Here is a 98,726-nt window from a genome sequence, read left to right as displayed (position 1 = left end):
CCCCCCCTCCCGGCCTCCCCCCTCCCGGCCTCCCCCCGCCAAGGCGGGGGGAGGAGCGTCTCCGTTTTCGCGCTCGGACACTCTACTCGGCGCAGATCGCCTTGCCCCCCTCCATCTTGCAGTCGGCGCGGATGCGCAGCGTCATGTCGTCGCCGCCATCATAGCTGCACACTACCCGGTTGATCCGGCCCTGGCGCGGCGCGAGGCCGACGCTTTGCAGCTTGGCGGATTTGTGCTGTTCGGCGCTGCGCGAGCAATGGAGATAGCCCTGGAACTCGCCCGCTTCCCACAGGGCGACATTCTTCAGCTTCTTGTAATTGTCCATGCTGACGCAAGTGTCGCCATCGGGATTGCTCTTGTCGTAGATGCGGGCATTATCGCCGCAATAGCCGTCGAAGCCCCATTTCAGCTCGGCCTCGCTGGGGCAGTCGCCCACCTGGACGGCGGTGGCCATGTCGGGACAGGCGACTTCCCCGGCCAGGGCGGGCAGGGACAAAAGACAACAGAATGTGAAGGCGTAACGGATCATGACCGACTTCCCCGGAAAGTGACCGGGGCAGTCTAGGCGGCTTGACGCCACCGCGACCTGACAAAGGTCAAGCGCCGAATGCGCGGCCCGAACTGTCCAACAGGCCTTGCAGGATATAGGCGGCGGCCATCTTGTCCACCACCTCGGCCCGGCGCTTGCGGGACGAATCCGCTTCCAGCAGGGTGCGGGTGACGGCGGCGGTGGACAGGCGCTCGTCCCAGAAGGCCATGGGCAGGTCGCGCAAGCGCAGCAGATTGACGGCGAAGGCGCGGGCAGACTGGCAGCGGGCGCCCTCGGCGCCGTCCATCTCCACCGGCAGGCCGAGGACCAGGCCGCCGACTCCGTGCTTGTCCACCAGGGCCAGCAGGTCGGTGGCGTCCTTGGTGAATTTGGCGCGGCGAATGGTGTCGAACGGGGTGGCGATAGTGCGGCTGACATCGGACAGGGCCAGGCCGATGGTCTTGGTGCCGAGGTCGAGCCCCATCAGCCGCTGGTCGCGGGAGAGGGCGGACAGGAGGTCGATTGGGTTGAGGATGGGCATGCCCCTGCTTGCGCCCCCGGGGCGGAAAAATCAAGCCGGGCGTTGCGTCGCCGGGGCAGGGCGGGCTACAACCCCGCCATGTCCGACACCGATCCCCCCGCCGAAGCCGCCCCCGTCGTCCCGCCCGCTCCCGCCGAGGCTGCCAGCGACTGCCCGTCTTGCCTGAAGCCGCCCGAGCTGTGCGTCTGCGACGGGGTCACGCCCCTGGACAACCGCATCGCCCTGCTGGTGCTGCAGCATCCGCAGGAGCAGGACAAGACCCTGGGCACCGCCCGCCTGCTGAGTCTGCACCTGACCAACGCGGTGATGAAGGTAGGGCTGTCCTGGCCCAGCCTGGCCAAGGCGCTGGGCCGCCCGGCCGATCCCAGGTCCTGGGCGGTGCTCTATCTCGGCTCGGCCGATGCCGCCCAACTGGCGCCGGGGCGCGAGGTGGTGGCGCTCACCGCCAAGGGTGAACTTTGCCCCGACCAGGACAAGGCCCTGGCCGGTATCGAAGGGGTGATCGTGCTGGATGGCACCTGGAGCCAGGCCAAGGCGCTGTGGTGGCGCAATCCCTGGGTGCTGAAATGCAAGCGGGTGATCCTGGGGCCGACGCGGCCGTCCCGCTATGGGCGGGTGCGGACCGAGCCCCGCGCCGACAGCCTGTCCACCATCGAGGCGGCCGGGCTGCTGCTGTCGCGGTTGGAGAAGCGACCGGAGATCGAGGTGGAATTGGATGCCACGTTCCAGCGCATGCTCGATGCGTTCAAGGCCGCGCGGGCCAAGCTACCAAAGCCAGCGGGGCCGAAGCGGCGTTACGTGCCCAGGGGGCGTCAGCGGCGGAAGGCGTAGCGCTTGGCGCGCTTGCGGCAGGCCACGGAGAGGGCGATGCCGGTCAGGCCGACGACGATCCAGGCTGGCATGTCCAGAATGGCGGCGGCAAGACGGTCGAGCAGGGCATGGCCCGCATCGGCGGTGTCGGGGGTGTGTCCGGCCAGCAAGGTGACCACGTCGGCGGTGACGATCCCGGCATATTCCACCGGTCCCAGGGCAAGCACGGCATCGGCCGACGCCATGATGACCGCCAAGCCAATCAGCAGCCACCCCGCCACACGTCCGAAAATCATGCGATCCCCCCTGCCGATCCGAGATTGTTTGATAATTGAATACAGGTTTGCTCTCAAGCGCTCTGGAATTCAACCGCTTTTCGGTGACATTGGTCAATTTCCCGTGAATTTTACCACTCAGGTCATGACCCGAGGCCAAACGGTCCATATGGGCGGCGAAACAGCCTCACTTTTGTCATAGTTGCGAATAAGTCGCAAAATTAATATCATCCTCCGCATCCCCTAGGCGGAGTTGCCCCATGTGCGAGCAGTGCATCCAGACGACCAGTGACTCTCCCGCCCTGCCACGTCGGCGGCTCAAGCTGTGGGAGATCGACAGCCAGTGGCACTGCACCATCATCGGGACCTGCCTGTCCCTGGGGGAACTGAAGGGGGCCGCCAGTCGCTTGCGGCTGCGGTTGCCGTCGGAGAAGCCCAGCGACCATGAGATCCATACCTCGATGATCGTGCTGATCGGTCGCGAGAAGCTGGTGGCCAAGATGTTGAACAAGATGCTGGATCGCAAGCATGCCGCCGCCATCGGCCGCTTCGCCCGGCTGGAGGGCGAGGCGGCCCTGGCCGAGGCCTGGCGCGACATGCTGGCCAAGGGAGACGTGGCCTCGGCCTGCTGGGCGGTGATGTCCCATCCCGAGACCGGCGAGAAGTTGCGGAACGAGGTGTTCGGCGATATCCACATGCTCTCGCATCAGGTGGGCGCCGCCAGCCGCGCCGATCTGCGCCAGGTTCACGCCCTGGAGCAGGAGAAATCGGAGCTGGAAGCGCGGCTGTCCCGCCAGCAGGAGCGCATGCGGAGCGAGATCGGACGGCGCAATACCATGATCCGCGAGATGCGTCGGCGGCTGGATGGCGAGATCGCCGAGGGACGTCGTCTCGCCCATGCCGCCCGCGCCGCCGAGGAGTTGGATCGCCTGCGGCTGATGATGTCCGATATCCAGGACCGCCTGGATCGTGAGCAGGACAGGCGTCGCAGTGCCGAAGGGCAGAAGCGCGATACCTTGCTCAAGCTGCGCGACCTGGGGGAACATCTCGCCCAGGTGCTGCAGGAAAGTACCGACCTGAAGGCGGAACTGGCGGCATCGGAAGCACGGCTGTCGCGGCAGTTGGACGGCGGCGACCGACTGGGCGAGTGCTCGGCCGACTGTGCCGGGTTGGATCTGTGCGGCCGCTGCATCCTGTTCGTGGGCGGCCGCAGCCAGCATGTGCCGCATTTCCGCAAGCTGGTGGAGGAGTGCAACGGCACCTTCGCCCATCACGACGGTGGCTTCGAGGAGAGCATGACCCGGTTGCACGGGCTGTTCGGCCGCGCCGACGCGGTGCTGTTCCCGGTGGACTGCGTCAGCCATTCCGCCCATGACGAGGTCAAACGCCTGTGCCGTCGATGGGAAAAGCCCTTCGTGCCGGTGCGTCACTCCGGTCTGGGAGCCTTCCTGAAGGCTTTGGCCAGCGTTGCGGCGCCCGAGGGCGGTATCGCCGGATGATCCAGCTTGCCCAGGAGACGGACGAGACGCGGCTGCGCCGCCTTGGCATTCGGCCGACCGCCCAGCGGCTGGCGGTCTACCGACTGCTGCGGGATCGCGCCGACAGCCACGTCACCCCCCAGGAAGCGTTCGATCTGGTCCGTGCCCAGGGGCTGCGCCTGACCCTGGGCACCATCTACAACGTATTGAACGAATTCGCCCGGGCCGGCGTGGTCAGCCGTATCGACATGGGTGAAAGGACATGCTTTTGCAGCAACCGCGCCCCCCATCATCACTTCCTGGATGAGGGCAGCAAGCGCCTGTTCGACATCACGGGCGAGCAGCCGGTGGTGAATCGCCTGCCCGCCATTCCCGAAGGAATGGAATTGACGGGGGTCGAGGTTATCGTGCGGATTCGTCCGCGGCGGGCGCCTTGACCGGAGCCAGGGGTTTCACCGGAACCGTGCGTCCGCGCTTGGCTTCCAGTTCCGCCAGCCAGCGCTGGATCATGGTGAGCGACAATCCCTTCCAGGCAAACATCCGCGGCTTCCTTCCTTGGCGAGACCCCAGTATATTTGCGAATGAAGGTGCGAAGCAATCGCAAACATGTCAGCATGAGAATAGGTCTTAGAAAACGAGCAAAGTTATTGATATTAAAAGATTTTTCTTGATGGCTCGATGGGGTCGGGCCACCATCGGCCCAGTTCATTTCTGAAGGAGTTCCCCCATGCAGGGCAGTGCCAAGGTCATCGCCAGCCTGAACGCGTTGCTGACCGGCGAGCTGACCGCCGCCGATCAGTATTTCATCCACTCCCGCATGCTGCAGAACTGGGGCTTCCAGGTTCTTTACCAGCGGATCGAGCACGAGCACCATGACGAGCTGGACCATGCCGACGCGCTGATCAAGCGCATCCTATTCCTCGAAGGCGTGCCCGACGTGGCCAGCCGGGCGGCGTTGAACGTGGGCGCCGATGTGCCTGCCATGCTGAAGAACGATCTGGCCTTGGAGATTTCCGTCGTGGCGGAACTGAAGGCCGCCATCGCCCTGTGCGAGATCGAGCGGGATTACGATACCCGGCGCATCCTGGTGAAGATGCTGGAGGACACCGAGGAAGACCATGCCCATTGGCTGGAAATCCAGATCGGCCTGATCGAGCGCCTGGGGCTCAAGAACTACCTGCAGTCCGCCGCGGGCGGCCTGTCATCGGCTAGCTGAGGGAGCGCGCGCCATGAAAGGGAACAAGACCGTCCTGGCTCAGCTCAACGCGGTTCTGAAGAACCAGTTGACCGGCATCAACCAGTATTTCCTGCACGCCCGCATGCTGAAGAACTGGGGCTTCCGCGCGCTCGGCAAGCACGAATACAAGGAATCCATCGAGGAGATGAAGAACGCCGACACGGTGATCGAGCGCATCTTGCTGCTGGAAGGCCTGCCCAATCTGCAGGACCTGGGCAAGCTACTGATCGGCGAGACGGTGCCCGAGATGCTGAAGAACGATTTGAAGATGGAACAGGCCTCCCACGGCCAACTGGTCAAGGCGGTGGCGGAATGCGAAAAGCACGCCGACTATGTCAGCCGTGACCTGCTCCAGGAGATCCTGGAGGAGGCGGAGGAGCGCATCGATTTCTACGAGACCCAGCTGACCCTGCTGGCCGATCTGGGCGAGCAGAACTACCTGCAATCGGCGGTGGGCGAGATCGAGGACTGATACCGGTTCGGGAGGAGGCGGGCGAGGGCGCCCGCGCTCCTTTCCGTAAAGGCCGCCGTGAAGATCTTAGAGTTTGTCGGGGTTTGGCGGACCCCATTTTCCCTTTCGTCACCCCCGGACTTGATCCGGGGGGCCATGGATGGCCGGGTCAAGCCCGGCCATGACAGGTAGAAAGGATGTGCCCACCAAACTCGGACAATAACTAAGTCCGATAGGACCCGTTGATGTCGATATAGGCGTGGGTCAGGTCGCAGGTCCACACCGTGGCGCTGCCCTTGCCGACGCCCACATCCACCTCGATGACGATATTCTGGCCCTTGAAATGGGCCGCCACCGGGGCTTCGTCATAGCCTTCGGCCATTTCGCCCTTGTCGGCCACCAGCACGCCGCCCATGCGGATGGACAGCTTGTCGCGATTGGCCTTCTCGCCCGCCTTGCCGACAGCGGCGACCACCCGGCCCCAATTGGCGTCCTCGCCCGCGATGGCGGTCTTGACCAGCGGCGAATTGGCGATGGCGAGGCCGATCTTGCGGGCGGCCTTGCGGCCCGCCGCGCCGGAGACGGTGATGGCGACGAATTTGGTGGCGCCCTCGCCGTCACGGACCACCTGGTGGGACAGGTCCAGCAGCAGATCGAACAGCTTGGCCTTGAAATCGGCCAGCCGCTTGTCCTTGGCGTCCTTGATCACCGTGTTCCCTGCCTTACCGGTGGCGAACAGCATCAAGGTATCGCTGGTGGAGGTGTCGCTGTCCACGGTGATGCAATTGAAGGAGCGGTCGACGCCCTTGGCCAGCAGATCCTGCAGCACCTCGGCGGGCAGGGCGGCATCGGTGAAGACATAGGACAGCATGGTGGCCATGTCCGGCGCGATCATGCCCGCGCCCTTGGCGATGCCGTTGATCCGCACCGTGGTGCCATCGATCACGGCGGTGCGGGTGGCGCCCTTGGGATAGGTATCGGTGGTCATGATGGCGCTGGCGGCCTCGGCCCAGGCGTCGGGCTTCAGCTTGGCCCGGGCGTCGGCCAGGGCGGCGGTGATCTTCTCGTCGGGCAGCCGCACGCCGATGGTGCCGGTCGACGCGATGAACACCTCGGCGGGCTTGCAGCCCGCCAGGGCGGCGGCCTTGTCGACGGTGCGCTTGACCGAGGCCACGCCCACCGAACCGGTGAAGGCGTTGGCATTGCCGGAATTGACCACCAGCACCCGGCCGCGTCCCTTGGCTGCCAGGGCCTGGCGGCACCATTCCACCGGCGCCGAGGCGGTCAGCGACTTGGTGAACACACCGGCCGCCGTGGTGCCTTCGTCCATTTCCACCAGCAGCAGGTCGGTGCGTCCGGCATAGCGCACGCCGCAGGCATGGCTGGCAAGGCGAATGCCGTCGATCACCGGCATGGCGGGGAAGGCGGCGGGAGCAAGCGGGGAGATGGCGGTCATGGCGTGGTTCCACGGGCTGGAAATGGATCGGGACTCCGCCGCCTGGATACTCGAATCCAGGCGATGGAGTCCCGCGACAGGAATGTTACTGCTGCTTGGGGGCCTCGCCCAGCGGGGTGCCGTCGGGCTTGAAGCGCTTGATCTTGGCCTTCTCGCGCAGGTCCATCACCAGCTTCTGCTGGATTTCCTCGCCGATCTGCTGGGCCAGGATGGGCTTGGCCTGATCATAGGGCGGCAGGGTGGCCATGCGCTTGTCCTCGACCTTGATGATGTGATAGCCGAACTGGCTCTTCACCGGGGTCTTGGAGACTTCGCCCGGCCGCATGGCGAAGGCGGCGGTGGCGAATTCCGGCACCATGGCCTTCTGGACGAAATAGCCGAGATCGCCGCCCTGTTGGCCCGATCCCGAATCCTTGGAACGCGACCGGGCCAGTTCGGCGAAGTCGGAACCGCGGTTCAGTTCGGAGATGATGGACTTGGCGGCTTCCTCGGTGTCCACCAGGATGTGCCGCGCGCGCACTTCCTCGCTCGGGACGAATTCCTTGGCGGCCTTGTCATAGCGGGCCTTCAGCGCCGTTTCCGAGATGGAGGGCCGCACCTTCTTCTGCATATAGGCCTGGGTGACCATCTGCATCTCGATCCGCTTCAGGGCGGCGCGGATTTCCGGATCGGCGTCCATCTTGTCTTTCTTGGCCTGCTCATAGACCAACTGGTTATTGATCACCACTTCCAGCATGACCTCATAGGGCGCCTGGGCGGCCTGGGGGCCCATCTGGCGGGCGAAGTCGGCCAGCGACGACAGCTTCACATCGGTGCCGTTGACATTGGCGACCACCGTGTTCTTCTGGTCGGCGGCGAAAGCGGGGCTGGCGGCGAACCCGGCCGCCAGGGCGAGGGCAAGAACCGAGCAGCGCGCGAACAGCGTCTTCATGGGCGATCCATCCTTCCGGTCGAATGGCCAGGAGCGCCCGTGCACTCCAACGGCCAAGACATCAATGCAGGGTATGAAGCACAACGAAGGCGGTCGCACAAGAGTCCGGTTGGGGCACCCCAGGATTGCGGTTGGGGCATGGCGGAAATCCACTCTCGACGAGCACTGGATTTGAGGCGGACTCTGTGCAATATGGTTGCCCGACTTCGCAGGCCTGGGCGCGCGTCATCCGCGCGCCGGCGCCATCCATCCAGCCCATCGCCAGGGCGAGCCTGCCTTAACGTCATTCGGACCAAGTGGAGGGTATTATGACTGTTCGCGTTGGCATCAACGGTTTCGGCCGCATTGGTCGCATGGTTTTCCGCGCCGTGGCCAAGGAATTCCCTGGGATCGAGATCGTCGGCATCAACGACCTCCTGGAGCCCGAATACCTCGCCTATATGCTGAAGTATGACTCGGTGCATGGCCGTTTTCCCGGCGAGATCAAGGTCGAGGGCGATATCCTGACCGTCAACGGCAAGCCCGTCCTGCTGACCCAGGTCAGGGACCCGGCCGAGCTGAAGTGGGGCGAGTTGGACGTGGACGTGGTCATCGAGTCCACCGGCCTGTTCCTGGATGCCGCCAGTGCCGAAAAGCACATCAAGGCGGGCGCCAAGAAGGTGCTGATGTCGGCTCCGTCCAAGGACGAGACCCCCATGTTCGTCTATGGCGTCAACCACGAGAAGTATGCGGGCGAGAAGATCGTCTCCGCCGCGTCCTGCACCACCAACTGCCTGGCCCCCGTCGCCAAGGTGCTCAACGACAACTGGGGCATCAAGCGCGGCCTGATGACCACCGTGCACGCCGCCACCGCCACCCAGAAGACCGTGGACGGCCCGTCGTCCAAGGATTGGCGCGGCGGCCGCGGCATCCTGGAAAACATCATTCCGTCCTCCACCGGCGCCGCCAAGGCGGTGGGCAAGGTGCTGCCCGAGCTGAACAAGAAGCTGACCGGCATGGCCTTCCGCGTTCCCACCTCGGACGTCTCGGTGGTCGATCTCACCGTCGAGCTGAACAAGGACGCCGACTACAAGGACATCTGCAAGGCCATGAAGGCGGCGTCGGAAGGCGCCCTGAAGGGCGTGCTGGGCTATACCGAGGACAAGGTGGTCGCCACCGACTTCGTCGGCTGCAACCTGCCCTCCATCTTCGACGCCGATGCCGGTATCGCGCTGGATTCCACCTTCGTCAAGGTGGTGACCTGGTACGACAACGAATACGGCTATACCTGCAACATGCTGCGTTTCCTGAGCCATATCGCCAAGTAGCAAGCCGGAGGATCGGTCCATGTTCCTGACCATCGACAAGCTCAACGTCAAGGGCAAGCGGGTGCTGGTGCGCGCCGACCTCAACGTCCCCTCCAAGGACGGCAAGGTCACCGACACCACCCGCATCGACCGCTCGGCCGCCACGCTCACCGAGCTGGCGGCCAAGGGGGCCAAGGTAATCGTTCTCACCCATTTCGGCCGTCCCAAGGGTCGGGAGGAGAAGTATTCCCAGAAGCTCCTGGTCGAACCGCTGTCCAAAGCGGTGGGCAAGTCGGTGGCGTGGGCCGACGACTGCATCGGCGAGGCGGCGGAAAAGGTCATCGCCGCCATGGCCGAGGGCGATATCGCCCTGCTGGAAAACGTCCGCTTCCATCCGGAAGAGGAAAAGAACGACTTCGGTTTCGCCAAGGCGCTGTCGGCCCTGGGCGACATCTATGTCAATGACGCCTTCTCCACCGCCCACCGGGCCCATGCCTCCACCGAGGGCCTGGCCCATATGCTGCCCGCCGCCGCCGGTCGCCTGATGCAGGCCGAGCTGGAAGCGCTGGGCAAGGCCTTGGAGCATCCGGAAAAGCCGGTGGCCGCCATCGTCGGCGGCGCCAAGGTGTCCACCAAGCTGGACCTGCTGGGCAATCTGGTGGCCAGGGTGGACTACCTGATCATCGGCGGCGGCATGGCCAACACCTTCCTGTTCGCCCAGGGCAAGAGCGTCGGCAAGTCGCTCTGCGAGAAGGAGATGGCCGATACCGCCCGGACCATCCTGGAAAAGGCCAAGGCCGCCAACTGCCATATCGTGCTGCCCACTGACGCGGTGGTGGCCGCCGAGTTCGCCGAGAATGCCCCCAACAAGGTGGTGTCGGTGGACGCGGTTCCCGACGACATGATGATCCTGGACGCCGGTCCCGCCTCGGCCGAGGCGGTGATCGACCGTCTGGGCGGTTGCAAGACCCTGGTGTGGAACGGTCCCTTCGGCGCCTTCGAGATCAAGCCGTTCGACGCCGCCACCAACGCGGTGGCCCAGTGGGCGGCCGAGCGCACCAAGCAGGGCAAGCTGCTGACCGTGGCGGGTGGTGGTGACACCGTTTCCGCTCTGGCCAAGGCCGGGGTCGAGGACAAGTTCTCCTATGTCTCCACCGCGGGTGGCGCCTTCCTGGAATGGCTGGAAGGCAAGGAACTGCCCGGCGTCGCGGCGCTGCGCATCATTCCGGCCAAGACCGGTGGCGGCGGCTGTGGCTGCGGCGGCGGTGGCGGTGGTGGTGGCGGCTGCCACTGACGGACCAGTGTATCGTCATGGCCGGGCTTGACCCGGCCATCCTTGGACCCCCGGATCAAGTCCGGGGGTGACGATTTTCAGGGGACATTCATGACCGTCCATTTCATCGGCGCCGGGCCGGGTGCCCCCGATCTCATCACCGTGCGGGGGTTGCGGCTGATCCAGTCCTGCCCGGTGGTGCTCTATGCCGGGTCGCTGGTGCCGCCCGAGATCGTGGCCGAGGCCGCGCCGGGTGCCCGGGTGGTGGATACCGCGCCGCTGGACCTGGACGCCATCATCGCCGAGATCGCCGAGGCCCATGCCAAGGGGTTGGACGTGGCCCGGGTCCATTCCGGCGATCCTTCGCTGTATGGTGCCATCGCCGAGCAGATGCGCCGGCTGGACGCGCTGGGCATCGCCTATGACGTGACGCCGGGAGTGCCCGCCTTCGCCGCCGCCGCCGCCGCGCTCGCCACCGAGCTGACCCTGCCCGATGTCAGCCAGACGGTGATCCTGACCCGCACGGCGGTGCGCTCCTCGGCCATGCCCAATAACGAGGACCTGGCCACCCTGGGCAAGAGTGGCGCCACCTTGGCCATCCATCTGTCGGTGACCAATCTGGCCCATGTGGTCAAGGAACTGAGCCCGCTTTACGGTGATGACTGCCCGGTGGTGGTGGCCTTCCGGGTGGGCTGGCCCGATCAAAGCTTCCTGCGCGGCACCCTGGGTGATATCCGCGACAAGGTGAAGGCGGCGGGCTTGACCCGCACCGCCCTGATCCTGGTGGGGCGTGTGCTGGGAGAGGGAACCGAGTTCACCGATTCCCGCCTCTATGCCGCCGATCACACCCATGTGCTGCGGCCGGGCAAGGGCTGATCAATCGCTTTTGGGCAAGGTGATCTCGACGGTGGTGCCTTCCCCGTCCCGGCTGAGGATGGTGAGCGTGCCGCAGTGCAACTCGGCCAGCGCCCGTGAGATGGGCAGGCCCAGACCGACCCCCTGATACCGGCGGGTGTCGGAGTTGTCCAACTGCTGGAAGGGGTGGGTCACCCGCTCCAAGTCGTCCTCGGGAATGCCGATGCCGGTATCGGATACGGTGATTCGCACCTGATGGGGCGAGGATTCGACCGCCGCCACGCTGACCGCCCCACCTTCGGCGGTGAACTTGAAGGCATTGTCGAGGATGCTGGACAGGATGGTCTCAAGGCCATCGGGGTCGGCCTGCACCATGGGCAAATCGCGCTGGATGGTCAGGGTCAGGGTGATGCTGGCGCGCTGGGTGCGCCACCTTCGACACAGGCGGGTCAGGATGGGGGCGAGATCGACCGGCCGCAGCGATAACTGGCGTGCGCCCCGCTCCAGCCGCGCCATGTCCAGCACCTGATTGACGGTGGCCAGCAGATGCTGGCCCGCGTGGTGGATGTCGTCCACATAGCCGCGGTGGCTGTCACCCAGCGGCCCGCCCAGTCCCTGCAGCATGCCTTCGGAAAAGCCGAGAACCGCGTTCAGCGGCGTGCGCAATTCGTGCGACATGTTGGCGAGGAATTGCGACTTGGCCCGGTTGGCGGCTTCGGCCCGTTCCAGCGCCGCCATCAGCCCGGCCAAGGTCCGGTGCTGGCGGTTGGATACCTGCTGCAGGCGGAACGCCCCCAGCAAGATCACCAGATTGGTGAGCAGGGTGATCAGCACCGTCCATCGGGTGCGTTCTTCCCAACTGGCATAGATGGTGTCGGTCAACATGGTCACCAGCACCGCCACCGGATAGTTCTTCAAGATGCGGAACGATACCAGATGATCCAGGCCATCGGCGGGCGATGGCCGGATGGATGTTTCACCGGTGACCATCCGAGTCTGGTTGACCGGGAGAATCATGCGGCCCACCCAGAACTTCTCGGGATCGGACGAGGCCAGCACCAGATCGTCGGCATTGACCACGATCACCTCGCCACCGGGGCCGAGATCGATGGTCTTGTAGAAACTCGACAAGGCGTCCGATGACATGGCGGCCACCACCACGCCGATGAACTGACCATCGCGGTCGGACAGGCGTCGGGACAGGGGAATGACCCAACTGTTGGACACCGGGCTGAAGACCGGCGGCGACAGCAGCACCTTGTCGCCCGGAGTTTCGCGGTGGCGACGGAAATAGGAGGCGCCGGACATGCCCAGCGTCTCGGGTGCCAACGAGTCGGACCCGTTGATCGCAATGCCATCGGCGTTGGTGAAGCGGATGAAGTCCAGCTTCGGCGTGACGGTCTTGCGTCGCACCAGGATTCGGCTCAATTCGGGATTGCCGGGCTGAAGCGAAAGGGGATAGAGGCCGACGGTTTCCAGCACCCCGTACATCATGCGGTCGATGACGCCGATGGAATGCTCGGCGTAGGCTTCCACCAGCTTGCTCGCGGTTTCAGTGGCCCTGGTCGCCTCGGCCATGGCATCGGCCCGAAGCTTCCACAACACGGTGGCGACACCGATGTCGAGGCTTAGCACCACGCCAAGAGCCGCGGCAATCCAAGGATAAGGACCAAGCCGCATCAACCCCTCACCCCCAAGGTGGTTTCGTCGGGAACAGGCTTCCCCTCTTTCACAGTATGGCCCGTGGGGTCGAGACTTGCCAGTGACACCAGACCAAAGCCATGCATGGGCCCCTGCCAAAAGGTCTTGGCTTGGAACAGGGGGGACGGCCGATTCGCGGCCAGCCTTACGGAAAATACATGAGGCCGATTCCGGTCCGAACCCTATACTGCCCGCCATGTTTGACCTTTCAGTCGATCTGGCCCCGTTCGAGGCGGGGACTGTGTGGCTGGTCGGCGCCGGACCCGGCGATCCCGGCCTGCTGAGCCTGCTTGCCTTACACGGGCTTCGCCATGCCGACCATGTGATCTGCGACGCGCTGGTGGATGCGCGCATCATCGCCCTGGCCCGGCCCGGCGCGGTGGTCGAGGCCATGGGCAAGCGCGGCGGCCTGGAGTCGGTGCCTCAGTCGGACATCACCGCCCGGCTGGTTGAACTGGCGCGCCAGGGGGTGCGGGTCCTTCGCCTGAAGGGTGGCGATCCCTTTGTCTTCGGTCGCGGCCCGGAAGAGGCGCTCGCCCTGGCGGCGGCCGGAATCCCCTTCCGGGTGGTGCCCGGCATCACCGCCGGCATCGGTGGCCTAGCCTATGCCGGGATTCCCGTCACCTCGCGCGATACCAATTCGGCGGTGGCCTTCGTCACCGGCCATGGCGCCGATGGTGAACTGCCCGACGAATTCGACTGGGACTCCCTGGCGCGCGGCGCGCCGGTGATGGTGTTCTATATGGGGCTGAAGCATCTCGACCGATTGGCGGCGCGACTGCTGGCGGCGGGGCGACGGCCCGATGAGCCGGTGGCGGTGGTGTGCCGGGCCGCGACCCCGGACCAGACCGTGCTGGAGTCCCGCCTGGGCTCGGTGGCGGCGGATGTGGCGGCGGCGGGGTTGAAGCCGCCCGCCGTGGTGGTGCTGGGCGGCGTGGTTGCGCTTCGTGACCGCTTGGACTGGTGGATTCCGTCATGAGCGATCTGGGCGGTCTGCTGCATGCCGGACTCGATGTCTGCCGGGTGGGGATCGACGGCCGCGAGGGGCTGATCGGTGGTTTGTTCCTGACCGGGCTGGTGGGCAGCCTGACCCATTGTTCCGGCATGTGCGGTCCCTTCGTGCTGGCCCAGGTGGCGGCGCGGCTGGAGGCGATCCCGTTGAGCCGTCTCAGCGAGGCGCGGCGACTGGCCGGGGCGGCGCTGGTTCCCTATCACCTGGGGCGCGGCGCCACCTATGGCCTGTTGGGGGCGGCGGCGGCGGGTTTTTCCGGCATCCTGGGCGGCGGGACGAGCTTTCGCATGCTGGGGGCGGGGTTGCTGAGCCTGGCCGCGCTGCTGTTGCTGGCCTTGACCATCCCGGCCTTCAAGGGGCTGGCCGGGGGTGGGGAAAGCGCCTGGGGCGCCCGCGTCGGCCGCCTGGCGGCGCCGTTATTCTCGACCCCGTTCGGCCTGCGTGGTTTCGCCTTGGGAGTCATGCTGGGATTCATTCCCTGTGGCCTGCTGTATGCGGCCTTGGCGGCGGCGGCGGCGGGTGGTAATCCGGTGGCCGGAGGATTCGGGATGCTGGCCTTCTGGGCGGGCACGGTTCCCATGCTGGTGGCGGTGGCGGCGGTGGGGCATGCCGCCGTGGGGCGCTGGCGGAGTGTCATGGCGCATCTGGCGCCGGGCTTGCTGATTGTGAATGCGGGCGTGCTGGGCTTCATGGCCTGGCAACTGGTCAACGCCCCCTGAGGACGGAGTGGGAGCCATGAAATTTTCCAAGACCCTGTTGGCCCTGATGGGCGTCATCGTGGTGGCCTTCGTGGTCATCGGCGTCCGCCTGGTGGTCTGGAGCGGCCAGTCCAGTTCCGACGGCAAGGCCATTCCCGCCATCGGCGGCCCCTTCGCCCTGACCGACCAGACCGGCAAGGCCGTCTCGGACCGCGACTTCCGCAATCGCTACATGCTGATCTTCTTCGGCTATACCTATTGCCCGGATGTCTGCCCCACCACCCTGTCGACGGTGGCGGGCGCGCTCGACAAGCTGGGGCCGGGCTTTGCCGCCAAGATGGTGCCCATCTTCATCACCATCGACCCCGAGCGCGATACGTCGGAGGTGATGAAGACCTATGTGGAGGCCTTCAATCCCGCCATCCAGGGCCTGACCGGCTCGCCGGAGCAGATCGCCAAGGTGGCCAAGGAATTCAAGGTCTATGCCGCCAAGGTCAAGGGCGACTCGCCCGACAGCTATACCGTCGACCATTCCGCCATCCTCTATCTGATGGGGCCTGACGGGCGCTTCATCGCCCATTTCACCCATGGCATCTCGGTGGATGATCTGGTGGCCGGGCTGAGAAAGCATATCGGATAGTGACCCGGGGCCTGATCATCGCGGCGCCGTCCTCGGGCAGCGGCAAGACCTCCGTTACCCTCGGCCTGCTGCGCCTGTTGGCGGGCAGGGGCTTCGCCGTGGCCTCGGCCAAGGTGGGGCCGGATTATATCGACCCCGCCTTTCATGCTAGCGCCTCGGGGCGGCCCTGCTTCAACCTGGACAGTTGGGCCATGCGGCCGCAAACAGTGGCCGGGCTGGCGGGACGGCTGGCCCAGGGCGCCGAGCTGCTGATTTGCGAAGGCGTCATGGGGCTGTTCGACGGGGCTTTCGTCCCGGTGGGCCAGCCCGACGGCAGCACCGCCGACTTGGCCTGCCTCACCGGCTGGCCGGTGGTGATGGTGATCGACGGACGTGGCATGACCGGCTCGGCGGCGGCGGTGCTGGCGGGGTTCGCCTGCCTGCGGCCCGGCGTGCGGGTCGCGGGGGTGGTGTTCAACCGGGTGATGGGCGAGCGCCACAAGGCCGCCATCGCCGAGGCCTGCCGTGCCGCCTGTCCCGAGGTGCGGCTGCTGGGTTTCCTGCCGCCCGACCCCGGGCTGGAAATTCCCTCGCGCCATCTGGGGCTGGTGCAGGCCTGCGAGCGGACCGACCTACCCGCCTTCCTGGATGGCGCCGCCGAGTTGGTGGGGCGTCACCTGGATCTGGACGGGCTGATGGAGCTGGCGGAACCGTCATGTCTGGCCGCCGGGCCGCCTTCGCCGCCGCTGGCACCGCCGGGGGGCCGCATCGCGGTGGCGTCGGATGCCGCCTTCGCCTTTTGCTACGCTTCGGTGCTGGAGGGCTGGCGCGATGCGGGGGCGGAGGTCATGCCCTTCTCGCCGCTGGCCGATCAGGCGCCCGACCCATCCGCCGACGCGGTCTATCTGCCGGGCGGCTATCCCGAGCTGCATGCCGGACGTCTGGCGGGCAATGCCGGTTTCCTGGGGGGGCTGCGCGCCGCTGCGGCGCGCGGCGCGGCGGTGTTCGGCGAATGCGGCGGCTATATGGTGCTGGGCCGGGGGCTGGAGGACGCCAAGGGCGAGCGCCACGCAATGGCCGGTCTGCTGGGGCTGGAGACCAGTTTCGCCAAGCGGAAGATCCATCTGGGCTATCGTCGCGCCCGCCTGCTGGCCGCTGGGCCGGTGGGGCAGGCGGGCCAGGGCTTTCGCGGCCATGAATTCCACTACGCCACGGTCCTGTCCGAGGCGGGATCGCCCCTGTTCCACATCCAGGACGCCGCCGGGACCGCGCTGGGGACATGCGGTCTGGCGGCGGGACCGGTGGCCGGGTCCTTCATCCATCTGATCGACAGAACATAGCCGCGGCTACCGGCTGGTCAGGAAGGCGCCCAGCTTCTTGTCGGTGTTGAGGATGTGGTTCACCAGCCAGTTGTTGAGGAAGGACAGCAGGTCGTCGCGGGGAATGCGGTTGCCCGCCTTGATCTGGTTGCGGACCTCGACCACCTTGGCCGAGAACGACCGGTGCTGCTGCAGATGGGTTTCCGCCTCTTGCGGGCGGGCCTCGGCATAGTTGGAATCCTGCATCAGCTGCTCTTCGGTCTCGAAGTGATAGAGGGCGTAGCTGAGCAGGTCGCGGGTGATCTGTTCCAGGACTTCGAACGAGGTCTCGTCGGTCAGGCTCAGATTGGCCTCGTTCAGGGTGTTGACCAGGATCCGGTGCTGTTCGTCCATATCCGCCACGCCGGTGGTCAGATTGTCGTCCCAGTTGATCAGTCTCGCATCGGTCGCGGCCATGACGTCTTTCTCCAGGTTCCTAGGGGGGCGTTGGGAGGTGGCGGGGTTGGGATACGGTTCCCCTGACCCGTCGCAGGGCGTCGATCAGGCCGTCGCGGGCCAGGATCAGATCGCCGACCGTGGCGTGAACGGCGGCGGTATCGCCGGATCGGGCCTGGGCCAGGAGCTTGATGCCAAGTTCGTGCAGGACGGTATGCTGGGCCTCGATGTCGCCGAAGGTCTTGTAGCCGCCGAAATTCTTGAAGCCGCCGCCGTAATACCACTCCCCGAAGCGGCAGGCCCGATGGTCGGTCGAGGGCGGCGGCTCGCCCTGGTCCCCCTCGGCATAGGCGATCAGCCGGTCGACCCAGTGTCGATGATTGGCTTCGGCCAGCAGCAGCTGGAATTCAGCCCGGTTGGGCCGCCCGGTCGAGGCCAGCTTCCAGCGGGGATCGGGGGTGAACTGGCGAACCCAGTCCTGGAAGGAATCCGGCGGCAGCGGCCGGGACAGGCCAAAACCCTGCATGTTGTCGCAGCCCAGTTCCAGCAGCATCAGGATCTGGTCGATGCTTTCCACGCCCTCGGCGACGATATCGCAGCGGAAGGCCTGGGCCATGCCGACCACGCCCTCGACGATGGCCAGGTCCATGGAATCGTCCAGCATGTCGGCGATGAAGGTCTGGTCGATCTTCAGGGCGGCGGGGGCAAGGCGTTTCAGATGGATCAGCGAGGAATAGCCGGTGCCGAAGTCGTCGAGGGAAAAGCGGATGCCGAGGCGCTGGCAGGCGGTGACGATATCGGCCACCGCGTTGATGTCATCCAGGGCGGCGGTCTCGACGATTTCCAGTTTCAGATGGCGGACGGTTTCCGGCGGATAGGGAGCCAGCAGCCGGTCGAGATGGTCGAGGAAGTCACGCTGGTGCAATTGCCGGGCGGAGATGTTCACCGCCACGTCCATCTCCAGCCCTGTGACCCGCCAGGCCTCGATCTGAGCCAGGGCATCGGCGATGGTGCGCTCGCCCAGTTGCACGATCAGGTCGTCATGCTCGATCAGGGGCAGGAACTCGCCGGGCGCCAGCAATCCCATCAGCGGGTGGTTCCAGCGTACCAATGCCTCGGCCGCCCTGACCCGGCCCCGGCGGCAATCCACCAGCGGCTGATAATGCAGCAGGAACTGGCCGCTCTCGATGGCGCTCGCCATCTTGCGGATGGCGGTGGAATTGGCCTTGCGGCGCTGGTCGGCGGAGGGGTCGAACAGGGCATAGCAATTCTTGCCCGACTGCTTGGCCTTGTACATGGCCTGGTCGGCGTGACGCAGCAGCACATCGGCGTCGACACCGTCATTGGGGAACAAGGTGACGCCGATGCTGGCCGAGACCCGGACGGTGGCGCCAGAGACCTGATAGGGGCTGGATATGGCCTTGAGGATGCGCTGCAGCGCCACTTCGTATTCGTGGGTTGTTTCGATCCCCCCCAGCAACAGGGCGAATTCGTCGCCTCCCAGCCGGGCGGCGGTGTCCTCGGCCCGGATATTCTCCAGCAGTCGGCGGGCCACCTCGCGCAGCAACTGGTCGCCGGCCTTGTGCCCGTGGGTGTCGTTGATGGGCTTGAACCCGTCCAGGTCCAGCATGCAGATGGCCAGCGAGCCGTTGCTGCGGCGGGTGGCGGCCATGGCGAGGCGCATGCGGTCCGCCAGCATCAGCCGGTTGGGCAACTGGGTCAGGGAGTCGAAATGGGCCAGGCGTTGCAGATGGCGTTCCTGCTCGACCACCTTGGAGACATCGCGGAACAGCATGACCGCACCACTGGCCCTTCCCGACTCGCCCTTGGGGGTGACCACGTATTCCACCGGGAAGACGCCGCCATCCTGGCGGCAGAACTGGCCCGATCGACGCTCCCCCGGCTTTCCCTCGGTCACGGCCTTGACGATGTCGCACTCCGCGACGCCGTGGGGGGCGGCGGAAAGGGAGTGGTGGAACAGGGCATGGGCGTCGCGGCCGATAGTGGCGTCCGCGTCGCAGCCGATCAGCTCGATCGCGGCGGGATTGATGAAGGTCACCCGCGCCTGCCCGTCGAAGCCGACGATGCCTTCACCCGCCGCGTCCAGCAGATGGCGCAGGGTTTCCTTCTGCTCGCGCAGGCTTTCCCGGCTGCCTTCCAACTCGCGGGTCTGGCTGCGCAGCACATGGTCGGCGCGCCGGATCACCAGCACCAGGGCCAGATACAGGCAAAGAAAGCAGGCCAGGATGAGAAGGGTCGCCTTGAGGGTCGATTCCGAAAGGCGCTCGCGGGTGGCGGTGACGTCGGAATAAAGCTCGAAAATGGCTTCGATCTCGCCGCTCTGCCCCCGCAGCGGAAGATAGGTTTCCACCACCCAGCGATCATTCACCGGATCTCCAAAGCCCTCGAAATGGGGCTTGTGGGCCAGGACGCTGGAAATCCGACCGGCCAGGGCGGCCCGCAGCAGGAGGTTGGCGGAATCGGATTGACCGATTTCGCCCGGTTGAGGCGAATACAGGATCGAACCATTGGCGTCGAAGATCTTGATCTTGAGAATGGGCTGGCCGCCGATCATGGAACGCAGCGCGATGTCCAGCGCCCGAACCTCGCCTCGATTCCGGCGTTCGCCAGGGGGGGCATGCCCCAGGGCCGATACCATGGGCAACAAATTCTTCCAGAAGGTGCCCGTGAATGAATCGGCGATATGGCGGTTGCCGTCCTCGGCCAATGCCACATGCTCGCGGGTCTGGTCCCAATGATACGCCTGGGCCAGCAATACCGCCGACAACAGCACCATGACGGCACTGACCATGGAAAAATGCCGAAGCAGGCGAAACACCAAACGGGTTCCTTGGATGGATTTAGTGTTATTCCAATAATATGGCAGCAGTGTATCGGCAATAAGAAAGCGGTGTCCATCTCAGGTTGACCGGACCTGGAGGCCGCCGCTACTGCAGATTTCCATTATTAAGAACTGCTCCGGGAGGCTTCTGTCAGCATCGCTGGTCGCCGATGGCGCGGAGGATCAGGGATGGATTCGGGTCAAGCAAAAATACGCATCAAAATGCGCAATAATTTTGTTGCGTGGTTTCTGATGCGGCGGTAACAAAATCGTCATTCTTATTCTTTCGTAGGGACCCGCCGGGAATGCTCTACCACCTGCATGAGATCCAGCATCACGCTTTCACCCCCATGCGGCTGATGGCCGAAGCCGTGCGCACCACGTACAGCCATCCCTGGATGCCCTTGGCCTATACCCGCCTGGGCCGCGCGGTGGCGGCGGGGGCGGAACTGATCGAGCGCTCGACCCGCCGTTTCGGCAAGCCCGCCTTCAACCTGCCTTTCACCATGGTAGCGGGCGAAAGAGTGGCGGTGACGGAAGAGGTGGTCCACGAGACGCCGTTCTGCGAGCTGCTGCATTTCCGCCGTGCCGTCGAGGACCGCAAGGACCCCAAGGTTCTGGTGGTGGCGCCCATGTCGGGCCATTTCGCCACCCTGCTGCGGGGCACGGTCGAGACCCTGCTGCACGAGCATGACGTCTACATCACCGACTGGGTCGATCCGCGCCATGTGCCGCTGGACCAGGGCGACTTCACCCTGGACTGCTATATCGATCTGGTGACGGAACTGCTGAGCGTCCTGGGGCCCGATACCCATATCGTGGCGGTGTGCCAGCCCTCGGTGCCGGTGCTGGCGGCGGTGTCGCTGATGGCGGCGGCGGATCATCCCTGCCAGCCGCGCTCCATGACCCTGATGGGCGGGCCGGTGGATACCCGGGCCAATCCCACCAAGGTCAACGAGATGGCGACCAGGAAGCCGTTTTCCTGGTTCGAGAAGACGGTGATTCATACCGTTCCCATGAACCATGCCGGGCGCGGCCGTCGGGTTTATCCCGGCTTTCTCCAGCTTCAGGGCTTCATGAGCATGAATCTGGAACGCCATGTGGGCGAACATATGAAGCTGTTCCAGAACATGGTGCGGGGCGACGGCGATTCCGCCGAGGAGCATCGCGCCTTCTACGACGAATATCTGGCGGTGATGGACCTGCCGGCCGAGTATTACCTGGAAACCATCCGCAAGGTGTTCCAGGAACATCACCTGCCACGCGGCATCATGGTATCGCGCGGGCGCAAGGTGGATCCCTCGCATATCCGCAAGACCGCCTTGATGACGGTGGAGGGGGAAAAGGACGACATTACCGGCGTCGGCCAGACCAAGGCGGCCCATGCGCTGTGCTGTAACCTTCCGGAAAGCAAGCAACGCTACCATCTTCAGCCCAAGGTCGGCCATTATGGTGTTTTCAATGGCCGCCGCTGGCGAGAAGAGGTCTATCCCCATGTCCGCGAGTTCATCCGCGCCCAAGCCCACGCCCACGACTGAGCCCAGGACCGAGCCGCCGTTCTGGCACATCACGCCGCTCTCGGCCATGAACCGGGAGCAGTGGGAGTCCCTGTGCGACGGCTGCGGCCGTTGCTGCCTGCACAAGGTCGAGGACGCCGATACCGGCCAGGTGCACTATACCGAGGTCGCCTGTCGCCTGCTCAACATCGGCACCGCCAAGTGCAAGAACTATGCGGCGCGCTGGGACCAGGTGCCCGACTGCGTCGAACTGTCGGCCACGGTGCTGAAACATATCGGCTGGCTGCCGTCCACCTGCGCCTATCGGGTGCTGGCCGAGGGCAAGCCGCTGGCCTGGTGGCATCCGCTGGTGTCCGGCGATCCCGATACCGTCCACCGCGCCGGGATTTCGGTGCGTGGCCGTGTCATCACCGAGTCCAAGGCCGACCTGCTGGACTACCACATCGTCACTTGGCCAGAATGAATATCTCGAATGACGGGGGGTGTCGCATGGCGCTTGAGCATTTCCCCATTCGTGATGCCACTCCCGAGGCCATCGCCGAGGCGGCCCGGCGGCTGCGCGACGGCAAACTGGTGGCCTTTCCCACCGAGACCGTCTACGGCCTGGGCGGCGACGCCACCTGCGACCGGGCGGTGGCCGCCATTTTCGAGGCCAAGGGCCGCCCCAGCTTCAATCCGCTGATCGCCCATGTGGCCTCGGTGGAGCAGGCCGCCGAACTGGTGGAGATGACCCTGGACGCCCAGCGTCTCGCCGCCCGCTTCTGGCCCGGGCCGCTGACCCTGGTGCTGCCGCGCAAGGCCGACTCGCCGGTATCGCTGCTGGCTTCCGCCGGTCTGGATTCGGTGGCGGTGCGCATGCCCGACCATGCCGTCGCCCTCGACCTGATCCGTGCCACCGGGCGGCCGCTGGCGGCGCCCAGCGCCAATCGCTCGGGCGCGGTCAGCCCCACCACCGCCCATCATGTGGCCCAGTGCCTGGGCGAGCGGGTCTCGCTGATCCTGGATGGCGGCCCTTGTCGGGTGGGGGTTGAATCCACCGTGATCGACCTGTCGGGCGAGCGGCCCGCCTTGCTGCGTCCCGGCGGCATCGCGGTGGAAACCCTGGAAGCGGTGTTGGGCGTGGTGCTGCCCCATGCCGCCCATGATCCCACCGCGCCGCGCTCGCCCGGCCAGTTGGACAGCCACTACGCCCCCGGCCTGCCGGTGCGGCTGGAGGCCGAGCGGGCCGAGGCGGGCGAGGCGCTGCTGGGTTTCGGATCGATGGAGGCCACCCTCAACCTGTCGCCCTCCGGTGATCTGGAAGAGGCGGCGGCCAATCTGTTCGCCATGCTGCGCGCCCTTGACCGGCCCGAATATTCCGCCATCGCGGTGTCGCCCATTCCCCAGTGGGGTCTGGGTCTCGCCATCAACGACCGCCTGCGCCGGGCAGCGGCGCCGAGGACTTCTCCGTGATGACCCTGTTAGACCAAGTGTGCTCCATCGTCGGCCCCGGCAATGTGCTGACCGCTGCCGCCGACCAGGAATCCTATCTGGAGGAGGAGCGGGGGTTGTATCACGGCGCCGCCCTGGCGGTGGTGCGGCCCGGCTCCACCGAGCAGGTGGCGGCGGTGGTCAAGGCCTGCGCCGAGGCCGGAATTCCCATGGTGCCCCAGGGCGGCAATACCGGATTGTGCGGCGGCGGCGTGCCGTCCGAGGACGGGCGTTCGGTGGTGATCTCCACCGAGCGGCTGAACCGCATCCGCGCCGTGGATGCGGTGGACTTCACCCTGACCGCCGAGGCGGGCTGCGTGCTGGCCTCGCTCCAGCAGGCGGCGGACGACGCGGGCTGCCTGTTTCCCCTCAGCCTGGGGGCCGAGGGCTCGTGCCGCATCGGCGGCAATATCTCGACCAATGCCGGCGGCACCAATGTGCTGCGCTATGGCAATACCCGCGATCTGGTGCTGGGCCTCGAAGTGGTGCTTCCCGACGGCCAGATCTGGAACGGGCTGAAGAGCTTGCGCAAGGACAATACCGGTTATGCCCTGCAGCATCTCTTCATGGGCGCCGAGGGCACGCTGGGCATCGTCACGGCGGCGGTGCTGAAGCTGTTCCCCCGCCCCGCCGACATCCAGACCGCCCTGGTGGCCATTCCCGATCCCGATGCCGCCCTGCACCTGCTGGGGCGGGCGAGGCGGGCCAGCGGCGACGCGGTCACCGCCTGCGAACTGATCCCCCGCATCGGCCTGGAGTTGGGCGTCCGCCATGTGCCCGGGGTTCGCGATCCCTTCGATGCCGCCCATCCCTGGTATCTGTTGCTGGAACTGTCGTCATCGCGGCCGGGCGGCCTGCGCGAAGCCTTGGAGGATCTGCTGGCGGCGGCCTTCGAGGACGGGCTCGCTTTGGACGCGGTGCTGGCGGAAAGCGGCGACCAGCGTCTGGCTTTCTGGCGCCTGCGCGAGGCGATTCCCGAGGCGCAGAAAAAGGAAGGCGGCTCCATCAAGCACGACGTCGCCGTGGCGACATCGAAAGTGCCCGAGATGATCCGCCGCTGCACCGTGGCGGTGGAGGAAGCGCTGTCCGGCGTCCGGGTGGTGGCGTTTGGCCATCTCGGCGATGGCAACACCCATTTCAACCTGACCCAGCCGGTGGATGCCGACCGCCAGGCCTTCCTGGCCGACTGGGGGCGGATGAATCGCATCGTCCACGACATCGTGGTGGAGATGGGCGGGTCCATCTCGGCCGAGCATGGGATCGGTCGCCTCAAGGTTGAGGAACTGGCCCATTACAAAGCGGCCGTGGACATTGACCTGATGCGCCGCATAAAGTCGGCCTTCGACCCCCGGGGGCTGATGAATCCCGGCAAGGTCGTCCCCCCCTTGCCCTGAGGTCCTGTCGCCCATGCCCACCTTTTCCGCTCCCGTCCGGGATATGGCCTTCGTCATCGAGGAGATCGGCGAGCTGTCGCGCATCAGTGCCTTGCCGGGCCATAGCGAGGCCACCGCCGATCTGGTGACGGCGGTGTTGGCGGAGGCGGGTAAGTTCGGCGCGGGCGTGCTGGCGCCGCTCAATCCGGTGGGGGATCGCCAGGGCTGCCGGTTGGAAAACGGCAAGGTGTCACTGGCGCCCGGTTTCGTCGACGCCTACAAGCGCTTCGTGGCGGCGGGTTGGAACGCGGTGCCGTTCGACCCCGAGTTCGGCGGCCAGGGCCTGCCCTGGCTGGTGGGGACGGCGGTGCAGGAAATCTGGCATTCCGCCAACATGGCCTTTGGCCTGATCCCCATGCTGACCCAGGGCGCGGTGGACCTGCTGAGCACCCACGGCACCGAGGACCAGAAGGCGCTCTATCTGCCCAAGCTGGTCAGTGGCCAGTGGACCGGCACCATGAACCTGACCGAGCCGGGCGCTGGCTCGGATGTGGGGGCGCTCAAGACCAAGGCGGTTCGCAAGGGTGATCACTACCGCATCACCGGCCAGAAGATCTTCATCACCGGCGGCGAGCACGACGCCGCCGAGAACATCGTTCATCTGGTGCTGGCCCGCCTGCCCGACGCGCCCCCCGGCGTGAAGGGAATCTCGCTGTTCTTGGTGCCCAAATTCCTGGTCAATCCCGATGGCAGCATGGGGCAGCGCAACGACATCAAATGCCTGAAGCTGGAACATAAGCTGGGCATCAACGGCAGCCCCACCTGCGTCATGGCCTATGGCGATGACGAGGGCGCCATCGGCAGTCTGGTGGGGGGCGAGAACCAGGGGCTTGCCCTGATGTTCACCATGATGAACAACGCCCGGCTGGCGGTGGGACTGGAAGCCATCGCGGTGGCGGAGCGCGCCATGCAGAAGGCCCAGGCTTATGCCCGCGAGCGGGTCCAAGGCATCGCGCCCGGCCATGCGGCCCCCGGCCCCATCATCCGCCATCCGGATGTGCGGCGCATGCTGATGACCCAGCGGGTGCTGGTGGAGGCCAACCGCGCCCTGGCCTATTACGTGGCGTCCCGCCTGGATATCGCCCGGCGCGATCCCGACAAGGCCGAGCGTGCCCGCGCCCATGCCGAGGTCGACCTGCTGATCCCGGTGGTGAAGTCCTGGGGCACCGACAGCGGCGTCAAGGTCGCCGATCTCACCATCCAGGTCTTCGGTGGCATGGGCTTCATCGAGGAGACCGGCGTGGCGCAGCATCTGCGCGATGTCCGCATCACCGCCATCTATGAAGGCACCAACGGCATCCAGGCCATGGATCTGGTAGGCCGCAAGCTGATCCGCGACCAGGGCGAGGCGCTACGCGCCCATATCGCCGAGATGCGCAAGGTCGACGAGGCCCTGGCCGCCGTGGGCGGCGAGGACTTCGCCGTGCTGCGCCGCCAGTTGGCGGCGGCCGTGTTCGCGGTCTCGGCCGCCATGGATTTCATTCTGACCCGCCATGCCGGAGATCCCCATCTGGCGGGATCGGTGGCGGCGCCTTTCCTCGATCTGCTGGCGGTGACGAGCGGCGGCTGGCTGATGGCCCGCATGGCCCTGGCCGCCAACCGCCGCCTGGATGAGGGCGGGGATGACGAGGCCTTCCTGATCGCCAGGATCAAGGCCGCCCGCTTCTTCGCCGATGTCATCCTGCCCCAGGCGGGCGCCTTGCTGGGGGTGATCGAGGCTGGAAGCGGCGCCGTGGCGGAAGACTGGCTGTAGGGGCGCAAGCTTTCGCTGTTCGGCAGGGCGGGGGATGTCTATAATCCCCGCGCGATGTCGGGAATTACGCGATACATACTGCGGCAGATGGTGGTGGGGATGCTGTTCGTCTCCATCGCGCTGACCTGTGTCTTGTGGCTGACCCAGTCGCTGCGCTTCGTCGAGATGATCGTCAACAAGGGCCTGTCCATCGGTTCCTTCCTCAAATTGACCCTGCTGCTGATGCCGGGCTTCCTGGTCATCATCATCCCTATCTCGCTGTTCGCGGTGGTGGTCTTCACCTTCAACAAGCTGATCGCCGACCGGGAACTGGTGGTGCTGCGCGCCGCCGGGCTCAGCCATCTGACCCTGGCCCAGCCCGCCATCGTCCTGGGGGCCGCCGCCAGCTTGGTGGGCTATCTCCTCAGTTGCTGGCTGATCCCGCTGACGGTGCGGGGCTTTCACGAGATGCATTGGAGCATCCGCAACGACATCTCCAACGTGCTGTTGCAGGAAGGCGTCTTCAACAAATTCGGCGACGGACTGACCATCTATGTCCGGGCCCGCTCCCCCGAAGGGGAGTTGCTGGGCATCCTGGTCCATGACAAGCGCCAAGCCGGGCGCGCCGTCACCCTGATGGCCGAGAGGGGGGCCCTGGTCTATACCGAGACCGGTCCAAGGGTTCTGATGGTCAATGGCAATCGCCAGGAAGTGACGCCCGGCACCGGCAAGCTGTCGCTGCTGTATTTCGATTCCTACACCGTGGATTTCGCCACCGCCACCGGTGCCAAGCGGGAGCGTTTCCGCGATGCGCGCGAACGCAGCCTGGGCGAACTGCTCGATGTGACCGAGGCCGAATCCGGACTGCAGGACTATCGTCGCTTCAAGGTGGAACTTCATTCGCGGCTCACCTCGCCGCTCTACAATCTCGGCTTCGCCCTGCTGGCGGCCTCGATCCTGCTGACCGCCGGGTTCGATCGGCGCGGCCAATTGGTCCAGGTGCTGATCGCCACCGGGCTGATGGTGGCGGTTCAGGCCGCTGCCCTTGGCATTTCCAATCTGGCCACCGGTAATCTGGCGGTGGTACCCGCCATCTACATCAATGCCGCCATCCCCATCGGCTTCGGCCTGTGGGTGCTGGTCCGACCGCCATGGCCGCGCCGCCGCGCGAGCGCCATGGCGGGTGAACCCGTCTGAACCGGCCGAGGCCCGCCTTGTCACGATCCTCTCCCCTTTCCCTGTTTGCCCTGCTGGTGGCGTCGACGGCGCTGGCCGGGGCCGCCCGCGCCGATGTCTCCGATGGCGGCGTCGCCTATCCCGAGGTGGGGGGATGGGGGCAGGCCTGGGGCGAGGACGACATGCCGGTCCGTTCGGCTCCGCCGGTGCGGCCGCGTCCGGCGGCACCGATTCCCTCCTATGTGGCGCCGTCCTATGTGCCGCCGCCACCCGCCGCCGCCCTGCCAAGCCTGCCGCTGGCGCCGTCGCCGGTTCCGGTGGTGTCGCGTCCGGCGCCGCCGCTCACCGATGAAATGGGGCAGGCCTATCCCGAGGTGGGAGGCTGGGGCCAGGCCTGGGGCGAGGAAACCAGCGCGCCCGCCGCCGTTCGTCCGCGCTCCGCCGCCCAGTCGCCGGGTCAACCGGTCGCGGCGCCAGCCCCTCGCCCGTCGGCTCCCGCCGCCGAGACGGCCCCGGCACCGGGGGCTGTGGCTCCGCGTCTGCGCGCCACCGTCACGCCCGGCGGCGGCCTGCCCGCCCAGGCGGAGGAGACGGCGGCCCAGGCCCGTCGACGTGGGGTCTCGGTTTCCATGGAACCGGCCGATATCAGCCCCGATGCCGTCGGGCTGCGGCGCCCCTCGCGCATCATTCCCTCGCCCAAGGCCAAGCTGGAGCGCGACCAGGAGGGCTCGGCGCCGCCGGTTCACATGGAAGCCGATCAGGTCCTATATGACCGGGTTTTCGAGGTGGTGACCGCCAAGGGCCGAGTCGAGATGGTCCAGAGCGGGCGTACCATCACCGCCGACACCGTGTCCTACAACCTGAAGAAGGACCTGATGGGGGCGTCGGGCAATGTGGTGCTGACCGAGCCCACCGGCGAGATCACCCAGGCCGACTATTTCGAGCTGACCGGCGACTTCAAGAACGGCGTCGCCGAGAATCTGCGCCTGATCATGGCTGACAATTCGCGCCTCACGGCGGTGTCGGCCCAACGCTATGGCGGCGACCGGACCGATTTCGAACGGGTGAGCTATACCGCCTGCGAGCCCTGCCGCGACGATCCCGGGCGGACGCCGCTGTGGCAGGCCAAGGCGTTGCGGGTGACCCACAACCAGGCCGAGGCCCAGGTGGAATACCGCGATGCCTGGGTCGAGATGCTGGGTATTCCCGTACTCTATACGCCCTATCTGTCCCATCCCGATCCGACGGTGAAGCGCAAGAGCGGCTTCCTGGCGCCAACAATGGGCTATAACAGTACCCTGGGGACCTCGTTCACCACGCCCTACTTTTTCGTGATGTCCGATCATGAGGATTTCACCCTGGTGCCGCGCTTCATGATGCCGGATTCCAAGTCGGTGAAGGTGACCAAGTCCGATCCCGACGATCTGGCCACCGCCACACTGCAGCATGTCCACCTGCTGGGCGAGCATCGCTGGCGCGGCGTGCGCGGCGAGGCCAAGTCGGTGGGCAGCATCACCGCCGACAAGGACGACGGCAAGATTCGCGGCCATGTGGAATCCAAGGGATTGTACGAGCTTGACCGCACCTGGCGGGCCGGTTGGCAGGCGCAGTACCAGTCGGACGAGGTCTATCGCAACCTCTATCGCATCCGCACCGAGAACGACCGGCCCTGGCTGCTGACCCGGCCCTATGTGGAAGGCTTCGGGCGGCGCAACTACGCCATGGCCGAGGCCATGTCGTTCCAGGGGCATCGGGTGGTGACGGATAATTCGAAGTCGCCCGTGGTGCTGCCCCACTTCATGCATCAGGCCATCAGCGAACCGGGATGGGCCAACAGCTACTGGACCTTCGACAGCGACGTGCTGTCCTATACCCGCTCGCGCGGTACCGTGGCGCAGCGCATCTCGCACCGTACCGGCTGGACCTTGCCCATGACCTCGCCGGATGGGCAGGTGGTGAGCCTGACCACCAGCATGCGCGGCGACGGCTATCGCTCCGAGCATCTGCAGAACTATTCCGGCGAGGTGACGGCGGGGCGCGCGGTGCCGGAAGTCTCCATGAACTGGCGCTATCCCTTCGCCCGCCAGGGGACCGTCATGTCGCAGGTGATCGAGCCGGTGGCCATGGTGGCCATGAGCCCGCGTGGCGGCAACGACGACAAGATCCCCAATGAGGATTCCCTGGCCTTCGAACTGGACGAGACCAATGTGGTGCGGCCCAACCGCCTGGTGGGCCTCGACCGGGTCGAGGGCGGCCTGCGGGGCGGCTATGGTCTCAAATGGTCCGGTTATCCGGCGCGGGGCGGTCGCCTGGGGGTGCAGGCGGCCCAGGGCTGGCGGCGTAATGCCGACGCCACCTTTGGTCCCACCAGCGGCTTCACCGATACCTTCTCGGACTTCCTTGGCCGGGTGGACGTGGCCCCCACCGGTACTCTTGCCCTGAACAGCCGTTTCCGGCTGGACAAGAATTCCCTGCAATTGCGGCGCAACGAATCCACCGTGTCGGTGGGGCCGCCCGCCCTCAGCCTAGCCGCCACCTATGGCTATCTGTCCTCGGTGTCGTCCACCGCGGGGGACATCTATCCACGCCGCCAGTATCTGAGCTACTCCGCAAGTTCGGCCCTGTCGCAATACTGGAAGGCGACGGCGTCCATGAGCCAGGACCTGACCAAGGATGGCGGCACCCTCAGTTGGACCGCCAACACCACCTATAATGACGAGTGCTTCGCCATCGTGGCGGCCATGAGCCGGTACTACACCGATGCTCCGGGCCTGCTGTCGGGATATAATGCGACTCTCACTTTTGTGCTGAAGACCCTGGGCGAGGCTCCGCTCGGCCTGTTCTAATTCCGCCACACCGTTCCGGGGCTTGCCTCCCGGAAGGAACAGAGGATTGCCGGTATGCTGGCTCGTATTGTCGCTGTCACCGCCACCTGCCTGCTCTTGTTGCTGGGCACCGCCGTTCCGGCTTCTGCCCAGGAGGTCGACCGCATCGCCGCCCTGGTCAATGACGACATGATCACCGTCAGGGATCTGGAAGCCCGGCTCAAGCTGGCTATCGTCATGTCCAACCTGCAGGACTCCCTGGAGAATCGGCGCAGGGCGGTGCCACAGGTGCTGCGCAAGATGGTGGACGAGCGTCTCCAGATGCAGGAGGCCTCACGGGTCAAGGTCAATATCGGTGCCGACGAGATCAACCGCAGCATCGCCAATATCGAGCGTGGCAACCGCATGCGCCCTGGTCAATTGCTGGCCTCGCTGCGTCAGGCCGGTGTCGATGTGGACGCGGTGCGCGAGCAGATTCGCGCCGACGTCACCTGGGTTCGGGTGATGAGCCGGGTTCTCGGCCCCAATATCAAGGTGGGCGAGGACGAGATCACCGATCGCATCGACCTCCTGAAGCAGCGGATCGGGCGGCCGGAATACATGCTGGCCGAGATTTTCCTGGCGGTGGACAATCCCAAGCAGGAGGAAGAAGCCCGCAAGCTGGGCGAGCGCCTGCTGGAACAGGTTCGCGCCGGGGCGCCCTTTCCCGCCCTGGCCCGGCAGTTCTCCCAATCGGGCAGCGCCGGCAACGGCGGCATGCTGGGCTGGGTGATCGATACCGCCATCGACGACGAGATCAAGTCCGCCGTGGCCGGAATGAACAAGGGCGATGTCAGCCCCCTGATCCGGGTGGGAACCGGTTTCAACATCGTCACCGTGCTGGACAAGCGTATCGCGGGGGCCCATCTGGCCGATGACGAAACCATGACCATTGCCCAGGTGTTGTTTCCGCGCCCGGTCGCCAGCGGCGGTCCCTCGCCCGAGCAGTTGAAGGCGAAGGCGACGGAACTGACCCAGCCCATCAAGGGCTGCCGCGATTTCGAGGAGTTCGGCCGCAAGCTGGGAAGCGATGCCTTCGGCCGCATGGAAAACGGGCGCAAATCGGAACTTCCGCCCCAGGTGCTGGCCGTGGTCAAGGATATCGCCTTGGAAACCCCCTCTCGCCCGGTGGAATCACCCGAGGGCTATTTCGTCTATATGGTCTGCTCGCGTACCGCGCTGGGGCAGGCGGGGGCGTTGCCGTCGCGTGACGTGATCCGTCGCCAGATCGAGGAAGAGCGCCTGGAACTGCAGGGAAAGCGCTATCTCCGCGACCTGCGTCGGGCCGCCTTCGTCGAATTCAGGCTGTGACCGCGTGAGTGATCCGGGCTTGCCGCCGCTCGCCCTGACCATGGGCGAGCCCGCCGGGATCGGCGGCGACATAACCTTGATGGCCTGGGCCCGCCGGACGGCCGGGGCTCATCCCTTCTTCGTGATCGACGATCCGGATCGCCTCGAGCGGCTGTCTCGCCGCCTGGGGCTGATGGTTTCCCTCCGCGAGATTCGCCATGCCCACGACGCGGTGGACGCCTTTGCGCACGCCCTGCCCGTCCTGGCCCAGCCCCTGGCAATCCCGGTGGAGCCTGGGAGAGCCGATCCGGCCAATGTCGCGGCCGTTCAAGCCTCCATCGAGCGGGCGGTGGCCCTGGCCCGGTCGGGCGCGGCCTGCGCCGTGGTCACCAATCCCATTCATAAGGGGGTGATGTATCAGGGCGGCTTTTCCTTCCCCGGCCATACCGAGTTCCTGGCGGCCCTGGTGGGTGACGGAGCCTTGCGCGAGGTCATGATGCTGGCCTGCCCGGGGCTGCGGGTGGTCCCGGTCACCATCCATGTGGGACTGGCCGAGGCCATTCGAAGCCTGCGGATCGACGATATCGTGGCGGTGGGAACGGTCACGGCCCGGGCGCTGGAGCGGGATTTCGGCATCGAGCGGCCCCGGCTGGCGGTGGCCGGACTCAATCCCCATGCGGGGGAAGGCGGCGCCATGGGCCGCGAGGACGAAGATATCGTGGCACCGGCGGTGGCGGAGCTGCGCCGTCTCGGCATCGACGCGGTCGGTCCGCTGCCCTCGGATACCCTGTTTCACGCCCGCGCCCGCCAAGGCTATGACGTCGCCCTGTGCATGTATCACGACCAGGCGCTGATCCCCATCAAGACCATCGACTTCGACGGCGGCGTCAACATCACCCTGGGCCTGCCCTTCGTGCGCACCTCGCCCGATCACGGCACCGCCTTCGATCTGGCGGGAACCGGGCGGGCTAACCCCGACAGCCTGATCGCGGCGCTGGACACCGCGGCCATGATCGCCGCCAATCGGGCGAAGCGGTCATGAGCGCCGAACTGCCGCCGCTGCGCGAGGTCATCGCCCGCCATGGGCTGGACGCCCGCAAGTCGCTGGGCCAGCATTTCCTGTTCGACCTGAACCTGACCGGGCGGATCGCCCGGGCGGCGGGGGACCTGTCGGTGGGGACGGTGATCGAGATCGGCCCCGGCCCCGGCGGGCTGACCCGGGCCTTGCTCGATGCCGGGGCACAGCGGGTGATCGCGGTGGAGCGCGACGACCGCGCCATCGCCATTCAGCAGGAAATTTCCGACGCCTATCCCGGCCGCCTGGAGATCATGGCCGCCGATGCCCTGGCGGTGGACTGCGCCGCCTTGGGCGAGGCTCCGCGCAAGATCGTCGCCAATCTGCCCTACAACATTTCCACCGTGCTGCTGCTGGCCTGGCTGCGCCGGGCCGATGCTTTCGAGCGCATGGTCCTGATGTTCCAGAAGGAGGTGGTCGACCGTCTGGTCGCCGAGCCGCGCTCGCCCCATTACGGGCGACTGTCGGTGATCACCCAGTGGCGGTGCGAGGTGCGGGCCCTGTTCAACGTCGACCGCCGCGCCTTTACCCCGCCCCCGGCGGTGACCAGCACGGTGGCCGAGATCGTCCCGCGCGCCACGCCGCTGGCCCCGGCCCGGTTCGAAACCCTTGAGCGGGTGACCGCCGCCGCCTTCGGCCAACGCCGCAAGATGCTGCGCTCCAGCCTGCGGCAGTTGGGCAATGCCGAAGCCTTGTTGGATGTCGCGGGCTTGCCGGGCACCGCCCGAGCGGAAGAGATATCCGTGGAAGGCTTTTGCGCACTGGCGCGGGCTCTGGACGAAAAGGCATTATTAACCGGGCTGCCATAGGCTGGGCACATTATGCAGACTCGGTCGGATTCCAGCTTGCTTGATGATCCGGCGACCGTGTCGACGCCGCCGGAGGCGTTTGGCGACCTGCTGGCCAAGGCCTTGGCCGACCTTTCCCATAACGATACCGAGGGATTGGCGAGCGCCGACATCCGGGTGCCAACCGGTCGCCGCAGCCCCATGCAGCGCATCTTGGACCGCCGCATCACTCGGGCGGGGAAAAACCGGGCCGAGGCCGTTCCAACCGCATCGCCGGACTCGTCCGCGCAAGAGACGCCGCTGCCTGGACCCGAGAGTCCAGCCGCCGAGCCGGAACCGCTCGAAAATGCCGAGCATGACCGCGTCGCTTCCGCGCCAGAAGAAGCGGCCCCCTCCATCCTGATCACCACCGGGATCGATGCTATCCCGACGGCCTTGGCGGGCGAAGCCCCCCTGCTGCCCGATCGAATGCGCCCCAGCCTGCTGGAACGGCTTTTCGGCCGTCGCCCGGCGGCTTCGCTCTCCCCATTGCCCCCCGATTCCCCCTTGGAACCCACGCCCGAACCCGAACCGGAAGTCTCGGCGGTGGAGGACGAGGACGACGTTTTGGTCCTAGAGATGGAGGTGGAGCCGGAACCCGTCCCCGACCCCGAACCCACGCCCGAACCCGAACCGGAAGTCTCGGCGGTTGAGGACGAGGACGACGTTTTGGTCCTGGAGATGGAGGTGGAGCCGGATCCCGTCCCCGACCCCGAACCCGCGCCCGAACCGGAAGTCTCGGCGGTTGAGGACGGGGACGACGTTTTGGTCCTGGAGATGGAGGTGGAGCCGGACCCCGTCCCCGACCCCGAACCCGCGCCCGAACCGGAAGTCTCGGCGGTTGAGGACGAGGACGACGTTTTGGTCCTGGAGATGGAGGTGGAGCCGGACCCTGTCCCTGACCCTGACCCCGAACCCGCGCCCGAACCGGAAGTCTCGGCGATTGAGGACGAGGACGACGTTTTGGTCCTGGACATGGTGGTGGAGCCGGACCCTGTCCCTGACCCTGACCCCGAACCCACGCCCGAACCCGAACCGGAAGTCTCGGCGGTTGAGGACGAGGACGACGTTTTGGTCCTGGAGATGGAGGTGGAGCCGGACCCCGTCCCTGTCCCTGACCCCGAACCCGCGCCCGAACCGGACGTCTCGGCGGTGGAGGACGAGGACGACGTCCTGGTCTTGGAGATGGTGGTGGAACCGGAGCCCGTCCCGGAGCCCGAACCCACGCCCGAACCGGACGTCTCGGCGGTGGAGGACGAGGACGACGTCCTGGTCCTGGAGATGGAGGTGGAGCCGGAACCCGTCCCGGCCCCCGAACCCGAACCCGAACCTGAACCTGAACCTGAACCTGAAGTCTCGGCGGTGGAGGACGAGAACGACGTCCTGGTCCTGGAGATGGAGGTCGAGCCGGAATCCGTCCCGGAGCCCGAACCCGCGCCTGAACCGGACGTCTCGGCGGTGGAGGACGAGGACGACGTCCTGGTCTTGGAGATGGTGGTGGAACCGGAGCCCGTCCCGGACCCCGAACCCACGCCCGAACCGGAAGTTTCGGCGGTGGAGGACGATGTCCTGGTCCTGGACATGGAGGTGGAGGTTCCGGCGGCGAAGCCTGACACCGAGATTGATATCGAGGCGTTGCTGGCGGACGAGGCGGAGGACGAGGACGACGTCCTGGTCCTGGACATGGAGGTGGAGGTTCCGGCGGCGAAACCTGACGCCGAGATTGATATCGAGGCATTGCTGGCGGACGAGGCCGAGGATGATGTCCCGGTTCCGGACATGGTGGCAAAGGTTCCTCCGGTCACTCCAAAGCCAGCATTGGCGACGGAAATTGATATCGAAGCCCTGCTGGCGGACGAAGTGGCCGAGGATGACGGCAAGGGGGGGGGCCTGGTTCCACTGGCCTCGACGGCCGATCCCCAGCCCAATCCCCAGCCCAATCCCCAGCCCAATCCAGGACTCGGGTCAGACCCATCCTCATCCAATGGCGAGCATCTTCTGCTCCAGGTGCTCAATGCCTTGTCTGCGCAAGGCATCGCCACGGATCAGCCCATCGTGTCGGAGGCCAGGGCCGGGGATGGGGCGTCGCAGCCCAGCAATCGAGAATTGTTGGAAGGCGTCCTGGCGGCCCTGATGGAGTCCCAGACCTCGGCCGGGGCATCGCCGCAGGAGCCTGGCTCCGCTGGTCTGTCCGGCGAAGGCGATTCGGGCGAATATGCACCATCGGACGACGATCAGGACGTGCTGGTGCTGGATGAGCGCTTCGTGCCACCGCCGCAACAGCCATCGGTGGAAATGGCCCTTGACGACATGGTCAAGCTGATCGCCGCCGCCACGCCCGAGGGAGCGGGTTCCCTTGAGATGCCGGATCGCATCGATGCCCTGGCCCGGTTGCTGCTGACGCCTGCCGATGATTTCGTGGCCCAGGACCTGCTGCATGAATGCTGGCCGCGCGGGGCAAAGAACATCGACAGCCGCGCCCTGTTGGCGGTCTGCATCAACCTGTCGCGCAATTTCGGCCTGCCCGGAAAACTGCCCATGGCCTCGGCCAAGGCCTGGCGCATGCTCGACGCCCGGGTGTTCCAGGACGCCATGGTGCAGAGGCTGGCCGCCATCGCCGATTTCATCGCCGCGTGGCAGGCATCGCAGATCAATTTCCTCAGTCTGGATTTCGGCGAGATAGAGTTGGTCGAGCATCTCTTCGAAAGCATCCATCCTGGCCATAATATCGACCTGCTGGCACGGGTGATGGAGTTCAAGGTTCTGTCCGGCCGCCGACTGGGGTTGCTGCGCCGCATGCCTGTCCATGCCCGCAGGATGGTGGACGGGTTCGGACCCGCCCGGCGCGAGGCCGCGCTGGTCAACTTGGCCCACATCAAGGCATTGTTGGACAGAATTGCCGATACTGGCGGTTTCCGCCCCATCGTGGATGCGGCGGCCAAGTCCCGCGACGAGATCGTCAAACTGATGAAGTCCGTCGCCAATCCTCCGGCCGCGCCGGACGGTGGCAAGCCGCAGGGCGCGGCGCCATTGCCGCTGGGACGAATCTGACGGAGGCCGGAATGAGCGGTTGGGGATGTGCGCATGAAACCGACGGGCGTTGCGGCAAGGTGGCGGGGCGGCCCTGCGACCCCGGGATGAAGGGGTGTGTGCTGGCGGGGCGCTTTCGCTTCACCAATCAGGCGAAGAATCGCCCGGGACCGGCTGCCGTGGCCCAGCCTTCGAAAGAGGAGGGGGAGGCATCTTCCCTACCCGTAACGGTCAGGCGTTTCCAATCCCGACCTCCCCATTCTGATTGACGCATGCCGGGACGATGGGGTTTATTGCCTATAGTGGTTAAGGGACTCGAATAGAAGTGCCGCCACTGGCGCATATGTTCCGGGAGACAATGAACATGGCAGGTCTGGACGGCGGGGATTCCCCGGCGCGGGAAAGCGCTGATTCCTTCGCGACGGAAGTTCTCAAGCGGATTGATAGCCTCAGTCTCGAGGTGGCCGACATCGCGGGCACCATGGACGGGCTGACCCGCTTCGTCAAACATCAGGAACAACTTTTTTCCCATCTGAAAAGCATCGCCCATGCCATGGTCGACACCATCGGCCTGATCGATGTGGCGGGGCAGGAAACCCGGACATTGACCCTTCAGGCGGGGCAACAATCCGCCGACTCGCTCCAGACCATCGATTCAGCCCTGGCGGGGGTCAACACCCTGGTGGGCGCGGTCCAGGGTATCGAGCAGCAATTGGAAGGCCTGGAAGGCGCGCTGGGCGAAGTCAGCTCCATGTCGCGCAATATCCAGAAGATCGCGCGTCAGACCAATCTTCTGGCATTGAACGCCACCATCGAGGCGGCGCGGGCAGGTGATGCCGGCAAGGGCTTCGCCGTGGTCGCCACCGAGGTCAAGACCCTGGCGCGCCAGACCGCCGATGTGACCACCGGCATCGACAATACGGTGCAGAACCTGTCCGGATCGGTCACCACCCTGATCGAGACTTCCACCGACACCCTGAAGATGGCCGATTCGGTCGGCTCGGGCGTCGGCGTCATCAACAATGCCGTCTCGGTGTTCGGCCAGGCCATCGACTCGGTGGAGGCCAAGGTGGGAGACATCTCCCAGGCCGCCTCGCAGTCCCTGTCCCAGTGCCAGGACGTCATGGCTGAGATCGACAAGTTCTTTGAAGGCGTGGCCATGACCACGGAAAGCTTGCTCAAGGCCGACGAACGCATCTCGTCGCTGCTGGGCAATTCCGAGGAACTGATGTGCTACATCGCCGCCTCGGGCTTCCGCACCGCTGACACGCCGTTCATCGAGACGGTGTGCGAGACCGCCCGCAAGGTTTCGCTGACCTTCGAGGAGGCGGTGGCCAAGGGCCGCATCAGCCTTGCCGACCTGTTCGATGAATCCTATCAGCCCATCCCCGGCAGCAATCCGGTGCAGCATATGACGAAGTTCGTCAATTTCACGGATCAGGTGCTGCCTGAATTCCAGGAAGCCAATCTGACCCTGGACGAGCGGGTGGCGTTTTGCTGTTCCTGCGACCGCAACGGCTTCATTCCCACCCATAACAAGCGGGTGTCGCAGCCCCAGGGCGCCGACCCGGTGTGGAACAACGCCAATTGCCGCAACCGCCGAATCTTCAACGACCGCACCGGCCTCAATGCCGGGCGCAATACCAAGAGTTTCCTGTTGCAGACCTATCGGCGCGACATGGGCGGCGGCAAATTCGTGATGATGAAGGACGTCTCGGCCCCCATTACCGTCCAGGGACGCCATTGGGGCAGCGTGCGGCTGGGCTACCGCATCTGATCCACCGGGCTCAGCCCACGTAGTACCAGTGGCCGAAGGCGAAGCCGAGCACCGATCCCAGCGCGATCAGCATGACGGCGACACCGATCTTCCAGCCCAGGCCGGTCACCAGGGCCATCTCGTCCTCGGTGGCGGCCAACTGGTCGTCCCAGGACTCAGCCGGTGGCGGTCCCGGCTCCATGGGTGGAGATTCATGCACCGAGGGCAAGGCGCCCGGCTCGGGGTTGTAGGGGCGGGGCTCGCGCCACTGCTTCAGCCGTTTCAGCGCCTGGCCGCGGTCGGGGTCGGTCAGGGCCGGGCCGCCCCGGTCGATCAGCCGGGCCAGCGCCACCTCGGCCAGGCGGCGATAGGCCAGGGCCGCCGGGGCATCGGGATTGAGCACCACCAGCGGCAGGTCGCGGGCGGCGGCCTCGATCACCGTCAGGTCGCGGGGAATCATCACCGGCAGCACCCGGCCGCCGAACGAGGCGGTGATGGCTTCCTCCAGCCGGTGCATCAACTCGCTGTCCTCGGTCATGGTGAACAGGATGCCCATGGTGTCGAGGTCGCGGTTGAAATGGGTCCGCACCCGCTGGATGTTCCACCACGCCTTGTGCAGCCCGTCCAGCGCCATGGGGGAGGGAACGACCGGCAGGATCACCACATCGGCCGCCACCGAGGCGTTGACCGACAGGATGCCGAAGGCGGGCGGGCAGTCGATCACCACCACGTCCACGTCCTCGGGCGTGGTGGCCAGGGCGCGTTCCAGCACATATTGAGGCTCGGGCTTGACGGCGATTTCCACATCGGCCCAGGACAGATCGTCGGAGCCGGCCACCAATCGCAGATTGGGATAGGGGGTGGGGCGGCAGGCCTCGGCCACCTGCACCTCGCCACGCAGCAGCTGATAGGCGCCGGTGGCGGCGGGCGAGGACAGGCCGACGCTGGTGGACGCGTTGCTTTGGGCGTCCAGGTCGATCAGGATCACGTTGCGGCCCAGCGAGGCCAGGCACACCGCCAGATTGACGCTGGTGGTGGTCTTGCCGATCCCGCCTTTTTGGTTGAACACCACCACCACCGTGGGCTTGTGCCGTCCTTCGGGCCTCGCGCTCTCGATCGCCGACATTGCCGCTCCCCTCTCGATCCCCGTGGCGGCAGGATAGCCGCCCGGAGCTTAGAGCGTCGAGCCCCATATCTGAAACGGCCCTGTTTCTCATGGGGGGCGCCGCTCTATGGTCGCAACCGCCCATACTGTTTATCGCTGTAATCCCTTATTGTGGCGCAGGCGGAATGCCCATATACTCCGCCCTCGTGAGCCAGCCATACTTCGACATCATTCGCCTGATCGAACGCCTGCACAGACATTTCCTTGATGTCTTGCGCACGGAGTTGCGTCGTCTGGGCATCGAGGACATCAACGCCGTCCAGGCGCTGTTGCTCTACAACATTGGCGAGAACGAAGTGGTGATCCGCGACCTCAAGGATCGCGGCTATTACCAGGGCTCCAACGTGTCCTACAATATCAAGGCGCTCACCGAGTGCGGCTACCTGACCCAGGAACGCTCGCCCCATGACCGCCGCTCGGTGCGCCTGAAGCTGGCGGACAAGGGCCTGACGCTGTGCAATGCCATCCGCAAGCTGCAGAACGATCTGGCCGCCGCCCTGGGCGGTGACGAGCAGACCCAGGCCGAGCTGGTGACCACGCTGGACACCATGCAGCGCCTGGAGCGCACCTGGACCGACTTCGTCCAGTATGGCCGCATCCGCAGCCTTTAATCCTTTCCTCCGACGTGCTATCTCCGCCTCCTGATTTCGTCCGAGGAGGCGCCGAGCCATGATCCCCCGTTATTCCCGCCCGGAGATGGTCCAGATCTGGACGCCCGAGAACCGCTTTCGCATCTGGTTCGAGATCGAGGCCCATGCCTGCGACGCCCTGGCCGAGATCGGGGTGATCCCCAAAGACTCCGCCAAGGCCATCTGGGCCAATGGCGACAAGCCCTATACGCCCGAGCGCTCGGCCCGCATCGACGAGATCGAGGCCGTCACCAAGCATGACGTCATCGCCTTCCTGACCGAGCTGGCCGAGCATATCGGCCCCGAATCCCGCTTCGTCCACCAGGGCATGACCTCGTCGGATGTGCTCGACACCTGTCTGGCTGTGCAACTGACCCAGGCGGCCGACATCCTTCTGGCCGGGATCGACCGGGTGCTGGCGGCGCTGGAGGCCCGGGCCTTCCAGTACAAGGATCTGGTCTGCATGGGCCGGTCCCACGGCATCCATGCCGAGCCGGTGACCATGGGCCTGAAATTCGCGGGCTTCCACGCCGAGTTCCAGCGCAACCGCCGCCGCCTGAAGTCGGCGCGGGAAGACGTGGCCACCTGCGCCATTTCCGGCGCGGTCGGCACCTTCGCCAATATCGATCCCCGGGTGGAGGAGCATGTGGCGGCCAAGCTGGGCCTGAAGCCCGAGCCGGTCTCGACCCAGGTGATCCCGCGCGACCGCCATGCCCAGTTCTTCGCCACGCTGGGCGTCATCGCCAGCTCCATCGAGCATGTGGCCATCGAGATTCGCCACCTGCAGCGCACCGAGGTGCGCGAGGCCGAGGAGTATTTCTCGCCCGGCCAGAAGGGCAGCTCGGCCATGCCGCACAAGCGCAATCCGGTGCTGACCGAGAACCTGACCGGCCTGGCCCGGCTGGTGCGCGGCATGGTGACCCCGGCGCTGGAAAATGTCGCCCTGTGGCACGAGCGCGACATCTCGCATTCCTCGGTGGAGCGCATGATCGGCCCCGACGCCACCGTGACCCTGGACTTCGCCCTCAACCGGCTGGCCGGGGTGATGGAAAAGCTGGTGGTCTATCCCGATGCGGTGGAGCGCAATCTCAATCAGCTGGGCGGGCTGGTGTTCTCGCAGCGGGTGCTGCTGGGCCTGACCCAGGCGGGCATGAGCCGCGAGGACAGCTATGCCGCCGTCCAGCGCAATGCCATGAAGGTCTGGCAGGAAGGCGCCGTGTTCCTGGACCTGCTCCAGGCCGATCCCGAGGTCACCGCCAAGATTTCCCCCGCCGCCCTGGCCGAGCTGTTCGACATGGGCTACCACACCAAGCATGTGGACACCATTTTCAAGCGGGTGTTCGGCAAGGCCTGAGGCGGTTCAACGAGGGGGGGGCTTACGCCCCCTCGAGGCGACGCAGAAATTCCGCCAGGGCGGTGACGGTGGCATCGCCCCATTTGGCCCGCGCCCCGGCGGGATTGGCGCGCAGGGCCGCGGCCAGATCGGCGAACAGCGCCCGCATCAGGGCGGCGAAGCCGCTTTCTCCCAGGCGGAAGGATTCGTCGGAGGCGCCACGGCGGACCGGCGTCAGATTGGCGTTGACCATGTCGCTGAACCAGATCCGGCGCTTGTCGAAGCTGGAAAACGTCCCCGCGACCACCACCAGCGCCTCGTTGACCAGGGCCTTGGCCTGGGGATCGGCGTAGATGGCCGCCCAGTCCAGGCTGCCATCGGGGGCGGTGTGGCGGGACAGGATGGCCTCGCAGGTCTGGTCGCACTGCTGGTACAGGGCGGGGCCGATCATCTTGCCGATGGCCAGGTTGAAGCCGGGGATGATGCGGCGCGACATGATGCCGGAACCGCCGTCATCGCCGGTGCGCGCCGGGAACAGATGGGCGAAGCGACGGATCAGGATGCGGTCGAACGGCATCTTGCGCGCGCTTTCCAGCAACAGCGCCTCGCGGGCGATGGTGCACTCGTCGAAGGCGCGCTGGTAGTAGCCCTTGAAGCGGCTTTGCTCGGCGGCGACAAAGCGCTGGGCCAGGGCACGGATCTGGGCGGCGGACAGACTGCCGCCCGCCTTGCCCGCCTCCACCTCCAGGCGAGTGACGAAATGGCCGACCATGGTGGCGCCGACGCTTTCGCAGCAGCGCGGTCCCGCCTTGGAGTATGGGGGAGGCTCGCCGGTCCCGCCCAGGGGCGTCAGCCCTTCTTGGCCAGACCCTTGCGGGCGTTGTCGATCAACTGCTTCAAGGTGGACTGGTCCACGGCCGAGGACAACAGGCGGTCGCCGACGATGAATGTGGGAGTGGCGCCGATTTCCAGCGACCGGGCCAGCTCGGAGACCTTCTTCAGTTGACGGTCGATATCCGGGCCGTTGATGTCCTTCTTCAACTGCTCGACATTGAGTCCGGCTTCGCCCGCCAGACGGAAGATGGTCTTCTCGTCCAGGCGGCCGCGGAACTTCATGAAGGCGCGGTGGACATCGTCATACTTGGCTTGGCCCTGGGCCTTGGCCACCAGGGCGACCCGGGCGGCCAGCACCGAATCGGGACCGAGGATCGGCATTTCCTTCATGACCAGCTTGGTGTTCTTGTCGGCCTTGACGGCTTCCAGGACCGGATCGAAGGTCTGCTTGCAGAAACCGCAGTTGTAGTCGAAGAATTCGACCACCACCACGTCGCCCTTTGGGTTCCCGGCCACGGGATCATCGGGATTGTTGAAGATCTCGTCGCGGCGGGCTTCCACCATCTTCAAGGCGTCGGACTCGGCCTGGGCGCGCATCTTCTCGCGCAGCGCCTCCAGGGCCTCGCCCAGCACCTCGGGGTGCTCCATCAGATAGTCGCGCACCACCTTCTTGACCGCATCCACCTGCTTGGGCGACAGCGGCATGTTTTCCTGGGCCTGGGCCGGAATGGCGGTCATGGCCAGGGTGGAGGCGAGGAAAGCGGCGGCGAGGGTCCGGACGATCATCTTGGGGGCAACCTTTGGAGGGGCAGGGTGTCGGGCATATTGGCCGAAGCCTGGGCCGGGGGCAAGTCTCAGTCCCGCCCCGGCATGGCGAAGGGGCGGTCGTGGTCCAGGCAGGGAATCTTCTTGCGGGCGTCCTCGACCTTGCGCGGGTCGATATCGGCCATGACCCAGCCGGGTTGTTCCAGGGCATCGGCCAGGATCTCGCCCCAGGGGCTGACGATCAGGGCATGGCCATAGGTCTGGCGGTCATTGACATGCTCGCCGCACTGGGCGGGGGCGAAGACATAGCAGCCGGTCTCGATGGCCCGCGCCCGCAGCAGGACGTGCCAATGGGCCTTGCCGGTGGTGCGGGTGAAGGCGGCGGGCACCGCCAGGAAGTCGCAGCCCGCCTTGGCCAGCGACCGGTACAGGTGGGGGAAGCGCAGGTCGTAGCACACCGACAGGCCCAGCCGTCCCCAGGGCAGGGCGACGCCGACCGCCCGGTCGCCGGGGGTGAAGGTGGCGGATTCGCGGTAGACCTCGCCCAGGCCAAGATCGACATCGAACATGTGGATCTTGTCGTAGCGGGCCTTGATGTCGCCGGTCGGCGCGATGACAAAGCTGCGATTGGCGACCATGCCGTCCGCCACCAGCACATGCAGGCTGCCGATATGCAGCCAGGCGCCGATCTCGCGCGCCAGGTCGCGGAAGAATTTCAGCGCCAGATGCTCGTCCTCGGGCATGGCCTTCAGCACGATGTTGGAGCGTCCCCATTCCATCATGGCGACGTTTTCCGGCATCAGGATCAGGTCGGCCCCGGCGGCGCGGGCCTCGACAGCCAAGCGGGCGGCGGCGTCGCAATTGGCGCTCAGGTCGTTGGAGGCGTTGACCTGGAGGCAGGCGGCCTTGAAATTCCGCATCACTTGCCCGCCAGCATGGGATCAAGCTTGCCGGCACGGTCGAGGTCGTACAGGTCGTCGCAGCCGCCCACATGGACGCCGTCGATGAAGATCTGCGGCACGGTGCGGCGCCCGCCCGCCCGGTTGGTCATGTACTGGCGCAGGCCGTCGTCGGTGGTGACGTCGATCTCGGTATAGGTGGCGCCCTTCTTGTCGAACAGCTTCTTGGCGCGGACGCAATAGGGGCAGACTTCGGTGGTGTAGATCTCGATCTCGGCCATGAGTGGCTCCATGCTTGGCGTTTTTCCTATATAGCGCAGGCGGCGCGATCACTCCACCCGGATCACCCGCCCCAGGGTCAGCACATCGACCCGGGCGGCGCCGCCTTTGATCAGGACCCGGGCGCATTCCGCCACGGTGGCGCCGCTGGTAAGCACGTCGTCCACCAGCACCACCCGCTTGCCCCGCACCAGCCCCTGGCGCTTGGGATTGAGCTGGAAGGCCCCGGCCACGTTGCGGGCGCGCGCCGCGCGGTCGAGATGGCCCTGGGGCGGGGTGCGGCGGCGGCGCAGCAGCAGGTCGGGGGCGGCGGCGACTCCCGAACGCCCCGACAGGGCCACGGCCAACAGGGCGGCCTGGTTATAGCGCCGCGCCAGCAGCCGCCAGCGATGCAGGGGCACCGGCACCAGCAGGTCGGCCTCGGCCAGCAATTCAGCACCGGCCCGGGCCATCCACAGGGCGAAGGCGGGCACGCCCTCCAGCCGGTCGGCATGTTTGAGGCGCAGGATCAGCGGTTTGGCGGCCTCGTCATAGCGCAGTACCGAACGGGCACGGGCGAAGGCGGGGGGATGGCGCAGGCATTCGCCGCACAACGCGCCCTCGCCCAGGTCGAAGTCGAAGGGCAGGCCGCAGCAGGCGCAGGCGGGAGGGCCGAGGAACGTCACCTGGGACCAGCAGGTGGGGCACAGGCTGCCGGGCTCCGCCACCGGAGCCTGACAGGCCAGGCACAGCGGCGGCAGCAGGGCGTCGATGACGAAACGCGCGAATATCCGCAGCATCTTCTCTCCTTCCCCCTGGCCTGGACCTTATGGCATAGTCCGCGCGCATGAGAATCTTCGACAGATCGTTGGTGCGCAAGCGGCGAGACCGCGCCAGTGAAGGATTTCCCGCCCATGACTTCCTGGTGCGGGAGGTGGCCGAACGTCTGGCGGATCGCCTGGACGACGTCACCCGCCGCTTTCCCGTCGCCCTCGATCTCGGTTGCCATACCGGCGAGATGGCCGACTGCCTGAAGGGCAGGGGCGGCATCGAGACCCTGATGCAGTGCGACCTGTCGCCACGCATGGCCGCCCTGGCCGCCCGCAACGGCCGCCCCACGCTGGCCGCCGACGAGGAATGGCTGCCCTTTGCCCCCGCCAGCTTCGATCTGGTGATCTCGAACCTGTCGCTGCACTGGGTCAACGACCTGCCCGGCACCCTGATCCAGATCCGCCGCATCCTGAAGCCCGACGGGCTGTTCCTGGCCGCTATGTTCGGGGCGGGTACCCTGGCCGAGCTGCGCCAGGTGCTGATGGATGCCGAACTGACCGAGGAAGGCGGCGTCAGCCCCCGCGTCGCGCCCTTCGCCGACGTCAAGGACCTGGGCGGGCTGTTGCAGCGGGGCGGATTCGCCCTGCCGGTGGTGGATTGCGACGCCATCACCGTGACCTATGCCGATCCCATGCGGCTGCTGGCCGATCTGCGCGGCATGGGCGAGACCAACGCGGTGGCGGAGCAACGCAAGACCCTGACCCGCCGGGCCACCCTGCTGCATGCCCTGTCGGCCTATCAGGCCCGGTTCGGCGGCCCCGACGGGCGGCTGCCCGCCACCTTCCAGATCATGACCATGACCGGCTGGTCGCCCCATCCCGACCAGCCCAAATCCGCCCTGCCGGGTAGCGCCACCCATCAGTTGTCCGATATCCTGGGCGGCGGCGCCAATGGCGGCGGCTGGGGGGGCGGCGGCTCGTTGAGCTTTGGCGAGCGGTGCTTGCCCGACAAGTCCTGATGCGGTTCACCCACCCGCTTACCCATGCCGTGCTGATCCGCCGCTACAAGCGGTTCCTGGCCGATGTCCGCCTGGACGACGGCAGCGAGGTCACCGCCCATGTGGCCAATTCCGGCGCCATGCTGGGCACCGCCGAGCCCGGCATGACGGTGTGGCTGTCGCCCGCCTCCAATCCCGATCGCAAGCTGAAATGGAACTGGGAGATGGTGGAGGTGGACGGCCATCTGGTCGGCGTCAACACCGCACATCCCAATCTGATTGTCGCCGAGGCCGTCCGCGACGGCCTGATCAAGGAGCTGACCGGCTATGACTCCCTCCGGCGCGAGGTGAAATACGGCGTCAATTCCCGCATCGACCTGTTGCTGGAAGCCGAGGGCCGCCCCAAATGCTGGGTGGAGGTCAAGAATGTGCACCTCAAGCGCGGCGATTGGGCCGAGTTCCCCGACGCGGTCACGGTGCGCGGCACCAAGCATCTGGGCGAGTTGCGCGAACGGGTGCGGGTGGGCGAGCGGGCGGTGATGCTGTATCTGGTGCAACGGGCCGACTGCGTGGGGTTCCGGCCCGCCGCGGATATCGACCCGACCTATGCGGCGGCCCTGGCACAGTCCATGCGCGACGGCGTCGAGGCGATCTGCTATATCTGCCGTCTCTCCCTGGATGGAATTGCCATCGGCCCCAACTTGCCCATCGATGTCCCCGGCGGCATCGCTGAACGGATGTGAAAGATTTCAGGAATTGGACGATCAGGACTCCTCACGAATTCGCCTGCACGGCCCCGCTGATTTCGAAGGCATGCGGCGGGCGGGCCGCTTGGCGGCCGAAACCCTGGACTTCATCACGCCCCATGTGGTTCCCGGTGTCGCCACCGCCGAGATCGACCGTCTGTGCGCCGAGTTCATCAGCAGTCGCGGCGCCATCAACGCCCCCATGAACTATCGCGGTTTTCCCAAGTCCATCTGCACCTCGGTCAATCATGTGGTCTGCCACGGCATACCGGGTGAGAAGAGGCTGGAGGACGGCGATATCGTCAATATCGACGTGACCCCCATCCTGGATGGCTGGCACGGCGATTCCTCGCGGATGTATTTCGTCGGCAAGGTGGGGGTGAAGGCCCGCAAGCTGGTGGAGGTCACCTACGAGGCCCTGATGCGCTCCATCGAGGTGGTCAAGCCCGGGGCCACCCTGGGCGATGTGGGCCATGCCATCCAGAGCTTCGTCGAAAATCATCGCTTTTCCGTGGTCCGGGATTTCTGTGGACACGGTTTGGGGCGGGTCTTCCACGAGGCCCCCAACGTCATGCATTTCGGTAAGCCCGGCCAGGGCGTGGTGCTGGAACCGGGCATGTTCTTCACCATCGAGCCCATGATCAATGCCGGGCGGGCGGAAACCAAGATCCTGGCCGATGGCTGGACGGCGGTGACCAAGGATAAGTCACTGTCGGCCCAATTCGAGCATTCCATCGGAGTCACAGCCTCGGGTTGCGAAGTCTTTACCGCATCTCCCGCCGGACTGCATTGTCCGCCTTATAATGAGTGAAATCGTCTTCATTGTGTGAAGGCGATCACATTCCCCTAGCTGTGATGTGGTCTAGTCTGGTGATAGTCCTACCAGCCCCCGTCATATTGGGGTAAATTAGGCAATAAATTTAACCCATTGACGAAAGGAGCCGGTCATGGGTGCAAACGCCACCGCCATGACCGACACGGCCACAGCGGTCTTCCGGATCAACGGTACCCTTCAGGGGCCGGTGGTCGATATCCTTGGCCAGTTCCTGCCGGAGCTCAAGGCCCTGCCGCGCGAGCAGGCCTATGACCGCACCCTGGATGATCTGGGGCTGTTGGCGCGGTGTTTCGAGATTTTCCGCAGCGAGCGCGCGCGGTTCCGCCAGGTGGTGGTGGACGAGCGCCGCCGCCCGGTGACCGAGGACAATGTGCCGCTGTCCTGCGGCCGCACCCTGGCGGAAGTCATCGCCATGGTGGTGCGCACCGCCGCCAAACGCTATTTCCGCCGCACCCTGATGCCCAGCACCCGCGAGGCGGGGAACAGCGTGCCGGAAACCCGCAGCGCGGCTGACGAACTCTATGACGCCATCAAGGCCTATCTGCTGCACGAATGGCAGGTGCCGCTGGTCCCGACCTATGCCGAGATGGAACCGGCCCTGGTGCGGCGCGTCGGTGCCAAGATTCTGGATGCCCGCGAGCCCGAGGCCCTGGCCCGTCTGATCGCCGATCCCGATGCTCCGGTGATGCGGCCCGAAATGCCCGCCCGGACCGATACCATCGTTGTCGGCACCGCCGGGTTGAACGGGGCGCTGCTGCAGGGGGCATCGGCGCCTGGCGAGTCCGGTCCCTCGGTACAGGCCACCGATCCGCGCACGGCGGTTTTGACGGATATCCTGTCGGCCGATGGCTTGCGCCTGCGCACCGAGGCTTTCAACCAGATCCTGCTGGACCCCGAGGTCCGGGCGGCTTTGCCCAACGCCGATCAGATCGTCAAGATCAGCGACGTGTTGCGTGGCGTCGGCGCGACCCCGGCATCGCTGCTGGTGGAAGGCCTGGGGCTGCGCAAGGACCAACTGGCGGTGATGCTGCTGGTGGCCCATGACAGTATCGGCAGCACGGTGTTCGGCCGTCTGTTCGGCCCGCGCGCCGATCCGGAACTGGTGTCGCGCATCGTCGATCGCGCCCGGGTGCGGGCGCTGGGGCCGGGATCGGACGTGCTGGACTGCGCCATTTTCATGCGTGGTGTCTTCGCCCGCTTCGGCCATCGGTCGCGACGGGACTGACTTCCGTAGGCTTGGGTTTTCCCGCGAAGCGTCCTACCTTTGTAGGATGGATCGAACTGAACGGACCCATTGATGCCGCGCCTGCCTTCCGCCGTGCAAGCAGACATGGTTCGCCGCATCAACCTGACCCTTGAAGGGCCGGTTGCCGAGGTCATGGCCCAACTGGTGCCGGAGCTGAAGAAGCTGCCGCGCCGGGGCGTGCTGGAGCATGTCCTGGACGATCCCGAACTGCTGGACCGTTGCTTCAAGGCCTTCCGCGCCAATCCGGAGAGATTCGCCGCCCTGCTGGTGGACCAGCACAATGTCCCCGTGGAAACCGCCGACGCCTTGCTGTCGTGCGGCCGCAGCCTCGACGACGTGGTGGCCATGGTGGTGCGTACCCATGCCAAGCGCCATTTCCGCAAGCGCCTCGATGGCGAGAACCGGTCGCTGCGCGGCGCCTCGCGGCAAGACAAGGAGGCGGAGAGGGGCAGCGGCATGCTGGGCCGGTTGGTCAAGCTGTTCGTGGCCGGTCCCGGCGCGGCCAAGGCCAAGCGCGGCCGGGGAGAAGCGCTTTACGACGCCTTCAAGGAGCACCTGCTGCACGACTGGCAGGTGCCGCTGGTGCCGGAGTATTCGACCCTGTCGCCGCAGATGGTGAAGCGGCTGGGCAGCCGTATCCTGGACTACAAGGTCCCCGAGGATATCCGGCGTTTGCGCGACAATCCGAAGGAGCTGCCGGTTCCTTCCACCCTGCCCGAGGCCATCCCCACCTTCCTGCTGTCGGCCAAAGCTAAGGCCGAGGCCGCCAAGACCAAGGAGAAGGCCAAGTCGCTGGGGGTGTCTCCCAGCGGTGGCGCCGAGGCGGGCGATGGGGCGCGCATGGCGCCCATCGAGACCGCCAAGCCCGCTGCCGCCACCCAGGACCGCCGCGCCCGCCTGGCCGAGGTGCTGACCCCCGATCAGAAGCGCCTGCGTGGCGCCGCCTTCACCATGACCCTGCTGGACCCCGCGGTGCGGGCGGCCTTGCCCAATGCCGAGCAGACGGTGCGCATCACCGGCTTGCTGTCCGAGATGGGCGGCTTGCCCGCCAAGATGCTGGTGGGCGATCTTGGCTTGCGCACCGACCAGTTGGCGGTGACCACCATCATTCTGTTCGACATGCTGGGCGAGGACATGTTCCGCCGTTCCTTCGGAGTGCCGGGGAATCTGGACTATGTGGGCAAGTTCGTGGAACGGGCCAAGGCTGCGGGAATTTCGCAGGATACCGAGCTTTCCGATCTGGCGGCCTTCATCGGCAAGATGTTCGCCGGGGTGAAGAAGGCCCAGCCGCCCAAGACCGGCGCCATCGTGACCTGATTGGGTTTCCCCCCTTCTAGTGTTTGTCCGATTTAGGCGGAAGCTTTCTCGCTCCTCGTCATGGCCGGACTTGATCCGGCCATCCATGGACCCTCGGGTCAGGCCCGAGGGTGACGAGAGGGAATGTTGACTCCACCAAACTCGGACAGACTCTAGGGCAGCGGGGCGGGGCCTGGACCATTGATGGCGCACAGGCGCTGCACCACCTTGCGCCCCGCCTCGATGCCGTCCTCGAAGGCCACCACCGTCAAGCCCGTGCAAAGACGCAACAACTCGCCGCGCTCCAGCAGATGATCGGGATTGCGCGGACGGCCGAAAACCTCATTGCCCAGGGCGAAGGTCTCGTAAAGCAGCAAGCCGCCCTCTTCCAGACTGCCCAGCAGTGCCGGGAACAGGGGGCGCCACAGATAATTGGTGACAACCACCACGGCGAAACGGCGGTTGGGCAGCGGCCAGGGCGATCCATCCTCCAGGTCGGCGGCGATGCGCTCGGCCCCAACCGCCAGGGCGGCCTGGGCCACATCGCGGTCCACCGCCGTCACCGGATGGCCCCGCTCGAGGAACAGCCGCGAATGGCGTCCGCCGCCGCAGGCGAGATCCAGCACCGCTCCGCCCGGCCGCGCCAGGGAAGCGAAGCGGGTGATCCACGGCGACGGCTCGATCTTGCACGCATCCATGCCCATGGTGTTTTGCGTTCCTCCCCGGTTGGGTCTTATACTATGGGTCCGCGATGGACGGGACGTGACCTCAAATGATTTTGTTTGAACTGCGCTGTGGCGACCAGCATCAATTCGAAGCCTGGTTCAAGGACGGCGCCACCTATGACGCCTTGGCCGCCGCTGGCGGCATTTCCTGTCCGATCTGCGGCGGCACCAGCATTGAAAAGGCCCCCATGGCGCCCCGGCTGGCCAAGGGACGCGGCGATGCCCTGGATGTGCGCGAAGCGGTGGGTGAAGTCCGCAAGGTGCTGGTGGAAATGAAGCGGCAGGTCAAGGAAAGCTGCGACTATGTGGGCGAGCGCTTTCCCGAGGAGGCGCGCAAGATTCACTATGGCGAGGGTGAATCCCGCCCCATCTATGGCGAGGCGACCGTCGAACAGGCCAAGGAACTGGAAGAGGAAGGCGTGCCGGTGCAGCGCATTCCCTGGGTCAAGGACGGCAACTGAGGCTTCATGTCACCAGGCATTGGGGCGGAAAGCGGACGGTGACGGTGGTTCCCTGTCCGGGCACCGACTCCAGGACCAGCGATCCCCCATGCAGTTCCACCAGTGATTTCGACAGGGGCAGTCCCAGGCCAACGCCCTCGAAGCGGCGGTCGAGGCCGCTATCCACCTGACCGAACGGTGCCAGGGCCACGGCAATGTCGTCGGGTGCCATGCCGATGCCGGTATCGGATACCAGGAAGGCCAGACCGCCATCGGGCTCCAGACGGGCCGACAGCGACACGCGCCCCCCCGCCGGGGTGAATTTGACGGCATTGCCCAGCAGGTTCAGCAGGATCTGCTTGGTTCTGCGGATATCCACCCGCAGCATGGGCAAATTCTTGGGAATCTTGGACAGAAGTTGGATCGAGCCCTGTTCCGCCCGGGTGCTGATCAGGCGCAATGCCGATTCCGCCAAGGAGGCTGGCTCGATAGTCTCCAGTGACAGGCTGAAGGCACCGATCTCGATGCGCGAGATGTCGAGAATGTCGTTGATCATGGCCAACAGATGCTGCCCGGCCGCGTTGATATCCTGACCATAGGCGCGGTAGCGATCGGACAGCGGCCCGAACATCTCGCGCATGATGATTTCGGAAAAGCCAATGATCGCGTTCAGGGGCGTGCGCAGTTCGTGGCTCATGGCGGCCAGGAACTCGGTCTTGGTGCGGTTGGCCGATTCCGCCATCACGCTCGCCTCGCGCAGCCGCTCCTCGGCCTTGCGGCGGTGGGTGACCTCATGGGCGATGATCATCAGTCGGGGCGCCGAGGTTCGATCGACAGGATAGGGGGTGATGGTGATCTCGTACCAACGGCCGTGGGATTCATCCTCGAAATGGACGGCGCGGCCCTCGGCCAGCGCCAGTTGGGCGAAGGCGGCGCGGCGGGCGCTGACCTTGGGCGGCATGACCTGATAGACATTGCTGCCGATCAATTCGGCCTTGGACTGGCGCAAGGCCATGGCGCCGCCCTCGTTGAGGTCGACGATGGTGCCGTCCAGGGTGATCAGGAAGATGATCAAGCCCGGCGCGTCCAGCAGGGTGCGGGCCATGGTCATGGCCTCGCGCAAGGCTTCCTCGGCCTGGTGGCGGGCGGTGATGTCGGTGAAGGTGCTGATGAAGCCTCGCCCGGGAATGGGATTGCCGCGAACTTCCACCACGGCCCCGTCGGGGCGGATGCGGTCGAAGGCGTGGGGCTCCATCTTGCGGGCGATCTCGACGCGCTGACGGGCCAGTTCCATCGGATCGCCAGGGCCGTATTCGCCCCTTTGCGCATTGAACAGCATGAAGTCCTCGAACGCCTTGCCCGGGACATTGAAGTCCTTGGGGATCTGGGTCAGCTCGAAGAACCCGTCATTGGCAACCACCAGATTGAGATCGGAATCGAAGACACTGACCCCCTGGGGCATGTGGCGGACGGTGGCCTCCAGCAATTCCGCATAGGCGCGATGCCGGTCCTCGCTCTGCTGCAGCGCGTGGGTGCGGCGCTCCACCATCTGATCCAGCCGTTCGTTGGATTCGCGCAGATTGTCTGTGACCTGATGGGCGACGGTCACGTCGGCATAGGTGGTCACGAAGCCACCATTGGGCAGGGGATTGCCGATGATCTCGATGACACGGCCATCGGGGCGGGTCCGGACCGTGCGGTGCGAGCGGAACTCGCGGGCAATACTGATCCGCTCGGCGACGAAGGCGTCGGCATCGCAGGGGCCGTATTCCCCCCGTTCGGCATTGAAGCGGATGATCGCCTCGAACGCGGCGCCATGCACCAGCAGATGGGGGGGCAGTTGAAACAGCTCGCCGAACCGTCGGTTCCACAAGACCAGCCGCAGATCGGTGTCAAAGACCGAGATGCCCTGGTCAAGGTGTTCCAGGACCCCCTGCATCATCGTCAGGTCTATGGTTTCGTGGCCGGGGGCGGAGTGCTTCATATCTGTTCCTAATAGACTCCTTTGTCGTTGACGAAGGGGGCGTACCGGCGATCTTCCATCAGAATGTGGGTAATGATCCAGTCTTCCAGGAAGGCGAGCACCTCGGCCACGGACATGGACCGGGCCGCAATCCTTTGCTCCAGGTCGTGAACCTGGGCCATCAGGCGCTTGTGCTTGGAGCCGTGCCCTTGAAGTTCAGGATAGCCGTAGCGCTTCAGCATCATTTCCTCCTCGGTGAAATGATACAGGGCAAAGGCGATGAGCGCTTCCATGGACTCGGCGGTTTCCGTCTCCCCCTTGTTCTTGCGCATGGCTTCAATCAGTCGGCTCGACAGTTCCAGCAGACGCCGGTGATGATTGTCGATGCGCTGGATGTTGACACTGTATTCCGGACGCCAAGGCAACTCGCCGCCGCCCTCGCCCTCCTCGCCATGGCCCTGGGAACAGGCTCTGGTGCGGCGATGGAAGGTCTCGAACAGCTTCCAGCGCACGCCCGGAATCCTGGCCAGGGTGGCGGCGGCCAGGACATAGACATCGGTTGGCTGGGTGGCGATCACCTCTGACAATCGAGGCGTTTCGAAGACCGCCGTTTCCTCGCCCAGGAAGTCGCCGGGGCCCAGCCGTTCCAGTTCCCGTCCGCCAGCGACCCTGGCGGCTTCGCCGTGGCGGATCAGGGCGACATGGCGGTCGCCGACCAACAGCGGCTCGCCCGCCGCGAAACTTCGCGTGGTCATGCCGTTGGCGATGGCGTTCAAGGTTCCGGTGGACACAACCTCGCCGAACAGCCAGGAGCGCTGGAGGAATTCCCGGCTTTCCATCAGCCGGGAAATATCGCCGAACAGGTTGTGGCGCTTGACGAATTCACTATACAGCTCGCTCGACAACCGCAGCGCCTGCACATAGCTGGTGGCGCGATAGGTTTCCAAGGACGGCAGGCCATGCAACCCGGCCAACTCGCCCAGCAGCGCGCCCGAGGACAGTTGGCTGCGGATCGGGCTTTCATGGCTCAGCATCTCCACCTGTCCAGTGAGAAGCAGGTAGATGGCGTCGCCAACGAACCCTTCCTTGATCAGGATGGTTTCGGGATTGAAGGTGACCAGCGGCGAATTCAGCAGAATCTGGAGATGGGAATCCATCACCGTCGGAAAATAGCTGGCCAGATGGCCATAGGCGGAACGTCGGGCGAAGTCCCGATTGCTGGGGATCAGCACATCGACGGTGCCGAACGAGGCCCCCGAGCCGATGCGCTTTTGCAGATCGGTCAGCTTTAGCGCCGTATGGGACAAGATGATCTTGCCCGACGTGTCCGAGATGAAATCCTCGGCCTGGCCGTGGATCAATCCGCCGCCGATATCCACCTTCTTCACATCGGCCGGTTCGGCGTAATCGGCGACGACCCGTGCCATCCATTCCTTGGACAGGCCCGGCGCGGCGGGGTCGTCGGTGATCATGCCGTGCAAGAGCTTCAGGCCGATGATATCGGCGAAATGGGCGTAGCTGCGATAGCCGCTTTCGGACAGGACCCGGAAGATGAAGGGCGTGGTTTCCACCGGATGGGGCGAGAAGATGGGCTTGACCTCCAAACCCGCCACATCGTTCCAGTCACCCTGGACCAGATCATGGACTTCGAAAAAGTCTGAAAAATCCTCTTCCTCGATGGACAGCAGCGCCGCCAGCTTCTTGGCCACCGAGGCGCGGACCATGGGGGTGGCGAAATACTTGATGCGGCGGTCGGCGCGGATCAGGGTGGTCAGTCCGGCGAAGTGGTCGTCGTGGCAATGGGTGTGGAAGATGCCTTCCACCTCATTGATGCCGATACCCAGCGCGTTGAGGGCGTAGATCAGATTGGGACCGGCATCCACCAGATAGATGCCCCCCTGATAGACCAGCACTGCTCCCATGCTGGGCCGCCGGATGTCCCAGCCATCGCCGTCGCCGGAATGAACCACCGCAAAATATTCGCGCGGAATCTGATGAAAGCCCAATGTATAGGGGCATTCATGCATCTCGAATGGCGGCAGGTTGAGATCCACCGTCTCGGTTTGGCCCTTATAGCCAAATTCGAAGACGTTGAGGTCGCGTCGACGCACGGTGACGCCATTCCTGATCTCGACCTCTTCGTCGGCCAGGGGGAGCGAATCCAGGAGCTGGCGGGGGTGTTGAATGCGGCCGAAGGCGAATTTCAGCTTGAGTCGCATCATGTCGCGGGCGGTTTCGACATCCAACCCGGCGTCTTGCAACTCCTCTTCGGAAATCAGGCCGTAATTGCCTCGGTAGATGTAGTGCAACTGGGCCTGAAGCTGTTCGGGGCGCCCTATCAGCAGCGGCTTGGTGCCGCTATTATTGGGATGGCCGGGCAGCAGCATGCCCTGGCGATAGAACATCTGCAGGATCGGGAATTCACCCAGATTGCAGAAGGCGCCGTTCTGGACCATGACGTCCGACAGCAAGATGGCATTGGGGCCGGTTTCCGTGCGCACGCCGCCCACTTGGGTGGGCAGGATCAAGCCATGACGCATCATATGCTTCACGGCATCGGCGGGGCAGCCGCATAGGATGCGGAGGTCCGCTTCGGGCACCTCGATCCAGGAGATGCCGGACGCAACCTCGATCTTCCTAAGTCCCGCCGCCATGGGGCTTCCCCTCTTCCGTCAGGCCAATCTAGCTTTCAGGATAGCACTTTATGGCGAAAGGTATAGGCTGGGGTGCGGGTGTCGACGCTTCCCGGGTCGACACCCGTCACGGGGCTCAGGACAGCTTGCCGCATTCCTCGGCGCAAGCGGCGCAGGAATCAGCGCAAGCCTTGCAGGTGGCGTGCTTGTCGGCATGCTTGCGACATTCCTTCTCGCAGTCCTTGCAGACGGCGACGGCGGCCTTGGCATAGGCGGCCAAGTGCGGCGAATTGTTGCTGGCCAGCTTGGCCAGGGCGGTGCAGACGGCGATCAGCTCGTCCACCTTCTTGGCGCAGACCGCCAGGGTGGTATCGCCGCCGATGAAGGTGTCGAAGCAATGGGCCAGGCAGGCGTCGCCGGTCTTGACGCAGTCCAGCCCGGTGGCCGCGATCTTGGCATTGATGGTCGAGGGGCCATGGGCGTGGTGGACATGGTCGGCGGCCAAGGCCTGGGTGGCGACGAGGCCCGCGGCCATCGCTCCGGCGGCGGACAGAATTTCCCGGCGATTCATTGCATTAGCTCCCCGATGGTTCTTCATTCTGGGAAAAGACCGACACCTGATTGCGGCCATTCACCTTTCCTTGGTACAGGGCGGTGTCGGCCTGGTCCAGCGATTCCTCCACCGAGAGGTCGGCCGACAGCAAGGTGATGCCGAAGGTGGCGGTGACATGCACCGGACGACCGGCCTTATCCTCGATGGCAAGCCCTTCCACCGCGGCGCGCATGCGCTCCAGGACCAACCCCCCGGCCTCCAGGCTGGCGGCGGGCAGGCAGACCAGGAACTCCTCGCCGCCGAAGCGGTACAGGATGTCATAGGGGCGTACCGCGCCGCGCAGACATTCCGCCACGGCGCGCAGGACCCGGTCGCCGGTGGAATGGCCGAAAGTATCGTTGATCCGCTTGAAGTGGTCGATATCGGCAAGGCCGATGCAGCAGGGCTGGCCCAGGCGGATGGCGCGGTCGCGCTCGCCGATCAACTGGGTCATCATGGTCTGGCGGTTGCCCAGGCCGGTCAGCGGATCGACGGTGGCCAGGGTCCGCCACACCTCACGCTCCAGATTCTGGGCGGCGGTGCCGAAGGCCAGAACCAGCGCCATCATGGTCTCGTAATCCGAGGTGGTCACGGTCTGTCCGGCCTGGACGCGGGCGGTGATGCGTTCGGCGGTCTCGTGGACCTCGGCATGCATGGCGCCAAGATCGGCGAAACCGGCGAAGCCGCCGATCAGCGAGCTGTCGGCGCCGTTCAGCCATTGGGTAAAGGCGCAGTCGGCCAGGTCGGAGGACGGGACCGGCGCGTCGTCGCTGTTGAGCACGGCGCTGTACCAGTTGCGCAGCCAGTCCATGTGGCTGGACAGCGCCCGCTGATAGTCGCTCAGGCCCGCGAAGACTTTCTCGGCGTTGAGGTGGGGAATGGCTTCGGCATGGGGCAGGCTCATAAGGCGTCCTCCCGCCACGCGCTCAAGGACTTCGTCGCCTGGGCGGGCGGCGCGAAGTATTGTCCCTGACCCATGGGAAAGCCAAGGTCGTGCAGGGTTCGGGCGGTTCCGGCCTCCTCGATGCCTTCGGCGATCACCTCCATGTCGAGGCGACCGCACAGGTCGAGAATGCCGCTGAGAACGGCGCGCTGGCGGGCCGAGGTCTGGCAGCCCTGAATCAGGCTGCCATCCACCTTGATCAGATCGAAGGGCAGGCGGTGCAGGACGCTGAGCGATGACAGGCCGGTGCCGAAATCGTCCAGGGCGATACGCAAGCCCAGGTCGTGCAACTCGTCCATGGCCTGCTCGGCGGCATCCATGTCGTCGATCAGCATGGTCTCGGTGACCTCCAGGCAGATGCGCGATGGCGCCACGCCATGCTGCCGGGTCATGCGTTCGAGGGTGGCGGGCAGGGTCCTGTCCTGGATCAGCCAGCCCGAGACGTTGATGGAAACGAAGGGAGAGGTTTCCTGGTCGCCCAGGCGGGCGCAAATGGCCATGGCCCGGTCGGCCATGGTCAGGTCGATGCGCCGGATAAGCCCGGTGCGCCGCGCCAGGGGCAGGAAATCATGGGGGCGCATCAGGCCGAGGCGGTCCGAGCGCCAGCGGGCCAGGGTCTCGTAACCCAGCACCGTCTTGTCATCCAGGTCGATAATGGGCTGCAGGAAGGGTTCGATCTCGCCGCTGATGATGGCCTCGGCAATGTCGCGCTCGCGCATCAGGGCGGCATAGCCGGGGCCAAAGTCCGACGAATGCGAGCCGATGCCGTCGCCGCCCGCCATCAGGCTGGCCTGGGTATCGCGCAGACGCCCCACCAGCTTGCGCATCAGTTCGGCAAAGAACGGATCGGAACGGGCGACCACCTGCTGGATTTGCTCCGCCGAAACCTGGATCAGGCGGGCCTGGCTGACGGCCCTGGCCCCGGCCGATCGGGGCAGGCCGTCGATGACGCCCATCTCGCCGAACACTTCACCCGGGCCCAGCAGGGCCAGAACCTGGGGGTGGCCGTCGCGCTCCACCGCGATCTCCACCTGTCCCTGCTCGATCAGATAGGCGCAATCGGCGGCGTCACCCTCCGAGAAGATGCGGTCGCCACAGGCGACTTCCTTGCTCAACATCCCAATCATCCCTGAAGCAACCATGGGGGCCAGTATATTAGGGCGGCGGTGGCAGGTCGATGGTGACGTCGCCCCGTTCCGGCAAGGCCGCCCGGGTCAAAAGGGTGTTGACCGCCGCCATGGCGGTATCCACCGACCAGCGGATCTGGGTCTCTCCCACCGTATTGGCATGGGCCACCGCCTCGGGCAGGATCTGGCGCTGCAGGAAGGCGGCGAAGCCCGCCAGGGCGCGGGCCGTGGTCTCCAGGGCGTCGGAGGCCACCGTCAGGGGCTGGCCGTCCTGGCTCGCCTGGGCGGCGCCGCGCAGAATGGCGGCCATGGCGCGCGTCCGGTCGTCGGGGGCCGCCGATTCGGTCTTGTCGGCGACGAAGCGCAGCATGGCGGCATAAAAGGCATGGTCGGACACGCGCAACCTCCCGGGGCGACGACGGGAAAACGCCGGGGAGAATGACATAGACTTGATCGCCGTCAAGGGCGGGTGGCACACTCTCGGACACTCTGTCGCAGAGTGAGGAGAAGCGACTTGGGCGCCACGCGGCCGATTGTGTTGAGATGTCTTCGCAGGGGCGGGTCCATGACCCGGACCGCCCTGGCGACGCTCGTCTTGATCGGCTTGGCGCTGCAAGGGCTTCTTCCCGGCCTCGATATCGCCTTCAGGGGCGATTTTTCCCGGACGGTGTTCGGGTTCGATGCCGCCATGTGCCATTCCTCGCCATCGGGCCGCGCCGAGCGTACGGCGGATGCGGCTCCGCCGGTCGAGGAAGGCCAAGCCTTCAGTCACGGATGCTGCCTGGTATGCCAGACAGTCGGACTGGCGAAGGCCGTTCCGCCGTCCCCAACCTTCAAAACACCCACCGCAGGTACGGCAGAGCGTCTGATCGTCAACACCGCGTCGGCATGGGGTCCTGGGCGGACATCCCGCCAGCACCTTGCGCGGGCGCCTCCGCTTGGCGTGGCCTGAGGCCACCCATTCCATTTCATTCCACGGATTGCCAGCCCTCCGACCTCATCCGGCCGGAAGAGCGGCGATATCTGTTACCTGCTTGGAGTTGCCATTCCATGAAGACCATTCTGCTTGCCGCCGCCCTGCTGCTGTCCGCGCTTCCCGCCATTGCGGCCGATATCCAGGTTTCGGGGGCGTTCATGCGCGCCGCGCCGGTGGCTGGCGGCAACGGCGCCGCCTTCCTGACGGTGACCAACCATGGCGCGGATGACCGGCTGGTCTCGGCCGAGGCGAGCATCTCGCGGACGGTGGAATTGCACACCCATGTCAAGGACGGCGATGTGTTCCGCATGCGCAAGGTCGAGTCCATCGCGGTGCCCGCCCATGGCGCGGCCGAGTTGAAGCCCGGCGGCGACCACATCATGTTCATCGGCCTGACCGCCCCCGCCAAGGAAGGCACCAAGGTGGCCCTGACCCTGGTCTTCGAGAAGGCGGGCAAGATCGAGGTCGATGTGCCGGTGCTGGCTCCCGGCGCCATGGGCGCCGCCATGCCGATGCCCATGCATGGCGGCCACATGAAGCACTGAGAACGGATCAGGGAGCCGTTGTCGGCCTGACCTGCGGCGGCTCCATGTCGCGGGTCAGCGGGCGCCCGGCGGCCACCGCCTCCAGCAGGCGGGCGGCCACCGCGCCTTCCCAGTCGGCGGCGCCCACATAGCGGGCGACCTCGCGCCCCTGGCGGTCGAGCAGCAGGCTGACCGGCAGGACGCTGACGCCCAGCTTCTCGGCCGCCGCGCGGGCCTCGTCGGTGCGGATGTCCAGCGCCTTGATGCCTAGGCGGGCGAAGGTGTTGACCGCCGTCACCTTGCCGCCGCGATCCAGCGACAACGCCACCACCTCGATGTCCTTGGCGGCCGCCACCGGCTTCAAACGGTCAAGGGCGGGCAGTTCGGCGACGCAGGGCATGCACCAGCTTGCCCACAGGTTCAGCAGCACGGCGCGGCCCTTCAGCCCGTCCAGACCGGCGGGCTTGCCGTCGCCGTCGCGGATGTCGATCTCGGGCACCGGCCTGGGGGCGTCATGGATGATCAGGCCCTGGGTGGTCTTGGTGGCGGCCTGGGCAGGCAAGCCCAGCAGGGCGCCCCCGGCCGCCAGGCCCAGGGCGATCAGGAGGGCGCGGCGGGTCATGGGCGGCCCTCGATGGCCTTGGGCTGGAGATAGCCGCGCACCCGCTCCACCAGCCGGTCGGGAGCCGAGGCATGGGGCATGCGCGCCAGGAAGTTCCCCGCCCGGTCCAGGATGAGGATCGAGGAGGAGTGATCCATGGAATAGGCGGCGGGATCGCCATTCTCGGCGGGCTGCTTCTGGTAGCGGGCCTTGAGGTTGCGGGCGGCGGCGGCCACCTGCTCGGGGGTTCCGCTCAGGCCGGTAATGCCGGGAAACGACGCCAGATATTCCTTGAGATGGGCCGGGGTATCGCGTTCGGGATCGATGCTGATGAACAAGGTCGCGACCTTGTCCTTGTCCGCCCCCAACTGGTCCAGCGCCGCCGACAGGGTGTTCAGGGTGGTGGGACAGATATCGGGACAGTAGGTGTAGCCGAACGACACCAGCCGGACCTTGCCCGCATAAGTCTCGTCGCTGACGGTTCGCCCGTTCATGTCCACCAGCAGGAAGCGCCCGCTGAAGGCGCGGTCCGGGTCGTCGGCCCGGGCGGCCAGAGCCGGGATCAGCGTTACCGCGAGTGTCATCAGGGCAAGGATCAATCCACGCATGGTCCAACGGGTCCCCAGGGAATCAGCCGAGCGCATCTTAATCCCTTGGCCGCGCCCATGCCCGAGGAATATTGCCGGGCATTCTTGACGAAAGTTAAGGCATTTCCCATGCAGCAATTCCAAGCTCACCCGCGAAGGTTGGGTAAGATTTTTCAACAATTCAGAAGGTGGGGAAAATGACGAAAACCCGCAAGCTGGCGACATTGCTCGCCACGGTGAGCTTTGGCGCCTTGGTGGCTGGGAGCGCCTCGGCCGAATCGCTGCAAGATGTGATGAAGCGTCGCGGCCTGACCGACAACGACGTGATGGCTGCCGCCAAGACCTACAATCCGACCGGCAAGCTCGACGAATTCATGGTGTTCAGCTCGGGCGGCCAAAGCGGTCAGGTGATCGTCTATGGCGTGCCGTCCATGCGCATCCTGAAATATATCGGTGTGTTCACCCCCGAGCCCTGGCAGGGCTATGGCTTCGACGATGAGTCCAAGGCGGTGCTGAAGCAGGGCTCCGAGGTCCAGGGCCGCACCATCCTGTGGGGCGATACCCACCATCCGGCCCTGTCCGAGACCAACGGCGAGTCCGACGGCCAGTGGCTGTTCATCAACGACAAGAACACGCCCCGCATCGCGGTCATCGACCTGCGCGACTTCGAGACCAAGCAGATCGTCCAGAACCCGATCCTGCAGTCCGAGCATGGCGGCGCCTTCGTGTCGCCCAACACCGACTACATCGTCGAGCCCGCCCAGTACGCGGCGCCGCTGGGCGGCGAATTCGCCCCCCTGGAGCAGTTCAACGAGAAGTATCGCGGCGCGGTCACCTTCTGGAAGTTCAACCGCGAGCACGGCCGGATCGAGCCCGAGAACTCGTTCTCGCTGGAACTGCCGCCCTACAGCCAGGATCTGGCCGATTTCGGCAAGGGTCCGTCGGATGGCTGGGCCTTCGTCAACTCGTTCTGTACCGAACGCTATGTCGGCGGCATCGAGCGCGGCCGTCCGCCGTTCGAAGCCGGCTGCTCGGCCAAGGACAGCGACTTCCTGCATGTCATCAACTGGAAGAAGGCCGCCGAGCTGGTCAAGGCGGGCAAGGCCAAGAAGATCAACGGCCACAACGTCCTGCCCATGGACGTCTCCGTCGCCGAGGGCATCCTGGTCCTGATCCCCGAGCCCAAGTCGCCCCACGGCGCCGACGTCACCCCCGATGGCAAGTTCATCACCGTGTCGGGCAAGCTGGACAGCCACACCACCGTCTACAGCCATGAGAAGATCCAGGCCGCCATCGCCGCCAAGAAGTTCTCGGGCAAGGACGAGTACGGCATTCCGATCATCTCGCTGGACGACGCCGCCCATAAGCAGGCCGCGCTCGGTCTCGGCCCGCTCCACACCCAGTACGATTCCAAGCCCTGCGTCGCCTATACCTCGCTCTATGTCGACTCCATGGTCGCCAAGTGGGACTATTGCGAAGGCAAGGTGCTGGACAAGGTCTCGGTGCACTACAACATCGGCCACCTGATGGCCATGGAAGGCGATACCTCCAAGCCCAAGGGCAAGTATCTGATCGCGCTCAACAAGCTGGCCATCGACCGCTTCGCCCAGGTCGGCCCGCTGCATCCCCAGAACCACCAGCTGATCGATATCAGCGGCGACAAGATGCAGCTTCTCTACGACATGCCGCTGCCCCTGGGCGAGCCCCACTACGCGGTGTCCATCGAGACCGGCAAGCTGAAGACCAATGTGCGTTATCCCTTCGGCACCGACTCCCGCACCGAGAAGAAGTCCCCCTTCGCCGTGCGTCCGGGCCAGGAGCGCATCGAGAAGAAGCCGGGTAAGGTCGAGGTGTTCGGCACCCTGATCCGCTCGCACATCACTCCTGAAATCGTCGAGGCCAACGAAGGCGACGAGATCACCTTCCACCTGACCAACCTGGAGCGTGCCCAGGACGAGACCCACGGCTTCGCCGTGTCCAAGCACAACGTCAACCTGTCGGTGGAGCCGGGCAAGACCGCCTCGGCCACCATCAAGGCCAACAAGGCTGGCGTCTATCCCTACTACTGCACCGAGTTCTGCTCGGCGCTGCATCTTGAAATGGAAGGCTATCTCCTGGTCCAGCCGGCCAACTACAAGGCGACCGGCGTCAAGGGCAAGGAAGGCCAAGTCTATGGTCAGAAAGAGTATGACGCCCGCGTGAAGGCCAACACCGACACCCAGGCCGTCATCAACAGCGTCGTCGGCTATATCACCAGCGTCAACTTCAAGGACTTCCCCGCCGTGGTCGCCATGGTCGAGGATGCCACCGAACAGCTGGGCTATGCCGAGCAGAACAAGAAGAAGTCGGAAGAGTTCGCCGCCAAGGGCGACTACAACGCCGCCTTCCTGTGGGCCGAGCAGTGGTTCCAGTACCAGGTCAAGGCCGCCGATATCGGTCTGCGCGCCAAGACCTTCCTGGAACAGAACGGTGCCAAGAAGGTTGAAGCCGCGAAGTAAGTCACGCGACTTGATCAAAGCCAGGGCGGCCCCCGCCGCCTTGGCTCAGATTGCGAATGGATCGGGGGCGGGCTTGCCCGCCCCCGTGCTTTTTCCACCCCTTCGACACAAGGATCGAAACATGCGCATCAGCGTGAAGCGGCAAGTCGCCGTCGCGGCCGCCCTGGCCGTCATCGGAGCCTTCAATTCCCAGGCCCTTGCCGCCGATGGCAAGGCGCTGTTCACCGATAAGGGCTGCGTCGCCTGCCACGGCGAGGACGCCAAGACCCCGCTGCAGGAGGGCTTTCCCAAGCTCGCCGGGCAAGGCGCCGAATACGCCTTCAACCAGATGAAGGACATCAAGTCCGGCGCCCGCAAGAACGGCCAGAGCGTCGACACCATGAAGCCCATCGTCGATGACCTGTCCGAGGACGAGATGAAGGCCTTGGCCCAGTACCTGGAGAGCCTGAAGGAGGCTCCAGCCGCCGCCGCGCCGGCCGCCGCCGCTCCGCCCCATCCCGGCAAGACCCTGTTCCTGACCAAGACCTGCGTCGCCTGTCACGGCAAGGAAGGCAAGAAGCCGCTGCCCGGCTATCCCGCCATCGCCGGTCAGGACAAGGCTTATGTCCTGGCCCAGACCAGGGACATCAAGTCCGGTGCCCGGACCAACGGCAAGGCCAACGCCATGCAGCCGGTCATGCATCTGGTGACCGACGACGAAATCACCGCCATCGCCGACTACTTGTCCACAGTCAAGTAAGCATCTCTGAGCTTTTGCTAATCTGCGGACCAGTTGGTTCAGACTTTCGGAGACAGACCCAGATGTTGAAGTTCAAGCACAGCCTGGCCATCGTCGTGGCCGCCGCCGCCCTGGTGGCCGGTGGTGCCGTTTACGCCGCTGGCGGCGCGACCCCCCAGAAGGGCAAGTCCCTGGGCGAGGAAGGCTATCAATGGCACGCCGGTGGCGGCGAGGAAGACGAGGCCCTGAAACTGAAGCCGGACCTGAAGAACGGCCGCGAGGTCTACGAGGTCTGCTCCGCCTGCCACCAGATGGAGGGCTGGGGCCTGACCGATGGCACCTTCCCGCAACTGGCCGGGCAGCATCCCAAGGTCACCATCAAGCAGCTGGCCGATATCCGGGCTCTGAACCGCGACAATCCCACCATGTATCCCTTCGCCCTGCCGTCCCAGATCGGCGGGCCGCAGTCCATCGCCGACGTGGCCGCCTATATGGCCAAGCTGCCCATGAACCCCGAGCCCGGCCTGGGCGACGGCAAGGACCTGGCCCACGGCAAGAAGCTGTACGAGGAGAACTGCACCCGCTGCCACGGTGCCGATGGCGCCGGTGACAACGACAAGTTCTATCCCCGTATCCAAGGCCAGCACTACGCCTATCTGCTGCGTCAGTACCAGTGGATCAAGGAAGGCAAGCGCCGCAACGCCAATCCCGACATGATGAAGCAGATCCAGACCTTCAGCGAACGGGATACCAAGGCGGTGCTGGACTATACCTCGCGCCTGAAGCCGCCCGCGAACATGATCGCTCCCAAGGGCTGGAAGAATCCCGACTTCCAGTAGGAAAATCTGATATAACGTGGACAATGGGCGGTGTCTTGGCTTTCGCAGGGGTACCGCCCCCTTTCCTGAATGTCCATCGAGGATTCCATGACCAAATCCGACGGCAAGGGCAGCCGCAAGCCCGCCCTGGTGCGCATCCTGACCGTGGTCGCCGCCCTGATGATCGGAGGGGCGTATTTCTCCCCCATCTGGTGGGTGGCGCTGAAGGCGCCGAACTATCCGGCCGAGACCTTTCCCGACGGCATCCGCATTCACTTCCACATGAACGGCGTGTTCAATGGCTGTACGTCCCAGGTCGCTCCCAAGCCGGGACAGCAGACCTCATGGGGTGACGAGGAAGGTGGGCTGAACTGCGTCGAGGAAATGGACGTCATCAACCACTTCATCGGCATGGAGCCCATCGCCCGCGGCGCGGCGCTGGAAATCGCGGCGGCGCCTTACCTGTTCATGCTGGTGGGCGTCATGCTGGCCGCTTTCCTGGTCTATGCCGGGCCGTTCTGGTGGGTGCTGCCGCTATCGGGCATCGTCATTCCCGTGGCCTTCGTGGTGGATTATTCCGCCTGGCTGTGGTGGTTCGGCCATAACCTGCGCTCGTGGGCGGCCTTCTCGGTCAAGCCCTTCATGCCCACCGTGTTCGGTGACGGCAAGGTGGCGCAGTTCTCCACCTATTCCTATCCCCATTACGGCTTCGGCCTGCTCTGCGCCGCGTCGCTCTGTCTGATCCTGGCGCTGCTGCTCCAGCGCAAGGCCCTGAAGGACTAGGTTTCGGCGTTTCAACGCGGATCATGCGGTGGACGGCACCATGGGACTGACAGTCAAGAACGTGTCGAATTCCATTGTAGGGCTGGTGATGGCGCTTGCCGCCGCCACCGCCCCGGCGGCGCCTGCCCCGGTTCCTCCGGCAGATGAGCCGCTGATGGATTCCTCGCTGATCCAGGCCCTGATCGACATGGCCCAGCCGGGCCAGGAAGTGGTGCCGCCGCCGGGACGCTACAAGGGCGTCAAGGTGACCCGGCCCATCATCCTGGACGGCAAGGGCAAGGTCACCTTCGATGGCGGTGGCGAGGGCTCGGTGCTGTGGATCACCACCAATGGCGCCACGGTGCGCAATCTGCGCCTGATCAACAGCGGCGTCGGCCATCCCCAGCAGGATGCCGCCATCCAGGTCCGTGGCAACGACAACGTCATCGAGGACAACCGGATGGAGGACGTGCTGTTCGGCATCGCCATGGAGCGGTCCGACCGCAATATCGTCCGGCGCAACCACTATCTGGGCAAGCCGTTCAACATGCAGCGGCGCGGCGACGGCATCAAACTGTGGTATTCCAACGACAACCTGCTGACCGAGAACGAGTTCCGGGGCGGTCGCGACATCGTGTTCTGGTACGCCAACGGCAACCGTTTCGTCGCCAACCGCCAAAGCGGCGGGCGCTATGGCCTGCACCTGATGAAGTCCTCGGACAACATCGCCGAGAACAACCAGTTCATCGACAACATGACCGGCATCTCCATGATGTACGATTCCGGCGACATCATCCGCAATAACTACGTGGCCCGCGCCGTGGGGGCGGTGGGGACCTGCATGTCGCTGAAGGAAAGCAGCGACGTGGTCATCGAGAACAATGACCTGATGTATTGCTCGAGCGGCATCGCCATCGACGTGGCTCCCTACGAGCCCGGCACCAAGAACCGCATCAAGGGCAATCGCATCGCCTTCAACGATATCGCCATCTCCTTCCTCAACGACTGGAAGGACAGCATCTTCACCGGCAATCTGCTGACCGGCAACATCACCGAGGTCGCCATCTATGGCGGCGGCTCGGCCAAGCGGAACGTCTGGGAAGGCAATCGCTGGGAAGACTATCAGGGCTTCGACCGCAACGGCGACGGTGTCGGCGACAAGTCGCACCGGGTCTACGGCTATGCCGGGCGGGTGTGGATGGACGTGCCCAATACCAAGTTCTTCAAGGGCACGCCGCTGCTGGAGGTGCTGGACTTCCTCGACCGGCTGGCGCCGTTCAGCGAGCCGGTGCTGCTGCTTGAAGACAAGACCCCCCGCCTGGGGACCGACAAGACCTTCAAGGCGGGATCGAACCTGGAGCCCAAGTCATGAGCGAGAAAACCCCTCCGGCCGCTGGCCCGGCGGCGGCCAATGCCAAGACCCGTCGGCAGGTGATGCGCTCGCTGACCATGGGGGCCGCCATCATCGGCGCCTCGCTGTTCGGTTTCTTTCCGGTGCTGCGCAAATGGACACCGCGCCTGCGTCCCCCCGGCGCCATCGCCGAGCAGGATTTCCTGGCGGCCTGCATCAAATGCGGCCAGTGCGTCCAGGTCTGCCCGGTGCGGGCTATCAAGCTGGGTGATCTGGACGAGGGCTTCGGGGTGGGCGTGCCCTATATCCCGGCCCGCGAGCAGGCCTGCGATTTCTCCTGCGACGCGGTGCAGTGCGTTCTGGCCTGCCCTACCGGCGCCCTGGCCCATGCGGTCAGCAAGAAGGAGGAAGTCCGCATGGGCCTGGCCCGGCTGGACCGCCCCAATGCCTGCCTGGCCCGCAAGGGCGAGGGCTGGAAGGGCGCCGCCCGCCCGGCACCGTTCAAGGGGCTGCACCGCTACGCCCATATCGACCGCTGGAAGCCGGTCAAGCTGGCCGACTACCCCTATGAGCTGGAGCTGTGCGACCTGTGCGTCCGCGAATGCCCGGTTCCCAACGCCATCACCCTGGAACCCCTGTCGGCCGATCCCGCCGACAAGCGCCGCACTCCGGTGGTGCATCAGGCCTGCACCGGCTGCGGCATGTGCGAGATGATCTGCCCGACCGAACCGGCCTCCATCGTTATCGACATCCGCCGCCAGTGGGGAGACGCGTGATGAGCCTGCTCTCCTCGATCAAGATCATGCTGGGCGCCCAGCCCGAGCGGCCGCGCTGCCACAGTTCCGAGGCCACGGCCATGCACGAGGCCAAGCGCCAGGTGAAGGGGGCCGAGCGTGCCAAGGAAATCAAGGCCGCCCATGCCAGCCACAACAGCCACAAATGGCGCAACATCCGCTGGGCGACGCTGATCTTCGTCAACATGGTCTTCGTGGCGTCCTTCGCCTTCGACGTGCAACTGGTGGAAGGCTCGCTGACCGCGTCGCGCGTCATCGGCTTCCACATGGCCGACCTCAATTCGGCCATCCAGGTGATGCTGGCCTACAAGACCATCCTGATCAATCTGGTGATCGGCACCTCGACGGTGTTCTTCCTGTGGTGGCTGCTGGGCGGGCGGACCTTCTGTTCCTGGACCTGCCCCTATCACCTGCTGGCCGAGCTCGCCGAGAAGCTCCACCTGTTCCTGGCGGCGCGGCGCATGGTGGTGGATTACCCGCTGCATCGCGGCTCGCGCACCGTGCTCTACGTGGTCTTCGCCCTGCTGGCGGTGATCAGCGGCTATACCGTGTTCGAGTCCATCTCGCCCACCGGCATCGTGTCGCGCGCCCTGATCTACGGCCCCGGTCTGGCCATGATCTGGGTGCTGGGCCTGCTGGCCTACGAGGTGGTGTTCATCCGCCGCATGTGGTGCCGCTACATCTGCCCCATCGGCCTGACCTATGGCTTCGTCGGCGCGGTGTCGCCGGTGCGGGTGAAGTATACGCTGGAAAACTGCCTGCACGAGGGCGACTGTCGCAAGGTCTGCCTGGTGCCCCATGTGCTGGATTGCACCAAGAAAACCTATGCCGAGGACGTTTCGGTGGCCATCGGTCCGGACTGTACCCGCTGCGGGCTGTGCATCGATGCCTGCCCCACCGGATCGCTGAAGTTCGAGATCAAGGGGTTGAACAAGCTGCTATGATCACCTTCGACAACGTCTCCAAGACCTTCAAGCGGCACAAGGTGCTCGACGGCGTCAGCCTGTCGGTGCAGACCGGCGAGCGGGTGGCGCTGGTGGGCTCCAACGGCGCCGGCAAGACCACCCTGATCCGCTGCCTGCTGGGTGAATACCTGCATGACGGCGTGGTCACGGTGGGCGGTCTCGACCCCAAGGCCCATCGCAAGGAGGTGCTGGCCCGGGTCGGCTTCGTGCCGCAGATTCCGCCGCCCTTGCGCATGCCGGTGGGCGAACTGGTCAATTTCGCCGCCGCGGTCTGTGGCTCCGACCCCGCGCGCATCGTTGCCGTGATGCGGGCGCTGGGCCTGGATTGGGACATGGTCCGCTCGCGTCCTTTCGTGAAGCTGTCGGGCGGCATGAAGCAGAAGACCCTGATCGCCATGGCGCTGGGCCGCGACGCCGACCTGCTGATCATGGACGAACCCGCCGCCAATCTGGACCCCGAGGCGCGCCACATCTTTTTCGGCCTGCTGCACCAGCGCAAGGACGATGCGGTGATGCTGATCACCAGCCATCGCCTGGACGAGGTGGCGGCCCTGGTCAACCGTGTGGTCGAACTGGACCAGGGCAAGGTATCGCTGGACGACCGGGTTGCCGACGACGTGGACATGACCGCGCGGTTGGACTGCACCATCCGCCTGACCCGGGCAGAAGCCGCTTTCGCCAAGGCCATGGCGGAATGGGGTTTCGTTTCGGAGGATGACGGCCTGAGTTGGAGGGGGCCGGTCAACGGCCCCGACCGTCTGCGTTTCCTGGGCGTGCTCGCCCGCTATGCCGGCCTGGTGGCCGGTATCGAGATGAAATAGGAGGACACGCCATGTGCAATCATCACATGACCCGCCGTCACTTCGTCGCCCTGGTCCCCGGCCTGGCCCTGGTAGCCTCGGGTTGCGGCGGTCCCTCCACCGGACCGGTGGATGTCCGGCTCGGACGCGATGTCTGCGACTATTGCGGCATGGTCATCGACGACCGGCGCTTCGTCGCCCAGTTGCGGGCGGGTCCCAGTGGCAAGGTCCACAATTTCGACGATCCCGGCGACGCCATCCTGTTCCTGGTCAAGCAGGACTGGGCCAAGCATCCCAAGACCGAGTTCTGGGTCGGCCATATGGAAACCGGCCAATGGCTAGACGGCTTCAAGGCCTTCTACGTCAAGGGGGTGAAGACCCCCATGGCCCATGGCTTCGGCGCCCGGCCCGAGTCCAAGGGCGACGATTTCGGCTTCGAGCGCTTCCGGGGCGCCATCCTGACCCAGGGGTCCACCAGCCGTTGCGAGCCGACGGTGACCACGGAGGATCGCGGATGAGGACACAATCCATGTCATCCCGAGCGCGGCAAGGGATCTCTTCCTGGAACGCCATCGTCGGCACGGCGACATCCCGCCGGGCGGAGATCCCTCGGTCGCGGGGCTCCCTCGGGATGACAAGGCGGATTAAGGGGGGATGCCCATGAACGCCCTGCTGCTCACCGCCCGGCTCGACATCGCCGAGTCCCTGCGGTCGCGCTGGTTCGCCTTCTACTCGGCCGTGTTCGGCGGCATCATCGTGCTGCTGTTCGTGTTCGGCCTGACCGAATCGCGCATCCTGGGCTTCACCGGCCTGTCGCGCCTGCTGGTCACCTATATCCAGCTCTGTGTCGCCATCCTGCCGGTGTTCATCCTGATCACCACGGTGCGCTCGGTGGCGGGCGACCGCGAGGCCGGGGTGTTCGAATACATGCTGTCGCTGCCCGTTCCGCTCTATGCCTGGTTCTGGGGCAAGATGGTCGGGCGCTTCCTGGTGGTGTTCCTGCCGGTGTTCGGCGCCATGGCGCTGGCCGCCCTTTATGCCGTGGTCCGGGGTGTCGGCGTCGATTGGCCGCTGTTCCTGGTCTATACCGCCTTGCTGGTGTCGCTGGCCTGGGCCTTCCTCGGCATCGGCATGCTGATCTCGACCCTGGCGCGCTCGCCCGACGTGGCCCAGACCGGCGCCTTCCTGGTCTGGCTGACCCTTTTGCTGTTCCTCGACCTGATCCTGCTCGGCGTGATGATCCGCCAGCAATTGCCGCTGGAAGCCATCATCGCCATCGCCGTGGCCAATCCGCTGCAAAGCTTCCGCACCGCCGCCATCCTGTTGTTCGACCCGCAGATGCTGGTGATGGGGCCGGCCGCCTATGTCATCCTGGATAGTCTGGGCCGGGGCGGCTATCTCGCCTTCGCCATGATTTATCCGGTGGCGCTTGGCACCGTGGCGGCCGGGATCGGCTATCATCTGTTCCGGCGCGGCGATCTGCCGTGAGTGGTGCGCTGTCGACCAGTTTCGGCTTCCAGTCGGTCACGCCCGAGGAACGCGAGGCCAGGATCAGGCAGGTGTTCGAGGCGGTGGCGCCGCGCTATGACCTGATGAACGACGTCATGAGCCTGGGCATCCACCGGCTGTGGAAGCGCCGCATGGCCGATGCCGCCCATGTGGCCGCCGGGCAGGTGATCGTCGATCTGGCGGGCGGCACCGGCGACATCGCCCGGCTGCTGGCGGGGGCCGGGCGCCAAGTGGTGGTGTGCGATCCGTCCGAGGCCATGATGGCGGTGGGGCGGCGACGCTGCGCCGGGTTGGCGGTGGACTTCGTCACCGGCACCGCCGAGGCCATGCCCTTCGCCGATGCCTCGGTGGATACCGTCACCATCGCCTTCGGCCTTCGCAACGCCACCCGGCCCGAGACCGCCCTGGCGGAAATTCACCGGGTGCTCAAGCCCGGCGGGCGTTTTCTCTGCCTGGAATTCTCGCGCCCCTGGGCCTGGCTGCGGCCGTTCTACGATGCCTGGTCTTTCCTGGTGATTCCCCGTCTGGGGGCCTGGGTCGCCGGTCAGCCCGCCGCCTATGATTATCTGGTGGAATCGATCCGACGCTTCCCTGACCAGCGTGAACTGATGGCCTTGATGGTTTGCGCCGGGTTCAAGGATGTGGAATGGTGCGACCTGTCGGCGGGCATCGCCTGCCTGCACCGAGGGTGGAAAGCATGACGCTGGAGACCGGGCTGCGCGATGGCGCGGCCGTGGAGATCAGGGACCCGGACGCCAGCCGGGCCGACCAGCCGCCCGATGGCTGGCGCCTGTGGTGGCTGGCGGTGCGGCCGCGCACCCTGACCATTTCCGTCGCGCCGGTGGTGGCGGGCGCCGCCCTGGCCTGGCATGATCTCGGCCGTCTCGACACCGCGCCGCTGGTTGCCGCCCTGGTGGGCGCGCTGACCATCCAGGCCGGAACCAATCTCCATAACGACGTGGCCGACGCCCTGAGGGGCGGCGACCAGCCCCTGCGCCAGGGGCCGCCCCGGGTCACCGCCCTGGGCTGGGCTTCGCCCGGGCGGGTGCGCCGCGCCGCCCTGGCCTGTTTCGCCCTGGCGGCCCTGGTGGGCCTGTTCCTGGTCTGGCGCGGCGGTTGGCCCATCGCCGCCCTGGGTCTCGCCTCGCTGGTGGCGGGGTGGGCCTATTCCGGCGGGCCGCGCCCCATCGCCTATACCCCCCTGGGCGAGGTCTTCGTCATCGCCTTTTTCGGCATCGGTGCCGTGGGAGGCACTTATTTCCTCCAGGCCTTCACCCTGACCGCCCAGACCCTGGTGGTGGGCGCCGCCGTGGGCGCCATCGCGGCCGCCGTGCTGATGGCCAACAATTACCGCGACATGGAAGCCGACCGGCTGGCCGGGCGCCGCACCCTGGCCATCTGGGCCGGGGCCGAGACCGCCAAGCTGATCTACGGCACCCTGATCCTGCTGCCGCTGGGCGTGCTGGCCTCGCCCCTAGGGCCGGTGGGGGGTATCCTCTCCCTGGGCGCGGTGCCGCTGGCGCTGCTGCTGTTCCGTCGCTTCGTCTCGACCCCCCGGGGGCCTGCCTTCAACGCCATCCTCGCCGCCACCGCGCGGCTGCAATTGGTGACGGCCGCCCTGCTGGCCATAGGACTGGTGATGGGGGGGCTGGCGCCGTGATCATCACCCAGGCGGCACTTCCCGCCGCCCTGGCCTTCATCATGTTCGCCATGGGCCTGACCATGGATCCCGGCGATTTCCGCCGCATCGCCGCCCGGCCCCAGGCCCTGGCGGCGGGGCTGGCGGCCAAGTTGCTGCTGGTGCCGCTGGCCGGTCTGGCGGTGGTGACGGTCTGGCGGCCATCGGCGGATTTCGCCGTGGGCATGATCCTGCTGGCCGCCTGTCCGGCGGGAGTGACCTCGGCCCTGCTCACCCATATGGCGGGCGGGCGCATCGCGCTCGCCGCCACGGTCACCGCCCTGACCAGCCTGGCCGCGACCCTGAGCGTGCCCGCCCTGGTCAATCTGGGACTGGCCGCCTTCGCCGGATATCAGCAGGCGGTGGAGATACCGGTGGGGCGCATGACGCTGGGCATTTTTCTGGTGGATACGGTGCCGCTGCTGCTGGGTCTCGGCATCCAGCGCCTGTGGCCGCGCGCCGCCGAGCGGCTGGGCCGGGTGGCGCGTCCGGTGGCGAGTTTGCTGTTCGCCCTGATCGTGGTGGGCGCCTTCATCAGCCAGCGCCAAAGCCTGGTGGACCATATGGGCGACGTGGTGCCCGCCGCCCTGGTCCTCAACCTGCTGGCCATGGGCGGCGCCTGGGGGCTGGGCAGCCTGCTGCGCCTGGATATGGCCGACCGCATCGCCGTGGTGATGGAAAACGGCCTGCAGAACAGCGCGCTGGGCATCTTCGTGGCGGTGACGCTGCTGGGCAACCACGCCATGATGGTGCCCAGCATCGTCTATGCCTTCGTGATGAACCTGACGGCGGTGGCCTTCATCTGGGCGGTGAAGCGGCGGTCTATCGGTTCACGTCCACCACGACACGGCCACGAATCTCGCCCTTGAGAATCTTGCCGCCCAGTTCGGGCAGGTCGGACAGCCGGGCTTCCTCGGTCAGCGAATCCAGCAACTCGCCGGGGATCAACTCGGTCAGGCGCTTCCAGGCTTCCAGGCGGCGGGGCAGGGGGCACATCACCGAATCGATGCCCAGGATCGAGGCGCCGCGCAGCAGGAAGGGCAGGACGGTGCCGGAGAACTCCACTCCGCCCGCATTGCCGCAGGACGCCACCGCCGCCCGCATGCGCAGCGAGGCGACACAGTTCGCCAGGGTGGTGCCGCCGACACTGTCGACCACGCCGGACCAGCGTTCCGACAGCAGAGGCTTGGGGGGAGCCACGCCGATCTCGGCCCGGTCGATCAGCGAGGTGGCGCCGAGCCCGCGCAGATAGTCATGCTGGCTGGCCCGCCCGGTGGAGGCCGCGACGGCGTAGCCCAGCTTGGAGAGCAGCACCACGGCGATGCTGCCCAATCCGCCCGCCGCGCCGGTCACCAGCACGTCGCCGCCATTGGCCGGGCGCAAGCCGTGGTCTTCCAGGGCATTGATCGCCAGCATGGCGGTGAAACCGGCGGTGCCGATGGCCATGGCCCGCCGCGCGGTCAGTCCCTCGGGCAGGGGCACCAGCCAGTCCGCCTTGACCCGCGCCTTGGCCGCGAAGCCGCCCCAATGGGTCTCGCCCACCCGCCAGCCGGTCAGCAGCACCTTGTCGCCGGGCTTGTAGGCGGCCGAGTCCGAGGCTTCCACCGTTCCGGCAAAGTCGATGCCCGGCACATGGGGATAGGTCCGGACCAGACGGCCGAGCCCGTTGAGGATCAGCCCGTCCTTGTAGTTCAGGGTGGAATAGTCGATGCGGACCAGCACATCGCCCGCGGGCAGGTCGGCTTCGGACAGGCGACGGATGGAGGCGCGGACCTTGCCCGCGTCCTCGTCCAGCATCAGGGCGGGAAAATCGCTCATGGAGGCCTCCTTGGGACTATGGCGGGGGATAAAGTTTACCAGCGTGCGGGGGCATTATCATCCTGCTACTATCGATCCCTGATCAGTTGAATACGAGGGGACGCCAAGAGTGACCAGCCCAGCCATCCGTCCGTTTCGCCATCTGGGATTTTCCGGCGATATCTGCGCCCTGGCGCTCAAGAATCTGGCGCTCAGCGTCGTCACCCTGTCCATCTGGCGCTTCTGGGGCCGCACACTGGTGCGCCGCGCCCTGTGGGGAAAGACCACCGCCTGGGGTGATCCGCTGGAATATGTCGGCACCGGCGCAGAGCTGTTCAAGGGCTTCCTGCTGGCCCTGGTGCTGGTCTACCTGCCGTTGGTGGCCGGGTTCATCTGGGCCCAGACCCTGATCGAGGCGGAAAATCCCCTGGGAGGTTTCCTGATCCTGGTGCTTTACCTTCTGGCGGCCCTGCTGATCGCGGCGGGAAGCTACCGGGCGCGGCGCTATCAGCTCTGCCGCACCCTGTGGCGGGGCATCCGGGGTGGCCAGACCGGCTCGGCCTGGGCCTATGCGGCGCGCTCGCTGCTGGTCTGGGTGCTGATCCCGCTTTCCCTCGGTTGGGCGGCGCCCTGGGGCGAGATGTGGCTGGCCCGCTATCGCATGGCCAACACCACCTTCGGCGACCGCGCCTTCACCTGCGACGCCAGGGCGGGAAATCTGTATGGCCGCTATGCCCTGGTCTGGGTCTCGGCGCTGCTGTTGTTGGGCGGTCTCAGCCTTGGGATCGCCGGGATCGCGGCCCAGGGAATGGACGAGGAAGAGGCGGCCCCCCTCATCGGCGGCCTGATCATCCTGTGTCTGCCGCTGGCCGTGGTGATGGTCGGCCTGCCGCTGGCCTGGTACCGCCAGGGAGTCATGGTGGCCCTGGCGGCGGGAACCGGCTTCGACGGTTGCCGCTTCAAGGCCGAGATCGGCTATTGGGCCATGGTGCGCCTGGCCATTGGCAATGCCCTGATCTCGGCCATGAGCATGGGGGTGCTGCGACCCTGGGCGGCGTTGCGGATCTTCCGCTTCGGCTGCGCCGTGCTGAGTGTCGAGGGCGTGCCCGACTTCGCCGCCGTCCACCAGGGCCAGGACAGCGGTCCCGGCATGGGCGAGGGCGTGGTCTCGGTGCTGGACGGGGTCGGCGAGTTCTGATGGACGGTCCCGAGCGCTCCAGTCCCGGTCGCTTCAACGATGGCCGCAATGCCGCCAGTCGCCGGGTCCGGGTCTCTGCGGTGCCCGAGGGCTTGGGCATCCGGGGCGAGGACGGATTCCTGGTGGCGGTGTGGCGGCTGGGCGATGTGGAACGGGAGGCGGCGCCCGGTGCCGAGGTTCGCCTGCGCTGCGTCGCCGAGCCCGCCGCTCGCCTGACCCTGGAAGACGCCGGTTTCGCCGACTGGGTCCTGCCGCCGACGCTGCCGCGCCGCCGGTCCCACGGCACCCTCCGCATGGTGGTTGGGTTGGCGCTGGGAGCCCTGGTGTTGCTGGCGCTGGCCCAGGCCCTGCCGGGCCTGTCGCGGTATCTGGTGGCGTTCGTGCCGGTGGAGACTGAACGGGCCTGGGGCCGCAGCATGGCCCAGGGCTTCGAGAGCCGCTTCCGGGTCTGCCGCGACGGCGCCGGACTGGCGGCCATGGAGCGCCTGACCGCGCGGCTGGCCCAGGGGCTGCCGCCTGACTATCACCGGGTGACGTTGCGGGTAGTGGACTCGCCGGTGGTCAATGCCCTGGCCCTGCCCGGTGCCGAGATCGTGGTGTTTCGTGGCCTGATGGTTGACATGGAGCATCCCGACGAACTGGCCGGAGTGCTGGCGCACGAATTGACCCATGTGGGGGAACGTCATCCCACCGTGGCGGTGATGCGCGGTGTCGGGGTTGGTATCCTGGTCACGCTGGTGACCGGCGACGCCTCAGGGCTGGTGGCCTCGGCCGCCAGCGCCCTGATGGCGGCCGCCTACAGCCGCGACGACGAGGCCGCCGCCGATCGCGGTGCCGTGGCGCTGCTGACCCGTGCCGGGATCGGCCATGCCGGGTTGGCGGCCTTCTTCCGCCGCCTCGACCGGCAGGAGGGCGGCAGCGGCAGCCTGGTGGCCTGGATCGGCACTCATCCCGATTCCGCCGTGCGCGCCGCCGCCGTCGAGGCGGCGCCGCTGCCACGCTCGGCGGCGCCATCCATGAGCGAGGGCGAATGGAGCGCGGTCAAGTCCATGTGCGGGGGCTGACTTTGATCTTTTCGTCCCGAGTCACCATGTAGTGGCGCAGGGCCAGGACGGGAGATAGGACATGCTGATCAGGCACGGGAGCGATATTCGCGAGTCCGAGGTGACCGACAAGGCGCTGTGGCTGGATCGCCGCCGCTTCCTGGCCTGGGGGGCGGCGGGGGCGCTGGCGCTGGGCGGCGGCAGGGCCGAGGCGGCGCCGCTGACGGCGGCCAAGGGGCCGTTCACCCTCGACGAGGCTTTGACGCCGCGCAAGGATGTCACCACCTACAACAATTTCTACGAATTCGGCCCCGACAAAGGCGATCCCGCCCAACTGGCCCCCAGCTATTTCAAGCCCAAGCCCTGGACGGTGGCGGTGTCGGGTGAATGCGCCAAGCCCGGCACGCTGGGCCTGGAGGACCTGATCAAGCCCCACCGGCTGGAGGAACGCACCTATCGCATGCGCTGCGTCGAGGCCTGGTCCATGGTGATCCCCTGGGTGGGGGTGCCGCTGGCCGAGGTGCTGAAGCGCTTCGAACCCTCTTCGAAGGCCAAGTTCGTGGAATTCACCACCCTGGTGGATGCCGAGATCTTTCCCGGCCAGCGCACCCGGCTGCTGGACTGGCCCTATGTGGAGGGCCTCAGGATCGACGAGGCCATGCATCCCCTGACCCTGCTGGCGGTGGGGCTGTATGGCGAGACCCTGCTGCCTCAGAACGGCGCGCCGCTGCGTCTGGTGGTGCCGTGGAAATACGGCTTCAAGGGCATCAAGTCCATCGTCTCCATCCGTTTCACCGAGACCCCGGCGCGGACCAGTTGGATGAAGTCGGCGCCGCGCGAATACGGCTTCTATGCCAACGTCAATCCCAAGGTCGACCACCCCCGTTGGAGCCAGGCCAAGGAACGGCGCATCGGCGAGTTCCTGAAGCGCGATACCTTGCCCTTCAACGGCTATGGCGAACAGGTGGCGTCGCTGTATTCCGGCATGGATCTGGCGGTGAATTTCTGATGACGGGTGGAGCAGCATCCACCCTCTCCTCCCCCCGTGCCGCGCATGGGGGGAGGTCGGGAGGGGGGCGTTTCATCAAGCCGCTGGTCTTCGCGCTCTGCCTGCTGCCGCTGGCCTGGCTGGGGTGGAAAGGCTATTCCGGCCTGCTGGGCGCCAATCCCATCGAGGCGACCATCCGCGAGTTGGGCGACTGGGCACTGCGTTTCCTGCTGATCGCCTTGGGCGTGACGCCACTGCGGCGCCTGACGGGATGGTCGTGGCTGGGGCGGCTGCGGCGCATGCTGGGGCTGTTCGCCTTCTTCTACGTGGTGCTGCACCTGCTGTCCTATGTGGGCCTCGACCAGTTCTTCGACTGGTCGGCCATTGGCCGCGAGATCATCAAGCGCAAATACATCACCATCGGCATGCTGGCCGTGCTGTTGCTGCTGCCGCTGGCCGTCACCTCCACCGACACCATGCTCCGGCGCCTGGGCGGGCGGCGCTGGCGGGCGCTGCACCGGCTGGTCTATGTCATCGGTCCGCTGGGGGTGGCCCATCACTGGATGATGGTGAAGAAGGACCTGACCCAGCCCATGATCCACGCCGCCATCCTGGCGGTGCTGCTGGGCTGGCGGCTGGTGGCATGGCATAATGCCCGCACCGCGTCCCGCCGTCAGGAGTCTCCATGCGCCGCCTCGCCGCCATCCTCGGCCTAGCCGCCCTGCTGTCGCCCCTGGGGGCCGAGGCGGCCAAGCCCAAGCGTTGCTTTTCCACCACCGAAGTCAGCGCCGAGCGGGAAATTCGCCACGGCATCTATATGCGCGAAGCGGCCAAGCGCTGCGACGGCGACTACATCAAGGGCGCCAATGCCATGTGGCAAAAGTTCGAGGCCGCCCAGGGCACCAAGTTCAAGGCGGCCAACGGCAAGCGCATCAAGGCCTGGCAACGCGAATTTCCCGACGACTGGCAGTTCAAGATGAACCATGCCGATGGCCGACTGGTGACCTATGCCCGCCACATGCCGCGCACCACCGGCCTGTGCGAGAATATCGACGAACTACTGCAGGAACTGGACAAGCGTGGCTACGCCGCCTTCACTGTCCAGTCCAAGACCATCCACAACGAAGTCATCGAGGACTACAAGGTCTGCAACTAGATGTGAAGTCTGTCAGGGGTTGGTGGAACGGTATTCCCTGTCGTCACCCCTGGCCCCCGGATCAAGTCCGGGGGTGATCCGGGGGGGGGCATGGATGGCCGGGTCACGCCCACGGCTGTCCGGTTTAATTTCTGGCTGACGGATCAGATGAGGCACCACCAAGGGGCTTCCTTTTCAGTCGTCATCACCGGGCTGCGTCCCGGTGATCCACGCGGCCCCGGCTGAGAGCCTTGAAAAGCAATGAGTTCGGCGGATAGGCGTGGATGCCCGGATCAAGTCCGGGCAAGACGGTGAATGGAAAACCGCGTCGGTCTCTTGGTGTTCTTGGTATCTTGGTGGTCAATCATTTTTTCGTGTCCCCTGGCGGCGCCGAGGCGCTGAAACGCAGACGTATTCAGGCTTTCGGCCGGACGAGGAAAAATTAAACCGGACAAACTCTAGATCGCGTTCCAGATTTCGCGGGCGTATTCGGCCACGGTGCGGTCCGAGGAGAACTTGCCCATGCGCGCCACGTTGAGGATGGCCTTGCGGGTCCAATCCTCGGGGTCGCGATAGGTCTGGTCGACCCGGTCCTGTGCCGCCATGTACAGCGGATAGTCGGCGGTCAGCAGATAGTGGTCGCCGCCGCTGGTCAGGATGTCCACCAACTGGCGGTGACGGTCGGGCTGGTCGGGCGAGAAGAAGCCCGAGCCGATCAGGTCCAGGGCATGGGCCAGCTCCGGATTGGCGGCGACGGCCGCCTGGGCGTCGTGCCCGTCCATGCGGCGCCGCGCCACTTCCTGGGCGGTCAGGCCGAACAGGAACATGTTTTCCTCGCCCACCTCCTCGCAGATTTCCACATTGGCACCGTCCCAGGTGCCGATGGTCAGCGCCCCGTTCATGCTCATCTTCATGTTGCCGGTGCCCGAGGCCTCGGTTCCGGCGGTGGAGATCTGTTCCGACAGGTCGGCGGCGGGCATCACCAGTTCGGCGGTCGAGACGTTGTAGTTGGGCACGAACACCACCTTCAGCGTCCGGCCCACCTGGGGGTCGTTGTTGACCACCTCGGCGATGTCGTTGATCAGCTTGATGATCAGCTTGGCGATGTGGTAGCCCGGCGCCGCCTTGCCACCGATGATGACGGTGCGCGGCACCGGATTGAGCAGCGGATTGGTCCGGATACGGTTGTAGCGGGTCACGACGTGCAGCACGTTGAGGAGCTGGCGCTTGTATTCGTGGATGCGCTTGACCTGGACGTCGAACAAGGACTCCACGTCCACATCCACTCCCAGGCGCATGGACATCATGGCGGCCAGGGAGTCCTTGTTGGCGCGCTTGACCTCGGCGAAGGCCTTGCGGAAGGCCTTGTTGTCGGCCAGCTTCTCCAGCTTGCGCAACTGGTCGAGATCGGTGATCCAGCTATCGCCGATCTTCTCGGTGATCAGCCGCGACAGGCGGGGATTGGCCGCCAGCAGCCAGCGCCGGGGCGTGACGCCATTGGTCTTGTTGGTGATCTTGCCGGGCGACAGATGCTCGAAATCGGAAAAGATGGTGCTTTTCATCAGCCCGGTATGGATGGCGGCGACGCCATTGACCTTGTGGCTGCCGATCACCGCCAGATGGGCCATGCGCACCCGTTGGCCGCCTTCCTCGGCGATCAGCGACACCCGGCGCAGCAGTTCGGAATCGCCGGGATGGCGATAGCGCACGCCTTGCAGGAATTCGTGGTTCATCTGGTAGACGATTTCCAGATGGCGGGGCAGCACCCGCTGGAACAGGTCCACCGGCCAGGTCTCCAGCGCCTCGGGCAGCAGGGTATGGTTGGTATAGGCGCAGCAGCGCCGGGTGATGTCCCCGGCCTTGGACCATTCGATCTGGTGTTCGTCCACCAGCACCCGCATCAGCTCGGCCACCACCAGGGCGGGATGGGTGTCGTTGAGCTGGATCGCCACCTTGTCGGGCAGCAGGCTCCAGTCGGAATGGCTCTTGCGGAAACGGCCCAGGATGTCCTGGATCGAGGCGGCGACGAAGAAATACTCCTGCTTGAAGCGCAGTTCCTTGCCCCGGTCGGTCATGTCCGAGGGGTAGAGAACCTTGGACAGGGTCTCGGATTCGTTCTTGTCGCGCACGGCCTCGATGTAATTGCCGGCATTGAAGTATTTCAGGTCGAATTCGCGGGTCGACTTGGCCGACCACAGGCGCAGATTGTTGACCACCTTGCCGCCGTAGCCGGGCACCGGCACGTCGAAGGCCATGGCCATGACCTCTTCGGCGTCGACCCATTGCGAACGGGCATGGCCCAGGGCGTCGCGGTAGTGGATGACCTTGCCGCCGAAGCGGACGGGATAGATGACGCCGGGGCGGGGGAATTCCCACGGATTGCCGTAGCGCAGCCAGTTTTCCGGACTTTCCACCTGCCAGCCGTGTTCCACGTGCTGGGTGAACATGCCGTAGTCGTAGCGGATGCCATAGCCGAACCCGGCCACGCCGATGGTGGCCATGGAATCGAGAAGACAGGCGGCGAGACGGCCGAGGCCGCCATTGCCCAGGGCGGCTTCCACCTCCCAGGCGGCGACTTCGTCGAAATCCTGCCCCAGTTCGGTGATGGCGGTCCGCACATTGTCGTAGATGCCAAGATTGATCAGGCTGTTGACCAGGGTGCGGCCGATCAGGAACTCCATGGACAGGTAATAGACCCGCTTGCGGTCGTCCTGGTAATAGCGGTTCAGGGTGGGCATCCAGTGCTCGGTCACCCGGTCGCGCACCGTATGGGCGGCGGCCATGAACCAGTCGCGCGCGGTGGCGTTGACGGGCTCCTTGCCCACCGTGTAGAGCAAATGGCTGCTCAACGCGTATTTGATGCTTTCCACATCATCGCCCAGCAGGGGAACCACTGGGGCACCGATCCGTTTCGTCATTCGCGTCCCGCCCTGTCACACCACGTCATCCCGCCCCCATTCCTCCATGAAACGGGGGTTTGGGCAAGGAAACTCATGCCCGGTCCCGGTCATATCCCTATGAAATTTGTTTTGCGGCACGCGCCGACAAGACCTCGGCCAGTTGGCGCATCCGTGGATCCGCCACCAGTTCGCCGCAGTTCTGGGTGAAGCGGCGCCGCCAATTGGGGTGCTGCACCGTGGTGCCGGGAAGGTTCATCTGGAGGTCCTGGCCCAGCACGTCTTCCATCTGGACCATCATCAGCCGGGCGGCCGAGCGGGCCAGATAGGCATGGGCGGCGGCGGCAAGCTCCACCGCCTGGGCATCGCTCAGGGCAGGCGTGGTGGGAAAGCCGCTGCCCAGCAGATCCTCGGCCGCCATGGCCTCGACCATGGCCTCGCGGTCGGTCTGACGGGCCTCCCGTTCCTCGGCGGCTTGGCCGGGGCGGGGATAGAGGTCCAGCTTCTCGCGCTGGTCGATATCCTTGCCCGCCCACCAGCCCCGCGCCGAGGGCAGGTCATGGGTGGCGAAGATGGCCAGGGCCTGGGTGTCGAACTTGGCGGGTGGGCGAATCTTGCCGGTCTCGGTCTTCTCGAACACCATCACCCGATAGGCGAACAGGCCCAGCCGGTCCATGCGCTCGCGGAAGCCCTCGGGGACGGTGCCCAGGTCCTCGCCGATCACCAGGCAGCGGTTGCGGCGGCTTTCCAGCGCCACCAGCCGGAACAGATCATCCACCGGATAGCGCACATAGGCCCCCTGGTCGGCGGGCAGGCCCGGCGGCACCCAGTACAGGCGCTGCAGGCTCATGGCGTGGTCCAGGCGCAGGGCCCCGGCATGGCGCATATTGGCGGCCATCACCCCGATGAACGGGGCATAGGCGTTTTCGCGCAGGGTGATGGGATTGAAGGGGATCAGCCCCCAGTCCTGGCCCTTCAGCGCCAGCGGATCGGGCGGTGCCCCCACCGAGACTCCCAGCGCCAGGGATTCCTGCTCGGCCCAGGCCTCGGCGCCGTCGCCCGCGATGCCCACCGCCAGATCGCGATACAGGCCCATGCTGGCGCCCGCCGCCACGCCCGCCCGGTGAGCGCGGCCCAACTGCTCGTCGGCGATGAACTGAAGCCACTGGAAGAACTCGACCCGCTCGCCATGGGCCAGGGCGAAAGCCTCTATCTCGGGCGAGCCGGGGCGGCGCAGATCGACGGGCCATTGGCGCCAATAGCCGTTGCCTTCGCGCTCGAAATGTTCGTGCAGGGTTTCGAATACCGCGAAATTGCGGGCGGCCGGGCCACCGTCCCGCTGGAAGTCCCGGAAGGCCTCGCCCCGCTCGTCCCCGGGTTCCAGATGGGTCTTGCGGAACCAGCGGTACAGCGCTTCCAGCATGGGCCGCGCCAGTTGGGCCGCGTCGGGGTATTCGATCAGGGGGGTGCCGCGGACCCGCGCCAGACTGGCCTGGAACCCGGGCGAGGCGAACATCCGCTTCGCCTCCATGCATTCGGAGAATTCGGGAATGGACTCCACATCGATATAGGCGATGTTGAGGAAGCGGCGCGACGACGGCGAATAGGGGCTGAAACGGTCGGGATGACTGGGAAACAGGGCGTGCAGAGGATTGATGCCGACGCATGACGCCCCCAGCCGACCGGCGCCCTCCGCCAGCTCGGCCAGGGCGCCATAGCTGCCGACGCCCCAATCCTTGGGGGTGCGCAGGGCGTAGATCTGGCTGGCGATGCCCCAGGCCCCCGGCGGATTGGCCACCGCTTCGGGCACGAAGGCGCGGGCGGGGGTGATGATCAGGGACATGGCGGTGGAAACGCCCGAGGGATCGGTCAGGGTCAGGCGGTGATAGCCCATGGGGGGCAGGGCGGGCAGGTCGAACCAGCGGCGGTGGACCAGGCGGCCGTCGACCTCGTGCTCCTCGCCCCAACGCAGGTCATGGGGGCGCAGGCTGCCCCGGTGGGCGATGCCCAGTTCTTCCTCCAGCACCCACTGGTACTCGGTCATGTTGCAGTCGGCGGGTACGGTCACCGAGATGCTGGGCGGAGGCGAGCCTTCCTCGACGATCAGCACCGGCTCCAGCCAGCGCCGCCAGGTGCGGCTGGTGAGATCGCGCAGACTGGCCCTGATCTGTTCGTCGTCCTCGGCGGGCAGGCCCATGGCGGCCAGGAACACCCGCTTGGTCTCGGGCGGCACCACCCGCCACTCGCCGAAGAAGTCCCACCAGCCGTCCTCGATGCCCGCCAGCCGCGCCAGATGGTCCAGCGCCGGAATTCCCGTCATGACTTCTTCCCTTCATCGTGACCGCGATTCAGGGTGCGCACGGCGCCGGAGCGACGCAGCACCGCCAGGGATCGCGGCTTAAGCGGATACTTGATTCCGGCGGCCCACTGGGTGCCGTCGCCGTTGGGGCGCAGGTCGCCGGTGTCGATCACCACTTCCCAACTGCGGCCGAAATTGGCGGGCGGCAGGGTATAGGGCACCGCCTCGTGATAGGCGTTCAGCAGCACCATGAAAGTGTCGTCCATCTCTTCCCGGCCGGTCAGGTTGTCGATGGCGCAGGACTCGCCGCCCAGCACGAAGCCCAGCGAGCGGGCATAGGGCAGGGTCCAGTCGGCATGGCTCATCTCGCGGCCGTCGGGGGTGATCCAGACGATGTCCTTCAGGGTGGAATTGGGGATAGGCTTGCCTTCGAAGAAGCGCGGGCGGCGGAACACCGGATGGCGCTTGCGCAACCGGATCAGGCGCCGGGTGAAGGCCAGCATCTCCTCGTCCACGTCGGACCAGTCGACCCAGCTGATCTCATTGTCCTGACAATAGGCGTTGTTGTTGCCCTTCTGGGTACGGCCCATCTCGTCGCCCGCCAAGATCATGGGCACGCCCTGGGACAGCAACAGGGTGGCCATCAGGTTGCGGGCCTGGCGCTTTCTCAGTTCGCGGATCTCGGGATAGGGGCTCTGCCCCTCATGGCCGCAGTTCCAGGCGTAATTGGCGTCGGTGCCGTCCTTGTTGGCCTCGCCGTTGGCCTCGTTGTGCTTGCGCTCGAAGGTCACCAGATCGCGCATGGTGAAACCGTCGTGACAGGTGACGAAGTTCAGCGACGCCCAGGGTCGCCGACCGCCCCAGCCGAAAATGTCGCTCGATCCGGTCAGGCGCGAGGCCAGATCGCCGATGACGCCGCCCTCGCCAGACCAGAACCGGCGCACGGTATCGCGATAGCGGCCGTTCCATTCCGACCAGCCGGGGGGAAAGCCGCCCAGGCGGTAGCCATCGCCGCCCAGATCCCAGGGCTCGGAGATCAGCTTGACCTTGGACAGCACCGGGTCCTGTCGCACCGCTTCCAGGAAGGCGGAAGCGCCGAAGCCCGTCGAGCCCCGCGCCAGCGAGGCCGCCAGATCGAAGCGGAAGCCGTCGACCTGCATCTCCTCGGCCCAATAGCGCAGGGAGTCCATCACCATCTGCAGAACGCGGGGATGGCCCAGGTTCAAGGTGTTGCCGCAACCGGAATAGTTCTCGTACCAGCGGGAATCGCCCGGGGTCAGCAGGTAGTAGCTGGCATTGTCGATGCCACGGAAGCTGAGGGTCGGCCCCAGATGGTTGCCCTCGGCGGTGTGGTTGTAGACCACGTCCAGGATCACCTCGATGTCGCTGTCATGCAGCCGCTTGATCATGGTCCTGAAATCGCCATGGGCATGGGCGCCGTAATAGCGCGGCTCGGCGGCGAAGAAGCCGATGGGGTTGTAGCCCCAGAAATTGCGCAGCCCCTTTTCCGTCAGGTGGCGTTCGCTCACCATGGCATGGATGGGCAGCAGCTCGATGGTGGTGACGCCCAGGCGCTTCAGATGCTCGATGACGCCGGGTTGGGTCAGGCCCAGGAAGGTGCCGCGCATGGACTGGGGCACGCCGGGATGCTTCATGGTCAGGCCGCGCACATGGGCCTCGTAGACCACGGTCTCGGACCACGGCACATGGGGCTTGCGGGTGTCCCCCCAGGTGAAGGCAGAGTCCAGCACCCGGCATTTCGGCATGAAGCGGGCGTTGTCGCGGCGGTCCATCAGCAGGTCTTGGCGGGGCGAGCCGGGGCGGAAGCCGAAATGGGCGTCCGACCATTCAAAGCTGCCCGACAGCTCGCGGGCATAGGGATCGATCAGCAGCTTGTGGGAATTGAAGCGATGCCCGGCATGGGGGTCGTAGGGGCCCGAGACGCGATAGCCGTACAACTGACCCGGCCGGATGTCGGGTAGATAGCCGTGCCAGACCTCGTCGGAATATTCCGGCAAGGCGATGCGTTCCACCTCGCGCAGGCCGTGGCTGTCGAACAGGCACAGCTCCACCCGCTGGGCATGGGCGGAGAACAGGGCGAAGTTGACGCCGTTGCCGTCCCAGGTGGCTCCCAACGGATAACTCGATCCCGGCAGAATGCGGCGGCGCATGGTCATGGGGTCATTCTCTGTCAGTCGTCCTCGGGCGGCGGCAGGTTGGGCAGGCGGATGTCGTCCTCGGCATGGACCTCGATCAGTCGATTGACGGTATCGCCCAGGGTGGCGATGAAGTCCAGCGCCGCCTCGAACAGGCGGACCTGATCGGGGGGTTCCAACTGGGGAATCAGGATCACGAGACCATTATGCAGGGGCTGCTGGGAATACAGCTTGCGAAAGTCCTTGCCGTTGCGGGTGACGAAGACGTAGTTACCCTCCAAGATCAGGTCCATCAGGTTGTAATCCTGCCAGCCCTTCTTACCCATGAACACCACATGGGTGGCGTCGCGGTCCCGCATCTTGGCCGCGGCAACCAGCTTCTGGCTCAGGCATTCGTCGATGAGGATACGCATCCCCGCGGGTCAACCCTCGTCCGGCTGGGGATGGACGGCGGCATAGGCCACGGCCACCCGGATGTCCTCGCGGGTCAGCGACGGATAGTCGTCAAGGATGTCGAACTCGCTGACGCCACGCTTCACCAGCCAGGCGACGAAATGGGCGGGAACCCTGGTGCCGCGCAGCACGGGCTGTCCCCCCATCACGTTGGGGTCCTTGATCACTTCCGACTTCATCCGGTGCGGCATGCGGCGCCTCCTTTCCGCCCAATTTAGCCCTATCGGTCGCGCTTGAATACGCACGTCGCCAGCGGCGGCAGCGTCAGGCGGATGGACCAGGGCTGGCCGTTCCACGGAACCTCGTCGGCCCAGACGCCGCCGTCATTGTGGACGTTGGAGCCGCCATACCATTCGGAATCGGTGTTGAGGATCTCGCGGTAATAGCCGGCTTCGGGCACGCCGATCCGGTAGTTTTCGCGCACCAGCGGGGTATAGCTGCCCGCCACCACCAGGAAATCGGCGGGGTCCTGAGCCATGCGCCGCCAGGTCAGCACCGAATTGTCGCGGTCGGTGCAGTCGATCCAGGCGAAGCCGCGCGAATCATTGTCCAACTGGTGCAGCGCCGGTTCCGAGCGGTACAGGCGGTTGAGGTCGCGCACCAGGCGGCGGATTCCTTCGTGGCGGGGATCGTTCAGCAGATGCCAGTCCAGGCTGGCATCCTCGTCCCATTCCCGCTCCTGGGCGAATTCGCAGCCCATGAACAGCAGCTTCTTGCCGGGCTGGGTCCACATGAAGCCGTAATAGGCCCGCAGATTGGCGAATTTCTGCCAGGGATCGCCCGGCATGCGCCCGAAGATCGATCCCTTGCCGTGCACCACCTCGTCATGGGACAGCGGCAGCACGAAATTTTCGTGATAGGCGTAAAGCTGGGCGAAGGTCAGGTCGTCGTGGTGATAGCGGCGGTGAATGGGGTCCTTGCCGAAATAGCGCAACGTGTCGTGCATCCAGCCCATGTTCCATTTGAAGCCGAAGCCGAGGCCGCCCAGATGCACCGGCCGCGACACGCCGGGCCAAGCGGTGGATTCCTCGGCCACGGTCATGGCGCCGGGATGCTCGCCATAGACCACCTGATTCATCCGGCGCAGGAAGTCGATGGCCTCCAGATTCTCGTTGCCGCCATAGCGGTTTGGAATCCATTCGCCGGGATCGCGGGAATAGTCGAGATAGAGCATGGAGGCCACCGCATCCACCCGCAGCCCGTCCACATGGTATTCCTCCAGCCAATACAGCGCGTTGGCGTAGAGGTAGTTCATCACCTCCTTGCGGCCGTAATTGTAGATCTGGGTGTTCCAGTCCTTGTGGATGCCCAGGCGCGGGTCCTCGTGCTCGTAGAGATGGGTGCCGTCGAAATAGTGCAGGCCGTGGGGGTCATTGGGGAAATGCCCCGCCACCCAGTCGACGATGACGCCGATGCCGCGACAGTGCAGGCTTTCCACCAGGGCGCGGAACTCCTCGGGCGAGCCATAGCGCGAGGTGGGGGCGAACAGCCCCACCGGCTGATAGCCCCACGAGCCGCCGAAGGGGTGCTCGTGGACCGGCAGGAACTCCACATGGGTGAAGCCCATCTCGGCCACGTAATCGGCCAGTTGCTCGGCCTGTTCCAGATAGGAGAGCGGTCGGTTGCCGTCTTCCGGCACCCGGCGCCACGATCCCAGATGCACCTCGTAGATGCTGACCGGGGCATGGCGGTCGTTGCGGGCCTTCTGGGCGGCCATCCAGTCTGCGTCGCGCCAGGGCCGCTCGGCCAGTTCCCACACCACCGAGGCGGTCTTGGGCGGCACCTCGGCGAAATGGCCGTAGGGGTCGGCCTTGAGCGGCAGCAGAACGCCGCCCCGGGCCAGGATCTCGAACTTATAGACGCAGCCCTGGCCCAGGCCGGGAATGAAGATTTCCCAGACCCCGGCGTCATGGCGCCGCCGCATGGCATGGCGCCGCCCGTCCCAGCCGTTGAAATCGCCCACCACCGATACGCGGTCGGCATTGGGGGCCCAGACCGCGAAGTGAACGCCCGCGATGCCGTCGGCCTCGCGCAGATGGGCGCCCAGCTTCTCGAAGGTGCGCAGATGGGTGCCCTCGACCAGAAGGTGGATATCGAGATCACCCAGCAGCGGCGGGAAGCGATAGGGGTCGTCGATCTCAAACACCCGTCCGTCCTGCTCCTCCACCGCCAGCCGGTAGCTGGCCGGGCGGGGCAGGCGGACGGCGAACAGGCCATCGGGGTGGACGCGTTCCATCTCGGTCTCGCCCGCCTTGGTCAGCACCGAGACCCGGCGGGCCTGGGGCTGCAGGCTGCGGATGATGACATCCGTTCCCAGGTCATGGGGACCCAGCACCGCGAAGGGGTCGCCGTGGCGCCCACGGGCGATGGCGTCGGCGGCGTCACGCGCCACGAGAGTGACTTTCTTCGACATGCTGTCCCCTTTGGACGAAGGTCCTGGATCGAGTTTCGCCGTCTTCGGCCGGAAAGACAAAGGGCGATTTCGCAACGGCGCCCCAAGGGTGGCAAGGGGAGGGATTTGACTTTCGCAAAGTCCCCAAATCTGGTAGTACATTGCCCCGAGGGGACCGGCTCGGGGTGGGCCGGGTATTCAATCTTATCGGTCGGTTTGGCCGATACCGCAATTCATGGAGCGTGTAATGGGCGTCCTTCCGAAGGTTCTGGGTCTCACCGTGGCCGGCGTTACGGTCATCGCTCTTTATCTGGCCGTTCCCGTGCTCGGCGCTCTGTTCGGCGCCGTCGCCAGCCCCAGCCCGGCCACCAGCCCGCTGGGCATCGTGGTCTATCTGGGCCTGCTGCTGACCGCCGTCTTTACCGCGCTGGTGATGTACATGGCCTCGACCGGCGGCTCGCAGGAGGGCTGAAGCCCGTCCCGGCCGATCCGTCAGGATCCATGCAAGACGCCCCGGACTTGGTCCGGGGCGTTTTTCATTGGGGCGATGCCCAGGGGCAGGGTCCGAGGGGAACGTTCAGGGGGGAAGGCTCAGGGGCGCATGGACCAGAAGTCGTCGCGCTTGGCCGTCTGGTCACGGGACATCTGGTCTTGGGCCATCTGATCGCGCATGACCTCGCTGACGGCGGCGGCGGCGCCCTGGCGCGGCGGGACATCCATGGGCGTTGCTGAAACCGGCGCCAGCGGCGCGGCGGCAGGCTGCGGCGGCGCGGAGGGGGGCGTCCTGGCGGGGGTGGTGGTGGCCTGCACGGGCTTGCCCGCCATGGGGCGGGTCAGGTCGGATGATTTCACCGGAGTCAGGACCGGGGCGCTGGCGGGCTTGGCACGGGCCAGGGAATCCACTTCCAGGCGCCCCATGCCGGACAGCAATTCGTAGGAGGCCTGATACATGTCGTAATAGGCGCCGGTGTAATTGATGCGGGCCTCGTTGATCTTGGTCTCCTCGTCCAGAACTTCCTGGACGGTGGCCTTGCCGGCCTCGCGCTTCTTCTTCTGGGCCTCCCAGACTTCCTCCGCCAGATTGGCGGCATTTTCCAGCAGTTCCATGCGCTGGCGGGCGGTCTGCAGCTTGTGCCAGGCGGTGCGCACCGCCTCGGACACCTTGCGGCTGGCGAACAGACGGTTGTCCTTGGTGATGGCGTGATCCCAGGAGGCCTGCGCCACCTGGGCGTCGGTCTTAAATCCCGAGAACAGCTCCCAGTTGGCCACCAGCATCAGCGACCAGTCCCGGCGCGGTCCGACCACGCCATTCTTGCCGTGTTCGTAGTCGGCCTTGCCCACCAGATCGAGGGTGGGCCAGAACCCGGCCTCGGCCACCTTGCGGCGCTCGTCGGTCAGGCTGATGGTCTTGGTGGCGGATTCCAGGGTGGGGTTGTCGCGCTCGGCCACGTCCAGGGAATCATCCAGGGATTCGGGAAGCAGATCCATGGGCAGGGGCGGATCGCTCAGCGAGCCCACATCGGGGGCGTGGCCATAGACCTGGGTGTATTTGGCGACGGCGGTCTGGAAGTCGCCCTCGAACTTGACGCGGTGTTCCTTGGCGATCTGCAGACGCTGCTTGGCGGCCAGCACGTCGGACGCGATGCCCGAGCCTTTCTGGACGCGCTCGTCCTCCAGGTTCAGCTGTTCGGCCACCTTGCGCTCGTTCTCGCGGCCCAGGGCCACCAGGCGGGTCTGACGCAGGATTTCCAGATAGGCGATGGCGCCTTCCAGATAGGTGCTCTGGCGGGTGGCGCGCAGATCGGATTCGGCGATGGAATGGCTGACCTTGGCGGCGCCCACGCTGGAATCGGTCAGGAAGCCGTCGAAAATCTTCTGGGTCACCGTCATGCTGGCGGTGTTGCGCTTGTCGCTGAAGGGCTTGCCCTGGGTGGTGCGGCGGTCCGGGCTGTCGATATATTCGTAGCCCTGGTCGGCCCCCAGCTTGGCGGTGGGCAGGTAGCCGGAGCGGGCGGCGCGGATGCCCTCGGTGGCGCCGCTGATGGCCTTCTTGCGGGACTGGATCTGGGGGTGGCTGTCGGTCAGGCCGCGCATTTCCTCTTCCAGGGAGGCGGCGCCAACGGGAGAGGCATGCAGGGTCAGTGCCAGTGTCGCCACACTGGTCCACAGAACCAGTCTCCGTGCTGCCGCTGCTGAAATAGCCAAAACAGGCAATGCTGATCCCCCGAATATGCTGGCATGATATACACGCTTTCAAATCCATTGTGAATCCCTTGTGCTCGGCCCCAAGTGGGCACTGGCACAAGATCTTGTCTCCTTGCGGCGATCTTCCGCCCGGTTATGATGGAGCCCCTCGGACAAGCCACGGCAATCGGGCAGGAATGAACCAGATTCCCTTGAACTCCACCGACATCGCCGAAGAACGCTTCCTGGCGGAACTTGACCGGCTGCATCCCGACTCGCCCGATATCCTGGCCCGGCTCGCGCTGGCGCGTCTGGCACTGGGGCGCGGCGACGAGGCGTTCCGGAGCGCGGAGCGGGCGGTGGCGGTGGCGCCCGGCCATGGTGGCGCCCGCACGACTTTGGGCCAGGTGCTGATCAGCCAGCGAAAGGTGGACGAGGCCCGCGCGGCCTTCGAGGAAGCGGTCAGGCTGGAGCCCACGGATGCCCGCGCCTGGCTTGGGCTGGGCGAGTGCCTGGCCAGCCTGACCGGCGGGCAGGCGGCGGCGGTGGACGCCTTGCGCCGGGCGGTATCGCTGGCGCCACGTGATTCCCGGGCGCCAACCCTGTTGGGGGCTGTCCTGATGTCGCTGGGACGTCACGAGGATGCCATTCAGGCCTACCGCGCCGCCATCATGGTCTGCGCCAATCCCAACCCCGCCGACCTGCTCAACAATCTCGGGGTCGCGCTGGAGCGGCTGGAACGGCGCGACGAGGCGGTGGCGGTGCTGCGCGCCGCCGCCCTGGTGCGTCCCGATTCCATCGCCATCCAGGACAATCTCGGCAATTCGCTGCTGGCCACCGGCAATGCCCCCGGCGCCGAGGCCTGCCACCGCCGCGCCCTGGCCTTGGGCGCCAAGGGCGCCGAGACCTGGAGCAATCTGGCCAATTCCCTCCACCGCCAGGGACGGCTGGATGAAGCCGACGCAGCCTATCGCCGGGCCATCCAGATGGCGCCGCAGGCCCCGAAATTCCACACCAATCTCGCTCTCAACCTGCTGCTGTCGGGCCGCTTCGCCGAGGGATGGCGGGAATATGAGTGGCGATGGCGCGACCACCCCAATTTTCCGCCCCATCTGCGGGAATTCCCTTGGGACGGCGGGCCGTTGCCGCCCGATATGCCCCATGGCGGCACCCTGCTGCTTCAGGCGGAGCAGGGCTATGGCGATACCATTCAGTTCGTCCGCTTCGCGCCGCTGCTGAAGCAGCGCGGCGTGACCCGGGTCGTGTTGGCCTGTCAGCCCGAACTGGTGCGTCTGGTGGGCAGCGCCCCCGGCCTCGACCAGACGATTCCCGAAACCGGCCCCTTGCCGCCGTTCGATCGGGCGGTGACCCTGTTGTCGCTGGCGGGGGTGTTCAAGGCGGGCGACGAGCCCGTACCCGCCCAGATGCCCTATATCTCGGTGCCCGAGGGGGCCGGGGTGGACCTGCCCGAGGCCGAGGGGCGGCTCAAGGTGGGGCTGGCCTGGGCCGGACGTCCCACCCATGGCGATGACTGGAACCGCTCGATCCCCGCCCGGCTGCTGGCGCCGCTGCTCGACGTGCCCGACGTGGCCTTCTACAGCCTGCAACGGGGAGCCGTGGCCGAACGGCTGGGACGGCCACCGGCGGGCAGGCTGCTGGACGCCGCCGATCTGTGCGCCGATTTTGCCGATTCCGCGGCGGTGGTCGCCGCCATGGATCTCATCATCTCGGTGGACACGGCCGTAGTCCATGTGGCGGGAGCCCTGGGCAAGCCGGTGTGGCTGCTGTTGCCGCCGGTTCCTGACTTCCGATGGCTGATGCGGGGCGAGACCTCGGCCTGGTATCCCTCGCTGCGCCTGTTGCGACGCGGCTTCGATACCGGTTGGGAACCGGTGATCGCCCAGGCCGAAACTTGGCTGCGCCGTGCCGTGACGGATCGCGCACCCAGCAGCGCGTAAAAGTCTTGATGTATACAATCTTTGAATGCATTCTGCCAGAATGCAATCTGTCGACACGCCAACGCCAACATCATTACAACGATTAAGGGCGAGCCGTCGCGCGCCGATGGACCGGCCATGACCACCATCGCCAGCAAACCATCCAAGGCCGAGCAAGTTCGCGGCGTATTGATGGCCGAGATCCTGGCCGGTCGCCGCCTGCCCGGCGAGAAGCTGGGGGAGGAGGAGATCGCCGCCCGCCATCACTGTTCGCGCACTCCGGTCCGGGAAGCCCTGCGCCATCTCAATGCCATAGGCCTGGTGCATTTTCGTCCCCGTCACGGTGCCACGGTGGCCGCCCCGGACACCCGTGCGATGCAAGAGCTTCGCGATGCCATGGCCGAACTGGAATCGGTCCTTGCCGAACTGGTGGCGGGCCACTTGTCCGAGGACGCCCAGGATCGGCTGCGGCGACTGATGACGGAAGGTGGCGGCGTGGACGAGGTGCTTGATATCCTGCATGCCGCCGTGGGCAATCCGGTGCTGGTGGAATTGGCGAGTTCGCTGCGTCAACGCTTCAAGCCGCGCTGGTCGCCCGATGGATTGGAGAAGCGGGGGCTGTTGCGGCCGGTGGTTGATGCCCTGATGGCTGGGGATGGCGCCCGCGCCCGGGTGGCCATGCGGGACATGATTCTGTCCTCGGCCCGCCATAATTGCCCTGATCACGCCCCGCCGCCGCCATGATGGGCGTCTAGCATGATCCCACGGCCGCTTCCGGCCGGTGGAGACCATCATGAGCTATCCCCTGTTTGACAGCGGTTATATCCTGTGGGCCGGAGACCTTGACTCAAGGTTGAAGGAGCAGGTGGGCCTGTCGTTCCGCGCCCTTGGGGTCGATCCCAGGCTGTTGCTGCGCAGCTATTACGATGGCTGCTCGGTGTCGGCGGCGCTGTCCGTCATCGCTGCCCGCCATGGTTTGGACGCCCTGGCGGGGGCCTAATGTGAAATCGCCATGGTTGGGGGTCGATATCCGGGGTTGACGCGGAAGGCGAGGCACGGCGTGATAGTGGGAACAAGACGTCAAGAACGGGAGGAGGCTTGCCTGTGGCGGTCAAGTGGCGGGGGCCCTTTCCCTGGCTTGCGGCAGTGTTCGTCACCGATGTGGCCGTCACCATCGCGGCTGGTCATTTCCTGTCACAGGGAGTGGTCGATCGCGAGGAACTGACGGCGCTGGTGCTGGTGTCCATCGCCGGTGCCACGGTGTTGTTCGCCGTGTCGTGGAAGATCATCGAGTTCCTGACCGTACGCTCGATCCGGCGCATGGCTTCGGAAGTGCGCGCCATCGCCTATGGCACCGGCCGCGACGGGGTCGATCCCGAACGCTATTTCATGATCTCGCCGCTGCCCGAGGCGGTGAACGAGGTCTGTGCCCGCATGGTCAAGGCCCGGGCCGAACTGGCCGAGGGCCTGTCCTCGGCCACCCGCAAATCCGAGGAGAATTCCCGGCGGCTCGCCGCCATCCTCAACGACCTGCATGAAGGCGTGGTGGTGTGCAACCAGCGCCATCAGATGGTGCTCTACAATCAGGTGGCCTTCGACACCCTGCGCGAGACCGCCGAGCTTGGACTCGGCCGCTCGCTGTTCGAGACCATGGCGCGCGAGCCGGTGGTCCACATGTTCGACATCCTGGGCAACCGGCCCGAGATGGCCGGGCGCGGCGTGCCGTTCCTGCTGGGCAGCATCGACGACCGGGTGCTGCTGCAGGCCCGCATGACCCTGATCCGCGACGAGAGCAGCAGTGTTACCGGCTATGTGGTGACCTTCGTCGATGCCGGACCGCAACTTGCCGCGCTGGTGGACCGCGAGGCGCTGCTGCGCGAGGTGGCCGAGGATGTGGAGGCGCCCCTCAAGCGCATCACCATGGCCGCCGACGATGCCGCGGTGGTGCGGCGCGAAAGTGCCGCCATCGCCACCGCCATCCGGCGGGTGACCGATGGCTATCAGAAGATGCTGTCGGGTTGGTGGCCGATGACCGACATCAATTCCACCGAATTCCTGTCCTTCGTCGGCTCACGCCTGGGCGAGGAGGTGCATTCCACGGTGATCGGACTGCCGGTCTGGCTGCACGGCGATTCCCACTCGCTGGTCATGGCAGTGGAATCCCTTATCCGCCGTACCGCTGATCAGGTGGGGGCCACGGAATTCGACCTGTCGGCGGGGCAGGGGGACGGCGATCTCGCCTGGATCGAATTCGCCTGGTCGGGCGCCATGGTGGAACAGGCGTTGTTGGACCGCTGGATGGCCCAGCCCCTGGTGGCCCTGGGCCGCATGACGGTCAGGGACGTGCTGCAGCACCATGCCGGGGCCGAGTTGATCCGCGAGCGCCGTGACGGTGGTGGCGCCATCCGATTGCCCATGCGCAAGGGGATCGAGCAGCATGGCCATGATCGTCAGGTGCTGCCGGGCCGTCCGGAATTCTATGACCTGACCTTGCTTGAACAATCCCGCGATACCGGCGCCATGGGGGGGCGGCCGCTGAAATCACTGACCTATGTGGTGTTCGATACCGAGACCACCGGTCTTTTCCCGTCCCAGGGCGACCAGATCGTTTCCATCGCCGGGGTGCGCATCGTCAACGGCCGCATCCTGTCGGGGGAAAGCTTCAACCGCATCGTCAATCCCGGCCGCCCCATTCCGGCGGAGTCCATCCGGTTTCACGGCATCACCGACGAGATGGTCAAGGACAAGCCCCCGGCCGCCGTGGTGCTGCCCCAGTTCCGCAACTATGTCTCGGACGCGGTGATGGTGGCGCACAACGCCGCCTTCGACCTGAAATTCCTGCGCATGCGCGAGCGCCAGATGGGGATCAGCTTCGACAATCCGGTGCTGGACACCATGATCCTGTCCAACTATCTGGACGGCCCCGAGGCCGGGCATTCCCTGGACGACATCTGCGAGCGCTACGGCATCGAGATTACAGAGCGTCATACCGCCCTGGGGGATTCCATGGTGACGGCGGCGGTGCTGCTGCGACAGATCGAGGCATTGGAGGCTCGGGGCATCCACACCCTTGACGCGGCGGTCAAGACCCTGGATATCGCCATGATCCTGCACGAACGGCAAAGGGTGCTCTGAATATGGTCGAAATGCTGCTGTCCTTCGGGGCCATTGCCCTGGCGGCCATCCTGGGGTCGTATGCCTTCCGCTTTCTGGCGGTGCGCTTCGGCCAGAACGTGGCCTTCGGCGTCATGGCCGTGGTCCTGGGGATCGCATTCGCGGTGCAGAACTGGCTGGAGAAGGCGCCGGGCTGATCAGCCCGCCACTCCGCATACATATTTCAGCGTCTTCAGTCGCTTGAAGGCCCAGGCCAAGCGGGCGCGGGTGCGCTTGTCGAAGCGTTTGGGGTCGATGCGGGCCGAGGGCGAGATGCCGCTGGCGATATCGGCCAGCTGTTGTTCCAGCATGACGCGGAGCACCACCTCGCGCACCTCGATGAAGTCGCGCAGGTCGTCCTCGTGCAGGGCGCCCGCCTCTTTCAGGGCGGCGAAGCGTTCATCCGTGCCGGTGGCGGGAATATGGGCACGAATGGCGCGCATGCGCGCCGCGCTGACCAGGGGCAGCAGGCCGAACTTCTTGGCGTTGAGCCGCCCCTGCTTGGTGACGAAGTTGCCGAACAGGCCGATGGAGCCGTCCATGCCCGCCACGTTCTGGGCCAGATAGCGCAGGAAGAAGGCCGATTGCGATGCCTTGTCCATGGCCATGACGCGCAGGTCCTCGGCCAGGGCGCGGTCGCCCCAGACCGGCTGGAAGTCGAAGAAGATATCGCAGTTCATCACCGTCTGGTTCTCGACGGAATAGACCCAGCGATGCACCTCGTCGCGCCATTCCTCCAGGCTCTTGCGCCATTTGGGCTCGCGCGCCATCACGCCGCCGTCGCAGAACGGAATGCCCGCCGCGTGCAAGGTATCGTTGAGGCGCTTGCCCAGTTCGGCGAACCAGGCGTCGTCGGTCGGTTTGCCGTCGTGGACGATGGCATTGTCCTGGTCGAAGGCCAGCAGGCTTTCGCCCCGGCCGCCCGACCCTAGGATCAGCACGGAATAGCGGGCGGGAGCCGGGCCCCAACCGTCGTCCAGCAGGGACAGTTCCGCGAGTTCGGTGGCCCGGGCCGTCATGTCGCGCAGCACCAGCGAGATCACCGAGGCGATGTTGCGGGCGGTGACGCCTTCCCCAAGCAGGCCCTTGGCCAGCTTGGGCAGATTGGTGATGACGCCGCGCATTTCGTCCGGGCCGCGGGCGCTTTCCACGGAATCACCCAGGACCAAGGCTTCGGTGGCGCGGACTTTCAACAGGGCGCGGCCGGTGACCATGCCCAACGGGCGGCGGTCCTCGTCCACCACCACCAGGTGGCGCAGCCCCATGCGGGTCATGCGGGCCAGCGCGACATAGACATAGGCGTCGGCGGGAACGGTGGCGACCGGCTTGGTCATGGTCTCGGCCAGGCTGGCCTCGAGACCGGAAGGGCCGTCATTGGACAGGATGCGCAGCAGGTCGCGCTCGGTGAAAATACCGGCGGTCCGTCCCTCGGCATCGACGCCGACGATGGAGGATACCCTGGCCTCGTACATCTTGCGCACCGCTTCCGACAAGGTCAGCGAGTCCGACGCGGTCAGGACGGGCGTGCTCATCACCTCGCGCAGGCGATGGCGATAAGGAAAGCTGTCGATTCTGGCAAGGGCGGCAAGGTCGTTCATGGCGCGCTCACGATAGTGGCGAACGGGGAATTTTCAACGTTTTTCTGGCGGATATTGGTTGTTTTGCCGCTTGCCATTGGATGCCGTGAAATCCACCACGAGAAGACACTAGGGTGTTTACTGGATACCGGGCACCCCCGATTAAGTGCAATTGGTGCGCTCGGCAAGTGTCAATTTCGGGCAATTAAGCAAAAACTAGAAGAATGTGGTTGCTTGTCTTTAATAAAGCCGAAGGTATCCTATTGTGAATACCTTCATTCTCATTAGTATAAGCAGCTTTATAAATAGGAGGCGCGCCGACGGAGTTGACGGCCAGAACAGCGGATGTTAATGAGGATGTATCGCCTCAGGCAAGCTGTGGGCGCATGACCTGTACGCATAGGTGCTATCATGCGCCTGCGTGCTCAGAAACGCAGAAACCGGCGCCAAGACCGGAAGTGGAAAACATCATTCGCTGCCCCCTTTGGGTATGCGGCGGTGACAAAGTGGAGGGTCAAAGTGAGCTCATCTAACCAACCTTCGGCCGCGAATCTCGCGAGCGCCGAGCACATTCGGAACAATCCGAAATTCGCCGAACTGGTCCGCAAGCGTAACGCGTTCGCCTGGACGCTGTCCGCCATCATGTTGATCATCTATTTCGGCTTCATCCTGATCATCGCCTTCAACAAGGCCTGGCTGGGCACTCTGCTCGCCCAGGGCGGCGTCACCACCATCGGTTTTCCGATCGGCGTGGGCGTCATCCTGAGCGCCATCGCGCTCACCGGCATCTACGTCTATCGCGCCAACGGCGAATTCGACGA

92 protein-coding genes are annotated in these 98,726 nt (G+C 65.8%); 59 read left to right on the top strand and 33 right to left on the bottom strand.

Annotated elements, in window-relative coordinates:
- Positions 1–82: 82 nt before the first annotated feature.
- On the bottom strand, positions 83–529 hold the full coding sequence (locus A6A04_RS04650) for a hypothetical protein (RefSeq protein WP_068490384.1): 447 nt from the start codon (positions 527–529) through the stop codon (positions 83–85).
- Positions 530–596: 67 nt separating this feature from the next.
- Positions 597–1,070, bottom strand: a complete 474-nt coding sequence (ruvX, locus tag A6A04_RS04645) for a Holliday junction resolvase RuvX (RefSeq protein ID WP_068490382.1) — start codon at positions 1,068–1,070, stop codon at positions 597–599.
- A gap of 78 nt (positions 1,071–1,148) precedes the next feature.
- On the opposite strand from ruvX, the gene A6A04_RS04640 reads away from it, so the two are divergent.
- Complete coding sequence (locus A6A04_RS04640) at positions 1,149–1,901, top strand: tRNA-uridine aminocarboxypropyltransferase (RefSeq protein WP_068490380.1); 753 nt, start codon at positions 1,149–1,151, stop codon at positions 1,899–1,901.
- Here A6A04_RS04640 and A6A04_RS04635 read toward each other — a convergent pair.
- The gene (locus A6A04_RS04635) at positions 1,883–2,176 is read right to left on the bottom strand and encodes a hypothetical protein (protein WP_068490378.1); all 294 of its coding nucleotides are present in this window, start codon (positions 2,174–2,176) and stop codon (positions 1,883–1,885) included. The genes A6A04_RS04640 and A6A04_RS04635 overlap by 19 nt on opposite strands.
- 239 nt (positions 2,177–2,415) lie before the next feature.
- Here A6A04_RS04635 and A6A04_RS04630 point away from each other — a divergent pair, with 239 nt between their 5' ends.
- Together A6A04_RS04630 and A6A04_RS04625 are read left to right on the top strand one after the other, a co-directional pair.
- On the top strand, positions 2,416–3,654 hold the full coding sequence (locus A6A04_RS04630; protein ID WP_068490376.1) for a DUF2325 domain-containing protein: 1,239 nt from the start codon (positions 2,416–2,418) through the stop codon (positions 3,652–3,654).
- Positions 3,651–4,070: a Fur family transcriptional regulator gene (locus A6A04_RS04625; protein ID WP_068490375.1), complete on the top strand. Its 420-nt coding sequence runs from the start codon at positions 3,651–3,653 to the stop codon at positions 4,068–4,070. The genes A6A04_RS04630 and A6A04_RS04625 overlap by 4 nt, the downstream gene beginning before the upstream one ends.
- Here A6A04_RS04625 and A6A04_RS22175 read toward each other — a convergent pair.
- Positions 4,036–4,173: a hypothetical protein gene (locus tag A6A04_RS22175; protein WP_156612471.1), complete on the bottom strand. Its 138-nt coding sequence runs from the start codon at positions 4,171–4,173 to the stop codon at positions 4,036–4,038. The genes A6A04_RS04625 and A6A04_RS22175 overlap by 35 nt on opposite strands.
- Before the next feature lie 187 nt (positions 4,174–4,360).
- On the opposite strand from A6A04_RS22175, the gene bfr (A6A04_RS04620) reads away from it, so the two are divergent.
- Together bfr (A6A04_RS04620) and bfr (A6A04_RS04615) are read left to right on the top strand one after the other, a co-directional pair.
- Positions 4,361–4,849, top strand: a complete 489-nt coding sequence (gene bfr, locus A6A04_RS04620) for a bacterioferritin (protein WP_068490373.1) — start codon at positions 4,361–4,363, stop codon at positions 4,847–4,849.
- A 13-nt stretch (positions 4,850–4,862) separates the two neighbouring features.
- Complete coding sequence (gene bfr, locus A6A04_RS04615) at positions 4,863–5,342, top strand: bacterioferritin (protein WP_068490371.1); 480 nt, start codon at positions 4,863–4,865, stop codon at positions 5,340–5,342.
- Between the two features lie 202 nt (positions 5,343–5,544).
- Here bfr (A6A04_RS04615) and argJ read toward each other — a convergent pair whose 3' ends face one another.
- Both argJ and A6A04_RS04605 read right to left on the bottom strand, forming a co-directional pair.
- Positions 5,545–6,777: a bifunctional glutamate N-acetyltransferase/amino-acid acetyltransferase ArgJ gene (argJ, locus tag A6A04_RS04610; protein WP_068490369.1), complete on the bottom strand. Its 1,233-nt coding sequence runs from the start codon at positions 6,775–6,777 to the stop codon at positions 5,545–5,547.
- Between the two features lie 85 nt (positions 6,778–6,862).
- Positions 6,863–7,708, bottom strand: coding sequence for a peptidylprolyl isomerase (locus A6A04_RS04605; RefSeq protein WP_068490367.1), 846 nt, complete (start codon positions 7,706–7,708; stop codon positions 6,863–6,865).
- Positions 7,709–8,016: 308 nt separating this feature from the next.
- Between A6A04_RS04605 and gap the strand changes: the two genes are divergently transcribed.
- From gap to cobM, 3 genes are all read left to right on the top strand, one after another.
- Positions 8,017–9,015: a type I glyceraldehyde-3-phosphate dehydrogenase gene (gene gap, locus A6A04_RS04600; protein ID WP_068490365.1), complete on the top strand. Its 999-nt coding sequence runs from the start codon at positions 8,017–8,019 to the stop codon at positions 9,013–9,015.
- A gap of 19 nt (positions 9,016–9,034) precedes the next feature.
- Positions 9,035–10,288, top strand: coding sequence for a phosphoglycerate kinase (locus A6A04_RS04595; protein ID WP_068490364.1), 1,254 nt, complete (start codon positions 9,035–9,037; stop codon positions 10,286–10,288).
- Between the two features lie 90 nt (positions 10,289–10,378).
- Complete coding sequence (gene cobM, locus A6A04_RS04590; protein ID WP_068490362.1) at positions 10,379–11,143, top strand: precorrin-4 C(11)-methyltransferase; 765 nt, start codon at positions 10,379–10,381, stop codon at positions 11,141–11,143.
- Here the strand turns inward: cobM and A6A04_RS04585 are convergent, their stop codons facing one another.
- Entirely contained in the window at positions 11,144–12,757 is a 1,614-nt protein-coding gene (locus tag A6A04_RS04585) for a sensor histidine kinase (protein ID WP_172822732.1), read from the bottom strand.
- Between the two features lie 262 nt (positions 12,758–13,019).
- Between A6A04_RS04585 and cobA the strand changes: the two genes are divergently transcribed.
- The 4 genes from cobA to A6A04_RS04565 all read left to right on the top strand — a co-directional run bounded on the left by cobA (position 13,020) and on the right by A6A04_RS04565 (position 16,492).
- Complete coding sequence (gene cobA / locus A6A04_RS04580; protein WP_068490358.1) at positions 13,020–13,802, top strand: uroporphyrinogen-III C-methyltransferase; 783 nt, start codon at positions 13,020–13,022, stop codon at positions 13,800–13,802.
- Positions 13,799–14,554, top strand: coding sequence for a sulfite exporter TauE/SafE family protein (locus A6A04_RS04575; RefSeq protein ID WP_156612470.1), 756 nt, complete (start codon positions 13,799–13,801; stop codon positions 14,552–14,554). Before cobA ends, A6A04_RS04575 begins: the two co-directional genes overlap by 4 nt.
- Positions 14,555–14,684: 130 nt before the next feature.
- Positions 14,685–15,173 (top strand): SCO family protein, encoded by a 489-nt coding sequence (locus tag A6A04_RS04570; RefSeq protein WP_407670239.1) that lies wholly within the window; start codon positions 14,685–14,687, stop codon positions 15,171–15,173.
- Positions 15,173–16,492 carry a cobyrinate a,c-diamide synthase gene (locus tag A6A04_RS04565; protein ID WP_068490353.1) on the top strand — a complete coding sequence of 440 codons (1,320 nt, stop codon included), beginning with the start codon at positions 15,173–15,175 and terminating at the stop codon, positions 16,490–16,492. The genes A6A04_RS04570 and A6A04_RS04565 overlap by 1 nt, the downstream gene beginning before the upstream one ends.
- A gap of 6 nt (positions 16,493–16,498) precedes the next feature.
- Here the strand turns inward: A6A04_RS04565 and A6A04_RS04560 are convergent, their stop codons facing one another.
- A complete protein-coding gene (locus tag A6A04_RS04560; protein ID WP_068490351.1) occupies positions 16,499–16,927 on the bottom strand; it encodes a bacteriohemerythrin in 429 nt (142 codons plus the stop codon).
- 19 nt (positions 16,928–16,946) lie between these two features.
- A complete protein-coding gene (locus A6A04_RS04555; protein ID WP_156612469.1) occupies positions 16,947–19,745 on the bottom strand; it encodes an EAL domain-containing protein in 2,799 nt (932 codons plus the stop codon).
- Between the two features lie 308 nt (positions 19,746–20,053).
- On the opposite strand from A6A04_RS04555, the gene A6A04_RS04550 reads away from it, so the two are divergent.
- The 12 genes from A6A04_RS04550 (at position 20,054) to A6A04_RS04495 (ending at position 37,939) form a co-directional block, all read left to right on the top strand.
- A complete protein-coding gene (locus A6A04_RS04550) occupies positions 20,054–21,286 on the top strand; it encodes a polyhydroxyalkanoate depolymerase (protein WP_068490347.1) in 1,233 nt (410 codons plus the stop codon).
- Positions 21,243–21,728: a YcgN family cysteine cluster protein gene (locus A6A04_RS04545; RefSeq protein WP_068490345.1), complete on the top strand. Its 486-nt coding sequence runs from the start codon at positions 21,243–21,245 to the stop codon at positions 21,726–21,728. Before A6A04_RS04550 ends, A6A04_RS04545 begins: the two co-directional genes overlap by 44 nt.
- 26 nt (positions 21,729–21,754) lie before the next feature.
- Positions 21,755–22,717, top strand: coding sequence for an L-threonylcarbamoyladenylate synthase (locus A6A04_RS04540; protein WP_068490342.1), 963 nt, complete (start codon positions 21,755–21,757; stop codon positions 22,715–22,717).
- Positions 22,717–24,129, top strand: a complete 1,413-nt coding sequence (locus A6A04_RS04535) for an FAD-binding oxidoreductase (RefSeq protein ID WP_068490341.1) — start codon at positions 22,717–22,719, stop codon at positions 24,127–24,129. Before A6A04_RS04540 ends, A6A04_RS04535 begins: the two co-directional genes overlap by 1 nt.
- Positions 24,130–24,142: 13 nt before the next feature.
- Entirely contained in the window at positions 24,143–25,921 is a 1,779-nt protein-coding gene (locus tag A6A04_RS04530; protein ID WP_068490339.1) for an acyl-CoA dehydrogenase, read from the top strand.
- 54 nt (positions 25,922–25,975) lie between these two features.
- Positions 25,976–27,097, top strand: coding sequence for an LPS export ABC transporter permease LptF (gene lptF, locus A6A04_RS04525; protein ID WP_068490337.1), 1,122 nt, complete (start codon positions 25,976–25,978; stop codon positions 27,095–27,097).
- Between the two features lie 17 nt (positions 27,098–27,114).
- The gene (locus A6A04_RS04520; protein ID WP_068490335.1) at positions 27,115–29,922 is read left to right on the top strand and encodes an LPS-assembly protein LptD; all 2,808 of its coding nucleotides are present in this window, start codon (positions 27,115–27,117) and stop codon (positions 29,920–29,922) included.
- 54 nt (positions 29,923–29,976) lie between these two features.
- Complete coding sequence (locus A6A04_RS04515; protein ID WP_068490333.1) at positions 29,977–31,251, top strand: peptidylprolyl isomerase; 1,275 nt, start codon at positions 29,977–29,979, stop codon at positions 31,249–31,251.
- A gap of 4 nt (positions 31,252–31,255) precedes the next feature.
- Entirely contained in the window at positions 31,256–32,272 is a 1,017-nt protein-coding gene (gene pdxA / locus A6A04_RS04510) for a 4-hydroxythreonine-4-phosphate dehydrogenase PdxA (protein ID WP_082914694.1), read from the top strand.
- Positions 32,269–33,114, top strand: a complete 846-nt coding sequence (rsmA, locus tag A6A04_RS04505) for a 16S rRNA (adenine(1518)-N(6)/adenine(1519)-N(6))-dimethyltransferase RsmA (protein WP_068490331.1) — start codon at positions 32,269–32,271, stop codon at positions 33,112–33,114. Before pdxA ends, rsmA begins: the two co-directional genes overlap by 4 nt.
- 36 nt (positions 33,115–33,150) lie before the next feature.
- Positions 33,151–36,183 carry a hypothetical protein gene (locus A6A04_RS23065; RefSeq protein ID WP_156612468.1) on the top strand — a complete coding sequence of 1,011 codons (3,033 nt, stop codon included), beginning with the start codon at positions 33,151–33,153 and terminating at the stop codon, positions 36,181–36,183.
- A 343-nt stretch (positions 36,184–36,526) separates the two neighbouring features.
- Complete coding sequence (locus A6A04_RS04495) at positions 36,527–37,939, top strand: methyl-accepting chemotaxis protein (RefSeq protein ID WP_082914699.1); 1,413 nt, start codon at positions 36,527–36,529, stop codon at positions 37,937–37,939.
- 10 nt (positions 37,940–37,949) lie between these two features.
- On the opposite strand, the gene A6A04_RS04490 is transcribed toward A6A04_RS04495, so the two are convergent.
- On the bottom strand, positions 37,950–39,044 hold the full coding sequence (locus A6A04_RS04490; protein ID WP_068490325.1) for a ParA family protein: 1,095 nt from the start codon (positions 39,042–39,044) through the stop codon (positions 37,950–37,952).
- Between the two features lie 164 nt (positions 39,045–39,208).
- Between A6A04_RS04490 and A6A04_RS04485 the strand changes: the two genes are divergently transcribed.
- A complete protein-coding gene (locus A6A04_RS04485) occupies positions 39,209–39,694 on the top strand; it encodes a MarR family winged helix-turn-helix transcriptional regulator (protein ID WP_082914692.1) in 486 nt (161 codons plus the stop codon).
- Positions 39,695–39,752: 58 nt separating this feature from the next.
- Complete coding sequence (gene purB, locus A6A04_RS04480; RefSeq protein WP_068490321.1) at positions 39,753–41,066, top strand: adenylosuccinate lyase; 1,314 nt, start codon at positions 39,753–39,755, stop codon at positions 41,064–41,066.
- Between the two features lie 22 nt (positions 41,067–41,088).
- On the opposite strand, the gene A6A04_RS04475 is transcribed toward purB, so the two are convergent.
- The 5 genes from A6A04_RS04475 to A6A04_RS04455 form a co-directional block, all read right to left on the bottom strand.
- Positions 41,089–41,817 (bottom strand): hypothetical protein, encoded by a 729-nt coding sequence (locus tag A6A04_RS04475; protein ID WP_245651072.1) that lies wholly within the window; start codon positions 41,815–41,817, stop codon positions 41,089–41,091.
- Between the two features lie 77 nt (positions 41,818–41,894).
- Positions 41,895–42,665, bottom strand: a complete 771-nt coding sequence (locus A6A04_RS04470) for a DsbA family protein (protein ID WP_068490317.1) — start codon at positions 42,663–42,665, stop codon at positions 41,895–41,897.
- Between the two features lie 68 nt (positions 42,666–42,733).
- Positions 42,734–43,564 carry a carbon-nitrogen hydrolase family protein gene (locus A6A04_RS04465; protein ID WP_068490315.1) on the bottom strand — a complete coding sequence of 277 codons (831 nt, stop codon included), beginning with the start codon at positions 43,562–43,564 and terminating at the stop codon, positions 42,734–42,736.
- The gene (gene grxC / locus A6A04_RS04460; RefSeq protein WP_068490313.1) at positions 43,564–43,824 is read right to left on the bottom strand and encodes a glutaredoxin 3; all 261 of its coding nucleotides are present in this window, start codon (positions 43,822–43,824) and stop codon (positions 43,564–43,566) included. Before grxC ends, A6A04_RS04465 begins: the two co-directional genes overlap by 1 nt.
- A gap of 48 nt (positions 43,825–43,872) precedes the next feature.
- On the bottom strand, positions 43,873–44,601 hold the full coding sequence (locus A6A04_RS04455) for a ComF family protein (protein WP_068490311.1): 729 nt from the start codon (positions 44,599–44,601) through the stop codon (positions 43,873–43,875).
- A gap of 47 nt (positions 44,602–44,648) precedes the next feature.
- Between A6A04_RS04455 and A6A04_RS04450 the strand changes: the two genes are divergently transcribed.
- From A6A04_RS04450 to A6A04_RS04430, 5 genes are all read left to right on the top strand, one after another.
- Positions 44,649–45,590: a methyltransferase domain-containing protein gene (locus tag A6A04_RS04450; protein ID WP_082914691.1), complete on the top strand. Its 942-nt coding sequence runs from the start codon at positions 44,649–44,651 to the stop codon at positions 45,588–45,590.
- Positions 45,590–46,312, top strand: coding sequence for a DNA/RNA nuclease SfsA (gene sfsA / locus A6A04_RS04445; protein ID WP_068490309.1), 723 nt, complete (start codon positions 45,590–45,592; stop codon positions 46,310–46,312). The genes A6A04_RS04450 and sfsA overlap by 1 nt, the downstream gene beginning before the upstream one ends.
- Complete coding sequence (map, locus tag A6A04_RS04440) at positions 46,281–47,126, top strand: type I methionyl aminopeptidase (protein ID WP_068490307.1); 846 nt, start codon at positions 46,281–46,283, stop codon at positions 47,124–47,126. Before sfsA ends, map begins: the two co-directional genes overlap by 32 nt.
- A gap of 136 nt (positions 47,127–47,262) precedes the next feature.
- Positions 47,263–48,375 (top strand): hypothetical protein, encoded by a 1,113-nt coding sequence (locus A6A04_RS04435; RefSeq protein WP_068490305.1) that lies wholly within the window; start codon positions 47,263–47,265, stop codon positions 48,373–48,375.
- 72 nt (positions 48,376–48,447) lie between these two features.
- Positions 48,448–49,713 (top strand): hypothetical protein, encoded by a 1,266-nt coding sequence (locus A6A04_RS04430; protein ID WP_068490303.1) that lies wholly within the window; start codon positions 48,448–48,450, stop codon positions 49,711–49,713.
- Between the two features lie 152 nt (positions 49,714–49,865).
- Here A6A04_RS04430 and A6A04_RS04425 read toward each other — a convergent pair whose 3' ends face one another.
- Positions 49,866–50,396 carry a class I SAM-dependent methyltransferase gene (locus tag A6A04_RS04425; RefSeq protein WP_172822731.1) on the bottom strand — a complete coding sequence of 177 codons (531 nt, stop codon included), beginning with the start codon at positions 50,394–50,396 and terminating at the stop codon, positions 49,866–49,868.
- A gap of 68 nt (positions 50,397–50,464) precedes the next feature.
- Here A6A04_RS04425 and A6A04_RS04420 point away from each other — a divergent pair, with 68 nt between their 5' ends.
- On the top strand, positions 50,465–50,878 hold the full coding sequence (locus A6A04_RS04420) for a DUF1178 family protein (protein ID WP_068490302.1): 414 nt from the start codon (positions 50,465–50,467) through the stop codon (positions 50,876–50,878).
- Positions 50,879–50,882: 4 nt separating this feature from the next.
- Here A6A04_RS04420 and A6A04_RS04415 read toward each other — a convergent pair whose 3' ends face one another.
- The 6 genes from A6A04_RS04415 to A6A04_RS04390 form a co-directional block, all read right to left on the bottom strand.
- Positions 50,883–52,841 (bottom strand): PAS-domain containing protein, encoded by a 1,959-nt coding sequence (locus A6A04_RS04415; protein ID WP_068490300.1) that lies wholly within the window; start codon positions 52,839–52,841, stop codon positions 50,883–50,885.
- 8 nt (positions 52,842–52,849) lie between these two features.
- Positions 52,850–55,474, bottom strand: a complete 2,625-nt coding sequence (locus A6A04_RS04410) for a bacteriohemerythrin (protein WP_068490295.1) — start codon at positions 55,472–55,474, stop codon at positions 52,850–52,852.
- Between the two features lie 115 nt (positions 55,475–55,589).
- The gene (locus A6A04_RS04405) at positions 55,590–56,024 is read right to left on the bottom strand and encodes a four-helix bundle copper-binding protein (protein WP_068490292.1); all 435 of its coding nucleotides are present in this window, start codon (positions 56,022–56,024) and stop codon (positions 55,590–55,592) included.
- Between the two features lie 4 nt (positions 56,025–56,028).
- Complete coding sequence (locus A6A04_RS04400) at positions 56,029–56,949, bottom strand: diguanylate cyclase (RefSeq protein WP_068490290.1); 921 nt, start codon at positions 56,947–56,949, stop codon at positions 56,029–56,031.
- Positions 56,946–58,106 (bottom strand): EAL domain-containing protein, encoded by a 1,161-nt coding sequence (locus A6A04_RS04395; RefSeq protein ID WP_068490288.1) that lies wholly within the window; start codon positions 58,104–58,106, stop codon positions 56,946–56,948. The genes A6A04_RS04400 and A6A04_RS04395 overlap by 4 nt, the downstream gene beginning before the upstream one ends.
- Positions 58,107–58,143: 37 nt before the next feature.
- Positions 58,144–58,512, bottom strand: coding sequence for a hypothetical protein (locus A6A04_RS04390; protein ID WP_082914690.1), 369 nt, complete (start codon positions 58,510–58,512; stop codon positions 58,144–58,146).
- A gap of 168 nt (positions 58,513–58,680) precedes the next feature.
- Here A6A04_RS04390 and A6A04_RS04385 point away from each other — a divergent pair, with 168 nt between their 5' ends.
- Both A6A04_RS04385 and A6A04_RS04380 read left to right on the top strand, forming a co-directional pair.
- Positions 58,681–59,067 carry a DUF2946 family protein gene (locus A6A04_RS04385; protein WP_068490283.1) on the top strand — a complete coding sequence of 129 codons (387 nt, stop codon included), beginning with the start codon at positions 58,681–58,683 and terminating at the stop codon, positions 59,065–59,067.
- Between the two features lie 98 nt (positions 59,068–59,165).
- Positions 59,166–59,636 carry a copper chaperone PCu(A)C gene (locus A6A04_RS04380; RefSeq protein ID WP_068490282.1) on the top strand — a complete coding sequence of 157 codons (471 nt, stop codon included), beginning with the start codon at positions 59,166–59,168 and terminating at the stop codon, positions 59,634–59,636.
- A gap of 7 nt (positions 59,637–59,643) precedes the next feature.
- Here the strand turns inward: A6A04_RS04380 and A6A04_RS04375 are convergent, their stop codons facing one another.
- Together A6A04_RS04375 and A6A04_RS04370 are read right to left on the bottom strand one after the other, a co-directional pair.
- Positions 59,644–60,237: a TlpA family protein disulfide reductase gene (locus A6A04_RS04375; protein WP_068490280.1), complete on the bottom strand. Its 594-nt coding sequence runs from the start codon at positions 60,235–60,237 to the stop codon at positions 59,644–59,646.
- Positions 60,234–60,824: an SCO family protein gene (locus A6A04_RS04370; protein WP_068490401.1), complete on the bottom strand. Its 591-nt coding sequence runs from the start codon at positions 60,822–60,824 to the stop codon at positions 60,234–60,236. The genes A6A04_RS04375 and A6A04_RS04370 overlap by 4 nt, the downstream gene beginning before the upstream one ends.
- 176 nt (positions 60,825–61,000) lie before the next feature.
- Here A6A04_RS04370 and nosZ point away from each other — a divergent pair, with 176 nt between their 5' ends.
- The 13 genes from nosZ (at position 61,001) to A6A04_RS04305 (ending at position 73,565) form a co-directional block, all read left to right on the top strand.
- Positions 61,001–63,301 carry a Sec-dependent nitrous-oxide reductase gene (nosZ, locus tag A6A04_RS04365; protein WP_068490279.1) on the top strand — a complete coding sequence of 767 codons (2,301 nt, stop codon included), beginning with the start codon at positions 61,001–61,003 and terminating at the stop codon, positions 63,299–63,301.
- A 121-nt stretch (positions 63,302–63,422) separates the two neighbouring features.
- Complete coding sequence (locus tag A6A04_RS04360) at positions 63,423–64,040, top strand: c-type cytochrome (protein ID WP_068490277.1); 618 nt, start codon at positions 63,423–63,425, stop codon at positions 64,038–64,040.
- Positions 64,041–64,102: 62 nt separating this feature from the next.
- The gene (locus A6A04_RS04355) at positions 64,103–64,858 is read left to right on the top strand and encodes a c-type cytochrome (RefSeq protein WP_068490276.1); all 756 of its coding nucleotides are present in this window, start codon (positions 64,103–64,105) and stop codon (positions 64,856–64,858) included.
- 87 nt (positions 64,859–64,945) lie between these two features.
- Positions 64,946–65,620 carry a hypothetical protein gene (locus tag A6A04_RS04350; RefSeq protein WP_068490400.1) on the top strand — a complete coding sequence of 225 codons (675 nt, stop codon included), beginning with the start codon at positions 64,946–64,948 and terminating at the stop codon, positions 65,618–65,620.
- Positions 65,621–65,660: 40 nt separating this feature from the next.
- On the top strand, positions 65,661–66,971 hold the full coding sequence (nosD, locus tag A6A04_RS04345) for a nitrous oxide reductase family maturation protein NosD (protein WP_082914697.1): 1,311 nt from the start codon (positions 65,661–65,663) through the stop codon (positions 66,969–66,971).
- Positions 66,968–67,726, top strand: a complete 759-nt coding sequence (locus A6A04_RS04340) for a 4Fe-4S dicluster domain-containing protein (protein WP_068490272.1) — start codon at positions 66,968–66,970, stop codon at positions 67,724–67,726. Before nosD ends, A6A04_RS04340 begins: the two co-directional genes overlap by 4 nt.
- Positions 67,726–68,688 (top strand): NapH/MauN family ferredoxin-type protein, encoded by a 963-nt coding sequence (locus tag A6A04_RS04335; protein ID WP_068490270.1) that lies wholly within the window; start codon positions 67,726–67,728, stop codon positions 68,686–68,688. The genes A6A04_RS04340 and A6A04_RS04335 overlap by 1 nt, the downstream gene beginning before the upstream one ends.
- A complete protein-coding gene (locus tag A6A04_RS04330) occupies positions 68,685–69,530 on the top strand; it encodes an ABC transporter ATP-binding protein (RefSeq protein WP_068490267.1) in 846 nt (281 codons plus the stop codon). Before A6A04_RS04335 ends, A6A04_RS04330 begins: the two co-directional genes overlap by 4 nt.
- Positions 69,531–69,541: 11 nt before the next feature.
- Positions 69,542–70,027, top strand: coding sequence for a hypothetical protein (locus A6A04_RS04325; RefSeq protein ID WP_082914688.1), 486 nt, complete (start codon positions 69,542–69,544; stop codon positions 70,025–70,027).
- A gap of 142 nt (positions 70,028–70,169) precedes the next feature.
- Positions 70,170–70,997, top strand: a complete 828-nt coding sequence (locus tag A6A04_RS04320) for an ABC transporter permease (protein ID WP_068490392.1) — start codon at positions 70,170–70,172, stop codon at positions 70,995–70,997.
- The gene (locus tag A6A04_RS04315) at positions 70,994–71,719 is read left to right on the top strand and encodes a class I SAM-dependent methyltransferase (RefSeq protein WP_068490265.1); all 726 of its coding nucleotides are present in this window, start codon (positions 70,994–70,996) and stop codon (positions 71,717–71,719) included. The genes A6A04_RS04320 and A6A04_RS04315 overlap by 4 nt, the downstream gene beginning before the upstream one ends.
- Entirely contained in the window at positions 71,716–72,678 is a 963-nt protein-coding gene (menA, locus tag A6A04_RS04310; protein WP_082914687.1) for a 1,4-dihydroxy-2-naphthoate octaprenyltransferase, read from the top strand. The genes A6A04_RS04315 and menA overlap by 4 nt, the downstream gene beginning before the upstream one ends.
- A complete protein-coding gene (locus tag A6A04_RS04305) occupies positions 72,675–73,565 on the top strand; it encodes a bile acid:sodium symporter family protein (protein ID WP_245651071.1) in 891 nt (296 codons plus the stop codon). The genes menA and A6A04_RS04305 overlap by 4 nt, the downstream gene beginning before the upstream one ends.
- Here the strand turns inward: A6A04_RS04305 and A6A04_RS04300 are convergent.
- Entirely contained in the window at positions 73,519–74,514 is a 996-nt protein-coding gene (locus A6A04_RS04300) for an MDR family oxidoreductase (protein WP_068490264.1), read from the bottom strand. The genes A6A04_RS04305 and A6A04_RS04300 overlap by 47 nt on opposite strands.
- A 109-nt stretch (positions 74,515–74,623) precedes the next feature.
- On the opposite strand from A6A04_RS04300, the gene A6A04_RS04295 reads away from it, so the two are divergent.
- From A6A04_RS04295 to A6A04_RS04275, 5 genes are all read left to right on the top strand, one after another.
- On the top strand, positions 74,624–75,691 hold the full coding sequence (locus A6A04_RS04295) for a YjgN family protein (RefSeq protein WP_068490262.1): 1,068 nt from the start codon (positions 74,624–74,626) through the stop codon (positions 75,689–75,691).
- The gene (locus A6A04_RS04290; RefSeq protein ID WP_068490260.1) at positions 75,691–76,755 is read left to right on the top strand and encodes a M48 family metallopeptidase; all 1,065 of its coding nucleotides are present in this window, start codon (positions 75,691–75,693) and stop codon (positions 76,753–76,755) included. The genes A6A04_RS04295 and A6A04_RS04290 overlap by 1 nt, the downstream gene beginning before the upstream one ends.
- A 61-nt stretch (positions 76,756–76,816) precedes the next feature.
- Positions 76,817–77,743 (top strand): protein-methionine-sulfoxide reductase catalytic subunit MsrP, encoded by a 927-nt coding sequence (gene msrP / locus A6A04_RS04285; protein ID WP_068490258.1) that lies wholly within the window; start codon positions 76,817–76,819, stop codon positions 77,741–77,743.
- Positions 77,743–78,438 (top strand): protein-methionine-sulfoxide reductase heme-binding subunit MsrQ, encoded by a 696-nt coding sequence (locus A6A04_RS04280; RefSeq protein ID WP_082914686.1) that lies wholly within the window; start codon positions 77,743–77,745, stop codon positions 78,436–78,438. The genes msrP and A6A04_RS04280 overlap by 1 nt, the downstream gene beginning before the upstream one ends.
- The gene (locus A6A04_RS04275) at positions 78,408–78,878 is read left to right on the top strand and encodes a hypothetical protein (RefSeq protein ID WP_068490256.1); all 471 of its coding nucleotides are present in this window, start codon (positions 78,408–78,410) and stop codon (positions 78,876–78,878) included. The genes A6A04_RS04280 and A6A04_RS04275 overlap by 31 nt, the downstream gene beginning before the upstream one ends.
- Before the next feature lie 437 nt (positions 78,879–79,315).
- Here the strand turns inward: A6A04_RS04275 and A6A04_RS04270 are convergent, their stop codons facing one another.
- From A6A04_RS04270 to glgB, 6 genes are all read right to left on the bottom strand, one after another.
- Entirely contained in the window at positions 79,316–81,775 is a 2,460-nt protein-coding gene (locus A6A04_RS04270; RefSeq protein ID WP_068490254.1) for a glycogen/starch/alpha-glucan phosphorylase, read from the bottom strand.
- 97 nt (positions 81,776–81,872) lie between these two features.
- Positions 81,873–84,074 carry a 4-alpha-glucanotransferase gene (malQ, locus tag A6A04_RS04265; protein WP_068490253.1) on the bottom strand — a complete coding sequence of 734 codons (2,202 nt, stop codon included), beginning with the start codon at positions 84,072–84,074 and terminating at the stop codon, positions 81,873–81,875.
- The gene (gene glgX, locus A6A04_RS04260; RefSeq protein WP_068490250.1) at positions 84,071–86,230 is read right to left on the bottom strand and encodes a glycogen debranching protein GlgX; all 2,160 of its coding nucleotides are present in this window, start codon (positions 86,228–86,230) and stop codon (positions 84,071–84,073) included. Before glgX ends, malQ begins: the two co-directional genes overlap by 4 nt.
- 14 nt (positions 86,231–86,244) lie before the next feature.
- Positions 86,245–86,622, bottom strand: a complete 378-nt coding sequence (locus A6A04_RS04255; protein ID WP_068490249.1) for a DUF5615 family PIN-like protein — start codon at positions 86,620–86,622, stop codon at positions 86,245–86,247.
- 9 nt (positions 86,623–86,631) lie between these two features.
- On the bottom strand, positions 86,632–86,853 hold the full coding sequence (locus A6A04_RS04250; RefSeq protein ID WP_068490247.1) for a DUF433 domain-containing protein: 222 nt from the start codon (positions 86,851–86,853) through the stop codon (positions 86,632–86,634).
- A 29-nt stretch (positions 86,854–86,882) separates the two neighbouring features.
- Positions 86,883–89,075 (bottom strand): 1,4-alpha-glucan branching protein GlgB, encoded by a 2,193-nt coding sequence (gene glgB, locus A6A04_RS04245; RefSeq protein ID WP_068490245.1) that lies wholly within the window; start codon positions 89,073–89,075, stop codon positions 86,883–86,885.
- A gap of 226 nt (positions 89,076–89,301) precedes the next feature.
- On the opposite strand from glgB, the gene A6A04_RS04240 reads away from it, so the two are divergent.
- A complete protein-coding gene (locus tag A6A04_RS04240) occupies positions 89,302–89,526 on the top strand; it encodes a hypothetical protein (RefSeq protein WP_068490243.1) in 225 nt (74 codons plus the stop codon).
- Between the two features lie 119 nt (positions 89,527–89,645).
- Here A6A04_RS04240 and A6A04_RS04235 read toward each other — a convergent pair whose 3' ends face one another.
- On the bottom strand, positions 89,646–91,211 hold the full coding sequence (locus A6A04_RS04235; protein ID WP_245651070.1) for a TolC family outer membrane protein: 1,566 nt from the start codon (positions 91,209–91,211) through the stop codon (positions 89,646–89,648).
- A 224-nt stretch (positions 91,212–91,435) separates the two neighbouring features.
- Here A6A04_RS04235 and A6A04_RS04230 point away from each other — a divergent pair, with 224 nt between their 5' ends.
- From A6A04_RS04230 to A6A04_RS22170, 5 genes are all read left to right on the top strand, one after another.
- Complete coding sequence (locus A6A04_RS04230) at positions 91,436–93,196, top strand: tetratricopeptide repeat protein (RefSeq protein WP_068490238.1); 1,761 nt, start codon at positions 91,436–91,438, stop codon at positions 93,194–93,196.
- Between the two features lie 117 nt (positions 93,197–93,313).
- The gene (locus tag A6A04_RS04225; protein ID WP_068490237.1) at positions 93,314–93,919 is read left to right on the top strand and encodes a GntR family transcriptional regulator; all 606 of its coding nucleotides are present in this window, start codon (positions 93,314–93,316) and stop codon (positions 93,917–93,919) included.
- Positions 93,920–93,968: 49 nt separating this feature from the next.
- Positions 93,969–94,175, top strand: a complete 207-nt coding sequence (locus tag A6A04_RS04220) for a hypothetical protein (protein WP_156612467.1) — start codon at positions 93,969–93,971, stop codon at positions 94,173–94,175.
- Between the two features lie 104 nt (positions 94,176–94,279).
- Positions 94,280–96,310 (top strand): 3'-5' exonuclease, encoded by a 2,031-nt coding sequence (locus tag A6A04_RS23060; RefSeq protein ID WP_245651069.1) that lies wholly within the window; start codon positions 94,280–94,282, stop codon positions 96,308–96,310.
- 2 nt (positions 96,311–96,312) lie between these two features.
- Positions 96,313–96,486, top strand: coding sequence for a hypothetical protein (locus A6A04_RS22170; protein WP_156612466.1), 174 nt, complete (start codon positions 96,313–96,315; stop codon positions 96,484–96,486).
- Here A6A04_RS22170 and A6A04_RS04210 read toward each other — a convergent pair whose 3' ends face one another.
- Positions 96,487–97,926 carry a DUF294 nucleotidyltransferase-like domain-containing protein gene (locus tag A6A04_RS04210; protein ID WP_068490233.1) on the bottom strand — a complete coding sequence of 480 codons (1,440 nt, stop codon included), beginning with the start codon at positions 97,924–97,926 and terminating at the stop codon, positions 96,487–96,489.
- Between the two features lie 498 nt (positions 97,927–98,424).
- Between A6A04_RS04210 and A6A04_RS04205 the strand changes: the two genes are divergently transcribed.
- On the top strand, positions 98,425–98,726 hold a 302-nt coding region (locus A6A04_RS04205), incomplete at its 3' end, for a DUF485 domain-containing protein (RefSeq protein ID WP_082914696.1).

Origin of the sequence: Paramagnetospirillum marisnigri (assembly GCF_001650715.1) — a bacterium.
GTDB classification, from domain to species: domain Bacteria; phylum Pseudomonadota; class Alphaproteobacteria; order Rhodospirillales; family Magnetospirillaceae; genus Phaeospirillum; species Phaeospirillum marisnigri.
Note: the sequence above shows the minus strand (reverse complement) of the source record. Positions and strands in the feature narration are given on the sequence as shown.

Excerpts from the sequence above, each read along its gene's own strand:
- A6A04_RS04385 (WP_068490283.1), top strand. The coding sequence starts at position 58,681 with ATGACCCGGACCGCCCTGGCGACGCTCGTCTTGATCGGCTTGGCGCTG.
- A6A04_RS04515 (WP_068490333.1), top strand. The coding sequence starts at position 29,977 with ATGCTGGCTCGTATTGTCGCTGTCACCGCCACCTGCCTGCTCTTGTTG.
- A6A04_RS04540 (WP_068490342.1), top strand. The coding sequence starts at position 21,755 with ATGGCGCTTGAGCATTTCCCCATTCGTGATGCCACTCCCGAGGCCATC.
- A6A04_RS22175 (WP_156612471.1), bottom strand. The coding sequence starts at position 4,173 with ATGTTTGCCTGGAAGGGATTGTCGCTCACCATGATCCAGCGCTGGCTG.
- A6A04_RS04625 (WP_068490375.1), top strand. The coding sequence starts at position 3,651 with ATGATCCAGCTTGCCCAGGAGACGGACGAGACGCGGCTGCGCCGCCTT.
- A6A04_RS04595 (WP_068490364.1), top strand. The coding sequence starts at position 9,035 with ATGTTCCTGACCATCGACAAGCTCAACGTCAAGGGCAAGCGGGTGCTG.
- A6A04_RS04330 (WP_068490267.1), top strand. The coding sequence starts at position 68,685 with ATGATCACCTTCGACAACGTCTCCAAGACCTTCAAGCGGCACAAGGTG.
- gap (WP_068490365.1), top strand. The coding sequence starts at position 8,017 with ATGACTGTTCGCGTTGGCATCAACGGTTTCGGCCGCATTGGTCGCATG.
- A6A04_RS04300 (WP_068490264.1), bottom strand. The coding sequence starts at position 74,514 with ATGAGCGATTTTCCCGCCCTGATGCTGGACGAGGACGCGGGCAAGGTC.
- ruvX (WP_068490382.1), bottom strand. The coding sequence starts at position 1,070 with ATGCCCATCCTCAACCCAATCGACCTCCTGTCCGCCCTCTCCCGCGAC.
- glgX (WP_068490250.1), bottom strand. The coding sequence starts at position 86,230 with ATGACCATGCGCCGCCGCATTCTGCCGGGATCGAGTTATCCGTTGGGA.
- glgB (WP_068490245.1), bottom strand. The coding sequence starts at position 89,075 with ATGTCGAAGAAAGTCACTCTCGTGGCGCGTGACGCCGCCGACGCCATC.
- map (WP_068490307.1), top strand. The coding sequence starts at position 46,281 with ATGTCCCCGGCGGCATCGCTGAACGGATGTGAAAGATTTCAGGAATTG.
- A6A04_RS04640 (WP_068490380.1), top strand. The coding sequence starts at position 1,149 with ATGTCCGACACCGATCCCCCCGCCGAAGCCGCCCCCGTCGTCCCGCCC.
- A6A04_RS04320 (WP_068490392.1), top strand. The coding sequence starts at position 70,170 with ATGAACGCCCTGCTGCTCACCGCCCGGCTCGACATCGCCGAGTCCCTG.
- A6A04_RS04405 (WP_068490292.1), bottom strand. The coding sequence starts at position 56,024 with ATGAATCGCCGGGAAATTCTGTCCGCCGCCGGAGCGATGGCCGCGGGC.
- A6A04_RS04410 (WP_068490295.1), bottom strand. The coding sequence starts at position 55,474 with ATGGCGGCGGGACTTAGGAAGATCGAGGTTGCGTCCGGCATCTCCTGG.
- A6A04_RS04630 (WP_068490376.1), top strand. The coding sequence starts at position 2,416 with ATGTGCGAGCAGTGCATCCAGACGACCAGTGACTCTCCCGCCCTGCCA.
- A6A04_RS04470 (WP_068490317.1), bottom strand. The coding sequence starts at position 42,665 with ATGATCGTCCGGACCCTCGCCGCCGCTTTCCTCGCCTCCACCCTGGCC.
- A6A04_RS04335 (WP_068490270.1), top strand. The coding sequence starts at position 67,726 with ATGAGCCTGCTCTCCTCGATCAAGATCATGCTGGGCGCCCAGCCCGAG.
- A6A04_RS04450 (WP_082914691.1), top strand. The coding sequence starts at position 44,649 with ATGAGAATCTTCGACAGATCGTTGGTGCGCAAGCGGCGAGACCGCGCC.
- A6A04_RS04485 (WP_082914692.1), top strand. The coding sequence starts at position 39,209 with ATGCCCATATACTCCGCCCTCGTGAGCCAGCCATACTTCGACATCATT.
- A6A04_RS04375 (WP_068490280.1), bottom strand. The coding sequence starts at position 60,237 with ATGACCCGCCGCGCCCTCCTGATCGCCCTGGGCCTGGCGGCCGGGGGC.
- nosZ (WP_068490279.1), top strand. The coding sequence starts at position 61,001 with ATGACGAAAACCCGCAAGCTGGCGACATTGCTCGCCACGGTGAGCTTT.
- A6A04_RS04290 (WP_068490260.1), top strand. The coding sequence starts at position 75,691 with ATGGACGGTCCCGAGCGCTCCAGTCCCGGTCGCTTCAACGATGGCCGC.
- A6A04_RS04425 (WP_172822731.1), bottom strand. The coding sequence starts at position 50,396 with ATGGGCATGGATGCGTGCAAGATCGAGCCGTCGCCGTGGATCACCCGC.
- A6A04_RS04230 (WP_068490238.1), top strand. The coding sequence starts at position 91,436 with ATGAACCAGATTCCCTTGAACTCCACCGACATCGCCGAAGAACGCTTC.
- sfsA (WP_068490309.1), top strand. The coding sequence starts at position 45,590 with ATGCGGTTCACCCACCCGCTTACCCATGCCGTGCTGATCCGCCGCTAC.
- A6A04_RS04380 (WP_068490282.1), top strand. The coding sequence starts at position 59,166 with ATGAAGACCATTCTGCTTGCCGCCGCCCTGCTGCTGTCCGCGCTTCCC.
- A6A04_RS04370 (WP_068490401.1), bottom strand. The coding sequence starts at position 60,824 with ATGCGTGGATTGATCCTTGCCCTGATGACACTCGCGGTAACGCTGATC.
- rsmA (WP_068490331.1), top strand. The coding sequence starts at position 32,269 with ATGAGCGCCGAACTGCCGCCGCTGCGCGAGGTCATCGCCCGCCATGGG.
- A6A04_RS04255 (WP_068490249.1), bottom strand. The coding sequence starts at position 86,622 with ATGCGTATCCTCATCGACGAATGCCTGAGCCAGAAGCTGGTTGCCGCG.
- A6A04_RS04355 (WP_068490276.1), top strand. The coding sequence starts at position 64,103 with ATGTTGAAGTTCAAGCACAGCCTGGCCATCGTCGTGGCCGCCGCCGCC.
- lptF (WP_068490337.1), top strand. The coding sequence starts at position 25,976 with ATGTCGGGAATTACGCGATACATACTGCGGCAGATGGTGGTGGGGATG.
- A6A04_RS04210 (WP_068490233.1), bottom strand. The coding sequence starts at position 97,926 with ATGAACGACCTTGCCGCCCTTGCCAGAATCGACAGCTTTCCTTATCGC.
- A6A04_RS04530 (WP_068490339.1), top strand. The coding sequence starts at position 24,143 with ATGCCCACCTTTTCCGCTCCCGTCCGGGATATGGCCTTCGTCATCGAG.
- A6A04_RS04325 (WP_082914688.1), top strand. The coding sequence starts at position 69,542 with ATGTGCAATCATCACATGACCCGCCGTCACTTCGTCGCCCTGGTCCCC.
- A6A04_RS04430 (WP_068490303.1), top strand. The coding sequence starts at position 48,448 with ATGCCGCGCCTGCCTTCCGCCGTGCAAGCAGACATGGTTCGCCGCATC.
- A6A04_RS04545 (WP_068490345.1), top strand. The coding sequence starts at position 21,243 with ATGTCCGCGAGTTCATCCGCGCCCAAGCCCACGCCCACGACTGAGCCC.
- A6A04_RS04395 (WP_068490288.1), bottom strand. The coding sequence starts at position 58,106 with ATGTTGAGCAAGGAAGTCGCCTGTGGCGACCGCATCTTCTCGGAGGGT.
- A6A04_RS04550 (WP_068490347.1), top strand. The coding sequence starts at position 20,054 with ATGCTCTACCACCTGCATGAGATCCAGCATCACGCTTTCACCCCCATG.
- grxC (WP_068490313.1), bottom strand. The coding sequence starts at position 43,824 with ATGGCCGAGATCGAGATCTACACCACCGAAGTCTGCCCCTATTGCGTC.
- A6A04_RS04360 (WP_068490277.1), top strand. The coding sequence starts at position 63,423 with ATGCGCATCAGCGTGAAGCGGCAAGTCGCCGTCGCGGCCGCCCTGGCC.
- cobA (WP_068490358.1), top strand. The coding sequence starts at position 13,020 with ATGTTTGACCTTTCAGTCGATCTGGCCCCGTTCGAGGCGGGGACTGTG.
- A6A04_RS04605 (WP_068490367.1), bottom strand. The coding sequence starts at position 7,708 with ATGAAGACGCTGTTCGCGCGCTGCTCGGTTCTTGCCCTCGCCCTGGCG.
- A6A04_RS04280 (WP_082914686.1), top strand. The coding sequence starts at position 77,743 with ATGACGGGTGGAGCAGCATCCACCCTCTCCTCCCCCCGTGCCGCGCAT.
- A6A04_RS04465 (WP_068490315.1), bottom strand. The coding sequence starts at position 43,564 with ATGCGGAATTTCAAGGCCGCCTGCCTCCAGGTCAACGCCTCCAACGAC.
- A6A04_RS04455 (WP_068490311.1), bottom strand. The coding sequence starts at position 44,601 with ATGCTGCGGATATTCGCGCGTTTCGTCATCGACGCCCTGCTGCCGCCG.
- A6A04_RS04560 (WP_068490351.1), bottom strand. The coding sequence starts at position 16,927 with ATGGCCGCGACCGATGCGAGACTGATCAACTGGGACGACAATCTGACC.
- A6A04_RS04340 (WP_068490272.1), top strand. The coding sequence starts at position 66,968 with ATGAGCGAGAAAACCCCTCCGGCCGCTGGCCCGGCGGCGGCCAATGCC.
- A6A04_RS04250 (WP_068490247.1), bottom strand. The coding sequence starts at position 86,853 with ATGCCGCACCGGATGAAGTCGGAAGTGATCAAGGACCCCAACGTGATG.
- bfr (WP_068490371.1), top strand. The coding sequence starts at position 4,863 with ATGAAAGGGAACAAGACCGTCCTGGCTCAGCTCAACGCGGTTCTGAAG.
- bfr (WP_068490373.1), top strand. The coding sequence starts at position 4,361 with ATGCAGGGCAGTGCCAAGGTCATCGCCAGCCTGAACGCGTTGCTGACC.
- A6A04_RS04400 (WP_068490290.1), bottom strand. The coding sequence starts at position 56,949 with ATGAGCCTGCCCCATGCCGAAGCCATTCCCCACCTCAACGCCGAGAAA.
- A6A04_RS04270 (WP_068490254.1), bottom strand. The coding sequence starts at position 81,775 with ATGACGAAACGGATCGGTGCCCCAGTGGTTCCCCTGCTGGGCGATGAT.
- malQ (WP_068490253.1), bottom strand. The coding sequence starts at position 84,074 with ATGACGGGAATTCCGGCGCTGGACCATCTGGCGCGGCTGGCGGGCATC.
- A6A04_RS04415 (WP_068490300.1), bottom strand. The coding sequence starts at position 52,841 with ATGAAGCACTCCGCCCCCGGCCACGAAACCATAGACCTGACGATGATG.
- A6A04_RS04240 (WP_068490243.1), top strand. The coding sequence starts at position 89,302 with ATGGGCGTCCTTCCGAAGGTTCTGGGTCTCACCGTGGCCGGCGTTACG.
- A6A04_RS04575 (WP_156612470.1), top strand. The coding sequence starts at position 13,799 with ATGAGCGATCTGGGCGGTCTGCTGCATGCCGGACTCGATGTCTGCCGG.
- A6A04_RS04435 (WP_068490305.1), top strand. The coding sequence starts at position 47,263 with ATGGGTGCAAACGCCACCGCCATGACCGACACGGCCACAGCGGTCTTC.
- A6A04_RS22170 (WP_156612466.1), top strand. The coding sequence starts at position 96,313 with ATGGTCGAAATGCTGCTGTCCTTCGGGGCCATTGCCCTGGCGGCCATC.
- A6A04_RS04350 (WP_068490400.1), top strand. The coding sequence starts at position 64,946 with ATGACCAAATCCGACGGCAAGGGCAGCCGCAAGCCCGCCCTGGTGCGC.
- A6A04_RS04650 (WP_068490384.1), bottom strand. The coding sequence starts at position 529 with ATGATCCGTTACGCCTTCACATTCTGTTGTCTTTTGTCCCTGCCCGCC.
- msrP (WP_068490258.1), top strand. The coding sequence starts at position 76,817 with ATGCTGATCAGGCACGGGAGCGATATTCGCGAGTCCGAGGTGACCGAC.
- A6A04_RS04220 (WP_156612467.1), top strand. The coding sequence starts at position 93,969 with ATGAGCTATCCCCTGTTTGACAGCGGTTATATCCTGTGGGCCGGAGAC.
- cobM (WP_068490362.1), top strand. The coding sequence starts at position 10,379 with ATGACCGTCCATTTCATCGGCGCCGGGCCGGGTGCCCCCGATCTCATC.
- nosD (WP_082914697.1), top strand. The coding sequence starts at position 65,661 with ATGGGACTGACAGTCAAGAACGTGTCGAATTCCATTGTAGGGCTGGTG.
- A6A04_RS04495 (WP_082914699.1), top strand. The coding sequence starts at position 36,527 with ATGGCAGGTCTGGACGGCGGGGATTCCCCGGCGCGGGAAAGCGCTGAT.
- menA (WP_082914687.1), top strand. The coding sequence starts at position 71,716 with ATGACGCTGGAGACCGGGCTGCGCGATGGCGCGGCCGTGGAGATCAGG.
- A6A04_RS04635 (WP_068490378.1), bottom strand. The coding sequence starts at position 2,176 with ATGATTTTCGGACGTGTGGCGGGGTGGCTGCTGATTGGCTTGGCGGTC.
- purB (WP_068490321.1), top strand. The coding sequence starts at position 39,753 with ATGATCCCCCGTTATTCCCGCCCGGAGATGGTCCAGATCTGGACGCCC.
- A6A04_RS04225 (WP_068490237.1), top strand. The coding sequence starts at position 93,314 with ATGACCACCATCGCCAGCAAACCATCCAAGGCCGAGCAAGTTCGCGGC.
- A6A04_RS04275 (WP_068490256.1), top strand. The coding sequence starts at position 78,408 with ATGCGCCGCCTCGCCGCCATCCTCGGCCTAGCCGCCCTGCTGTCGCCC.
- argJ (WP_068490369.1), bottom strand. The coding sequence starts at position 6,777 with ATGACCGCCATCTCCCCGCTTGCTCCCGCCGCCTTCCCCGCCATGCCG.
- A6A04_RS04475 (WP_245651072.1), bottom strand. The coding sequence starts at position 41,817 with ATGGTCGGCCATTTCGTCACTCGCCTGGAGGTGGAGGCGGGCAAGGCG.
- A6A04_RS04535 (WP_068490341.1), top strand. The coding sequence starts at position 22,717 with ATGACCCTGTTAGACCAAGTGTGCTCCATCGTCGGCCCCGGCAATGTG.
- A6A04_RS04420 (WP_068490302.1), top strand. The coding sequence starts at position 50,465 with ATGATTTTGTTTGAACTGCGCTGTGGCGACCAGCATCAATTCGAAGCC.
- A6A04_RS04490 (WP_068490325.1), bottom strand. The coding sequence starts at position 39,044 with ATGTCGGCGATCGAGAGCGCGAGGCCCGAAGGACGGCACAAGCCCACG.